Below are 85,482 nucleotides of genomic sequence, written 5' to 3' on the forward strand. Positions count from 1 at the left end.
CCTATCCTTTGATTTTCAAGATCATGTGATTTCCTTAGGGAAGTTCAGTCCTGATGTGGATCAAGCATTTGAGGATGAAATAACAGCTTTAATTACTAAGTATAAAGAAACGGGTAAATTGCCAAATCAATAGGAGGAATAACAACATGTCTCAAGACAAAACAATGGAATTTATGGGAATTGCTATGAAATATTTACCGGAGGCTAAGGAGCAACTAGAAAATGCAGGTATTGAATTATCTATGGAGCTCATTCAACCATTTATGACGTTGTTTACGAAAGTTATGCAGGAAGCATATGAACTTGGCGTAAAAGATGCAAAGCATGAGGAATAAAAACAAGGCTGATTCTCTAACAATAGAGGTATCAGCCTTGTTTTATTTATTTTTTAGAGTTTAAAAATGATGAAATGACCGGCTTGATTTGCTTATATAAAGGTTTCAGGCTTTGTGCAGATGTCATTAACGTGTCAAAATGATTCATAAGTTCGGGTATATTTACATTGTTGATTGCTTTTTCGATGGCAGTTTGGCTTTTAGGAGAAGTATTCAAAGAGTCGTCTTTAGGGTGTGACCTTCTTTTTCCAAAAAGCCATTCATGCTCGGACATTCCTTCAACACTTTCCATTTGCTCCGTCTCTTGATTGGGTTCTCTTCTCGATGGAAACATTAGTGTTGAAAAGGGATCTCTTTCATCTTTTTTACTCAGCATCATTCTACCTCCTTTCGCCCTTATTAATAGGGTATGAAAAGGAATTTAGAATGTATGGACGATAGAAGGGAAATGAGCATAAATAGGATAAAAAGATTGATAAAACGGGGAACTACTGTTAAAATTTTAGTACCAAGTCATAATAATTGATAATAAAGTTAGTTATATAAAGGAGCTGGGAACATGAAGGCGGGAATTATCGGTATTGGTAGATGTCTTCCAGATAAAGTGTTAACAAACGCTGATTTAGAAAAAATGGTTGATACCTCTGATGAATGGATTCGCACACGAACAGGTATTGAAGAAAGAAGAATAGCTGAAAAGGGCGTTAATACATCGGATTTAGGCTTCGAAGCTGCAAAAAAAGCCATTGAAGATGCAGAAATTTCAGCTGAAGAAATTGGCTTAATACTAGTAGCAACGGTGACACCGGATCAACCGTTTCCTTCTGTTGCTTGTATGTTACAAGAGAAATTAGGCGCTGTAAATGCTGCAGCAATGGATATTAGTGCGGCATGTGCAGGATTTATGTACGGAATGATTACCGCTAAACAGTTTATTGAGAGTGACAGCTATAAATATGTGTTAGTAGTTGGTGTTGAGAAATTATCAAAAATTACGGATTGGCAAGACCGAAATACAGCTGTATTGTTTGGTGATGGAGCCGGGGCAGTAGTTATGGGAAAGGTAACGGAAGGTAGAGGTATACTGTCTTTCGAGCTGGGAGCTGACGGTACAGGTGGAAAGCATCTTTACCAGGAAGATTACATCGTTATGAATGGTAGAGAGGTATTTAAATTCGCGGTCAGACAAATGGGAGAAAGTAGCGTGAATGTTCTTGAGAAGGCTGGGCTTTCAAAGGAAGACGTTGACTTCTTAATTCCACATCAGGCGAATATTCGAATTATGGAGGCTTCGAGACAAAGACTAGAGCTTCCTGAAGAAAAGATGTCGAAAACAGTTGATAAATATGGAAATACTTCAGCAGCATCCATTCCGATTTCATTGGTGGAAGAGGTAGAAGCTGGTAAAATAAAAGAGGATGACCTGATCGTTATGGTAGGCTTTGGCGGAGGATTAACTTGGGGTGCCATTGCCATGCGTTGGGGCAAGTAATTATTTAAGTTATAATATTTATTAAAGAAATCAAAGGAGTTGCCAGACATGACAAAGAAAAGAGTTGTTGTAACAGGAGTTGGCGCTGTTACTCCAGTTGGTAATAATGTTGAAACAGCATGGAACAATGTATTAGCAGGTGTATCGGGTGTAGGACCGCTTACAAGACTGAATGCAGATGAATACCCAGCAAAAGTAGCTGCAGAGGTAAAGGACTTCCAAGTTGAAGATTTTATTGATAAAAAAGATGCTAGAAAAATGGATCGTTTCACCCATTATGCAATAGCAGCAGCAAAGATGGCGGTTGAAGACTCAGGACTTGAGATTAATGACAGCAACTCGCATCATATTGGTGTTTGGATTGGATCAGGTATCGGAGGAATGGAGACTTTTGAAAGTCAGTATGAGACGTTTTTAAGTCGAGGTTATCGAAGAGTCAGTCCGTTCTTTGTACCGATGATGATTCCGGATATGGCAACAGGCCAGGTTTCAATTATGCTAGGAGCAAGAGGATTTAACTCTTGTACAGTAACTGCTTGTGCAACAGGTACTAATTCAATCGGTGATGCCTTTAAGGTTATTCAGCGAGGAGATGCAGTTGCTATGGTAACTGGTGGAGCGGAGGCACCTATTACAAAAATGTCTGTCGCAGGTTTTTGTGCAAACACGGCACTATCAACGAACCCAGACCCAAGTAAGGCAAGTCGTCCTTTTGATTTAAATCGTGATGGTTTTGTTATTGGAGAAGGAGCAGGAATTGTCGTATTAGAAGAATTGGAGCATGCTCTAGCTCGTGGGGCAAAAATCTATGCAGAAATCGTTGGCTATGGAGCAACAGGTGATGCCTACCATATTACTGCACCAGCACCAGGTGGAGAAGGTGGAGCGCGCGCAATGAAAATGGCGATCAACGATGCCGGTTTAAACGTCAATGAAGTGGACTACGTGAACGCACATGGAACAAGTACGGATTACAATGACCGCTTTGAAACATTAGCTCTTAAAGAAGTGTTTGGTGAACATGCGTATAAGCTTGCAGTGAGTTCAACAAAGTCTATGACGGGGCACTTGCTTGGAGCAGCAGGGGGAGTTGAAGCAATCTTTAGTGTATTAGCGATTAAAGAAGGCATGATTCCACCTACAATTAACTATGAAACACCAGACCCAGAATGTGATTTAGACTATGTACCAAATGAAGCTAGAAAACAAGAAGTACAAGTAGCAATGAGTAATTCACTTGGCTTTGGTGGTCATAACGCTACAATCGTTTTTAAAGCATATAAGTAAAATGAAACAGAGTGGAGTAATATCCGCTCTGTTTTTTTTATGGCATTAATCAAGTTTTGGTTATTTTTTCATAATATGCTATTACATTGTAAAAGAAATGGGGGAGTTGGGTGGTAGTTGCACGTACGGATGAATGGCTAGATAAAGAGTTTTCGAATCCTGTTGCTATATGTGAAAGATTTTTAAAAGAGTTTGACGAAAGTGATTCAAAACCTATATATGAATATCTTTCCTCGTTTGGTATGTATCGGCCAAACCGTTCAAGCTTTCAAACATTTGAGAGATTAAAAAAGAAGAAAACATGGGAAACGATTAACAATATTTATGAAAAGTATAGAAAAAAGTGGATTGGCCCACCCGTGAATATCTATATTTTCCCTATTACTCAATCAAACAATACTTTTTTTAGAGAACGCAAAACAAGAAAATCTGGGGTTTCTTTTCCTGATAGAATGTTTTTGTTTATCGGAGATTATGAGGATGAAAATGAATTAGAGGCATTATTTGTTCATGAATACCATCATGTGTGCCGGATGAAAAAACAAAACAGGAATCCGTTAAAGTATACTTTACTAGACTCCATTATTTTAGAAGGATTAGCAGAATTAGAAGTAGAAAAAAACTGTGGAGCAGATTATTTGGCTGATTGGTGTCAATTTTATAGTAAGGAAGATATAGAAATGTACATGAAGAAATATATCATGCCCAATTTAATATTAAAAAAAACAGATAAACAGCATGATCAATTATTATTTGGTTTTGGTGCATATCCAAAACTATTAGGTTATGCATGTGGGTATTACCTTGTTAGAAAGTCTTACAAGGAAAATTACTTTTCTACAAAAATGTCATTTACAATTCCAGGAAAATATTTTATTACGAAATACGAAGAAACCTAGTTGTATCAAGGGGTTCAAATATACTTTAAAGCCTTAAAGTAGAGGCTTTTTTTGTTTTTTCAATAACTTGAATGTTTTCAATTGTTAAAAAAATCTTGCAATTGTCATTTAACTGTAATAATATTTTAATCAAATAGACCAATTGACTGAATAATTAAAAAAACGTAAGAGGTGTCCGATGAGCGTAAATACTCAATTACATAAAGATACACCTTTGCTTGAGGTGAAAAACTTAGAAACTGCATTTTCTATTGATGGTCAATACTATAATGCAGTGGATAAAGTATCATTTTCTGTTAAACCACGTCAAATTGTTGGAATTGTGGGCGAGTCAGGTTGTGGTAAATCGGTAATGAGTTTGTCAATTATGAAGCTCCTACCAAAAGGCATCGGTAAAATTAAGTCGGGAAGCATACAATTTGAAGGTGTGCATTTAGAACAAATGTCAGATAAAGAGATTAATAGTATTCGGGGAAAAGAGATTGCAATGATCTTTCAGGAACCTATGACCTCGTTAAATCCAGTGTTTTCAATTGGCTTTCAAATTCAAGAAGTGTTATTTAATCATATGAAAATCTCGAAAAAAGAAGCGAGATTAAAGAGTATAGCTTTGTTAAAGAGTGTAGGTATTTCAAGACCTGAGAAAATTATTGATGAGTACCCGCATCAGCTCTCTGGAGGTATGAGGCAAAGAGTTATGATAGCGATTGCAATCGCTTGTCAACCTAAGCTGTTGATTGCTGATGAACCGACGACAGCTCTTGATGTAACGGTTCAGGCACAAATTCTAGAACTGCTTAAAGATATCCAAAAAGTGAATGATATGTCAGTCATTTTAATTACTCATGATCTTGGGGTAGTTGCAGAAATGTGCGATGAGGTCATCGTTATGTATGCAGGAAAGGTTGTTGAAAAAACAGATGTAGATACCTTGTTTCACGATCCGAAACATCCCTACACAAAATTGCTAATGGGTGCAATCCCACGAATGGATGAGGATGTTGAGGTGTTAAGTTCCATTAAAGGAATTGTTCCATCTTTAAAGAACATGCCGAAGGTCGGCTGTAAGTTTGCTGCCCGATGTCCTCAAGCGATGCCAGAATGTACAAGTATTACGCCGCTACTAGCAGAAACAGACGAGGGGCACGAAGTTTCCTGCCTGCTATATCCATCCAGCAGGCCAAGAGAAGGAGTGCAAGCATAATGAATATGGAAGTAAAGGAAAAGACATTAAATAAGAAAGATAAGAGAAATAATGATGTTCTTCTCGAGGTGAAAAATCTTAAAACCTATTACCCTATTAAGGGTGGAATTCTTAGAAGAACTGTTGCTGTTGTCAAAGCAGTAGATGATATTTCGTTTGAAATTAAAAAAGGGGAAACACTTGGCCTGGTTGGTGAATCTGGCTGTGGAAAATCGACGGCAGGCCGTACTATATTGCGCTTATTAGATGCAACAGACGGGCAGATTATTTTTGACGGAGATGATATTACTAATATTCGTGGTATATCGCTTCGAAAGGTACGAAAAGATTTTCAAATGGTGTTTCAGGATCCATATGCATCGCTAAACCCAATGATGATGGTCGGAGATTTAATTTCAGAGCCTATTAGAAATTTCACAAATAAGCGCTCTAAGGAGCTAAAGCCAGAAGTAATGGAGCTTTTAACTAAGGTAGGATTACCTGAAGATGCCTACTACAAATACCCTCACGAATTTTCAGGGGGACAAAGACAAAGAATTGGTATTGCGAGAGCGCTTGCATTAAAGCCAAAGTTAATAATTGCGGATGAGCCGGTTTCTGCTCTAGATGTTTCCGTTCAATCACAGGTATTAAATTTGTTAAAAGAACTTCAGGATGAGTTTGATTTAACCTTCTTATTCATCGCTCATGATTTAAGTGTTGTAAAACATATGAGTGACCGAATCGGAGTAATGTATTTAGGTGGACTAGTGGAAGTAGCGGAGAAAAACAGCTTATATGCAGAGCCGTTGCATCCATATACACAAGCTTTAATTTCTGCTATTCCTGAGCCGGATCCTAGGAAAAAGAAGGAAAGAATTATTTTGGAAGGCGATGTGCCAAGTCCGATTGATCCACCGAAAGGGTGTACATTCCATCCGCGCTGTGCTCATGCAAAGCCCGAGTGTCAGCAGGTTAAGCCAACTTTAAAGGAGGTGAAGCCTGGGCATAGAGTCGCATGTCATTTATACAACTAGCAGAAAAAAACTATTTCCGGGGGGAAAACAATGAAAAAGTCATCATTATGGCTTGTTTCTGTAATGTTGATCATGTCTCTATTTTTAGCAGCATGTTCAAAAGAAACAGCTAACGAAAAGCCTGCAGAGGGTGATAAGCCAGCAGGAGAAGTAAAAGAAGGCGGTACAGTAACATTTGGTTATACACAACCATTCAAAGGTGTATTATCGTATGCATATTACGAAGGAGAAGATGATGTTAATGCTCTCCAATTTATGCATGAAGCTTTAATCAAAACGGGTGATGATTTAACTCCTCAACCAAACCTTGCTACATGGGAACTTTCTGAAGACCACATGAAATTAACGTTTAAGCTTAAAGAAGGCGTGAAGTGGCATGATGGGGAAGAACTAACAGTTGAAGATATGGAGTATGCTTGGTACTTAATCGCAGATCCAACTTATGAAGGTGCACGTTTTGCAAACGTAGCTATGATTAAGGGTGCTCAAGAATACCATGATGGAACAGCTGAAACAATCGAAGGTATTAAAGTAATTGATGATTACACAATTGAAGTAACAGTTACAGAACCATCTGTAAACTTATTAGATAATATTTGGGTATATCCAGAACCAAAGCATTACTATGGAGATATTTCTTCAAAAGAATTACCAGATTCTGAGCAAATTCGTAAAAATCCAATTGGGGTAGGGCCTTTCAAGGTTAAGAATATTGTTGCTGGTGAAATGATCGAGTTTGAACGCTTTGATGATTACTGGCAAGGTCCTGCGAAATTAGACGGAGTTGTTTACAAAATCATTGACGGATCTTTAGCACAGGGCTTAATCCAAAACGGTGAGGTAGATGTTATCGAAGCACCGAAGGATCAATGGGCAGCTATTAAAGAGCTTCCAAACGTAAATGCAGTTGAAGCAGATGCGATGTCTTACAGCTATATCGGATTTGACTGGGGTCATTACGACAATGAAAAGGGTGTAGTTGTATCTGATAACCAAAAATTCCAAAATAAAGCTTTACGTCATGCGATGGCTTACGCTATTGATCGTCAAGCATTTATCGATGGTTTTGCAAACGGCTTAGGAAAACCATTAAATACGCCATTCCCTTCAGTTTCATGGGCAAAAATTGATGATTCTGAAATTAACGGTTATGAGTATGATGTAGAAAAAGCAAAAGAACTACTTGATGAAGCTGGTTACAAAGATGTAGATGGCGACGGTTTCGTTGAAGATCCAGAAGGAAAGCCATTCACTGTGAACTTTGATGCAATGGCTGGTGCTGAAACTTCTGAAGCTCGTGCTCAATTCATTATTCAATCTTGGCAGGCGATTGGTCTTAATGCAAAGCTTAACGGTGGAGCGTTAAAAGACTTCAACCTATTCTATGACACAATTGAAGCAGATGATCCTTCTGTTGAAACGTTCATGGGTGCATGGGGACTTGCAGCAGATCCAGATCCAGCTGGAATTTGGTTATCTACAGACAAGTGGAACATGTGGAGATGGTACTCTGAAGAGTCTGATGAGTTAATTAAAAAGGGTGTAACATTCCCAGAAGATGAGAGCATGGACATTACAGAGCATCGCCAACAATATTATGATGAGTGGCAAAAACTAGTTAACGAAGAGTTACCGATTATTTTCTTTGAACAACGTATTGATCCTTGGGCAATCAATAAGCGTGTTCAAAACGTAAAAGTTACTCCTTTTGGTACAGATGATTTCCATTTATGGGCTGTAACAGAGTAATGAAAATTACATTTTAGTTTGATAAGGGGAATTGAGCATGCTACAATACACAATTCGTAGACTAATAGGTATGATTCCAATTATTTTCCTTATCTCAGTAGTGGTATTTTCCCTGGCAAAGCTAATGCCAGGGGATGCCCTATCTGGTAAAATCGATCCGCTAAACTCAGATCCAGCTTATATAGAAGAAATGCGTGAAAAAATGGGATTAAATGACCCTATTCATGTACAATACATTCGCTGGATGAGTGGAGTGGTCAAGGGAGATTTTGGTGATTCATTCGTACACAAACGCGAAGTAATGGAATTGGTTGGTGATCGCCTTCCAAACACAATCATTTTAGGAGTATCTGCACTTTTAATTACGTATTGTTTAGCTTTTTTAATGGGGAGATTTTCAGGGCGATACGCCTATAGTATCGGCGATTACCTCATTTCAGGATTTAATTATTTAGCTCTAGCAATTCCGAGCTTTGTTGCAGCATTGGTTGCTATTTATATTTTCTCTATTAATTTAGGTTGGGTACCGGCCACAGGAAGTATTGGCTCAGGTGTGGAACCTGGTACATTTGAGTATTTTATTAGTAAAGCGAAACATACGATTTTGCCGGCACTAGTGCTAGGATCTCTCGCTACTGCATCCTATACACAATTTTTGCGTAATGATATGATCGAAAGTTCTCGTAAAGATTATGTTCGTACAGCAAGAGCGAAAGGTACGAAAGAATCAACGATTTATAATAAGCATATACTAAGGAATTCTATTATCCCAATTGTTACATTACTAGGATTTGATATTGCCAGTATTTTTGGTGGTGCAATTATTACAGAAACCATCTTTACATATCCGGGAATCGGGTATCTGTTTGTTGAGTCAGTTAATGCTCGTGACTATTCTGTTATGATGGCTATTGCTATGATGTTAACGGTTTTAACATTAATAGGTAATTTAATAGCAGATCTATTGTACGGATTAGTAGATCCACGAATTCGTTTAAGTTAGGGGTAGGTGAGAGAATGGAACCAGTTACACAACCAACTACAGTAGCTGTTGGGAGCATGATAAAGCCTCCTAAGAGCCAATCACCATGGGCTCTCGCCCGCCGGAAATTTTTGAAAAATAAAATTGCGATGATTAGTTTGGTATTTTTAATCATGGTTACTGTATTATCAATCCTTGCTGAGCCTTTGACGGTACCCGTCGAGGAAACAGCTAAAATCAATCTTACGCAGATGAGTAAGGAGCCATCGGCGGATCATTTTTTTGGAACTGATAAGTCAGGTAGAGATGTGTTCGCTAGAACTTTACACGGTGGACAAACGTCACTATTACTTGCATTCTCAATTACAATTGCAGTCATAACGATTGGTTCAATTGTTGGTGCAACTGCAGGTTTCTTTGGTGGATGGGTTGATAATGCTTTAATGAGATTTACCGATTTTATGATGAATTTCCCATTCTTACTATTTGTAATTGTATTAAAGTCAATTTTCTTAGAATCTAGCACAGCTACCCTGATTTTTGTTATTTCGGTACTGAGCTGGACAGGTACAGCTCGTCTCGTAAGAAGCAAGGTAATGGCTGAGAAGGAAAATGAGTATATTTTAAGTGCGATTTCAATTGGATGCTCACCTTTCAAAACAATTACAAAGCATTTACTTCCAAACGTTATGTCTACAATTATCGTCCAAGCAACATTAACGTTAGCTGTTATGATTGTTGCAGAAACAGGTCTTAGCTTCTTAGGTTTTGGGGTACCGATGAATATCCCAAGCTGGGGAAATATGCTTCAAGAAGCGCGCAGTCCCGATGTGTTGACTAGTAAATGGTGGATTTGGATTCCACCTGCAGCAGTGCTAACAGGCACGATTTTATCCATTAATTTTATAGGTGAAGGATTTAAAGACGCTTTTAATCCTAAATCAAACAGATAAATCTACCAATTCCAACTGGTAGATTTTTTTTTGTCAACATAAGTTGTCCATCCCTAACATATGTATGTAGAAAAGAGAGCTGGGGGAAGTGCGATGGAGAGAGTGGGGAAATCTCTATGATTATGAGGATTTTCCTTTTGCTTACTGGTTTTGGACTAGCAGTACTCGGGGGGATAAGTACAGTTGCGTATCTAAACTTATTAACGACAGGATATACAATGATGGACTATTTTGAATTTATTAAAAGTCGTGTAGAGTGCTATCTATTCCTAGTAGGTATGTTGATTATATGGTTAAGTATTTATTTTCCGGGTAAAGAGGAATAAAACATAAATTGGATTAAGATTTCATAAAAGGAATAAATTAACGGTAACCTGCCCATACTGAATGACAAACAGTTTGTGAAGTGAGGGGTTAATTCATGTTGTATCTTCATGATGTTTGGGTAAATTGGTTTGAAGGAGAAGAGAACGGATACAATGTCTGTCACTTTCATGAGTGGCGGAAAGATGACGGAGTCGAACTTCTAGATCAGGTTCCATTGTTAAAGGTTGAGTCAGTGTTGTTTAATTATATTGAAAATGATCTTTCAGAACTCCCACAACAACTATTGGACGATGTTTATCAAAAAGCATATTTACGTAAAAATCACGAGCGAATACAGCTAGAATATTGCTTTGTCGTCACTGATGGTACGGGAATATTAGTAGTGGATACGATCGGCTACAATATACCGATTCGAAAGAGTAGGCTGATTCCACGGCAAGAGCAGCTAGTTTATGAAATGATCGATAAGCATGACACCATTCCGTATGCATTTAATGATCATTCTTCATTAAAGGAATTTCATATTTTATCACCGGCTCCAGAGCTAATGAACGGGTTAACTAGAAAAGAAAGACAGCTAAAGCAGTTGTTATTTATGGCCCTAGACCAACTTCACTCATCTAATAACGCAGCAGAAGTAAGATATTGGTACACAGAGTGGAATCCAGAAAAGTATTCGGAGATTCAAGACCTAACATTTGAAAATGTTTGGCAGGAATTATATGAAAACACAAAGTATGGTTGGTCCTTAAAGCATGAGAACTTTTGTGAAAACTTAATAAAAGGCCAGCCCTTCTTTGAAAAGTTATGGGAGATGGAGCATGGTCCGAAAGTAAATTAAAAAGGCTGGATTTCCAGCCTTTTTGATTTACTTTCTTTTTCTTCCTAGCCCCATGGCATTTTCCATTTTCTTAACCATTTTACTAGCAACTAGATTGGCTTTTGCTGCGCCTCTATCAAGGATTTCATCCAATTCAGTAGATTCCATTAACTCATGGTATTTTTTCTGAATCGGCTCAAATTCAGATATAAGAACCTGTGCTAGTTCTGATTTAAAGTCTCCGTAACCTTTACCTTCATATTGATTCTCTAATTCTTCAATCGTTTTTCCAGTTAGGATGGAGTAGATGGATAATAAATTCGAAACCCCAGGCTTATTTTCTTTGTCAAACTTTACTAATCCCTCAGAGTCAGTAACAGCGCTTTTAATTTTCTTTTCTATTTGCTTTGGTTCATCCAATAATGAAATAAATGCTTTTTGATTAGGGTCAGACTTACTCATTTTTTTCGTTGGATCTTGTAAGGACATAATACGAGCACCAACTTTTGCAATTCGTACCTCTGGAATAGTGAAAATATCATTGTACTTCTTATTAAAGCGCTCCGCTAAATCACGTGTTAGCTCTAAATGCTGCTTCTGATCTTCTCCCACAGGAACAAGGTCCGTCTGGTAAAGTAAAATATCCGCAACCATTAAAGGTGGATAAGTAAGCAAACCAGCTGAAACCGCGTCTTTCCCAGCAGATTTATCTTTAAACTGTGTCATTCTTTCAAGCTCTCCAATATAGGATATACATTGGAACATCCAGCCTGCCTGTGCGTGTGCCGGAACTTCAGATTGAATAAATAACGTAACCTTTTCAGGATCTAATCCAACCGCAATGTATAAGGCAGCTAGACTGCGGATGTTTTTTCTAAGTTGCTGAGCTTCTTGGGGGACCGTAATAGCGTGCTGGTCTACGATACAAAAATAACAGTTATATTCATTTTGAAGCTCAACGAACTGTTTTAATGCGCCTATGTAATTTCCTAGTGTTATCATTCCGCTCGGTTGGATACCAGAGAAGATGGTTTTCATGAAAGTTCCTCCTTTTAAGTGGAAAAAACCACCCCTCCAAACTAATCAAGGAAGAGTGGGAGAATATTAACCACAAACTTAAAATCAATCATCAATTATGTAATAAGATGCTTATTAAAAATTATAAGTAACTATGCTCTTTTAATCAAGAACTACCACTTATATATAGTAGAAGAAGAGTGCTAATAGACAAAGAGCTAAATTAATAAAGCCTACAAACAATATCGGAGAATATTTAATAGTAATTATTTGTGATAGTGGTCTCATTTCATCTACGTTTTCTCTTGTGACATCTTTTCCAGCAAACATTAGTCTAAAAGATTTAGTTACGACGTCAAAAAATCCTGTGTTCACTGTAAAAATTGCTAAAGATATTAAAAGGAGCAAACTTGAAATATAGAAGCTATTATTTATGTAATTGAAAAGTGAAATGCTATTACTGAAAAACATTAGAATGAAGATAATTAATTGAGAGCATAATAAAAGTGCTAAATTTAGCTTTGTTTTAAGCGTTTTCATTAGGTAATCCTTTCTAAAATTATTATTTCGGTAAAATATAAATACAAAAAACTATCTGGTCGGGTTAGATATTCATTTTCTAATAAATGCTAATTATATCATAGTATATCTAAAGTCGATGTTAACAATTATAACAATAGTGTAAAATTTTTTTGAAAAAACATGTACAAACCGTAAATTAAATGTATAATAACTAATGTACAACTTTTCAGAAAAAACAATCTAAGGAGGTCTATCAATGAAAAAGTCAAAATTTTCATTGCTTTTAGTCCTAACACTAGTACTTAGCATGTTTTTAGCTGCATGTTCTGGTGGCAACAAAGAGGACGAAGCTACACCTGATAATGATTCAGAAGCAACAGGTTCTGAATTAGCTGAAAACCAAGAAATCACAGTATTAGAATCTGCTGAGATTCCATCAATGGACTCTGTGCTTGCTGAGGACACTGTAGGTTTCACAATGATCAATAACGTTAACGAAGGTCTTTTCCGTTTAGACCAGGAACAAAATCCAATTCCTGCATTATCTGACGGTGAACCAACTGTTAGCGAAGACGGAACTGTTTACACATTCAAACTTAGAGAAGCTAAATGGTCTAACGGTGATGCTGTAACAGCTCAAGATTTTGTTTATGCATGGCAACGTGCCCTTTTACCTGATTCTGCTTCTTTCTACGGTCCATACATAATGGCTGGAGTAATCAAAAATGCAGATAAAGTAAAATCTGGAGAGGTTGCACCAGACGAGCTTGGCGTTAAAGCTTTAAGTGATACTGAATTAGAAGTGACACTTGAAAAGCCAGTTGCTTATATCAACGCTTTATTAGCTTTCCCTACATTCTATCCACAAAATCAAAAATTTGTAGAAGAAAAAGGCGCTGATTACGCTAAGAATGCTGAAAACCTAATCTTTAACGGTCCTTTCAAAATGACTAAGTGGGATGGGGTTGCTGCTACTGAGTGGACTCTTGAAAAGAACGAAGAGTACTGGGATGCAGAAAACGTAACTTTAACTAAAATCAACTATAATACATCTAAAGATCCACAAGCAGCTGCTAATGCTTTCGAAGCAGGACAAGCTGATGTAACACCAAAATTATCAACACCTGCGGTTATCTCACAATATGAAGGAGATTCTCGCCTTGTAACATGGTTAGAGCCAACTGAATTCTGGTTAAAGTTTAACCAAGAAAACAAAGCATTAGCTAACAAAAACATTCGTATGGCACTTGCTTTAGCATTCGATAAAGATGCTCTAGTAAACGATATTCTTCAAAATGGTTCTCTTGCTGCAAACTACGCAGTACCTGCTGAGTTTGTAAAGCATCCTGAAACTGGTGAAGACTTCCGTGCAGCCAACGGTGACTTCAACACTTATGATGCTGAAAAAGCAAAAGACTTTTGGACAAAAGGTCTTGATGAGCTTGGAGTTAAAACTTTAGAATTAAACTTCCTAGGTGGAGACACTGAAACATCAAAAACTGTAGATGCATTCATTAAGGATCAACTACAAACTAACCTTGAAGGTTTAACAATTAACTTAGAAAGTGTTCCATTCTCTGTACGTCTTGACCGTGAAGATACTCAAGATTATGATATCCTTCATGCAGGTTGGGGCCCTGACTATCCAGATCCAATGACATATTCTGATCTTTGGTTAACTGGTGGGGGACACAACAAAATGTCTTACTCTAACGCTAAATATGATGAGTTAGTAAAATCTGCACAAAATGAATTAGCTGCTGAACCAGCTGAGCGTTTTGAAGCATTACAAGAAGCTGAAAAGGTATTAATGGAAGATGCAGCTCTTGCTCCAACATACCAACGTGCTTCAAACCTATTAGTGAACGAGAAGCTTGAAGGCTTTACTTACCATATCTTTGGACCAGAGTACAGCTGGAAGTTTGCAAAACTAAATAAATAATTTACCATACAATTAATATGGTGAAATGATGTACAATGAAATAGGAGAGAGAGTATATTCGCTTAAAAATATACTCTCTTTTTCCCTGTTATCGAATTGTCGAAAGATGGGGAAAATTCAAAATAAGTAGGAGGTGCACGAATGGTTAAATATATTGGCCAAAGGGTCATTTATATGTTAATTACTTTGTTTCTAATTGCCTCAATGACGTTTTTCTTAATGAAGCTGATTCCAGGTACACCATTTAAAAACCAAGCGAAAATGTCAGATGAGCAACTGGAGATGATGCTTGAGTATTATAAGCTTGATGAACCAGTTCCCGTTCAGTATGTGGCGTATATGACAAACCTAGTGAAGGGAGATTTAGGTACTTCATATCAGTTTGCCAATACACCAGTATCCGAATTATTAGGTGCAAGAATTGGTGCCTCTGCTTTATTAGGCTTTCAAGCATTATTAGTAGGTACGATTGTAGGTATAATTCTTGGGGTATTAGGAGCACTAAGGCAGAATACATGGGTAGATTACGGAACAACGTTTATTGCAGTTATTGGTAAATCGATTCCTTCGTTTGTTTTTGCTGGCTTACTTCAATATTATGTAGGTGTAAAACTAGGTTGGTTCCCGGTTGCGTTCTGGAAAGGCCCTGAATACACGGTTATGCCAACGATTGCACTTTCAATGTTCCCGATTGCCATTGCAGCTCGTTTTATGAGAACTGAAATGGTAGAAGTATTAGGTTCTGATTATATAACACTAGCAAGAGCAAAAGGTGCAAACTACTTTGAAATTGCATTCAAGCATGCCTTAAGAAATGCTTTAATTCCAGTTATCACGGTATTGGGTCCGCTTGCTGTAAGCTTAATGACTGGTTCCCTTGTTATTGAAAAGATTTTCTCTGTTCCAGGACTAGGAGAGCAGTTTGTAAAATCTGTTCAGGTGAATGACTATTCGGTCATAATGGCGACAACTTTGTTATTTGCGTTCCTATTTATTGTTGTCATTTTAGTGGTTGATATTCTTTATGGATTAATTGATCCAAGAATTCGTTTAGCGGGAGGGAAGAAATAATGGCACAATTTGATGAGAAAATCAGCAAAGACCAATTTGAGCCCGCTATTATTGACGCATCAACAAGTGAGCGCATTTCCAAACCAAGTCTAAACTATTGGCAGGATGCGTGGTTACGAGTTAGAAAAAACAAAGGTGCGATTGTAAGTTTAGTAGTGATCGGAATTTTAATTATTATGGCTTTAATTGGGCCATCACTAAGTAAATTTGAGTTTGATAAGCAAAACACTAAACATGCTAACTTGCCACCTCGAATTGAAGCATTAGAAAATATTTCTTGGTTACCATTTGATGGAACAAGAACATTAAAAAATGGTAATGTGGTAAATCCATATGAGCAAAAGCAAATTGAGGAGTATTATTGGTTTGGTACCGATGCTCTTGGTAGAGACCAATTTTCTCGTGTTTGGAAAGGGATGCAAATCTCTCTATATATCGCTTTTCTAGCTGCTTTTATTGATATGGTTATCGGTGTTGCCTTTGGTGCTATTTCGGGTTACTTTGGCGGACGTATCGATAATATTATGCAGAGAATCATTGAAGTACTTTCAGGAATTCCAAATCTAGTAATTGTTATTTTGATGATAATCGTATTAAAGCCAGGTATAATCTCAATAACCGTCGCATTGACGATTACCGGTTGGGTTAGCATGGCACGTGTCGTTCGTGCCCAAGTTTTAAAATTAAAAAACCAAGAATTTGTTTTAGCATCTCGCACACTTGGTGCAAGCCATGCGAAAATTATCTTTAAACATTTAATTCCTAATCTCGCAGGTGTTATCATTATTAACACAATGTTTACGATCCCTAACGCAATATTCTTTGAAGCCTTCTTAAGCTTTATCGGTTTAGGTCTTCAAGAGCCATTAGCATCACTAGGAACACTTATTGATGAAGGATTTAAATCAATGATTGCCTTCCCGTATCAAATGCTAGTTCCAGCGATTATTATTTCGGTCATTATGATTGCATTTAATATGATTGCAGATGGACTTCGTGACGCGTTAGATCCTAAAATGAGAGACTAAGGCAGGTGAAATAAGATGTCAAAAATCTTAGAAGTAAATAACTTAAATATATCTTTCCACACGTTTGCTGGAGAAGTAAAAGCGATTCGTGGGGCAAACTTTCATCTTAATAAAGGTGAAACTCTTGCCATCGTTGGAGAATCTGGTTCGGGTAAGTCTGTAACAACAAAGGCTATTATGCGTCTTTTACCAGAGAGTAACTCTGAGATTAAAGAGGGTGAAATCCTATTTGATGGAAAAGATTTAACAAAATTATCGGACAAGCAGATGCAAACGATTCGTGGTAAGGAAATTTCTATGATCTTTCAGGATCCAATGACTTCTCTGAATCCAACCATGACAGTTGGCAAGCAGATCATGGAACCAATTATTAAACACCAAAATATGAGTAAATCTGCTGCTAAGCAACGTGCGATTGAACTATTAAAGCTTGTTGGAATTCCAATGGCTGAGGAACGCTTTAAACAGTATCCTCATCAATTCTCCGGTGGGATGAGACAGAGGGTTGTTATTGCGATTGCGTTAGCATGTAATCCTAAAATCTTGATTGCAGACGAACCAACTACGGCGTTAGATGTTACAATTCAAGCACAAATTTTGGAACTAATGAAGGATCTACAGAAAAAGATTGATACTTCTATTATCTTTATTACGCATGATTTAGGTGTGGTTGCCAATGTTGCAGACCGAGTAGCGGTTATGTATGGTGGGAAAATTATTGAGATTGGCACAGTAGATGAAATTTTCTACAATCCGCAGCATCCATATACCTGGGGACTGATTAGCTCGATGCCAGATTTGGATACAGCTGAAGATGAGCTCTATGCTATTCCAGGATCACCACCAGACCTTCTTAACCCTCCAAAGGGAGATGCGTTTGCACCGCGTAACGAATATGCGATGAAAATTGATTTGGAACAAGAGCCTCCAATGTTTAAAGTTTCGGATACACATTATGCAGCAACATGGCTACTTCATCCGGATGCTCCAAAGGTTGAGCCACCAGCAGCTGTTATGAAAAGAAGAGAAATGTATCCAAGCTACAATAATAAATAAGGAGGTAAATCAATGGAAACTAGAAAGAAATTGCTTGAAATTAAAAATTTAAAGCAATACTTTAATGTCGGAAAACCAAACGAAGTCAGAGCAGTTGATGGAATTAGTTTCGATATATATGAAGGTGAAACATTAGGCCTCGTAGGAGAGTCAGGATGTGGGAAATCTACAACTGGTCGAACAATTATTCGACTATATGATGCAACAGACGGAGAAGTTTTATACGATGGGGTTAATGTACATGGGAAAAAATCTAAGGAAGAGTTAAAGGCATTTAATCATAAAATGCAAATGATCTTCCAGGATCCATACGCTTCATTAAATCCTAGAATGAAAGTATCTGATGTAATTGCTGAAGGAATCGATATCCACGGTCTAGCAAAAACGAAAGAAGATCGAATGAACAAAGTGTACGAGCTATTAGAAACAGTTGGATTAAATAAAGAACATGCAAACCGTTATCCACATGAATTCTCAGGTGGTCAAAGACAACGTATTGGTATTGCTCGTGCTTTAGCAGTTGATCCAGACTTCATCATTGCTGACGAACCAATCTCAGCTCTTGATGTGTCAATTCAAGCACAAGTTGTTAACTTAATGAAAAAGCTTCAAAAGGAAAAAGGGTTAACGTACTTGTTTATTGCGCATGACCTTTCAATGGTGAAGTATATCAGTGATCGAATTGGAGTAATGTACTTTGGAAAGCTTGTAGAACTAGCTCCAGCAGATGAATTATATAATAATCCAAAGCATCCATACACTCAATCTTTGCTTTCGGCAATTCCACTTCCAGATCCTATATCAGAGCGTTCGAGAAAACGCAAAACTTATGATCCAAAAATGCATAATTATCAGGCGGATGAATCCGTTGAATTACGTGAGGTATCACCAGGACATTTCGTTCTATGTTCTGAGAAAGAATTCGAACAATATAAGAAATAATAAAAACGATCTCGAAGACGAGATCGTTTTTTATTTGAAGAAAGGTAACCGTACGATATCATAAGTAAAAGTGAAGCGCTTACGATATGTGAAAAATAAATAGATTATTTCCTTTTTCCGCCAACTTGCTTCCAGCCGGTTTGAAATTTTGCTGATTGGTCTACAAATTCTGTTTTTTGTTTACCGCCAAACAGCTTTTCTCCAATTCCATTTGTAACAACTCCTAAAACAGCGGTGATTCCAATAATTAATAAGGCAACAATGGTAAGATCGGTAATATAATTAACCATAATAAACCTCCTTTAAGAATAACTGGTAAGCGCGGTTATGTAATTCCCACTACTTACTATTCTAAAGAATTATCCCTAGTATGAAAAGAGTAATATTAACAAAAAATTGTATCATAAGAATTCTTAGTTTATAAAAGGTGAATCCATTAAAAGGAGTACAATATGCATTGGTATGAAAAGTTAAATCAATATTTTCCAATTGAAGAAATGAAGTCAAAGGAACATATGGAGACACTTCTAAAAGAAAAGTCATCTATATATCACAAAGACGAAGGAAAATATCACGTGTTAATGTATGCAGAACTAGACCGGTTTATATTCATTGATTATTTATATGTTTCTGGTCAAGCGAGAGGGCAAGGTTTAGGACATCAACTTTTAGAAAAGCTGAAGCAGAAGGAAAAGCCAATTATTCTAGAAGTTGAACCGATTAACTATAAAGATAGCGATACAGAAAAGAGACTACGCTTTTATAAACGTGAAGGTTTTGAGCATGCAAGCAAAATTGGATATGAAAGAAGATCGTTAGCAACAAATGAAGTGAATACTATGGAAATTCTTTATTGGTCACCTGGACATGAGAGCGAAGAAGCGATATTTGAAGGGATGAAACAAGCCTACAAGTTGATTCACACATATAAGGATATTGAGTTTTATGGAGAGTCATATGAACCAGTAGAAGAGGTATTAAGTTTTGACCAAAGACAAGAAACCACGGACCTATTAAAAGATATTTAATAAATTTTGGACAGTTGCCGCTTTGAGGTGACTGTTTTTCATTTTCATTAGCTAAATGAGAATTATATTAAGGTTTACTTCAACTAAAATCTGGGTAAATAAAGTAGAAACAAAAAAATATTCGTGTTTTTTTTAAAATGAAAGAAAAAAAGTGAAACTTTTCTCTCACCTAGTACGTATATAGACTATCTAGCCAATCATTTTTTTGTATTATTGTCATTTAAAACTTTCGAAAAAAGGATACCTTTTTACTCCGATTTGATGTATAATAATTAATATAAATTACTAATTTAAAGTAATTTTAATTAATAATACGTCAAATGACCAATATATCTCCCAACATAGATTTTATAAGTTAAATTTAAAGGAGTGTGAGTTCGTTAATGGTAACATTATACACTTCACCAAGTTGTACATCATGCCGTAAAGCGAAAATTTGGCTAGAAGAACACGATATTCCTTATACAGAGAGAAATATTTTTTCTGAACCATTATCTATTGATGAAATTAAAGAGATTCTTCGAATGACTGAGGATGGGACAGATGAAATTATTTCAACTAGATCAAAAACGTTCCAAAAGCTAGATGTTAATTTAGAGACTATGCCTCTTCAGGATTTATTTGAGTTGATTAAAGATAATCCTGGCTTACTACGTAGACCAATCATCATTGATGAGAAGAGACTTCAAGTCGGCTATAATGAGGATGAAATCCGTCGTTTCCTACCAAGAAGAGTTCGAACGTTTCAATTACGTGAAGCACAACGCTTGGTTAATTAAATGATTAAAACCTTCGAATGTAATCGAAGGTTTTTTATCTATTATTGGTTTAAAAATACTTATAATAGATCATTATGTAGGAAGAAAAGTATCATATATGGGTGTTAGTTGGTTTTTTGAAATGTGTAACATTTTATTTCCCTTTATTGTATTTTTGTCATAAAATATAAATACGAGGCAACAATACGGGTAATGCTTGCCTCGGGAAATATTAAAGACTAGATCGTTTTTCTGCATGAGGGTAAGTCCCTTCCAAAAATGCAAGAAGGGAGAGGTTAGTGTTGGAAATCGAACGTATTAACGATAATACAGTCAAGTTTTATATTTCATACGGGGATATTGAAGAAAGAGGATTCGACCGTGATGAAATCTGGTATAATCGTGAAAAAAGTGAAGAGCTCTTTTGGGAAATGATGGATGAAGTTCATCAAGAGGAAGAATTTATGATAGAAGGTCCTCTTTGGATCCAGGTCCAGGCTCTTGACAAAGGTCTTGAAGTTCTCGTAACAAAAGCGCAAATATCAAAAGATGGGCAGAAGTTCGAACTACCTATCACAGATGAAAGGCTGAAAGATATTCCTGTAGATGAAAGAATTGAGGAATTGCTTGATCAGCATTTTAATACAAAAGCAGATGATGAAGAGGATGAGTCATACGAAGATACACTAGAGTTCCTCATTGCTTTTAAAGACTTTGAAGACTTAATCTCACTCTCAAATCGTAATATTTTAGATGATTTATCAACAAAGCTATATTCCTTCGAAGGCAAATATTATTTATTTGTTGATTTTCTCGAAGAGGAGTATGATGAAGAGGATATCGATAATAGCTTAAGTTTATTATTAGAATATGGACATGAAACAGCCGTCACCATTCATCGTGTAGAAGAGTATGGAAAACTAATTATGTCTCAGAATGTTTTCTCAGAAATAAGAAAACACTTTAAATAATTATCCGATTTCAATAAATGAAATCGGTTTTTTACTTTTTGGAAATAGAGTTTATCCTCTTTCTTTTGAGGGAATAGTAAAGCTAGTTTTTAGAGGGGGTAGCTATGAAAAATTTTGTTAGAATTTTTTTATTTATTACTGTTTTAGCTATTCTTTATTTTCTTCTCCAAGGAAAAGTGTACGAAGGTTTATTCCGATATATTAGTATTCTGACTACATTATCGGTAATTTTTATTGGTGCAGTCATATTTTTCGAAAATAGACATCCTACACAAACATTAACATGGTTAATCGTACTAGGAAGTTTTCCGTTAGTAGGTTTCTTTTTTTATTTGCTGTTTGGTAGGAATCATAGGAAGGAAAGAATGTTTCGTCGTAAATTTTTCCTGGACCAACAAAATTACTTAAAATACGAACGTGGAAAAGATCCTATTAGTGAAGAAAAGATAAAAGTACTGGGGGAAGATCAACAAAGGTTATTCCATTTGGCTCACCGTATAGGCCATAGTCCGATTTCATTTGCCACATCCACTAAGGTGTTATCGAATGGTGAATCCACCTTTTATGAAATAATAGAAGAGCTTAAAAAGGCTATGCATCACATTCATTTGGAATATTACATTGTTCGCCACGATGAAATTGGACAACAAATAAAAAATCTATTGATCCATAAGGTGAAAGAAGGGGTGAAAGTTCGTTTTCTATACGACGCTGTGGGATCGTGGAAGTTGCCGAGCATATACATAGAAGAGCTTAAAGAAGCTGGTGTGGAGGTCGTTCCATTTGGTCCGGTCCGTATCCCATTCTTGAATAGTAAATTTAATTTTAGAAACCATCGAAAAATTATTGTTATAGACGGTAATGTAGGGTTTGTTGGAGGGTTAAATATTGGTGATGAATATTTAGGTCGTAATGATTCCTTTGGATTTTGGAGAGATACACATTTACTTGTAAAAGGAGAAGCGGTAAGAACGTTACAGTTAATTTTCCTACAAGATTGGTACTATATGACGAATCAAAGCTTTCTTAATTCTGAATACCTTTCACCTGTTCTTGAGGAGAACATTCACGGTGGTGTTCAGTTAATTGCTGGAGGGCCAGACAATGAACATAGTGTGATAAAGACGATTTTTTTTGCTATGATTACGTCTGCAAAGGAATCTGTTTGGATTGCTTCTCCCTATTTCATTCCAGATGAAGATATTTTTTCAGCAATTAAAGTAGCTGCACTGAGTGGTATAGATGTGCGTATTCTAGTACCATATAAACCAGATAAACGAATTGTTTTTCATGCTTCCCGTTCCTATTTTCCAGAGCTCTTGGAGGCTGGAGTCAAAGTGTATGAATACGAAAAAGGATTTATGCATAGTAAAATATTAATTATCGATAAGAAGATTGCTTCAATTGGTACATCGAATATGGATATGAGGAGTTTTCATTTAAACTTTGAAGTAAATGCCTTTTTATACGGAACAAGAAGTGTTGAAATGTTAGTTCATGAATATGAAAGTGATATTACTTTCTCTAGGCAAATTAATCTTGCTCAATTTACAAAGCGTCATTTTGGTTTAAAACTGTTAGAATCTACATCGAGACTATTATCTCCACTTTTATAGTAAAACTCCTAGCCGAAAACAGCTAGGAGTTTTTTTAAAGGAGGAATATACGAGTAAGGAAGAGAATTCATTAAGTAGAAAGGAGATGATTCATTGTTAACGGCTAAAAATCAATGGGGAGAGACTGTTTATATTGGTGATTTGATCAAGAAGGAGGGTGTACATCGATTAAGGGATAACCATTATTTTTGTCCGTTATGTAAGGGGAAAGTAATTGTTAAGCTTGGCGTACAACGAATCAGTCACTTTGCTCATGTTCATTTATCCCCTCTATGTGTTGAATACGACCGAGAATCTATGTATCATATGCAAGCAAAAATGCAGCTCTTTAAATGGCTTGAAACTGAATGTTCAAAAGTGGAATTGGAAGTATTTCTACCTGATATCAGGCAAAGACCAGATCTTATGTTTACGTTCCAAGGGAACACATACTGTGTTGAATATCAATGTTCCCTGATTTCTAAGGAGATATTTGAAAAGCGGACTAATGGGTACTTATCGAGTGGTTTGATACCTTTATGGATCCTAGGTGCAAATAGAGTTCCTCGAAAACAAACCAATCTAATTTCTCTACCAAAATTTCAATCCTTGTTTATTAAGAAAAATAATACAGGAGGGTGGTATTTACCATCATATTGTCCTAAACTGAAGAGCTTTATCTCAATAACGAATTTGCACCCGCTATCTCCACATACGATGCAATGCGACTACAATGTCATTCCTCAATCTCAACTACACTTACCTCAATGGTTAAATCCAATTTTTCATAACACCTTTTATGTTTCTAACTGGCGTAAAGGAATTCAACAGGTAAAAGACAATATTATTCGTTTTCAGACACACTATCTTTTCTTGCAGGAGCTGTACAGAAATCAACTTCACCTCTATCTCCTCCCGCCCTATGTTGGTGTACCACTAAAAGACAATCTATTACTCGAAACTTCCCCAATCATTTGGCAAATGTATGTTTTATTAGATAATCTATTTTTGAAAGAGGTAGGGAGCATCCTTACAAAAGAGATCGTGTATAAACGATTAACCAAGCGGATAAATAGGAACCATATTGAAGTTAGAAACCATGTAAAGCCAAGTGTTGATCAACTTTTGACACTAATTAGAGAGTATTTGTTTCTGCTAACAAAGTGCCAAGTCCTCAAAGAAATCAATCCTAATGTATACAGATATGAGAACCCTTTGTCTTTTCCGGGTACTATTAGTGAAGCTAGTAGTTTTGAAGAACAATTTTATAACAATATTACGAATGAAAAGATCGTTTGGTATTAATGAACTCACCGCTGTTAACATACACTAGGATGTAGTGGATTTTTCCTAGGTAGAAGCAGGAATTTACTAATTGGTGGCGAATACCAAAAATAGAAGTGAGTAGATTGGAGGAATAACAATGGCAAATGAAACGGCAGTAAAGAAACTTCCTACTAGAAGTGAAGTTCCATTGGAGGATACATGGAAACTTGAGGATATTTTCCAAACTGATCAACAATGGGAAAGCGAATTTCAAGAAGTTAAACAGTTAATTCCTTCTTTGTCAAGCTATCAGGGAAAGCTTGGAGAAAATGCAGATTCTCTATTTCAGGCTTTACAAGCACAGGACCAGTTGCTAGAGAGAATTGGTAAGCTGTATACATATGCCCATATGCGATACGATCAGGATACAACCAATTCTTTTTATCAAGGGTTAGATGACCGTATTAAAAATCTCTACACGCAGGCAGCAAGTACACTTGCCTATATTGTTCCAGAAATACTGTCTATTGACGAAGATAAAGTAAAACAATTTCTAAATGAAAAAGAAGAATTAAAACTTTATGAGCATTCTTTAGATGAGTTAAACCTGCAAAGGCCACATGTATTATCTGCAGAACAGGAGGCCCTGCTTGCAGAAGCATCAGAAGTAATGAGTGCCTCAAGTAATACATTTGGAATGTTGAACAATGCAGATATTCAATTTCCAAGTATTAAAGATGAAAATGGAAATGAAGTGGACGTAACTCATGGTCGCTATATTCGTTTCCTTGAAAGTGCGGATCAGAGAGTTAGAAAGGATGCTTTTCAAGCGGTTTATGATACGTATGGAAAGTTTAAAAATACTTTTGCTAGTACATTAAGTGGTCAAGTGAAAAAAGACAACTTTAATGCAAGAGTACGAAAATATAGTTCAGCAAGACATGCAGCTTTAGCGGCTGATAATATTCCAGAATCTGTATATGAAAACTTAGTTAATACGGTCAATAAAAACTTACATTTGCTTCACCGCTATGTGAAACTACGGAAAAAGGTATTGAAACTTGATAAAATTCATATTTATGATCTTTACACACCGCTTGTAAAGGACGTGAAGATGGAAATTCCTTATGAAGAAGCGAAAGATCTTATTCTTAAAGGGTTAGCACCTCTTGGTGAGGATTATCTAAATGTATTAAAAGAAGGTTTTACAAACCGTTGGGTAGACATTCACGAAAATAAAGGGAAACGAAGTGGCGCCTACTCCTCAGGTTCATATGGCACAAATCCTTATATCCTTATGAACTGGCAGGATAATGTTAATAACTTGTTTACTCTTGCTCATGAGTTTGGCCATTCGGTACACAGCTATTACACTAGAAAAGAACAACCATATGCATACGGTAGTTACTCTATTTTTGTAGCAGAGGTTGCATCTACATGTAACGAAGCGCTATTGAATGATTATTTATTAAAGACAATTGATGATGAACAAAAACGTCTGTACTTGCTTAACCACTTTTTAGAAGGATTTAGAGGTACCGTGTTCCGCCAAACGATGTTCGCAGAATATGAGCATTTAATTCATAAAAAAGCACAAGATAATGAAGCATTAACAGCGGATCTTCTTACAAAAGAGTACTATGAACTGAATAAAAAGTACTTTGGTGAAGAAGATATAGAAATTGACGAAGAAATTGGCTTAGAATGGTCTCGAATTCCACATTTCTATTACAATTATTATGTGTATCAGTACGCAACGGGGTATAGTGCTGCAACAGCATTGTCCAAGCAGATTTTAACAGAAGGTCAACCAGCTGTTGATCGTTATCTAGACTTTTTAAAGTCAGGTAGTTCAGATTATCCGATTGAAGTTCTGAAAAAGGCCGGAGTTGATATGACTAGTTCTAAGCCAATTGAGGAAGCATGCAAGGTATTTGAAGAGAAGTTAAATGAAATGGAAGCATTATTATCATAAAAGTGAAGTCCCTTCCGACCAATCGGGAGGGACTTTTATAAACCCTTGAATCGTTTTCGTTCATTTAAAAAGAGAACTAGGGACAATAAGGAAAGAAATAATAGGGGTGCTGTAATGATCAGAGGGAAAATATTTAATAATCCAAAAAGATTTAGTATGAAAGAAATAATAATAAATAAGACGATCATCCATAAGCCGATGGTTTGTGCCATATAATCACTCCTTTTCCTTCTCCTTCTATATAGATATATTCGTTTGTCCCAGTAATCATTCATAGATTATGACAATATTGTGAAATAGCGAGCACAATTATTGTCGAATAATCTAATTCGTGATATATTATTGATGTGAAGTTGATCACAAGCAAACATATACCCCTTTGTTTGACCGTGAAAAATTTCTCCCATCCCCTTTGTTCGTATTTAAATAGAGAAAAGGCCATTTACAAACAGACAGGTTTGTATGGCCTTTTCTTTTTTACATAGAATTAGCGCTATTCAATATAGCGCCAAAACATACCATATTTAGCTGGAACTTGTTCAACAATTTGTTTTAATTGTAGCTTTTTCATTTCTCTTTCGGCTTCATTTATAGACATATTATAAACCACTGAGATTTCCTTTGTTGCTACGAGCTTAAAGCATTTTAGAAAGCTCTCTAAAGTAGGAGGAGTACTTTTCTCGGGCTTCATTGGTAACATTTCTTCAAGTATTTGCTCATATACCTCATACGGATAATATCCGGTAATCTTAATTCCCTCGTCTTCAATATTCTCATTAAAGAAAACCAAGGTTGGGATTTCGTCCACTTCCATTTCGGACGTAATTTTCAAGTCACATTGAAAGGCTTTACCAGCCGAATCCGAATGAATATCAAGAACAAATTCATCCACGTCTAAGCCGGTAGAACTAGCCATTTCTTTTAAAACCTCAAAGCTTGAGATGTTTTGTTTTTCTAAAAAAATACCCTCCTGTAATTTTCTTAAAAAGCGAATCCCGGCTTTTCTTCCTTGCAATTCAGCCGCTTTAATTGCTATAGAGGCTAAATGAGGAGATGAAATAGGGTTGTCAAACCAAAGACTTCCATCACAAGACATGCCTGTTCGGCTTGCAGTTTTTTCCCATAAGTCTGCAATGTTCTCGTATTTTTGCTTTTTGCTCATATTTAATGATGCTAGGCGGCCACTTAAAATATACTTGATTGAAAAAAAACGGCCGTATTCAATTTGTAGTTTCTTTATAATTGGCTCAAGTGCCCAGCATTCTGGACAGAGAGGATCAATAAACATATAAATTTCAAGCGGCTTCTTCTCATTTCCACAACAATAGTAGGAGGGAGTCGTTGGTAATGTTTCTCGATTCCTCACGTTCTCTCACCTTTCATTTCTTCATTTTCATCAGTATTTATCATATGCTGAGCTGTTAGCACAAGTCTCGCATAAAATTCATCTCGGATAGGACCGGATAGACCAACCTCATCCATAGCTTCTCGCATACATCCGAGCCATGCTTTAGCTCTTGTCTCTGTTATTTCAAAAGGTAAATGACGAGCTCGCATCATCGGGTGCCCATGCTCGTTCGTGTAAAGAGTTGGTCCACCTAGGTATTGTGTCAAAAACTGCTTTTGTTTTCTCGCTGTTTCCGTTAAATCATTCGGAAAAATGGGAGTCAGATCTGGATGTTGCCCAACTCGATGATAAAAGGCATCAACTAGCCGATGCAATGTTTCTTCACCGATCATATCAAAAGGTGTAAGCATGTTTTCGACCATTTTAAAAACTCCTTTAAACATATCTTTTTTCGTTTTGCCAATTGATAGTACTATTTTATCAGTGCGGAGTTTATATCACAAACAATGTGCATTAGGAGGTTATTTCCTATCATAAATTACTCATAAAAATACCGTCTGTTTGGTAACAGACGGTGTGTATTATGCTAGCAGATGACTCGTAACCTTTCTAACATAATTTTGAGTTTCTTTAAAGGGAGGAATACCTCCGTACTTGTCCACATTTCCAGGTCCTGCATTGTATGCTGCTAAAGCTAATGTTGTATTGCCGTTATATTTATCTAGCATTTGACGTAGGTATTTGCTTCCACCAAAAATATTGTCTCTAGGGTCGAATACATTAGTCACTCCAAGTCCTTTTGCAGTAGCCGGCATTAGTTGCATTAAACCGGAAGCTCCTGCACCACTAACTGCATTGGGGTTAAAGTTAGATTCTTGTTTTATAACGGATTTGATTAAGTTTTCAGGTAAGTTGTATTTAACGGCAGCCTCTTGAATGATTGAATCAAATTCTGTTGAGCTTCCAGTACTAGAGATTTTCGTCATATTAATAGGTGGTAAAGAAGGCGTTTGGTTTAAAAGGGTGGTAGTTGGAGGAGCTCCTGTTTGCCCACTTAACTGTGAAAGAGAGTCACCTTCCTCTAACAGCATCTCATTCATTAGATCCTGAAATATGTTTCCGGATGATGAATGAGATGAAGTATTAAAATTTTGTAATGCCTGAAGTTGAAGCATAATTTTTAGTTTATCTATATTCATGTGACACCTCAATGAAGTGAGTATTTTTGGTTGTAAAAACGTTTAATTTTATTTTCAGTAACTCGAATGGGAATGTTAAAGGATTGGAGAAGTTGTTTAAAAGTTAATTCACCCTCTACCGGATCCTCGACCTCATATTCTAGCTCATAATCTTCTTTTAATAAATATAAACTATGGTCTAGAACTAATAAACCACCTTTATATTGTAACTCACACCGTTTCGTCGTTAAAGAACCAAAATATTGAAGCTTATTGATGGGAAAATCGTTTTTTTCTAACTGGTCCCTAACGATACCGCTTGGGAGAGAGCCACCTTGTAACATCGAAAAGGCTACGTCCTTTGTTAATTCTTGATTTGTCTCAAGAAGACCAACCGCTAAGGGCTGTTTTAATGTAAGCTCAAAACGCCCTTCCTTTTCACGAATTCGTAAGGCACTGCCCATTTCTTTTAGTTGAAATTTCTCTGTGTCAAAATAATGGTTAATTTGCGTATCAATCATAGTTTCATTTATCGAAAATTCTGTTATCAAATGAAGGTATTCCTCTTTCGTGAGCATGTTTTTAAACTCAATTTCGATATGTTGGCTCAAGATTGTTCTTCCTTTCTCTACTCATGCTATGTTTAATTATCGGTTGTTACGTGTTCAATTTCAATAAGTGATTGCATGAGAAGTGGATAATTCAGCCACTTATGATAAAATAGGGGGAGTGTGGAGGTATGAAAAATGAGAGAAAAAATTTATGTGGAAAATGCAATCAAAAATGAAAAAAATGAAGTGATATTAATAGTAAACAATGATTTTTCTATAAAAGAGCTAAGTGCAACGGGTCAAGTGCTTGTGGATTCAAATGAATTAGCTTTTGTATACATTGTTGAAAAAGATGAAAGCTTTATGTATGTTGAGCTAACTCTCGATACATGGCCAATCTTAAAAGAAGGATTGGAGAACAATTGCAAATATAACCTTTCTAATGGTAATGAAACGATTGTGTTACCAAACCTGCGGGAAGAATTACTGTACTTAATTGACAATATAAAAGGTAATAGCAACTATGGAGAGGAAATGGTTACAAAAGTAGAAGAGTGTTTTTGTAACTAATATCACCCACCAATACAAAAAAATGGTCCGGATGAGGTGACTTTATGAAGCACTGGGAAAAATTCTTGGCTCCCTACAATCAAGCGGTGGAAGAACTAAAGGTAAAGCTCAAAGGGATGAGACGGCAATTCGAAATGAAATCCTCTCACTCACCTATTGAATTTGTTACTGGTAGAGTAAAGCCGATCGCAAGTATCTTAGATAAAGCCAATCAAAAATCGATTCCCCTCGATAAGTTAGAGACAGAAATGCAGGATATTGCAGGCCTTCGGATGATGTGTCAATTTGTCGATGACATTAAAAGGGTTGTGGAACTTCTTCGTCTTCGAAATGACTTTGAAATTGTTGAGGAAAGGGATTATATTTCTCATAAAAAAGCAAGTGGGTATCGTTCTTACCATGTAGTTGTTCGATATCCTGTTCAGACAATTCAAGGGGAGAAAAAGATACTTGTTGAGATACAGATAAGAACACTCGCAATGAACTTTTGGGCAACAATTGAGCATTCCCTAAATTATAAATATCGTGGGCAGTTTCCTGAGGATATTAGAGTAAGATTACAGAGAGCAGCAGAAGCTGCTTTTCGACTTGATGAAGAAATGTCCCTTATTCGTGGGGAAATCCAAGATGCACAAGCATTCTTTTCAAGGAAAAAAGAGCTGCATCAAGAAGGAAATAATTAATTATAGAAGAGAGCGAACTTGGTCATGAAATTTGCGATTACGTCAAAAGGAGACTCAAAATCTAATACGCTCATGCATAAAATGAGAACTTATTTGCAGGATTTTGAACTTATTTACGATGAGGATCAACCAGATATTGTGATTTCAGTTGGGGGAGATGGAACGTTACTTTATGCGTTCCATCGCTATAGTAGCCGCTTAGATCGAACAGCCTTTGTTGGCGTTCACACGGGACATCTAGGTTTTTATGCCGATTGGATCCCTGAGGAAATTGAGAAGCTTGTCATTGCAATTGCTAAAACACCTTATCAAGTCATTGAGTATCCATTATTAGAGGTCATCGTTCGTTATCAACATGGTGGAAGAGAAACGAGATATTTGGCGTTAAATGAATCCACTGTCAAAAGTGTGGAAGGTACATTAGTGATGGATGTTGAAATACGGGGTCAGCAGTTTGAACGCTTTCGTGGTGATGGCCTTTGTTTGTCCACTCCATCTGGAAGCACCGCGTATAATAAGGCGTTAGGTGGAGCGATTCTTCATCCATCATTACCTGCGATACAATTAGCTGAAATGGCATCAATCAATAACCGTGTGTTCCGAACAATCGGGTCCCCACTTGTTTTACCGGCTCATCATACATGTATGCTAAAACCGGTTAATGGTCCAGATTTTCAATTAACCATTGACCATTTGACTCTTCTTCATAAAGATGTAAAATCCATTCAGTTTCGAGTTGCAGATGAAAAGATCCGCTTTGCTCGTTTCCGACCATTCCCATTCTGGAAGAGAGTAAGAGATTCTTTCGTAGCGGATAACTAACAAGCAGGAGACCGTACATGTCACAATTTAAACTTCAATGGGTTATCGATGAAACACACGCTGGGGTGTTAATAAGGGAGTATTTAAAAGAAAAAGATATATCAAAAACCGCCCTTACAGATATCAAATTTAATGGTGGTCGTATTTTGGTTAATGGAGCGGAAATGACGGTTAGGTATGAGTTAAAGCAAGGAGATCTTCTTGAAGTATATTATCCATCTGAAAAACATAGTGAGGGGATTGTAGGAGAGAAGATCCCCTTGTTGATTCTTTACGAAGATCCCTATGTATTAGTAATTGATAAGCCAGCTGCGATGAATTCTATTCCTTCAAGGGAACATCCGACAGGCAGTGTTGCTAATGCATTAGTTGGGTACTATCAATCCATTAATCTTCAATCAACGGCTCATATAGTTACACGACTTGATCGCGATACATCTGGCATTGTATTGATTGCAAAGCACCGACATATTCACCACTTGTTTAGCAAACAGCAAAGAAGTGGAGGGGTTCACCGGATATATGAAGCATTTGTTCATGGAGCTTTGTCAACAAAGAAAGGAACGATTATCGCACCGATTGGAAGAAATAAGGATAGTATCATTGAAAGAGAAGTTATGGATGATGGCCAATATGCTTGTACCCACTATATTGTTAAAGGGAGCTATCCGTTATTTACTCACATCCAGCTACGTCTTGAAACAGGTAGAACTCATCAAATAAGAGTGCATATGAAACATATTGGACATCCTCTTTTGGGTGATGATTTATATGGCGGATTACGAGAACTTATACAGCGGCAGGCATTACATTGCCGAGAAATTACCTTTTTTCATCCGATTTATCAAAAAGAAATGATGTTTTCCTCTCCATTACCTGAAGAAATGACAAGGCTTTTTGAATAAATACCCTTTCGTTTATTCAAAAGGCCTGAATTTTTCCTGAACAAAAGGCATGGAAGAAGGGACAGATTTTAGTTCCATCTCCGGGTAACGAAGAGCAGTTAGGTTCCCTCCGAATACAGCGCCTGTATCAATATTATACGTATTATTCATGATTCTAGGCTCCCTAACGGGTGTGTGACCGTAGACAATCGTTGCATTTCCCTGATATGATTTTGCCCAATCTCGTCTAACTGGTGTGCCATCGGGGTTCGTTTTTCCTGTAATATCACCATATAGAACGAATGTTTTTACTTTTTCACCTTGTTTCCCAATTAAATCCTCTTTAATTCCAGCGTGGGCAATTACAAGCTTTTTATTATCTAATACGTGATAAAGAGGAGAGGACTCATATAGACGAATGAATTTTTCACGAATTTCGTTTTTTTCTTTTTTCGCTAAATCCTCGTATTCTGCAACAGTTGTTTCAAGACCATGAGTTACTTGAACGTTCCTACCGAGAAAAAATCGAAAAAGTTTGTTACAATGATTACCCGGAACGTAATATCCGCTTTTTTGATCCATAACAATGGAATAGACAAGTTCGACCATTTTAAGGGATTGTGGGCCACGATCTGTTATGTCCCCAACAAAAGCCAATTTACGTTCAGAATGCAAGGGACAATCGTTGCTCCACTCATATCCTAAATTCTTTGTTAGCAGCTTAAATTCCTCAAAGCATCCGTGAATGTCACCAATGATATCTAATTTCATTTTGCGATACTCTCCTTTCCCGTCTCTATAAACTATTTTCTCATAAGTTTCATCACATTATGATTCTCCACCGTGTGTTTTTTCATGTTTAATTTAGGGAAAGGTAAACTACAAAGATGAGTGTATGGGAAGGAAGGAGGAGAAATAATGGCTGATAACAGTCTAGAAAAAAATCAACATATTGATTTTGATTTATTATTCGAATCTTTACAAAATGAAGATATAGGGAAATTTCGAGAAGAATTTTTAGAATTACATCCATATGATCAAGCTTCATTTTTTAAGGATTTGGAAGAAGAAAATCAAACTAAAATCTATCATTATTTATCACCGGAAGAAATGGCTGGGATCTTCGAGAATATAGAAATTGAGGATGAAGATTACAAAGAAGTTCTTTCGCAAATGACACCGTCTTATGCTGCTGAAATGCTTGCTAATATGCATGCAGATGATGCTGTAGATGTTCTTAATGAGCTGAGTAAAGACCAAGTTGCTAGTTATCTGGCCATTATGGATAATGAGGCAGCTCAGGAGATTAAAGAGTTACTTCATTATGAAGAGTATACAGCAGGTAGTATTATGACTACAGAGTTTATCTCGATTTCAGCAAATCAAACTATACGTTCTGCGATGTATATTCTAAAAAGAGAGGCACCAACAGCTGAGACCATCTATTATCTGTTTGTCGTAGACGATGAAAAGCGGTTAGTTGGTGTTATCTCCCTTAGAGATTTGATAGTCAGTGATGATGATCAGATGGTAGAAGAAATTATGAATGAACGTGTTCATTCTGTTGGGGTTGGAGAGGACCAAGAGGAAGTAGCAAGGAAGATGAAAGACTATAATTTCTTAGCATTACCGGTGGTAGACTTTCAAAATCATCTTCTCGGGATTATCACCGTAGATGACGTAATGGATGTTATGGAAGAGGAAGCGTCTGATGATTATTCAAAGCTAGCGGCTGTCTCAGGTATCGATAGTTTTGATAGAGGTCCACTCTCCGCTGCGAAAAAAAGACTGCCGTGGTTAATTATACTTTTGTTTTTAGGAATGATTACTGCAAATTTAATGGGGAGATTTGAACAAACCTTAGACCAAGTAGCTATTTTGGCGGTGTTTATTCCTTTGATTGCGGGTATGGCAGGAAATACCGGTACTCAAGCCTTGGCTGTTGCTGTTAGAGGAATTGCAACAGGTGATTTAGAAAATGAGGAGAAATCAAAGCTAGTCATAAGAGAAGCGGGAACAGGTGTGATAACAGGAACAACTTGTGGAGTGTTAGTGATGATTATTGTATATCTATGGAAAGGAGATATTTTCTTAGGTATGCTCGTAGGGATATCCATCTTGCTGACACTAATTGTTGCCACACTAGCTGGAGCATTAGTTCCGCTAATTATGCACAGACTCAAAGTAGATCCTGCGGTAGCATCAGGTCCATTTATTACAACGGTAAACGATATTATTAGTCTTCTCATTTATTTAGGTATGGCAACTATATTTATGGGGTATTTGATAGGTTAGAGGGAACCCTACTCTATTATTAATAAATGGTATGATTTCAAAACCGTTATGACCTCAGGCTTTATGGGCAACCTTAATCATTAAGTCTTTTCTTTTTGAAAAAAATCATGTAATATTAGTACTAGGTACTAATAACAGATTCTTATTTAGGAGGATATACATAATGAACCTTTCTTTAAAAGGAAAAAATATAGTTGTAATGGGCGTAGCAAATAAGCGTAGTATCGCATGGGGAATTGCTCGTTCTTTACATGATGCGGGTGCAAACTTAATCTTCACTTATGCAGGGGAAAGGTTTGAAAGTGAAGTTCGTAAATTAGTTGAAACGCTAGAAGGTCAACAAGCTCTTCTAATTCCTTGTGACGTCACTTCTGATGAGGACATCGCAAAATGTTTCTCTTCAATCAAAGAACAAGTGGGAACTATTCATGGTATTGCTCATTGTATCGCTTTTGCAAACAAGGAAGAACTGCAAGGGGAATACATGAATACAACTAGAGATGGATTCTTATTAGCACATAATATTAGCTCATATTCCTTAACAGCGGTTGCGAAAGAGGCAAAAGGGTTAATGTCAGAAGGTGGAAGCATTGTTACGCTAACATACCTTGGTGGAGAGCGAGTAATTAAAAATTACAATGTAATGGGTGTGGCAAAAGCTTCTCTAGAAGCAAGTGTAAGATACTTAGCCAATGATTTAGGACCAAACAATATTCGTGTGAACTCTATTTCAGCTGGTCCAATAAGAACATTATCAGCTAAGGGTATCAGCGATTTTAATTTAATTCTAAAGGAAATTGAGGAGAACTCTCCTTTAAGACATGCAACAACACAGGAAGAGGTTGGGGATACAGCATTATTCCTATTTAGCGATCTCTCACGCGGAATGACTGGTGAAAATTTACATGTAGATTCTGGATACCACTTACTATCTAGATAAATAAAAAAATCCTGCTTCTATTATAGACGCAGGATTTTTTTATTGGCTCTTTTACGTTTAAAGTAGTTGTCCGACAGCTAATTTTTTAATGATTTGATTACTGTCCATAATAACAATTTCATCGTCAAGATGGACAATGATGGGTTTTTTTATTCTTTTTTTGATTGATTGTGTATGTTTGCTGATGATCTTTTCAACAAGTGTCTCATCAATACTCACGACAGGAAAGCTTGGTCTGGATATAAAATACCCTTGCCCACAATCAATTCCTAATTGAATAACAGCCTCTAACTCTTCCTCTAATTCAATACCCTCCGCAATAATAATTGCATCCATTTTCTTTGCAAAGGTTACAAATGCATCCAAAATATGTATTTTTACATTATTCTCATGAATTTTACTAATCAGGGAGCGATCGACCTTTATATAATCAGGTTGAATTTCCGAAATAGCTTGGAGGGAAGAATAACCGGCTCCAGCATCATCTACAGCAATTTGAAATCCTTGGTCACGATAATGGTGAAGGACCTTTGTGAAGGCAGAAAAATCCTCAATTGCACTTCGCTCGGTTATTTCAAACACAATGTTTTGAGGGGAGAGTTTATATTGTTTAAGTAAGGATACGGTATGTCCTGGAGTAAAACTTGGATCGTAAATCACCTGAGGACTAAGATTAATAAATAACTTTTCGTCCTTACTAAGGATTTTTGAACTATTTTCAAAAGCCAGTTCCCTAGCTATTTTTTCAAGTGTATATAATGAGCCATATTCTTCTGCATACTTAAATAGTTGAAGTGGTGCTTGGAATCTGCTTTGGGTAGGTCCCCTAGTTAAGCCTTCGAATCCCAAGATGTTGCCATTAGTGAGATCAATAATTGGCTGGAAAACCGTTCTTAATTGTTTCTTAGCTAATAGGGTCTGAAACTCTTTTCGGATTTCTAAGTCACTATATGTGTGAAGTTGGATAATGTTTTGACTGATTAAGGCGGTTGAATTCATTTAAAAAGCTCCTTCCCTGAAAAACGATCCAATTTGATCTTTTTCACTCTATTTCGACATTAGCATATGAATTTATGAATTTAATGAAGAAATTGTAAATATTACTTAAACCTTTTAACTAATTGCTTATGGAATAAATATACAAATACAAAACAACATAAAATCTTCAATTATTGAAAAAATAACTACAAGAATAAGAACAAAAGGATGGAATGGTATGAAAAAATTAGTCACTCTCACCTTTATAACTGTATTAACCGCCTTACTTACTTCCTGTAACACTGATGCTACGCAGAACAGTGGGATGTCTTTAATTCAAAAAAGTGATCCTGATCCCATCATTCTTGATGAGAAATCAGAGGATAAACAAAAGTTGGTGTCCTCTATAAAAAAGGATGTTGCTAAATTTGATGAACTTTATGATGTTGCGGTTGTTAAAGGTGAGGAGGAAATACTAGTAGCGTATAAGGTGAAACATATGCAACGTTTTCATATGGTCAAAATTGAAGGGGAAATTAATAAAATGCTTGAAAAAAAGTACCCGAAGGAGAATTTCATAGTCTCGAGTGATTATAAAATATTTTTAGAAGCTGTTGAGCTAAACGATAAAATGAAAAATCCGGATTTTTCCGAAAAGGACGCAAAGAAAAAACTCGAAGAAATCATAGAGCTGAAAAAAGAACTAACTTAGAAAGGAGCATGTGAAGGTGGGGAACAAAAAGCCAGAATCAAAAGAGGTAGAACAATATAAGCAGTTTGAGAAGAACTTTGAAACAAAAAGACCAGTCTTTAAGAATTGTTTAAAGGCTTTTTTAGTTGGAGGGTTCATCTGCATGATTGGTCAAGCTATCACTTATTTTTATATTTATTTCTTTAGCTTTACAGAGCAAACAGCAGGAAATCCAACAGTAGCAACAATGGTGTTTATCTCCATGCTTTTAACAGGCTTTGGGGTATACGACCGACTAGGTCAATTTGCAGGGGCAGGTAGCGCAGTACCTGTAACGGGGTTTGGAAATGCGGTCATCTCCGCTGCGATTGAACATAGAACAGAGGGATTTGTTCTCGGTGTAGGTGGAAACTTATTTAAACTAGCAGGGTCCGTTGTTTTATTTGGGGTATTTTCAGCATTTGTGGTTGCGTTAATTAAGACGATATTAATCAAACTGGGGGCAATATAATGCTGAAAGGAAAACAATCATGGATATTTAATAATCGCCCCGTTATTGCTGCTACAGGAGTTACTGGTGGTCCATTCGAAGCAAATGGCAGGTTATCGAGTGATTTTGATGTTCTTTTTGATGATTTATGGATGGCAGAAGATTCCTATGAGAAAGCCCACCGTCACTTACTCGAAGTTGCAGCAAATACAGCGTTTGAAAAAGAGGGTGTAACGGCAGATGATGTACAGTTCATGATTGCTGGAGACCTTATTAATCAGATAACTCCAACGAGCATTGCTGCAAGACAGTTGAAAGTACCATATCTCGGTATATTTGGTGCTTGTTCAACATCTATGGAGGGATTAGCACTTGCCTCGTTTTTTGTTAATTATGGAGGAGGAAATTATATTCTGACAGGTGCTACGAGTCATAATGCGGCTGTTGAGAAGCAATTTCGTTACCCTACTGAGTATGGTGGACAAAAGCCACCTACTGCTCAATGGACCGTAACTGGTTCAGGTGTTGCGCTGGTCAAAGCAAATGAGGGGAAGGATAGCGGGAAGCCAGTTACAACATCAGCCACAATAGGTAAAGTGATTGATCTCGGTCTCACAGATCCATTTAATATGGGGGGGGCAATGTCTCCTGCAGCAGCTGATACGATCTTAGCTCATTTTAAGGATTTGGAAATTGATCCTTCTTATTACGACTTAATTGTAACAGGAGATCTTGGGAAAATTGGACATGAAACAACGTTTGGATTATTGGAAAAGGAAGGCTTACCAATTAAAAGAGAGCAATTTAAGGATTGTGGCATGTTAATATACCATGAAGATCAACCTGCTCAATCCGGAGGAAGCGGGGCAGGTTGTTCAGCAACGGTATTATATGGACATCTGTTAAATGAGATGAAAAAGAGGGTATACAAGCGAATTCTAGTCGTTGCAACAGGAGCACTTCTTTCACCTCTTACTGTTCAACAAAATGAAACCATTCCTTGTATTGCCCATGCGGTTTCTATTGAAATGAATGAATAAGGGAGGAAAGAGAGATGCTCGCTATGTTTTTTTGGGCATTTGTTGTTGGAGGTGCCATTTGTGTAATCGGACAGCTCATGTTTGATGTAGCACGGCTTACCCCTGCGCATACATTAAGTACGCTTGTTGTTATTGGAGCGGTATTAGACGGGTTTGGATTATACGAACCATTAGCCGATTTTGCAGGTGCTGGTGTAACTGTACCAATTACAAATTTTGGGAACACCCTTGTTCACGGTGCCCTTCAAGAAGCTGAACAGCATGGAATAATTGGGGTCTTAACTGGTATGTTTGAGATTACAAGCTCAGGTATTTCAGCTGCAATCGTTTTTGCATTCATCGGTGCTCTAATATTTAAGCCAAAAGGCTAAAAATTTTTAAATATAGGACAAAGCCTACACGTTTTCAGGTCACTTACATACGTTATAAGTAAGTCAAGGAAAAGTGAGGTGACTTGATATGGGTTACGGTTATTGCGGCTACGGCTATGGTGGCAACGGCGGTGGATACGGATCAACTTTCGTATTAATCGTTGTATTATTCATCCTGTTAATTATTGTTGGAGCTAGCTTTTACAACTAATCTCCAAAACGAAGTGTAGGAAAAAAGACCGTTTCTATACAAAGAAACGGTCTTTTTCCTGTCCAAAAATCACCCTTTTTATGTTCTCTTCATAAGATGAGAGTAGCTTAAAAAGGAGGCGTGGTTTTAAGAATGGATAATCAATTTTTCAAAAATGTGGAGAAGAAAACAGGCGTTAATATGAAAGACATTCTTGAACTGGCTGGTTCATTACAAAATGCAAACTTTAAAGATGAAAAAACCGTTCGCAATGTAATCAAACGTGTATCTCAAATTGCAAACAAACCAGTGACGAAGGAAATGGAAGATAAAATCGTTTCTTCAATCGTTGCTGATGGAAAACAACTTGATTTTAATACGTTATCTAAAATGATTAATAAAAAATAATTAAAAAAGAGAAGCTCCTAAAAATTAGGAAGCTTCTCTCTTTATTTAGGAAGGATGGGAGCCAAAAATCTAGAGGGCTTAGCATTTTTGCCTCTTCTCTTATGTGGTATCGCTAAATAGCATTCTTCTTGAGCCCGAGTGATCGCTACATATAGTAAACGACGTTCTTCCTCTATTGGTGCAGACTCGCCATTCCTCAAAGAGTCTAGTGCGTAGTCGTGGGGAATCCCACCGTCGACAACATCAAGAATATATACCACTCGGTATTCTAATCCTTTTGCTCGATGAATGGTGCTAAGGGTAATTGCCTGTTCAAGCTGTTTACTAAGCTGTTTAATTTCTTTATTCATAGCACTCATATGTTTCGTATGGTCCAGGAAGTCAATGATTGTTTGGAAGTTTTTAGCTGCAACCTTCAAATCTCTAATATCATCAGATCCTTTTTCAAGACTATTTCCTTCATTGCCGCGCTTTTTTAAATAATCAGCAAATCCTACTTCTTTTTCAATGAATTCTATACACTCTAACGGAGTGCGGCCTTTCAAGCTTCTAATGGATGGTAATAGTTTTTTTAGTTTTCTTTCTTGAAAAGCATGTCCCGTTGAAATATTGGATAAGCATTCGAGCATCGAGCAATCATTCAAAATGCTGTTTGCTTTTAAGTCACTCATAACGGCCTGTCTAATAAAGAGAATCGGGAGTATCTGACTAATCGCGTGCTGGTCATCTTCATTAATAATTAGACGTAGAAAGGACAACATGGATTTTACTAGATAACGTTCATAAAAGTTCTCGGAATCCAGATCTATACGAAAAGGAAAGCTTGTGGTTGCCAGTCTTTCAAAAACTGCTCGGCTCCCGGTATTCGTTCGGTATAAGATGGCGATATCATTTGGAACATACCCGTTTTGTAGTTTCTCATGTATATCTTGAACAATCATGGTTGCTTCCTCTTCTTCATCAAAAGGATAAAACAACAAAGGCGAAAGAGAATGTTGATATTGAGCATGCATATTTTTTTTCCTACGAGCTGTATTTTTTTCAATGATCCGGTTGGCAGTTGAAATGATCTCATGTGAGGACCGGTAATTTTGGTTTAGGATGATCATTGTACTATTTGGAAAATCTTTTTCAAATGAAAGAAGGTAATTAGGGTCACTACCTCGAAATGCATAAATAGATTGATCGTCATCTCCAACGGCAAATAAGTTCTCGGTTTTCCGAGATAGTAATTTAATCAACTCATATTGAACTTTATTAATATCTTGAAACTCATCAATTAAAAAGTATTGAAATCGATTTTGATACATCTCTAAAACATCTGGATGCTCGGTTAAATATTGGTAACATCCGATGAGCATATCATCAAAGTCAAAAAGGTTCTTCTTTTCCTTTTCTTGTTCATAATATTTATATAAATGTAACACTTGCTCCTCCCAACGACTAACCGTTTGTACATCCTGTGGAAGAAGAAACGTATTTTTCCAATATCCAATTTGTTGTAGAGCTAAATCATATGCAAACTCCTTTTCATCAAGTGAAATGGTTTTGCCACCGTCTTTAAGAATTTGGTCCTTTTGCCAATCCTTTTTTATCAGTTTAGATGGATGCCATCTTTCTGGCTCATGGTAAGCTAGTATTCTATAAAAAATACTATGAAATGTACCAGTTAACAGTCTTTTGATGTCTGAAGGTGAAAGGAGAGGATATTGGTGAAGCCTTTCTTTCATTTCAGTAGCTGCTTTTGCTGTAAACGTAACGAGCATGATTGATTTTGGGTCTATTTTCAGCTCATAAAGCATATATGCAGCTCTTGTAGTCAACACTCTCGTCTTACCACTACCAGCACCAGCAACAACGAGGACAGAACCATTTACGGTTGTAACCGCATTTAGTTGTTGATCATCAAGCTGGAAACCATTGTTGAATAATTGTTTTATATAGTGTGAGGTTATGGTTGTTTCTTGCCGAACGGTTGGTTGAAAGGAGGGAGAAGCTTTTACATGTATTGATGGCTGAAACGAATGATGTTTGGCTGGAGATACAATCATACGTGTGACGGGTATTTTGAAGCCATTTCGTTCAACATATTCAATAGGTTCATTTACCATTTCTGCCGGTTTAACCTCTATATCTTTGCAATCCGAATGCTTTCGTAGCATATGATAAAAATAGGGCTCCTCTTGTATTCCTAAATACAATCGGACCTGTTCTTTACAAATGGGACAATGGAGTTTACCTTTCTTAGCTTCATCATATACAAATTGATAATTCTCTCTATCTAAAATGTTCAAATTAACTTTTTCATTATTTTTTATAGCAATTTTCATAATTAACCCCTTAAAATCTAAAACTCAATCGAACTCTATCATAACAAAACAATTACTCCTACATAAAGAAGAAAAAATAAAAGTTTTATTTTTCCAAAAGCTCAAGGAGATTTATGAAAGAGGTGAAGAAGATGGGCTATATTGCTCCAGTAGTTAATTTTCAATCAAACCAGTATATAGAGAGAAACTTAATAGCATCAAGAGATCCATATAAATATGAATCGGTAAATAGAGTAAATCCGATAAAAAGTGGAACCTCAGAGGGGAATCAGCACCAGCAATCTTCTTTTTCTAAGAAATTAATTCAAAGAGAAGAAAGAAAAGTAGTAAGACCTACAAATGATGCACTAGCACACATATATGAGATTACAGGAAAAGGAAAGTACTTTGATATAAGCGTATGAAAAAATGCCTCAATAATGAGGCATTTTTTTATATATATTTCTTCATTGTTCGATGTGGAATGCCAGCATCCATAAACTCTTCAGATATGATTTCATATCCTAATTTATCGTAAAATGGGATGGCTTGAGTTTGAGCATTTAATTTTAATGCAGAATAATTATTTTGTTTGGCATATTGTTCGATTTTATCCATTATTAATTTTCCAGCGCCGGTCCCTCTGCTCTGTGACAGCACACAAATTCGTTCCACTTTTCCGATGCCATCTATATTTCGAAAGCGGCCAGCACCTATAGGCAATTCCTGATCATAGAGGACAAAGTGAGTGCACTCATCATCGTACTGGTCAATCTCTTCTTCTTCAGGTACTTGTTGTTCTTCCACAAATACCAGTCTTCGAACTTTAAAAGCATCTTCGAGTTGTTCGTTTGTTGTAACGATTTCTACATTCACTAGTATCTATTCCTTTCCAAGCCTGAAAGTCTCAAAAACAGTCCATGAATCATTTTCTAATTGATATAAAAGATGGAATCGATCAACATATTCTTCGTGATTCATCTTCTGCATTCTTAAAGATCCAAAAACATCTGAATGCTCATCATCTGATAATCTTTGTCCTAGCGTAATATGAGGAACAAACGAATATTCTGTAGCCTCTCCATACCCAAGTGCATCAATCGCCTCATGTAGATCCGTTATCTCAGTTGAAGGTTCTACTTTAAAATAAATAACATTGTTTACGGGATGAAAAGAACTAAATTTCGGTATCTGAATATGTAAAGGAGAGAATCTTTTTGCAATATCTTCAAGTTTATTTGCTAATGTTTTTGCCTCATCCTCACTTGCTTCAAATGGTGCTTTTAATGTGATATGTGGTGGAATGAGTGAGTAATGAGGATCATAGCGCTTTCTGTATGAATTAGCTAAATCTTGAAGTGTTTTTCCTGGGAAAATAACAATTCCAAATTTCATTTTATGACCTCCGTTAATCTATGTAATATAGAAGACCTGAATATTGAATATTATAACAAATTTTCAAAATCATTTATATAATTATACCCATACATGGTCCGTAATACCCTTTGTATTATGAGCCAAACATTGCTTTTAGCGACGTTCTTAAGTCTCCTTGCCAATATGTCCAAGTATGATCTCCATCAAATTCATTATAAACATAGGAAAGAGAGTGCTTTTTTAAGTATTTGTTCAATTCACGGTTCGGTGTTAGAAAATCGTACACTTTATCATCAGTCAGATTTACGGCTGTCTCGTGTTTACCAATACTATGATAAATGGAGAGAAGGCTAGTGGTGTTTGTATTCATCACTTTTTCCAAGACACTCTTATTAATGTATGGGGATTGAAGAATGACCTTTCCGAATGTATTAGGATACTTGATTGCGGCCAGTAGAGAAATAGTAGCCCCCAGGGAATCACCAATTAAAGCCCGTCCCATCCCCATTTGAAAGGTTGGAAACTCTTGATCTAGAAATGGTATAAGCTCATGAGCCAAAAAGCGGATGTAAGCTTCATGCTTGATACCTGTCGGATGATATTTTTCCCTGCGGTCTTTAGTTGTATCATAAGGAACTCCAACGACAATAATATTCTCTATTTCTTTCTCGGAAAGTAGACCATCACAAAGCATTGCCATTCTACCTAATTGGAAATAATCCTTCCCATCAGCTGTAACAAGGAGATGATATTTGTACAAAGGTGAAAAATTGGCTGGCTTATATACTAAAAGGTTTATCTCTTCATTAAGTTCGTAACTATAAAATAACAAGTCTTGGATTGTTCCTTTTAGGATATTCACTGATCATTCCCCCTTTAATTGGAATATAAAGGTACTAATTAAAATTCTAACATAAATATTGTATGGAAATAAATTTATTTTACTAATGTATAAATACAGTATAGAAATACATAAATAAATACAGTGTAACAGAATGAATAATAGGAAAGTTGTTGGTGATATGCAAGTTGTACCAAATAGTTTGACAAACTAATGAAAGGTTATGATAAAATTAAAAACGAAAAACTGGAAATTTATAAAGGGGGAATTCCATTGAAAAAGAAACGTTTTCTTCTCTCAACTGTTCTGATGTTGGTACTGTCACTGGTGCTTGCTGCCTGTGGAGCAAACAAGGACGAGGGAACTGGTACTGAGGATAGCGGTGATTCAGGTGCTGAAAAACCAAAGTTCATTAGTATTGTAACTGGTGGAACTGGTGGTACATACTACCCGTTAGGTGGGTCATTCGCATCGATTATTTCAGATGCAACTGGTATTGAAACAAATGCTGAAACATCAGGTGCTTCTGCTGAGAACATGACGACACTTAAAGCTGGTGACGCAGAAATTGCCTTTTCACAAACTGATATCGCTTCATATGCTAAAGACGGAAAATTAATGTTTGAAGGAAATGCAGTTGATAATGTTCAAGCAATTGGAACATTATATCCAGAAACAATTCAAATTGTTACTACTGCAAAGTCAGGTATCAAATCTGTTGAAGACTTAAAAGGGAAAAAAGTTTCCGTAGGAGCTCCAGGTTCAGGTACGGCAGCTAATGCAGAACAAATTTTAGAGGTTCATGGTTTATCATTCGATGATATCCAGAAGCAAGACCTATCATTTGATGAGTCTACTGCAGGTATTCAAGATGGAACAATTGATGCTGCATTCGTTACTGCTGGAACACCAACAGGAGCAGTGGAAGGTCTATCTGCTACAGAAGATATTGTGATTGTACCAATTGCTACTGATAAAATTGCAGAATTAATTGAAGCATATCCGTATTATATTGAGGATGAAGTTCCTGCTGGTACGTACGGTCTAACAGATAAAGTGGCAACTGTTGCTGTTCAAGCTATGTTAGTTGTTCGTTCAGACCTTTCTGAAGATGTTGTATACGATATCACGAAGGCTATCTTTGAAAACCTAGATAAAGTGACACATGCAAAAGGTAAGTTAATCTCAGCTGAAAATGCTGTAAATGGTGTGGGAATTGACATCCATCCAGGTGCACAGAAGTATTATGATGAAAAAGGTATTAAAGCTGAATAATAAAGTAGTTTGGTGAAAATGTGACCGACCGGCTTTTATAACCAATTAGGTTATTTTGGTCGGTCAATTTTCGCTTTATAGAGATAAATATGTATTAGAAATTGGACGTGTTACCATGGAGAAAGTGATTAAAAGCAAGTCCTTTCTAAGTTTATTCCTCAGTATATTACTCATCATTTGTTTATCAATCATTCCATACAAAAAAGCATTAACGTTTCAGTTAGAGAACACCGGTGAAGTTCTTGTGTATATTCCACTCGGTGACCATCCGGAATTTAAGATAAAATATACACATTCAATTCATCTTTCAGACGTAATTGAGAGTTATCAAATAAATAACAATGGGGAAATAAAGCAGTTTGAACTCGAATTTTCTGATTTTTCCATCGGAATGCCAGAAAATGCATCAAAAGGTGAAGTTTTCGAGCAAGAAAATGGAAAGTATTATATAAAGAATATGAATCGAGTTTTTCCATACTTTGATTTAAGAACGGGAAAGGTTCGTGCTAATCATACAGTAATATATGGAAATAGAGAGTACCCATTAAACGAATATATACAGCCAGGTACTTGGGTTAGAATAAAGGTAACTAAGATGAACCTTTATCAACAATGGAAAGGAGTGAATCTCATTGACGGATAAATTTGAATCTCTGTCACAAGAACAGCAAGAAGAACTTTTAGAAAAATACGATCCGGAAGCTGGTTCGAGAAAGCTAACAGGAATATTTGGTTGGATTGTATTTCTCGGATTATTATCATTTTCATTATTTCAACTTTATACAGGTATTTTTGGTATACTAACCGCACAACTGCAACGTTCTATACATTTAGGATTTGCTCTTGCTCTTATATTTCTACTTTTTCCTGCTAGAAAAGCAAAAGGGAAGAAGCATAAAGTTGCTTGGTATGATGTATTACTAGCAATAGCTTCAGTTGCGGTGGGTGCCTATTGGCCGCTTATGATCGATGAGTTAGTTTTACGAGTTGGTATGTTAACCAATATGGACTTCTATATTGGACTTCTTGCCATTATTCTTGTGCTTGAAGCAACAAGAAGGGCAGTGGGACTTCCGATAACAATTATTGCAGGACTTTTTCTTGCATATGCTGTCTATGGACCATATATGCCGAGCTTTCTAGCGCATCGAGGGTTATCACTTGAGCGACTAGTACAAACGATGTTTTATACAACCGAAGGAATTCTGGGGACACCATTAGGAGTTTCATCAACGTATATCTTCTTATTTTTACTTTTTGGTGCTTTCCTTGTAAAAACAGGTGTTGGGCAGTATTTCAATGACTTAGCAGTATCAATCGCCGGAAAAAGAGTTGGTGGCCCTGCAAAGGTGGCTATATTCTCAAGTGCTTTACAAGGGACAATTAGTGGGAGCTCAGTTGCTAACGTTGTTACTTCGGGTTCATTTACTATCCCTATGATGAAAAAGCTTGGTTATAAAAAGGAATTTGCTGGTGCAGTAGAGGCTGCAGCTTCCACTGGTGGGCAATTAATGCCACCAATCATGGGTGCTGCTGCATTTTTAATGGTAGAATTTATTGGTGGAATTACGTATTGGGAGATTGCGAAAGCAGCTGCTATTCCAGCTTTGCTATATTTTTCTGGGATCTGGATTATGACCCACTTTGAAGCCAAGCGACTTGGACTTAGAGGCTTAAAAGAAGAGGAAATGCCTAATCGTAAAGAGGTACTTAAAAAGTTCTATTTATTAACGCCGATCATAGCAGTTATCGTGTTAATGACATCTGGTATGACTGTAACAAGAGCTGCACTTTTCTCTATTCTGATAGCAATTATAGTAGGAGCTTTTAATAAAGAAACACGAGTAGGTATTAGAGGTATTATCGAAGCGCTTGTAGATGGTGCAAGAACGGCACTTGGAGTAGCAGCGGCTACGGCTGCGGCTGGTATCATTGTTGGGGTTGTAACAAAGACCGGGCTAGGATTAAAGCTTGCTAATGGGTTATTAGATCTTGCTGGTGGAGCGTTAATACCAACCTTAATGTTAACCATGCTTGCAGCGATAGTGCTAGGAATGGGATCTCCGACAACAGCAAACTATGTAATTACGTCTACAATTGCGGCACCGGCAATCATCTTGCTTGGGGTACCTGATTTGTCAGCGCATTTATTTGTGTTTTATTTCGGAATCATTGCTGACATTACACCACCGGTTGCGTTAGCAGCTTTTGCAGCAGCAGGTGTTTCTGGAGGCGAGCCAATCCGTACAGGTGTGCAATCAGCAAAGTTGGCTATAGCAGCATTTATCATTCCATATATGTTTGTTTTATCGCCAGAGTTATTAATGATTGATACAACATGGGCGTATCTTATTTGGGTGATCTTCTCTGCACTTGCAGGTATGATGGCGATAGGTGCAGGAGTTATCGGATATTGGATGAGAAAACTATTCTGGTGGGAACGAATTGTTGGAATTGTTGGAGGCGTTCTTCTTATTTATCCAGAAGGGGTTACTGACATCATTGGGTTAGTGACGTTTGGAGTATTAGTTGCACTTCAATTGATTATTAAAAGACCAGAAGCAACGAGAGCCATAGGATAATAACGAAGCAAAAGAGCCTAGCTAATATAAGGCTCTTTTTGCTTTATCGGAAACACCGATAAAATATTATCCAGTTTAAATAACCTATTTTGTTTACGTAAAAAACAGTAGGCTCGAATATAGTTCGGGTTCATTTCATGTACGAGTATGGTACGCTGCGTTATGTTTTGTTTGTCAGAAACATAAATGATTTCTACCGGTTGTTTTTCATGTAAGACCTTCATTAAAAATCGGTGCATTTGCATCCCTCGCAATTGGATCATGATACTCTTATTATATACGAACAAGTGTTCTTTATTCAATGCATTCAAAAAAGTGTGGAAAAAATCCACACTTTTTTGAATCATTCATTCTTTTCTAGTTCTTGGTCAATTGTCCCTTCGTAATAACCATCACTTGCTTGTTCATGTGTTTGGGCTAATCCCATTTCGAGTTGATTTTCACTGTTGTAATCAGAGGGCTCAAAGGTTTTACCAGCAATTTTTGATGAGTTGTTTTTTTTCATTCGATCTCCGCCTTTTCATCATTTTCAATCCAAATTCATACTTATTTTTTGATAAAAGGAAGAAGTGCATACAAACAATAAAATAAAAAACTGCACATATTTTGGCAGTTTCAAGGGGATGGTTAATTTTTCCTTAATCTAAACTTACTTCCACATTTACAGAGCACACTATGTTTCAAATATTTAATGGGAGTTTGACACTTAGGACATACATTGTTATGCATACTAATCGCCTTCTTTTTTAGTTAGTAAATTCCTTGTTTTGTTTTTGCTACAATTTTTACATACCCCATAAATCTCGAGCTGATGGGAATGAACACGAAACTTAGTTAGCTTGTTAGCTACATCTTCCACTTCTCTTAATAGCGGATATTTGAAGTCTTCAATTATTCCACATATATGACAAATCACATGATAATGTTCTTCCATTTTAAATTCATATTTGCTTAATCCATTCCCATAGGGCAGTTCATTTAATATTTTTAATTTCACAAACATTTTAACGTTATTGTATATGGTTGCAATACTTAAAGATGGGAGCTGTGAATGTATTTCATCCACAGTTGGATGACCTTTCATAGAAGCAATCGTTCTTAATATTAGCATTCTTTGTGGTGTAATCCGTAGTCCTCGTTCTTTTAAAAAAGGGATAAGTTTATCGAAATCATATTCATTATTCATAAAAGAACCTCTTTTTAAGTAGATTAGAAATTTAGGAAGTTCATGTAGAGTATAAATTAATGATAACACCTCTCATTCAAAAATCAATATCTTTTTATAATTATTTTAAATTAGTATCAATTTTAAGTCATGGAATATAATAAACGGCGATCTGAGATTTCTCAGACCGCCGTACTTTTATGCCTCTTTCACTGGAGGTAATATTGGGTGTCCCTGTGGAGTATCAGAACTTGAAAGAACGTAGGATGTACCTGCTGAAGCTGAAAGTAAGAAAGCGATGACAACAAAGGAATAGAATAATTTTTTCATAATATCCTCCTAAATGGTTTTATTCATATAATATATTGCTTTCTCAAACATACCAGTTGAATGATAATGCTGGGAAAGTAATTGATAAAACATAAGTAAGTCATCTTTATTTTCATTTGAGCTTTCTAAGTATGGAATAACAGTTAGCATGACGTATTGAAGTGACTTTGATTGATTCTCCAATGCAAGGAGGTAATACTTTGATAGAATGGAATATTTTTTATTATATAGAGATTCTGAAAGAGTGAATGTGATAGTAAAGGCTTCTTTTGCAACTTCATATAAATGCATTTCAAAAGCAACCTGCCCTTTAACATACTGTGTTACGAGACAATGGGTGGTAGGTGTTGATTGTAAGGAAAGACTTTTATTTAAATACAACATTGCTTTATCGTAGTCTTCAAGCTTTTTATAAAGAAGCCCGATATTATGATAAATTTGTGGTAGGAGATTCGTTTCGTTTAATAATGTTGCATTTCTTTCTAAGTGGTGAAAACAGCTTTTTGCCTCTTCGAAGATTCCGGAATGAGTGTAGTTAATTCCTAACAGCATTAAGCAATGAAGGATCCGAATAAAATTATGCTCATTCATATAGGATTGGAGGGCTGCTTTTGCAAAGTGAATGGCGTGCCCGGATTGCTGTAAGGCTGCCTTTACCATAGAACGATAATATAAGAATTCGCCTGAAGATGAGTCATGACTGATTTGAAATAAGGTGTCAAATTGTTGATCCGCTTGTTCAAATTGCCCCTTTAATATATACAGTATCGTATTACAATAATGAAATAAATAGATTTCATGTTGGGAAAATGATTTCTTTAGTTTATTAAGAATTTCCTTTTGGTGGTCAGCTTCATCTACAATACCGAGAAATAACAGGTAACGCATCTTATTCAGCTCATATGTATGTAGGTAAGAGGTAAACGGAATAATTGCCTCATAATTCTTTAATTGGTTAATAATATCTACAACCTCATTTTTTTGGTAAAAATAAATCTTTTCATTTAATGTATTTAATAAGTCACCAATAATTTTTTCCTGTTCCTCTGCTCGGTTTATGCTGATATGTAATCGATCGAGTAAGAGAGAAATGGTTTCATCATTTGCTTCCTTTCCGTTATTTTCAATTTTGCTTAAATGGGAAACGGAACAAATGCCATTAGCAAGCTCCTTTTGGGTGAGACCTTTTTGAGTTCGATAATACTTAATTAAAGGTCCAAATTGCAACGAAATCACCTCCTATTGCTTATACTTTATCACCGTTAGCATAAATGTAAACCTATTTTTCTGACTTTTTCGAATACAGGAAAAAAGGACGATATTTCGAACGTGAAAAAATCATTCAGAAAAATTCTGAATGATTTTTTAATCTTGCTTTATCTTACACGAGGGAATCCAAATCCAGAAGCATAATCATCTCCAGATGCTGCACCGATCCCACCGTTAATATCGTATGATTTGGCCCGATTTTGCAGTTCGCTTCTAAGTTGTGTATGTGAAAGCGAAGGGTTAGCCGCCCATATTTTCGCCGCTAAACCTGAAACATGTGGTGTAGCCATAGATGTCCCGCTAATGGTGTTATATCCACCGTTATACCAAGTAGATTCTATAGCTGCACCAGGTGCTGATACTTCAACATCGCGTTCCTGTATCACGAAATCACCATCAGTATTCGGATTGCCTCTTGACGAAAAATCAGCGACACGGTAAGTTCCGTTTTGTTGAACGTTTTCAAGCGCAGCAACGGCAACGGCATTTACTAATGCACCAGGGTAACCAATCGTGTTGCTTGCAGAACCGCTGTTACCAGCAGCTGCAACCACCAATAAACCTTTACTGTAAGCATAATCAACTGCGTTTGCAATCATGGTATCTTTTGAACTGGATCCAAGAGACATGGAGATTATAACCTTTGAACCTGTTCTTGTTGCCTCGTCGGCTGCGTGTCGAATTGCTCCAGCAATGTCATCGGAATATCCTGACCCGCGGTCGTTTAGTACCTTATAAGCCCAAAGGTCCGCTTCAGGAGCGACTCCGTAAATTCCTAGTCCGTCATTACCACCATGAGCTAATACTGTACCAGCCACATGGGTTCCATGACCGTTTCTATCACTACAAGAGCCGTTAACCAGAGGTGATTTGGTTTGGGTGAAATCTTTACACTGTTCAGCTGAACCTGCTAAGTCAATATGGCTTGTGTATACACCGGTATCTAATACAGCAACTTTAACTCCTGCACCACCCGATGTTTTTTGTACAGAGCTATCATTATAGATTGCTTGAATTCCCCAAGGTGTTTGGTCGCTTGGAAGAGCTTGTGCAGATACTCCAGGTTTTGCGTTTACTTCACTACGATTTTCTAGGCTAACCTCTTCAACCATTTGAATGGTTAGATTCTTGTTTTTAAGTAAAGCGTTATACTGACTCTCGTTTACAGTAGTTGTAAACCCATCGTTGCCAAAGTCCCAGCGTAATCCATACGTTTGTTTTGCTTTACTCTTTTCGTTCTGAGGTCCTTGAATATACACTCGATAAGTATCTTTTGAAGTACTTTCCTGCTCTGCACCTAGTGCACCACTTGCAAATAATGAAAGCCCCATTGCTGCACTAATAAGCACAGATCCTAAAGTTCTTTTTTTCATGTATGAACTCCTTCCCGACTTAAAGGTTCAACCTGCGAGGTTGTAAGGTAAGTATAGTGAATAATTTCAAACAAAATCAATAGACTTATAGAGTTAGAAAGTTGGGAAAATTTTTTGATCATTCCAAGATACAAGGGATTTTTCAAATAAAGTAAAAAGACTCTTAATTAGGTAGGAGGATATTGACAATTCTCTTAAATCAAGTATAATTAAATTTGTACTTTATAAGAGATCTGTTAGCTCAGCTGGGAGAGCATCACCTTGACAGGGTGGGGGTCGGGGGTTCAAGTCCCTCACAGGTCATAATCTACATAGGGTTAAAACCCTTGATGCATAAGGGTTTTAAAAAGCTTATACCACTTTTTATGAAGTGGTATTTTTTATTGGATTTGGTTCGTGGCAACACTGTGGCAACAATTAATCAGATTCACCAAAAATCGTTTGATCAAGACGATTAGAGGCATCATGTTGCATATTAGGAAGTAAATGACCGTATGTATCCATGGTAGTAGTAATTCTACTATGACCTAATCTTTCGGCAATTAATTTCATCGGTTCATTTTGAGCAATCATTAATGCTGCGTGAGTATGTCGTAAATCATGAAAACGAATGTGTGGTAGCTCTGCCTTTTGTGTTAATTTTTGAAACGCTCTTGTTAGGTTGCGAGGGTGATAGGTGGCACCATTTCCCGTACAAATAACTAAATCTAAATTTTTATGTACTGAGTCAAAAAACTCCCTTTCAATGTCTTGTTGTATTTTATGTTCAAGTAATGCTTTCTTGGTAGTAGGTGAAATCGTAACAGATCTTACACTTCCCTTTGTTTTTGCTCCTTTTTTGAGTGTTTTCCCATCTTGTTCTAAGGTTTGATTTACGTATAATACCTGTTTTTCCAAGTCAACATCTTTCCACCGCAATCCAAGTATCTCACCTTTACGTAAACCAGTCATAATAGCTAAGTGAAAGGCACAATACAATCGGTTATTCTTCGAGCATTTCAAAAAATGTTGAATTTGATCAATGGTCCATATTTTCATTTCTTTTGGCACTACTTTAGGTTTGTCCACTTTAGCTGCAGGATTGCTAGCTAAATCACCAAATTTCACAGCTTCATTAAGACATGCATTGACAATATTAAAAGTTCTTTTTATTGTGTCATCTGCTAATCCTGCTTCATCCATCCTTGCAATAAATTTTTGGATATGCTGTGGTTTCATTTTAGATAATGCGATGTTGCCTAATGATGGAGCAATGTGATTTTTAATACTTCCTTTATATAGAGAGACCGTACTATTACTTATGCCTCTTTTTTTGATAGAGAGCCAATCCTCAATATATTGCGAGAATAGTACGTTCTTAGATTCAATATATGTCCCCTCGTTCAATTGAACTTCTAGCTTTCTTAGTGCTTCTGTTGCTTCTTTTTTAGTATTGAAACCCCGTTGTTTTTTCTGTCTTCTTTTCCCACTTTCATCATAATAATTTACAGCAAAGTACCATGATTTTCGATTTTTATCTGGATATACTGGCATGTTTAACTCCTCCTGAAATGCGTCACCCCTTTTTCAAATTTGTTACCGATAGCTTTATATTACAATGAAATAACGTGATTTGAAATCCAGATGTGCAATATTTTAATAGTGCTGATTAAATGTTGATAGGTGATATGAATGTAAAATCTCTAGCTCTTTTTGCTATCCGTATTCTTGTAGTGAAAACCTTTTAGGATTTTATGAACTTGTTATCAATGTCTGTCCCTTCAAGCCAATTGATGAAAACCTTTTTTGAGATTTTGATACGATTTCCTATTTTAACCGCATGAAATTTCCCTGAATGAACTAATTCGTATGCTTGCTTTCGCCCTATGTCTAGAATACTTTGAATATCTGAAACGTTTAACACTTCTGGATAATCATTAAAGTTTGTTGTTTGCATGGTGTATAATCTCCTTCGTCTTTTTATGATGACTACTTTTTAGAATGAAAGAAGCACTGTGTGATTTGCTGTATCTTCTAGTGCTCATCTGTATTTTTATTTTACTTTATAAATAATAATCAAAGCGAATACGGCCTATAAGAGGGATAGCACATTTGGATTGACTGTTGAAGGGATTAGTGGGGGATTTCTCACTGTTCGTAAAAATGCTCTTAATTTCTCGAAAATAAGCCCAATAGCTCGAAATTAACCTCGATAGACTTACTTGGAATTTGTTTTAGAAGGGTGTACGAATGAATTTTTGAGGGCAACGTTACTTAATTAGAAGTGAGATATCTTTACAGTGGATAATTTTTCTAAAAAATTCTGGAGGGGGAGTTGCTTTACCCTGTTTTTAGGTTATTGTTGTTCGGCGCCCCACCCCTATAGTGCAATTAAATGATATAGGTAGATTTAAACATTGGGTTTTATTATTAGTATGAATTTATTTATTGGGATTTTCAAATCTACGCATAGATAAATTTGAGTAAATAGACAAAGGGGAATTCCATGAAGAGTTCAGTTCAGGTGATTTATCCAAATGAAATTCTATCTGAAGAATTGAAAAAACAGAATTTAAAGTTTGCCGGTGGTGCTTTCTACATTAAAACCAGGTATATTGGACATATGAAACTTGATCCAAAAAGTCTGTTCTTAGTGAATATTCGTTCACGGTAAAGGTGCTCTCAGGCGAACAGTTGTGAAGATTTTTAAGTTGTATCTAGCTTTCTCAAACCGTCTACCTGAAAAATAAGAACAGGACAGCAATACGCGCGGTCCTGTTCAGATCGTACATGGTTAAAGTCTATTTTATAGATATCTCCTTGTTTGATCAGTCTTCAAGCCACCTATCTCTTAACTCTTTATGCTTCGGATTGGTTGGATCAAGCTGGACAACTCCTTTATCGTCTAACCCTAATACATCCACCGAAGCAACATTTGCGAAAATCATAGTAAAATCAAACCTACTAGCAATTTTTTTGTTTCTGAATTGATTAATGCGTTGATGGTTCAGTGGGTCTATTGCAACAGTTCTCTGTGACTTCAGAGCAGTCTTCATGAAATATCTCCTTGTCAAATTACCATCACCCTCCCGGTTAAGAATATATTCCTTCATTTAATGTTATCAAAATTTCAAATGGTTGTAAAAAATATCCATCAGATAATTAGGGAGGGGGTGATTGGAAACAAATAGGACAAGACATCAAAGTATACTCCCTTAAATAAATATAATATATGTCTCTTACAATTATTAAGAGAGGTTCATAGAAAAGAGCCCTTTACTATCTTGAGAAATTCCACTTGTACTTATATATTCTCTCCTTTTGCCATCCTTTAGTTAGAAATTATGCTTCTTGTAGTTCCCCATTTAAAAGAAAACCCTATTAAAATGGATCATTTTAACCATTGTGTAGATCACCTTTTTTTTCTATTTCTAACTGCATCTTGACTTGATGATTCAGTAATCCTCACTGTATTGTATCCTCTGTTTATCTTTAGGATCACGCTTTTTGTAATTTCTGAGTATTTGCGAATTAATCCAAGTTGTACCCTTAATAAATCCACAATGGCAAGAACCTGCGTTTACCATTCGGTTGAGGTTGGCGAATGGGTTCTCATTATATACTCAGGAGTACTTTGTTTAACTTTGCCGGACATTTATAGCTATTGGCACAGGTGAAGGCGTTGCTAAACATTTTTTCATTATGAATTGCACCTTCAGCTACAAGCGTATAAAATTAATAAAAACTTTTATATAATGGTAGAGGTGAATGTGTAGGAGAGATAAGAGATGCAGTTATTAACTATGGATTAACTCATTTAAGAACATCAAAAGGGAAGGATTCTCTTTACTGCAAGATATGAATGCAAGATTGAATTAGAAGGGGAATATACATTTTCTGTCATTGAGGTAACGAAAAGAAAAGCGATACAAACATTTATGGTTAAAAACCAATATTTTAGATTTGAATGATAGTAAAACAGTGGTTCTTTCGAGCAAGATGCAAATGACAATCTGGTATATAAACAGTCTAGAACAACTGTTTGTTTTATGTGTATTATGATTTGGTGTATTTGTTGGGGATACGGGTGTAAAAATCAATGAGAATTACATCCTCCTGAAAACGTCTTTTTACACAAGAATCATAATAATAACTTATAAGTAGAGTTATTTTTTTGAAAAAATTTTGAGAGTTAGTGGGTATAAGTGTTCAGTCAAATAATGAAGTTCAGCGCCCCACCCTTTATGTTAAAAGAAGATACTAATCTCCAAGTCGTTCGAGAGAGTAATCTTAAAATTGCTAGTTAACACTTTAATAGTGCGGTATTGATTATGATAAAATGAGAATAAAGTCGTAATTCAACAGTAGGAGAATTAATAAGGTTGTAAAAACAGGAATAAATTTTTCAAAAGGATTTATTTGCACTGAATCGAAGTGCGAAATCTAAGATATCATTATGATCCTACATAAGAAAGACAAAAATTGGTAACCCGTTAAAGAAAAAAATAAAAAAATGTAAGTAGAGAGGGTATAAAACCTATGAATAAGCAACAGCTAGCCACAAAAATCTGGGAGTCAGCAAATAAAATGCGCTCAAAAATTGAGGCGAATGAATATAAGGATTATATTTTAGGCTTCATTTTTTACAAATACCTTTCGGACAAGGAGTTAAAGTTTCTGAAAGAAAACAGCTTTACTCAGGAAGACATCGAGGCTCTTGTTGAAGAAGATGCAGAAACCGTAAAGTATGTTCGTGAAAATGTCGGATACTTTATTGCCTACAAGGACTTGTTCTCAACTTGGCTAAAAATGGGCAAAGATTTTGATGTGTCTAATGTTACAGATGCCTTGTCAGCGTTTAACCGTTTGATTAACCCCTCTGATAAAAAGGTATATGAGGGTATATTTAATACCCTGCAGACCGGTTTAAGTAAACTTGGTGATACTTCCGCATCCCGAACAAAAGCTATAAGCGATCTGATTCATCTGATTAAAGATATTCCTATGGATGGCCGGCAGGACTACGATGTTATTGGCTTCATATATGAATATCTGATTAGCATGTTCGCTGCTAATGCCGGAAAAAAGGCAGGCGAGTTTTACACGCCGCATGAAGTATCTTTTCTTATGTCCGAAATTGTTGCAGACCATTTGAAGGACAGAACGGAAATTGAAATTTATGACCCGACGAGCGGCTCAGGCTCCCTTTTGATAAACATCGGTCGATCAGTTGCAAAGCATATTGATAATGAAAACAACATTAAATACTATGCGCAGGAATTAAAGCAGAATACATTCAACCTTACTCGTATGAATTTAGTTATGCGTGGCATCCTTCCGGCTAATATCATAGCCCGCAATGGTGACACTTTGGAAGATGATTGGCCGTACTTTGATGAAACCAACCCGGCTGAAACATACAATCCACTTTATGTGGATGCAGTTGTTTCAAATCCTCCGTACTCACAGCATTGGGACCCAAGTAATAAGAAAGCAGACCCTCGCTACGCACGTTTCGGCCTCGCTCCGAAATCGAAAGCTGATTATGCTTTCCTGCTTCATGACTTATACCATCTTAAGCCGGACGGCATAATGACAATAGTTCTTCCGCACGGTGTTTTATTCCGTGGCGGCGAAGAGGGCGAGATTCGCAAAAATTTAATTGAAGAAAATCACATTGATGCTATCATCGGACTACCTGCCAATATTTTCTTTGGCACCGGCATTCCGACAATCATCATGATTTTGAAGCAAAAGCGTGAGAATACCGATGTCTTAATTGTTAATGCATCCAAGGGTTTTATTAAAGTTGGCAAAAATAATAAGCTCGGAGCATCCGATATAAAAAAGATTATTGATACCGTTACTGCAAGGGCCGATATTGACAGATTCTCAAAGAAAGTCAGCCGTGAAGAAATTCGCCGAAATGAATACAACTTGAATATTCCGAGATATGTTGATTCCTCTGAAGACGCTGAAAAGTGGGACCTTTACGCTTCTATGTTCGGGGGGATTCCTTTGAGTGAAATTGCTGAACTTGGCGAGTATTGGGATGCTTTCCCAGGATTAAAAGAAGCGTTGTTCACCACAAGCACAGGTCCATACGCTGAATTGGCAGTCGAGAATATTGAACAGACCGTCTATGAGTATCACGCCGTAAAAGCTTTTATATCCAGTTATATGGGTGCTTTCGGAGACTTCGACGTTTTCTTGAAAAGTGAGTTTATAACGAACATGGCGAGCCTTAATATTTCAAAAGAAGAAGCTGTTTTGAGTGCTGATATTTTTGCCCGCCTTGCTTCAATTCCACTTATTAACAGATATGAAGCGTATCAGTTGCTTGATGACGAGTGGGCAAAAACATCTGTAGACCTAGAAATAATTCAGACAGAGGGGTTCAACGCTGTTAAAAAAGTTGATCCCAACAAGGTTATCAAGAAGAAGGACGGCAAAGAGGAAGAGGTACAGGATGGTTGGATCGGTCATGTTATTCCGTTTGAACTTGTACAGCAAACGCTTCTTTTGGATGAATATGAAGCGCTTGAGCAAAAAGAGGGCCGCCTTGCTGAAATCTCCTCTGAATATGCTGAAATACTTGATTCACTTTCCGAAGAAGAAAAGGATTCAAGCTTGACAAACGACTCCAGTGATGCATTTGTCGCAAAAGAAGTAGGTAAAAGAATTAAAGAAATCTATGCTGATGTGGACACCCAGGAAATTAAGGTTCTAAACGATTATGCTACACTCTCCAGAAAGGCAGATAAACTTGCCTTTATCAGCGCACACGACGATGTAGTTTGGTCCAATATGGACGCAAACAAGGATGGTACATATAGTAAAAAAGCAGTAAATGCTTATTTAGCAGAGCTTCAATCCGCCTTTGAATTCCCAGAAGATTCTTTTGAAGCAAAGATTGTAAAAGTAAGCAAGCTGATTGCTGAAGAAAAGGAAGTAAAAGCACAGGTAAAAGTGGATGCTGCAGCATTACATTTGAAAACAAAGGAAACCATTGAATCACTTTCCGACGAACAGGCGCTAGAACTGCTTGAGCAAAAATGGATTTTTCCGCTTACGGAGAGTATAAAGCAGCTTCCCAATGCGGTAATTCATGTTCTGGTGGACAAAATTAAAGCCCTTGCCGAAAAATACGCTGTCACATACTCTGCAATCGAATTGGAGATAAGGGAAACAGAGTCTACTCTATCAGAGCTCAGTGATGGACTTGTCGGCAACGAGTTTGATATGAAAGGTCTAAGCGAGTTCCGGGCGCTGTTAAAGGGTGAATGATATGGCTGGAAAAGATAAAAAACCTGAGATTCGCTTCACTGAATTTACTAATGCTTGGGAACAGCGACGGTTAGGCGACCACGCTGAAATTTTGACTGGAGGCACTCCAAAAACTTCAATTTTAGAATATTGGGAGCCAAAGGAAATACCGTGGATGTCATCAGGAGAAGTCAATAAAAGACGAATAGATAAAACAGACAATATGATTTCTGAAGAAGGTTTAAATAACTCGAGTGCAAGATGGGTTAAAGAATTTTCTGTTTTAATTGCTTTGGCAGGGCAAGGAAAAACTCGTGGAACTGTTGCTATTAACAACATTCCCTTGACTACCAATCAATCTATCGCTGCCATTGTTCCGGATGAAACTTTACATTATGAGTTCATATTTCAGAACTTAATTAAACGATATGATGAATTGCGAATGATGTCATCGGGTGACGGAACTCGTGGTGGTTTGAATAAACAAATCGTTTCAGATGTTGTAGTACCATACACAAGTATTGAGGAACAAGAAAAAATCGGCACAATTTTCGCTAATCTAGATCACCTCATCACCCTTCATCAGCATAAGTATGACAAGCTGGTAATTGTCAAAAAATCAATGCTTGAAAAAATGTTTCCGAAGGACGGAGCAAATGTTCCAGAGATTCGCTTTGCAGGATTTACAGATGCGTGGGAACAGCATAAGGTTGGAGATGTGCTAACAGAGAAGCCACGCCCTATCAAAATGGAAGATGATGAAGAGTATCAGCTTGTTACGGTGAAACGTCGTAATGAGGGAATCGTATCCAGGGGCTATTTAAAGGGTAAAGACATTTTAGTCAAAAACTATTTTGAAATCAGATCTGGAGATTATTTGATTTCAAAGAGACAAGTGGTACATGGAGCAAATGGAATAGTGCCGGAAAACCTTGATAAATCAATTGTTTCCAATGAATACTTAGTAGTCATTGGAAACAAAAACATCACTACCGAGTACTGGGCTCTAATATCAAAACGGCCTAATATGTATAGGCAGTTTTTCCTCAGCTCATATGGAGTTGATATAGAAAAGCTGGTATTCGATGTTGAAGATTGGAAAAAAAGAACGATAATTCTTCCTTCGTTGCCGGAACAAGAAAGGATTACGTTGTTCTTTCAGCGTCTTGACCACCTTATCACCCTTTATCAGCGTGAGTTGGAAAAGTTGAAAAACATCAAGAAATCAATGCTCGAAAAAATGTTTGTGTAGGAGGAGTGAACGTGCAATGGTCTTTGACAAAGAATTAGATTTTGAAGAGTCCTTGGTTGAGTTACTCTCTCATAAAGGCTGGGAACCTGAGGTCCTGAAATATCCCACTGAAGAATATTTGCTGAAAAACTGGGCGGATATTCTCTTTGAAAACAATAGAGGTATCGACCGGTTGAATGATTACCCTCTGACAAGCGGGGAGATGCAACAAATTATGGAGCAGATCACCACGCTACGGACGCCTTTAAAACTAAACGGCTTTATCAACGGGAGAACTGTTGCCATTACCCGTGATAATCCAGATGACACTCTGCACTTCGGGAAAGAAGTTAGTCTCAAGATTTATGACCGTCGTGAAATCGCTGCCGGACAAAGCCGTTATCAAATCGCACAGCAGCCAATATTTAAGAGTAAATCCAAAATATTAAATGACCGTAGAGGTGATTTAATGCTCTTGATTAACGGTATGCCTGTTATTCACATCGAGCTTAAGCGTAGCGGTGTTTCGGTCAGCCAAGCATATAACCAGATAGAAAAATACTCCGATGAAGGGATTTTCACTGGAATATTTGCGCTTATTCAGATTTTTGTTGCTATGGAACCGGCAGAGACAGTTTATTTCGCCAATCCTGGAATGGACGGAAAGTTCAATAGGGATTTCTATTTTCACTGGGCAGATTTTAATAACGAGCCTATCAATGAATGGAGAGATATTGCTTCTTCATTGCTTTCCATTCCGATGGCACACCAGCTTATCGGCTTTTACACCGTCGCCGATGATACCGATGGTGTGCTGAAAGTCATGCGCAGCTATCAATACTATGCAGCAAACGCCATTTCTGACCGTGTTTCCAAAACCGACTGGAATGGTCTCGACAGGCTTGGTGGATATGTTTGGCATACAACAGGCTCCGGCAAGACTATGACAAGCTTCAAGTCTGCTCAGCTTATTGCAAACTCTAAAGATGCCGATAAGGTTATCTTCCTGATGGACAGAATTGAACTCGGAACGCAGTCCTTGAAAGAGTATCAAGGTTTTGCAGATGAAAATGAGTCTGTTCAGGCAACAGAAAACACTATTACTTTAATTTCAAAACTAAAAAGCGAAGACCCGGCAAATACGCTTATAGTCACCTCTATCCAGAAAATGAGCAATATCAAAGACGAAGAGGGTGGCTTAAATGCTCATGATATTGAGATGATGAGATCTAAGAGAATCGTCTTTATTGTCGATGAGGCGCACCGCTCTACCTTCGGAAATATGCTTAGGGATATAAAGGACACTTTCCCGTCTGCCGTTTTCTTTGGATTTACAGGAACGCCGATTCAGGATGAAAACCAAAAGAAAATGAACACCACATCAACCATCTTCGGTGACGAGCTACACAGATACAGCATTGCTGATGGTATTCGTGATAAAAATGTCCTAGGATTTGACACTTACAAAGTGTTGACCTACAGAGATAGGGACGTTCGGCAGTCTGTTGCATTGTTGCAGGCAAAGGCGGATACAGTTGAAGAAGCCCTTGGTGATCCTAAAAAGAAGGAAGTCTTTTATAAATACATGGATTCTTCTCAAGTAAAAATGGCGGGCTATATCGGTGATCATGGAATGTATGTGAAAGGTATTGAGGATTATTTGCCGACATCCCAATATCAAACTTTAGAACATGAGAACATGGTTGTTAAGGATATTGCTGACAACTGGCTGACATTAAGTCATAATAGCAAGTTCCATGCAATCTTTGCTACAAGTAGCATCCCGGAGGCAATCTTTTATTATAGGATGATAAAAATAACAATGCCAACATTAAAGGTTACCTGCCTATTTGACCCAAACGTTGACAATAACGGTGGAGTTGCTTTTAAGGAGAATGGTCTAGTTGAAATAATAGAGGATTACAACTCCAGATATGAGCAGAAATTTAGTCTGAAGACCTACGATAAGCTGAAAAAAGATATTGCTGCACGGCTTGCTCACAAAGAGCAATATAAATTAATAGAAAGAACTCCGGAAAAGCAGCTCGATTTGCTGATTGTAGTCGACCAAATGCTTACAGGCTTCGATTCAAAATGGATCAACACTCTTTATATGGATAAGAAGCTTTGGTACGAAAATATCATCCAAGCATTCTCCCGTACAAATCGTCTCTTTGGACCGGAAAAGCCTTTTGGAACCATACGATACTATAGGTATCCGCATACGATGGAGCAAAACATAGACAAAGCTGTGAAGCTCTATTCAGGTGATAAACCTATTGGATTATTTGTAGAAAAGCTTGAGTACAATCTAAATAAGCTTAATGCAATTTTTGATGACATCAGCGATCTGTTTACCCGTTCTGAAATTACGAACTTTGAAAAGCTCCCGGATGACCGTTCGGAGCGTGGGAAATTCGCTTCTCTCTTCAAATCATTCAACGACTATCTGGAAGCTGCAAAAATTCAGGGCTTTAAGTGGAATCAGTCAGAGTACGTGTTCAGCCATGGCAGTGGCAAGCCAAAGACTAAAGTCAATATAAAACTAGATGAAAATACCTATTTGGTTCTGGCGATGCGTTATAAAGAGCTGTTCGGCAGCAGCGGCGGCGGTGGTGGCGACGATGTTCCGTTCGAGATTGATGGTTACCTAACGGAGATTGATACAGGGAAAATCGACTCCGACTATATGAACTCGCGTTTTGAAAAGTTTCTTAAAATCCTTAAACAAGATGATATAGATGAAGCTGAAATGCGGAAGACGCTTGATGATTTGCATAAGTCATTTGCTATGTTGTCGCAGGAAGAACAAAAGTATGCAAACATCTTTCTTCACGACGTAGCAAGTGGAAATATCAGGATGGAAAGCGGCAAAACTTTCAGGGATTACATCACTGAATATCAATCCAGGGCAAAGAATGACCAGATCCACCGTATTTCTCGATTCTTGGGGGTGGATGAAAAGAAACTCCGCAATCTCATGGTTGCAAATGTAACTGAGGCAAGCATCAATGAGTTTGGTCGCTTTGATGATTTGAAGGCTTCAGTAGACAAAACCAAGGCAAAGGAATACTTTGAAAAATTAGAAAAGACAAAAATACAACCATTTAAAATCAACATAAGAGTACACAGTTTGCTTCAAGAGTTCATCCTTAAAGGTGGTATTGATATCAAAGAGCCAAATTCATAAAGTTAGCGGGATCAAAGCATAATCTATTTATAATGGTTGCATCAGTATGTTAGTAAACAACCCGGTGTTGCATACAAAATTACCCTTACGGAGTTGAGTTGGATGTGTTAAGAGAGAGACATTTTGAATCAATGCGGTGTCTATTTCCCTATTTAGCACATCTTATGATTCACGACGAGAACCTAGTTTATATCCGACAGGCTAGTTTCCTTTGGTCCAACGTAAATTACCCATCCTAGGATCGATTTTGTAATCTTGCAGTAAACGAAAAGAGATGCATTGTGAAGAATGGAAACTACCCTTCACAAGGACATATCTCAGAAGAAAATGAAAGTGAATTAGAGAATTAGTGGACTATGCCAAGATTATAGTTATAGTACACAAGACATTTAATAATCTAACGGGATATTATGTTCGCTGGGTTCATTGATATTTATTAATGCAATAACTTCATACATAATGTTTTTTCAGTTGATGAATGATGCAATATTTGTATCTATACTAGAGGTAAACATTACAAAACTTTTTGAGTGAAAGTACATACTATCGAGCCTTCGGTTAGTGGAGGTTAGTGCCTTATCCCTTCATGTAAATGAGATAGTCTTAAGCATTATTTATACACAGTCGTTGGCAGCTTCCATAAAAGTGCACTTAATTTGTTACGTTCTCCATTTTTAGGATGCAATTGGGAATAAATGGACTAATTTGTTCATCCTTCTGGGTTGTTTACTAGTGAAATGGAGACTTTTTTCGTTAGAGATAATCCTTGCTTATTTAGCGGTCATACTTTGTCACCCAAATAAATAGTAAGACATTCTTCCTTGTATAGTATTCTTCTTTGTAATTGTGTATTCTGTAAGGTTTACTTGGTTGGTAGATTTCAATCAAATAGGAGGGATGACTTTACTTTACACGTATAAAGTGATTGACTCCTCCCTCTTGCGTGAAAGCCTTACACTTATATTATATACCGTCAAAAGGTGGGGGAATTCTACCTTCGTCTGAAATGTTCACAAAGGTAAAGGGTATTGTTCGTGAGAGGATGGAACGAAATTAAGAGATTTGCAACAACTTATAATAAATCTTGTTCTAATTGATTCCTGATGTTGGATAATGTGATAGCATGCTATAAAAGCTACTTCTTAATGATTAATTTAATTTCTAACATATTACCTTTAGACATAAAATAACTAAAAACATTTTCTGTGCTAAAATGCGATATCCCAGTATTAATGAATTATACCCATATACTAAATACAGGTGATCCCTTATATTTAAACCTATCTACCAAAAAAATAGAGTTCCTTGTCTAAAAAGATAGGGTAATCTTGCTTAATTCCAGGATGAAAATATGTTGAAGTCTCTCGTGGAGGAGCTGGTGTTAGAAAGAGAATATTCATTTACATTAACAAAGCCTGCAAGTTCATCATATATTTCATCTGAAAGGTGCTGAGCATCATTTATTAGATTATGATTCTTAATAAACAATTCTGCTTCTTCATTCCACAATACTAAAGGTTGTTTGAGAGCAGCATGAAAGCTTTTTGGATACTGTCTAAGGATTTTGCTTGTCAAAGACTTTGTATAGACCGAGATAAAGGTGTCCAATAATTCTTCTGAAGAAAATACACTAATACATAATTCATCCTTCCAAAGATTTTTAAAGTAGTCTTCCTCTGTTTCTTCGAAGATATCACCATTTAAAGCAATAGTTAACTTGTCGATTTCTATATCTGCAATAAGATGTATAAATGCATATTCCTGGTGCTTGTCAAATGAAGTCTCTGTTACTGCTAGATATTTAATATGACGATGACTGTATGTTTTTTTTAAGTGCTTAACAAATAGGTTCAATCGTTCTTGCGCCTGTTCATATTCATTCAAAGGTATCCTCAGACGAAAGGTGGCAAGTAATCTATCATCTACAAAATTAGTTAAGAGTAATCTTTTCATATGTGTAATACTACCGTTGACACCTTGTTCCAATCCTAACTCTTTAGTTTTGTTTCCTCTACTGTGAAAGTCATATACAAAAATGGTAGATCCACAATGTACTAATTTTGTTTGTTGTTTCATGACTGTTTTGCTCCTTCAATCCAAGATACTAGAACGTTTTTAGACACTTTGATACGTTTTCCTACTTTTATCACATGGAATTTTCCTGAATGAGCAAGCTCATAAGCCTGCTTTCTACCGATATCCAATATTTCTTGGATGTCTGCCACATTTAGAATCTCTGGATAATCATCATAGCTCTTGTACATATTCAATAAGCTCCTTTGCACTTTCTAAATAGTATTGTTCATATTTTGTCTCGCCAGTATAGGGTGAGTGATAGATTTCACCGTGTGTTAGAGTTGGCTTGCACTCATCAAGATGGTTGTAAAACTCTGCTGGATTCCTTATTTCACGAGTAATTGGCTTTTTTAGACCATGTGAATGGAAATATCGTTTGTGACCATTAAGCCTTGGGTCAGTAATTCCTTTATTTAAATAGAAAGTAATCTTTTCATTTTCAGTTGCATTAGATGTAGTGATAGTTTTATGGATCCAACCATATTGCCAAAGTTCCTGTAATGTGTTTGAAGCTATTGCTGTAAGATTACACACAAGATGGTAATGAATAGCTCCTTGTCGGTTCTCATCTTGGAACTCTGTAACACCTAGATACTTGAAATCTGGTAGATTGTTCGTTTTCAAATAGTAAGCAAGACGTTTTTTAAAGTCGGCAAACATTTTATTACACTTTTTGATGTTAGTAACATCTATCTCTCCAAAAGGTGTAAAGGTTAGTGTGACGAATGCATATTGATTAGTAAAGTTACATTCTAGTAGTCTCCTGATTTGTTTACGAGCACGATTGATGCCTTTCTTCATATTTATTTGATAGTTATCCATACTTTGATTTGTGAAGGGTTTTCGACCTCCTTGAGATGTTCTACCCGTGGCAGGGTGAAATGACTGGTGAGTGATTTCTACTAGCTGATTACTAATGATAGCTTTCGTATACTGTGTTGGGTTCATATTTTCTCCTACTTGTTAGATTCAGTTTTCGTCAAATTAATCACTATGTATCAAGTTATTTAATGTTAATAAATTCTTATACATCGGTGTACTTTTGACGGATTATACTTACTCTTATTTTATCTATAATCCTCGTGTAAATACCAACTGCCTCTGCAGCTATATCCAAGCATTACTGTTGGTCCTAAAGGGGATCAGCATTGAATTCTTTACTCAGGTTAGATTTCCTTTCAATTTCTTTGTAATACTTACGATAGCTCTTTATATTGTAAAATGGGGAGGTTGCCTTAATGGTAATGTTGGATGAGTATGGCTATAGTTCAATTCAACGTTTTAACCTTTGCTTAGAATAGGAATTAAAATAGGAAGGGTAATTTTGTAGACATACTGTAAGCAACTAGAGATAAGCATCTTAATAATACATACCATTAGAACACCTCAATAATGGATGTATGTTTACTGCTTAATTTAACTTTCAGGTTGTCATATGCATAACATCTCTAATTGTTAAATCAGAACTAATGAGCACTTTTTTAGTGTTAGTCTACTTCAATTTATTTACATAATTTATTTTTTGATGTATATTAATTATGCATGAAGTGCGGTGACCAAATACCGTAGCGACAGGTTTCCTTATAGGGGGCCTGTTTTTTTTTTTTATTAATTTAAAATTGTAACGCATTACAATATTTACCATTTGTATGAAAGTTGTTATGATGTTTGTATTGAGATTATTGGGGGTAAACAATGTTAAATTGGAGGATAGAGAATACACACAGTAACATTATTGATATTAACGGAAATAAGTATCAAATTAGGTTAGCCAGAATAGAAGAGGGAATATTAGAGTACAAACTCTTAGAAAATGGTTATCCTGTTGAAACAATTTTTACTTTTAGTGAATCTAGCATATCTGGAATGGAAATTAGACTAGATTCAACAAGGACTTTCAGAAATTTAAAATTATGTTCTAGCTGTGGGGAATATAAAATTGTTATTAATTGTAAGGGTCTTTTAAAATGTTGCTCTTGTTGCCAAAAAGAAGGGATAAAACAACTCTTATTGGAAGGTAAGGTAGGGGTAAGGAATAAAAATCAGGATATAGGAGGTCTGTTATCTTTTGATAGAAGTATTGAAGCTGAAATATTTCTAAGACGTTTGCCTACTCCTGAAATATTTATTGATACAGAAAGAGAAGGCTTTTATTTTGTAAAGGGGGTACTAAAGGTTCAAAACTATGATGATCTTACCTACGAGTATTATCCAGTATTCTTTTATTATGATGAACTGAATCATCATATCTGTGATACACATTTTCTTATAAAAAGAATAGAAATGCTAGAGTTTGAATGGGGGTGGTCAAGATTATCATTTAGGGACAGATTTCAAATGTTTGTGTGGTTTGATTCTATTGTTTGTATATTAAATAATTTTAGTGCTTACGAATTTCAATCAGCAATGTTCAAAACTCTTTCGGATCTGCCCATAAAAAATAATGGTAAAACCACTAATTTTAATTTATTTTAAAAAGATATTAATAATAATGCTATATTCAAAGACATTCATTTGGTAACTTCATAGAAAGAATGTTTGACATCGCTATGGCATTAAAATATAAGATAATTACAGAGCTAGAGAATACAATTTACATATAATATAGTGGTAACATATACTATGACAGTATATCTGTCTGCTACTGTTAGGTTTGGTGATTCTTCACCACGATTTCATATTTATAGTTAGTAAATCTTTTATCCTGTATTTTAGTTGGATTATCCCTGCTCTTATTGTATCTCTCATCCTCATGAACATTCCAGCTGCTTCTGCTGCTATTCCTAAGCATTCCTGTTGATCTTAATGATTGAGTGGGAAATTCCCACTCAGGTAAGATATCCTTTTTTCTTTGTTTGAATTCATCATTTCTTTCACTAATAAAGTAAAGTAATTTAGGACTGTGTAATCCAACGAACAGTGGTATTCAAATTTATTCTGTACTCCTTCATTGATCGGAACTTTTATCTTTGGGGTGCTTCCATCTATTAAATCCATGGATAGAGGAATCTTAAACACGTATTGACTCAAGAACCAACGAGTTAAATTAAAGAAATACTTGAACTTTCAAGTAATGGGGTTATTGATGAAACCGTATCTCTGGATTGATTAGTAAGCGTTTTAGGGAAATTACGGAATGGAAAATTATAGAGGGTTTCTAAACTAAAGTGAAAATAAAAACCCCCCTATAAAAGGGGGGGACCGCTGATTATTGGGTTCAGCAACCGAAACCTTTGTAGGTCCTCATACTGTAAGTATAGGACAGAACGAACTAATCTTTAATTAAATATTAACTTTAATTACTGTAAATGTCAAATACTCAATTCCAAATTGGGCTTCCTTTAATTTTGCTCTCTACAACAGGATCATCAATTAAGTAGGCAGTATTAAAAACTGCTTTGGTATCACTAATAATTCGAAGCACAACTACATAGCCATCAGGTGTAACTAAACAGACTCTTCTTGTATGGTCGTACCTTTTCCTTTTTGAATCCCAACCTGCGTATAGAGTAAGGTTTTTATCTTGCAAAGCCTGTTTTATCCATGTGATTCTTTCTGCTCTATCTCTAGAAAAAATGCTTTTATCTTTTGCACGACGCGAAGCATTTTTAAAAAATGCGTGGTTAAATTGTTCTGGTCTAAATTTTACTTCAATGCCATCATGAGTGTGAATGACTTTATTACAGTATTCTTCATTAAAAAATTGTCTATACTCAACTTCGGTAGCTAAGACAGTAAGACTGCCATAAAGAGTAGCTTTAGTCATCGTAAGTCAATCCTAAAAATATTAAATTTTTGGGCGTCTCTATATGTTCCCTGGTGGAGAGAGGTTCCAATTCTAGATTCAATTCTTGAAATTAAACTCAATTTGGCATCACTAGTAATCTTATCATGGACTTTATAACCGACAGCACCCATTAAAACGTCTGCCATCTGTATTAATAATGATTCTTTAGATTCAATAGCCTGTACTTCTCTTATGAATCCAGAAGTTGAGTTATTCAAAACTCGTTCAAGAGTATGTAGTCTATCAGGTAGCTTATTCTTCTTGTGGTCTAAAAATATCCAATATTCTTCCCAGTTTCCAACCCAGTGTTTAAGTAATTGGTAATAAAATTTATAAAAGCCTAATTCAGAATCTGATTCGTGGTATGCTTCTAAATCTACACTATGACTATCAACTACTATACATCTAAAACGTAATTCAGGAGTATTGAAGAACAAATCTACTAATTCTAGATAGAAGTCTATTTTAGAAGGAGAAACATTTCTCCACTTTATCTCGCCGTATAGGTTGTGTTTATCTTTTAATTTTTTTATATCGTTTTTTACTTTATTTCGAGCGTTTCGTGGAATCCAAATTCCACTAATAATCATATAGCGATCAGGAGAATTTTCTCCGTATATTACTTCTGGTCTACTTTCATCACAATACACCTCTATCAAACTCGAACACCTCCCATTTTTGGATTATAGCATAATTTTACACTATTAGAGTTACTTTAGAAACTAGCATTGAATAGCTAGAATTTGAGATTTTTTTATCTGTTTTTACCATTATTCGGGAAATTGATATGATAAAATAAATAGGGTTATGACCAAATTAAGGCATTATCGAAGGGTTTAAAACAAGATAGCCTATTTATTGATAAAGACGGTAGGAGAACGTTTGGATACGTTTTGCAAGAAAAGATAGTTTAACTGGTAGATTCGCTAAATAAATATTAAGGGGAAAAGTATGAGCGTAAAATTTAAAGATTTATTTCCAGATTATCAAATGTACTCAAATGATGATTTTTTAATGAATAAAGTTACTTACAATTTGTTGAAAGAGTTGTCTTATAAGATGCCTAAACTTTTAATAGAAAGTGTACAAGCTCGTAAGGGATTAAGTTTAGATGGAACGTTTCAAAATATGGCCAATGTTGTGTCAGGACATACCAACAATGATAAAACAAAACATTGGGGTTGGGATTTTATTATAAGGGACTTTGAAGAACAAATGATTGATTTCCAGGAACTCAAGTTCCATAAATTTATGGACTGTATATTAGACTTGAAAAAGTTTTTCCTTAACCCAGTAAAAGACCTCAATGATGTTTTTGAAGAACATGATTTTGGTTATCGGTTGACCGAAGATACGGAGAAGCCATGGAGATGTATAAATCCAACTGTTATTATGTCGGTCGATTTTGAAGAGGTTATTTTAAGTACGGCGGATCTATGTAAGCAAACAGCAGAGCATATTAGACAAGCAAAGGTGCAACTAACCAGAGCGAATGAATTGAGAGCAAGAAAAGACGCTATTAGAGATTGTTTATCCGCAATGGAGGCATTAATGAAGCATTTAACTAACGCTAATGATATTGATCATGCAGATGAAATAATGCGTGCGGATAAAGAAAAGTGGGGACAGAGTTTCATTGTTAAAGATGGCATTATACTTTGGAACATGTTTCATGACAAATACAAAGATATAAGGCATGGCAATTTTACAATTAGCGAGATCAGTTATGATGAATCGATTTACTTCGTTGATAAGCTATTAGCTTATGTGAAATATATTTCAGCTTGTGCAGTTGCAGCCGAAAAGGATAATTTGATTTTCTAATGAGAAATGTTAAAAAGTTGAAACTAACAAGGGGACGGTAAAATGAGTTGGGAAGAAATGTACCGCAGAGATTACCCTTGTAAATGTGGAAAAGGCACATATACCGAAGTAGGTGAAATGGATGATTGGAACAGGACAAGGGATTACAAAATAATAAACTGCTCCGAATGTAATGAAAGGGCAAGGATTGCCGTAGAAAAAGAGATAAAAGCTAAAGCTGAAAGGGAAGCGAACCTGAAAATATTAGTTGAGGAAATATCAACTCATTTTGAAAAGCATTATATGGAGGATTGGCTTTCCTATTTTGAAAATGCTAGAAATAAAAAAGAAGTCTGGTCTTTGGCAACGAAAACAGGAGTTGAAAGTTATAGCCTCTCTGCTTTTTATGACCATAATAAAGGTTCAAACAAGGAGGATTATGTTAGAAGACTTGCAAGACCTAATAACATGCTGAAAATTATTGAAACACTAAATATCAATGACGACCTTTTGAATAGCAAGGTTAAGGAAGCTATGGACTTGAAAGGGTCATCATATGTAATAGGTTTTTATTGAAAGTGAGGACTTAAAAAGGTTCTTGCTTTTTTATCTTTCCCATGATAAAGAAATGTGCATTGGATAGTATAGAATGAATGAAAGAATGAATTTATTTGTTTGTACATATGAGCTTAATTTGATTTTTAATAAAATGTTTTACAAAGGGTTTACAATGAAAATATAGGTCTTATTCTCTTTTACAAAAAACAAAATATTGTAAGTGAGAAAGAGGTTTTTGGTTATGTTCGTGTTTCAACCGAAACGTGATTGTTGAGCTATTTTAGAATTTAGGTGTAAGTGGGACTTTAAAAGACAGAGATGGACCTACAGACTTGTTATCTGCTCTTTTAGAGGAGAAGGAAAGCGAGTTATAATGAATGCAATGTTTATGGCGGGTCGCTATCTAAGGTGATGAATTAATGATAACTGATGAAAGTTAACGCCGAAGTCATAGCGTAGAGCAATGCACATAACCCATCTTGATAACGATGAGGAAAAATGTTATTTCTTAGGTCACTAGTTTAGGAAATAAAAATGGATGAGAAACCGGAAGGATGGTAAGGTGATAACCTTTTGGTTTTCTTTTGCTCGAAGTTTACTATCTAATAGAGTGAGCACCCCCACTTAATAAATAAAGGGCAGAGATTTCACTTGTTTATTTTTAAACTTGCCCAACTTTGGGGGATTACTAGTTAGATAAGTGTATAGTTAATATCTTACTCGAAGAAATAATAAGTATCTGTGGCATCATTTTGGCATCAAACTTAAAATAACTATAAAATACTATAGATAATTTATTTTAATAAAAATGCCCATAAATCCTTGGTATATAAGGGTTTATGGACATTATCGGTAACAAGAGGTAACGGTAGATAATATAGTAGTAGACCTTGACAGGGTGGGGGTCGGGGGTTCAAGTCCCTCACAGGTCATACGAATAGAAAAGCTCGAAACCTTGTTTTTAAGGTTTTCGAGCTTTTCTTTTTTTATGAATTGTCTGTGTATTTTTTTACTAGTATTTCCATAGACTGTCACCTAATACCCAGTGCTCCCATACTATAACATTACGGCTTTAAATAAAAATTCATAGACAGCCATAATAAGTTGGAGGGTGACTCAATGTTTTATCATGTTAAAGAACTTCAATACCAAGCGAAGCCTGAAAGACCGGACCCACTGTTTGCAAGAAATCTGCAAGAAGTGTTAGGTGGACAATTTGGTGAAATATCAGTTGCTTTACAATATTTATTCCAAGGATGGAATGTACGTGGGAATGGAAAATATAAGGATTTATTAATGGATACGGGTGCGGAAGAATTAGCTCATATCGAAATGTTAGCCACTATGATTGCTAGACTGTTAGATGGAGCTCCGGTTGGGGATTTAGAGGAGGCTGCTAAAGATCCGGTAATTGGTGCGATTTTAGGAGGAATGAACCCACAACACGCGATTGTTTCTGGACTGGGAGCAATGCCAGCTGATAGCGTAGGGAATAGATGGACAGCAGATTATATTATTGCTAGCGGTAATTTGTTAGCTGACTTTAGAGCTAATTTAAATGCCGAATCACAGGGGAGATTACAGGTAGTAAGACTGTATGAAATGACCAATGATCGAGGCGTTAAGGATATGCTTTCTTGGTTAATCGCTCGTGATACGATGCATCAAAATCAGTGGATTGCAGCTATAAAGGAACTAGAAGCTAAAGAAAATATTGTTGTACCGAGTACTTTCCCTCGTAATTTAGAAAAACGAGAAGTTTCGCATGTCTTGTTTAACTTATCAGCAGGAAATGAGAGTGCCAGTGGTCGATGGGCTAGTGGTCCAAGTATGGATGGTGAGGGTGTATTCCAGTATGTAGAGAACCCAGTGCCTCTTGCCAAAAAGCCAAAATTAAACCCTGCACCACCTTATATTCATGATACACCTCCTGCTGTACTTAAAGATACAGTGGGGAAAATCCCTCCAAATATGATGTAAAAATAAAGCCATTATCCTTGTATGGATAATGGCTTTTATGAATGGATATTTATAGTACGTACATATACACGCATAGGAAGTGAGCGGTCGATCCGAGCATGATGAAAATATGAAAAATCTCGTGGAATCCCATAAAACGTGATTGAAGAAATTTGGGTTTCGCTCCATAAATAATACCACCAATTGTATAAAAGATTCCTCCTAAAACAAGCAGAAATAAACCAGAACTGCTCAAAATATCTGCTAGAGGAGAAGCGACAAAGATTACCATCCAACCCATCACAATATAAATAACTGTTGATAACCAACGTGGACAATTAAACCAAATCATTTTAAATAACACTCCACAAAGAGCAGCAAATACAATAATAGAAAACAGTAACCAACCTGTTAAACCATTCAGACTGATTAAGCAAAAAGGAGTATACGTTCCTGCAATAAGAATAAAAATCATCGAGTGATCAAGCCTGCGCAAAAAAGCAATAACCGAATCTTTAGCAACAACCATGTGGTATGTGGCTGATGCTGAATAAAGTAATATCATACTTATCCCAAATATGATAACAGAAGTAATGGCCAAAGCTGAGCTCGTGGTTATAGAGGCTTTAATCACTAACGCTAAAAGGGCGATAAATGAAAGGATGGCTCCTGCCAAATGGGTAAGACCATTAATAGGTTCTCTAATATAAGAAAGCATGTGGTTCTCTCCTCTCCTTTTTTATATGTAGTTTTTATAACTACTTATTATAGTATACGTATTACAACAACTAGTCAACATTTACTAATCATGAATTGTGAAGTAAAATTGAAGGGTATATAGAAGAAAAAGGAGAAAATTATGAAACATCTTGAAGAACTTATTGATGAGCTAGGATTGCAACAACAAATTACAATGGACGATATTCCAGCGATTGATTTATACATGGATCAAGTTATTCAGTTGTTTGAACAGAAATTTAATGATACGAAAAGAAATAAAGAGGAGAAATTATTAACAAAAACTATGATAAACAATTACGCTAAGGATAAATTGTTTATCCCGATAAAAAATAAGAAGTATTCAAAGGAACACCTTATACTTATTAGTCTCATATTCCAGCTTAAGGGTGGCTTGTCTATTAATGATATTAAGACAACCTTAGTTGGTTTGAATGACGGTATCCAATCAGGTAATCTGGATTTAGAGAAATTCTATACATCTTACCTAAATTTGGCTATGAAGAATGTTACATCTTTTAACGAAGAGGTAAAGTCACATTGGCAAGATGTGATTGAAGAAGTGGAAGATACTACTGAAGAAAATAATCTTTATTTAAAAAATGTTCTCCTTATCGCCTCATTGATTAATATTAGCAATCATTATCGCAGAGTAGCTGAAAAACTCGTAGATGAAATAAGTACGAAATAACACCGTTTTCCTTGTGGAAGATGGTGTTTTTTGTCGTTAAAACACAAAGAAAAGGCTTACATATAGGGTTTGTTAGATTATCTAACATGGTATTTTCGGAATGTTTGTAAATAATATTGACTCTTTATAGATATCGTTTAAAATAAACTTAATCGAACTGATGTTATATTTTATGACATTATAATGTTAAGTAAAGTTACAGAACTGAAATTAAGGGGGAAAAGAAAAATGGATGTAAACTACTTAATGAATAGTCTATGGGTAATGGTATCAGCAGTGTTAGTTATCTTCATGATTGGTGGATTTATCATGCTAGAAGCAGGTTCCACTCGAATGAAGAACGCTGGTCATATTGCTGGTAAAACCATTTTTACATTTGGTCTAGCTTCATTAGTATTCTGGGCAGTTGGTTTTGGATTTATTTTTGGTGACAATGCTAATTTCTTTGTTGGTGCTTCAAACTTTTTCTATGGTGGGGCTGAATTAGATTTAGCACTTAATTCTTCAGTATTTTTCTTATTCCAATTAGCATTTGCAGGAATTGCCATAACAATTGCTCTTGGTGGTTTTGCTGAACGTGCAAAGTTATCCGTATATGTAATCTTTACAGTATTATTCTCAGCATTGGTTTATCCAGTAGTTGCTCACTGGATCTGGGGCGGTGGCTGGTTAGCAGAACATGGAAAGCAAGATTTTGCTGGCTCAACAGTTGTTCACTTAACGGGAGCTATGGCAGCATTAGCAGCTACTATTCTATTAAAGCCTCGTATTGGGAAATATAATAAAGATGGCTCTGCAAACAATATTTATGGACATAATCAAGTATTCACAGCATTAGGTGTTCTTATTCTTTGGGTAGGTTGGTTTGGATTCAATGCTGGTAGTACCGTTTCAGTTGATGCTGGATTCTTTGGATTTGTAGCACTTAATACAAACTTAGCTGCAGGTGCAGGTGCTGTGGCAGCACTAATTATTTCTTGGGTTGTATTAGGGAAATCAGATATTCCAACTATTTTAAATGGTGCACTCGCAGGTTTAGTTGCTATAACAGCATCATGTGCATTTGTTGATACATGGGCAGCGGTTGTTATTGGATTCGTAGCTGGAATTCTAGTGTTCTATAGCGCAAGATTCTTTGAAAAACGCAAAATTGATGATCCGATTTTCGCATTATCTGTTCACGGCGCAGCAGGGGTATGGGGAACTCTGTCAACGGGCTTCTTTGCAACACCGGAATTAGCGACAGTTGGTAAGCCTGGTTTATTCTATGGCGGTGGCTTAGATCAACTTGGAGTTCAAGCGTTGGGAGTTGGTGTATCTGGGCTATACGCGTTTGTAATATCATTCGCCATTCTTGCGATTGTGAAGAAAGTAATCGGTGGCCTTCGTGTAACTGAAGAGGAAGAAATCATGGGTCTAGATGTAAGTGAACATGGTAGCTACGGATATCCAGAAGTATTTTTAACTAGTGAAAATCAAAAAGTTTCTTCATAATTGATAAGGAGAGCCTCATTTTATGGGGCTTTCCTTATCTACTTAAAGGGCGTGTAAGATTTGAGTTCATATGAATCAATAAAATTATGGAGAGAGACTCATATTGCAGAGTATATATCAAATTCAGAATCTCTAAATAAGTTCCACGACGAGATTATGGTAAAGGTATTTGAGACTGCGAGTGCCCGAATGACTTCTGAAGCTCCTTGTGCTTTTGTATGGTTTATTACAGGTAGCGGGGGGCGATTTGAACAAGGATTAATAAGTGATCAAGATCATGGGATTATATTTCAAGAAGATAGTTCAGAGGCAGGTTATTATTTTAGTGAATTAGGAAAGGAATTATCGATTGGGTTACAAATAGTTGGTTACCCATTTTGCGAAGGTAAAGTAATGAGTTCAAATCCACTTTGGTGTCAAGCAGCGTCGAGTTGGAATAGCCAAGTGGTGAGTTGGATGGAAGAGGGCAGTTGGGTTTCGATTCGTAATTTGCAGATTTTCTATGATGCTAGAAAACTTGTAGGTGACAATGAACTCCTTTACCATTTAAAAAACCTGATTCACGAATACAATCATTCCCATCCTCAATTTTTGAGCCGATTATTAGAAAATGTAAAACATGTAAAAAAGACAATTGGTCCTCTAGGACAAATCATTGTTGAGGAGAAGGGAATACATGCTGGAGCTATTGATTTGAAGTATTCTGCTTTTATACCATACGTGAATGCAGTTCGGCTATTGGCCTGGAAAGAAGCAATAATCGAGACTAGTACAATAAGTAGATTAAAAGAACTAAACAAATTAGAAAAGTATGAGGAATTAACTCATTATCAGGAGAATTTTTCGCAACTTCTTCAGTTTCGATTAGATCATCTTTCTTCTACTGCTTCATATGATGATTCCCACTATTTGTATGTTAAAAAACTAACTAAAGACAATCAAAAACTAATTAAAAAGATACTGAAGGATGGAAAGAAGCTGCAGCAATACGTTCAAAGAATGATTGAAAAGGGTGGAAATCATGGCGTTTGAACCATTTATTCATTTTGTGAGGGGAATCCAGGGAAAACTGGGGACAAATGTATATAGTGGCTTACAGGCACAAAACGGTCAGCATGTTGCTTTTCTGCGTCAAATTCAAAAAGAATTGAATTCAGAAAATGCCTTGCAGATACCGTTGTCTGAATTAGAGGTGACGGTATTTGACCTTGAAACAACGGGTTTCTTTCCTGAAAAAGGCGATGAAATATTGTCTATTGGTGCTATAAAGACAAAAGGTGCGTATGTAAAAGAAGCAGAGTCCTTTTATTCTTTAGTTCAATATGAAAAAGAACTTCCATTCCAGGTGAAGGAGTTAACGGGAATTTCTGAAGAGGAGCTGAAGATTGCGCCGCCGTTATCAAATGTTTTGCTGGATTTTTATCACTTTGCTAGAGGAACGCCACTTGTTGCACATCATTCAAATCATGAAAAAAACTTTTTGCAAGCAGCGAACTGGAAACAATTCAAGGCCCCTCAAAAACATCGCATTATTGATACGTCTTTCCTATCAAGGGTTGCCGACCCGGAATTAACCCAAAATAAGCTTGAGGATATTTGTGAGCGCTATGGGATAGAAGTAGTGGATAGACATCATGCTTTAGGAGACGCTAAACTAACAGCTATTCTGTGGTGTATCTTTATTGATGAGGTTCAGCAAAAGGGATATGAGACTCTTCAAGATATCTATAATCTTATGGCGAAACTATAAGATTCTATAATTCTTCTTTACTTTTAAAAAAAGTTTGTGCTATTATTATCCATAAATGAACTGAATATTGGATTTCTTATCCAGAGTGGTGGAGGGGCTGGCCCGATGATACCCGGCAACCGATTTTCTTTTTTTAGAGAAAACACGGTGCCAATTCCTGCAAAGCAATTGTGCTTTGACAGATAAGAAGAGATGATAACAATACACCCTCTTCTTTAGAAGAGGGTTTTTTATTTTATCAGAGGAGGAAAACATGATGGAAACGGTGAAAGTGGTTCTTTTAGGTTTTGGTACGGTTGGTTCAGGTGTGTATGATTCCATCCTTCATACACATCAGGAGAAGCTGGAAAAGGTAATTGGTAAGAAGGTTGAAATAGTGGGTATTTTAGTGAAGACAGAAAAGGATCGACAGCTTCCCGAGAATATTATTGTCACTACAAAGATAGAGGAAATCCTAGCTCTCCCAAAAATTGATTATGTATTTGAAGCGATTGTTGGTATCGAACCTGCCTATTCCTATACACAGTTATTTTTAGATCGTGGCTGTCATGTGATAAGTGCAAACAAGGAATTATTAGCTAATCGTGGTGAGGAACTTTCTGAATATGCTTTAAATAAAGGTAAGTTTTTAACGTTTGAAGCCGCTGTTGCGGGAGGGATTCCTTTACTTAGAACGATTATTCAGCTCCTTCAAGTGAATGGAATTTTAGTTTTAGAGGGTATTTTGAATGGAACGAGCAATTACATCTTATCGAAAATGAGAAATGAGAAATTGAGTTTTGGAGAATGCCTTCAAGAGGCGCAACAACTCGGTTACGCAGAGGCTAACCCAGAAAGTGATATTTCTGGCAGGGATGCATTCTACAAGCAAATGATTTTAAGTAGTTTAATCTACCATGAGCAGCCTGATTGGGAAAAGGTTGAAAGAGTTGGGATTGAAGACGTTGCATTAGAAGATCTGGCCTTAGGTGAGGGGCATGGATTAAGGCTAAAGCTACTGGCCTCTTTGAAAAGAGGAGATGAGGGAATCCAGGCAACCGTAAAGCCAACATTTGTAAGCTCTGAACATCCACTTTACAATGTGGAAGGGGTAGACAATGGCATAGTTATTAAAACAGATTTGGTTGGTACTCTTATGCTCCAAGGTCCAGGAGCTGGTTCAAAGGCTACTGCAAGTGCTATGATTGAAGATTTAGTACAAATTGAACAACAAAAACAACCCTTGCAACAAGTTCATCGATATAGCTATCAAACTCAAACTCAAAATAAAAAAGAGGCAAACGAAAGTATTCAATTAGCGGTATTTCCTCTGCAAGATAAGGAGGAATGGCTTAGCTTAAAAGCGATTTTAAATGAAAACTCAAAGAGTGTAAATATCCTTCAAGAAGTGGTTAAGGAGCTTGATGGGAGGATATACGGAAGCTTCTTATACGATGGAGAGTTGGAATGTATTAAACTGCCTGTCTTATATAAACGCTATCCAGTATCACCTATCGGTCTAAAAAGAGATCATTTTAATCTGGTTAATATTTTCTAGAGAAGACGCGCAAATGCGTCTTTTTTTTGTATCGTAAGTCTCCAGAGGGCAAATAATATGCTTGCTATGGAGGTGCAGAATGAGAAAATTTTTATTTTTATTTGCTGTAATTATGCTTTTCTTCGGTGTCGCAATCTATGCATTGCCAAAGGTTTCGATTGATTACGCGTTTGTACCGGAAGCAGGAGATATAAGGGAACCAGAAAAAAAATTGAAAATAGCTTCTGTGTCGAGTGAAGTGGAGATGGGGACAACGGAACAAATTGAGTTAGGGAGAAAATTATTTTACGAAGAAACCTTTGGGAATGAAGTATTTTTCACAGATATTTTAGGAATGTTTAACGGGGCTTTAACGTTAGGAAACATTGGAAAGGCAATCTTGAAGTTAAATGGGGAAGGCACGAATAATTTAAGGGTAGAAGCCTATAAAGATTTTTCAGCTGGTGATTTCAGCATTAAAAAAGGTGACTTAATTGATACCGGTCTTGATGTAGCTAAAGGGGCTAAAACACCCATTGGATTTAAGGTAGTGTTTGACGAAGGGAGATTAAAAGCAGGTGTTAGCTGTGCTGCTTGTCATGCAACGGTTGATGAAAAAGGGAAAATACTGGAGGGAGTCCCGAATACGGACTTGCAAATTGGTCTTGCTCTTGCAATGGGTACAAACACAGCCTCCTATTTTACTCATACAGAACTAAAGGATATTAAAGAGTATATTAGTCAAAGTTCTCTACAAATAGAAACATCGGAAGGAACAAAAGATGCTTTACCTGATATAGATAAGTTTGAAAAATTTGTGGATGCAGAGATTATTAAATGGCCAGCAGGGAGTAATGACACGACCATTGATTTACATAATAATCCTGTTCAAGTTCCTGACGCGATGACGAATGGTGATCGTCCATTTGGTTGGAGTGGACAAGGTCAAATTGGTCCGTTTAATGGGATTTCAGCAGCCATTAATAATGCTCATTCACAAAATATGGATGCGGTTTCAGCCTCTGAGATTAGTAAGTATACGATGAAAATAGATAAGGAAGTATATTTGGGAACCGTTTTACAAAATGCAGCGAATCCAAAGTATCGTTATGATGGAAAGTCTTCGAAAAAGCCATCTGCCTTTTTTGCGAAAGTGGACCCAACCCCGGGAGTACCTGGTGTGAACAGATTGATTAAATCTCCCACCTATCCAAAAATCTCCTATATGACATCTGTAGGGATCCTATCGAGCTCGGCTGGGTATAAGGTATATGAACAATTAAACGCGATGAGTGCATACATGAATTCTCTTTCTCCGGTACCAAGTGGAATCCAAAGGGATAGTGAAAAAGCAGAGAAGGGAGAAAGAGTATTTACAAAAGCAGGATGTATTTCTTGCCATGCAGGGGCATTTGCAACGAGCAATAAATTAATTTCTGTGGAGGAACTAAAAACGAATGCCTCACGTGCAAAGGGGTTTTCACCATTAAAAAGCTATCATGATGAACCAAAAGTATATGAAGAGGGAACGCCTGTACCACTGCCTGAAAAACCAGAAATAAATGTAATAAAAACAACACCTGAACAAGAGCAGTTGCTTCAACTAGCATGGGGGTTTACGAATACAAAGGGAGTCTACAAAACCATAAGTCTTTATAACCTCTCAAGAAGTGCTCCTTATTTACACGATGGTGGAGTAGCTGTTGGTCCAAATGGAGAGGTAGGGGTGACAGAAACTATTTTACAAGGGAAGCTTCCTGACCCGTACCATAGTCTAAAAGCGATGGTTGACTCAAGGTTAAGAGATATAGTGATTGAAAGCAATGCTAAGAACAAGAGTTTATTCACAGCGAATGTAACTGGTAAAGGACATTCCTTTTGGGTAGATCAAACGACAGGATTCTCTGAATCTGAACAGGATGCACTTATCCACTATTTACTGACTCTTACTGATTAGAAAGGGGGGATAAGTTGAAGGCTGTTACTTATCAAGGGTTTTTACATGTTGAAGTGAAAAATGTACCTGATCCAGTCATTCAGCTTCCTGATGACATCATTGTGCGAGTTACTGCATCATCGATTTGTGGATCAGATTTGCATCTATACCATGGAATGATTCCAAGCCTTGAAAAAGATTATATTATTGGGCATGAAGCGGTTGGTATCGTTGAGGAGATTGGAAAAGAAGTAACAGGAATAAAAAAGGGTGATAAGGTGGTAATCCCTTTTAATATTGCTTGTGGTCATTGTTTTTACTGTGAAAATGGTCTAGAAAGTCAGTGTGATCTTGCAAATAAAGAGGGAAAGCCTGAAGCTGGTGCCATGTTTGGTTGTTCGCGACTTTACGGAGATTATTCTGGAAGTCAAGCTGAATGGTTAAGAGTGCCATTTGCAAATTTCACTCGATTTAGAGTCCCAGAGGACAATGAGTTACCAGATGATACCTTAGTTCTCCTAGCTGATGCACTTCCAACTGCCTACTGGGGAGTAGTAAATGCAGATGTAAAGCCTGGTGATACGGTTATAGTAATCGGAAGTGGTCCGATTGGATTGTTAACACAGAAAATGGCTTGGCTAATGGGAGCAAATCGAGTGATTGCTATTGACCGAATTCCTTATCGATTAGAGCATGCTAGGAAAACCAATGGGGTAGAGGTATTCAATCTTGAGGAAAAACTTGAGCTAACTGACCTTTTGATAGAGATAACCAAAGGGGGAGCGGATGTTGTTATTGATTGTGTTGGAGCAAGCGGTAAAATGACACCGGTTGAACTCGCTGAAACAGCACTTTTTCTGCAAGGGGGTGGCCTTACAGCTATTAAGATGGCAAGCCAAGTTGTTAGAAAAGGAGGAGTTGTTCAACTCGTTGGGGTGTATGGCCTCAGGTATAATGGATTTCCATTGGGTGATTTTTTTGCAAGAAATATTACACTAAAAATGGGCTTTGCCCCGGCAATACGTAGAACGCAATTCCTTTATGAGCTAGTAAGTAAAGAGAAAATAAAGGTTAATGATATTATCTCTCATCACATACCATTAGCTAATGGTGAAAATGCGTATAAATTATTTAATAAAAAGAAGGAAGATTGCTTGAAAATTATATTAAAACCATAAGAAAAGGGGGCACATGCCCCCTTTTTTCTGTCATATGGATGCCTCTTTTCCCATTGAAGCATAGCATATAGTAATGGAGAAAGGAGGTTAAAGATTTATGATTGTCATTGCGGGAATGAATGTAGAGACACCCCCTTTTCAATTATCCAGCAAACAAGCAGAAATTTTTCACTTCTTAAAGAACAGTAGTGAAGTGCATAGATATGTGCATAGTAGAGAGCTTTTGTTTGAGTTGATGTTACGAGAGAATATGATAAATAGTGCCATTGCATTGAACGAGAGTGAAGTAGAGTTTTCCGTATTTCAAACATCAAAGTTCCACTCTGTTTATTGGTTAAAAACTTCAAGAGGGTATTTGCTTAAGCCAAATGTGCTACCTTCTGATGCGATAAAAGATATTTTTCATAATGGGGCAGAGTATGGTTTTGAATGCTCGACAGCCATTGTTGTATTATTTTATTATGCTGTTCTTCAATCCATTGACGAGAGAGCTTTTAATCATCTTTTTAATCATCTACTCGTTTGGGATTGGAGCTATGATGAGGACCTTGGAATTATCACAAAAGTGGGCTCGGATTTTATTCCTGGGGATGTGATGTATTTTTACAATCCAGATTATAATAATCCGGTTTGGATAGGAGAAAATGTTGTATTTCTAGGTGAAGATCAATATTTTGGACATGGAATTGGAATTGGTACCGCGGAAGAAATGATTAAAGCCCTTAATACATTGAGAAAAACAGGTGCTACGAGAACTGCACACTTAATCCATCAACATAGTCGTTTAGATTATAAGTATTTATCACAGTTTTCTAAGTAAATATAAGGAGTTGTAAAAGGACAATTGATTCATTTATTAGAAGGGGTCATTGTCCATTTATATTTATTTCATGTTAACTCTTTTTTCCATATGAAAATCGCTGTATACTAATACTATGGAAGGAAAGTAGGAGACAAATTCATGTTAAAAAAGCTTCTTATCATTATTATCTTGTGCAGTGTAGGCTTTTTCTTACTGCCGTATAGTTTGCCATTAGTTTTTGCTTTAGTTACAGCGATATTATTAGAAGGACTAGTTGAATTTTACATAAATAAACTTAAAATTGCACGAGTGCATGCTGTATTAGCATCATTCTTAACGTACATATTAGGTTTAGTTATCATTGGTTATCACTTTTTTACTTTAATCATTCAACAAACTCTTCGTTTGTCAGAAAGTACTCCAACTTTTGTAAAGGATTTTTATCGGAGTACAATTCTACCAATAATGGGTAGCTTAGAAAGATATCTTCAAACACTTCCAGGAGAAGTGTTAAAATCGATGGAAAACACAATAGAGACAAGTATCGCTTCCTTAGACGCTTTCTTACAAACTATGTTTGAAACCATCATATCTTTATTAACAGCCATTCCTGGTTTTTTAATTGAATTTTTAGTATACTTGGTTGCTTTATTTCTGTTTTCTCTTGAGCTACCTAGATTAAAAGAAAATATAAAAAGACATCTAACAGAGGGTAGTTTAAAGAAAGCATCCCTTGTCATAAATCAGCTTACATGGGCTGGGGTTGGATTTATAAAGGCTCAGCTATTTTTAAGTGTAATTACCTTTGTGATGGCATTCACAGGATTATGGATTTTAGGTGTTTCAAACAAAACTCTTTTATCATTATTAATTGTCATAGTTGATATCTTACCTATTTTAGGTACAGGCTCTGTACTAGTCCCTTGGGGAATTGTGGCAATATTACAGGAAAATCAGTTGCTAGGTGTAGGCTTAATTATTTTATTCGGATTAATCACGGTAATTAGAAGGATTATTGAACCAAAGGTATATTCGAGCAGTCTAGGGATTTCACCACTAGCATCCTTAGTCAGTCTGTATATAGGCTTTAAGCTCATTGGTTTTCTTGGGTTATTTTTAGGCCCAGCTATCGTTATTGTTTACGATACATTAAAGAAGGCAAATGTTATTAAAGTAAACTATAAAATATAAAAAGGAAAAGCCATCATGAACTATACCCCGAATAACGGACACTATTAAAAAAGGTGCCCCTTATTCGGGGTTTTTTATGTCTTAAGAAAAAATCCCGTTTATAATGAATTCATACGAAAACGGGGGATTTATCATGGCCAAG

86 protein-coding genes, 1 tRNA gene, 1 pseudogene and 1 riboswitch (1 of these 89 only partly in view) are annotated in these 85,482 nt (G+C 36.5%); of the genes and pseudogenes, 57 read left to right on the forward strand and 31 right to left on the reverse strand.

Annotated elements, in window-relative coordinates:
• Together M3175_RS16855 and M3175_RS16860 are read left to right on the forward strand one after the other, a co-directional pair.
• A protein-coding gene (locus M3175_RS16855; RefSeq protein ID WP_251521603.1) for a BMP family ABC transporter substrate-binding protein crosses the window boundary here: on the forward strand, window positions 1-133 show its 3' portion. The gene continues 821 nt to the left of window position 1, outside the view; the window shows 133 of its 954 coding nt (coding positions 822-954); its start codon lies beyond the left edge, outside the window; the stop codon is at window positions 131-133.
• A gap of 13 nt (window positions 134-146) precedes the next feature.
• The gene (locus M3175_RS16860) at window positions 147-335 is read left to right on the forward strand and encodes a ComZ family protein (RefSeq protein WP_251521357.1); all 189 of its coding nucleotides are present in this window, start codon (window positions 147-149) and stop codon (window positions 333-335) included.
• Between the two features lie 46 nt (window positions 336-381).
• Here M3175_RS16860 and M3175_RS16865 read toward each other — a convergent pair whose 3' ends face one another.
• Window positions 382-711: a hypothetical protein gene (locus tag M3175_RS16865; RefSeq protein WP_251521360.1), complete on the reverse strand. Its 330-nt coding sequence runs from the start codon at window positions 709-711 to the stop codon at window positions 382-384.
• Between the two features lie 183 nt (window positions 712-894).
• On the opposite strand from M3175_RS16865, the gene M3175_RS16870 reads away from it, so the two are divergent.
• From M3175_RS16870 to M3175_RS16915, 10 genes are all read left to right on the forward strand, one after another.
• Window positions 895-1,827: a beta-ketoacyl-ACP synthase III gene (locus M3175_RS16870; protein WP_251521362.1), complete on the forward strand. Its 933-nt coding sequence runs from the start codon at window positions 895-897 to the stop codon at window positions 1,825-1,827.
• 48 nt (window positions 1,828-1,875) lie between these two features.
• Window positions 1,876-3,114: a beta-ketoacyl-ACP synthase II gene (gene fabF, locus M3175_RS16875; RefSeq protein ID WP_251521363.1), complete on the forward strand. Its 1,239-nt coding sequence runs from the start codon at window positions 1,876-1,878 to the stop codon at window positions 3,112-3,114.
• A 110-nt stretch (window positions 3,115-3,224) separates the two neighbouring features.
• Window positions 3,225-4,013, forward strand: a complete 789-nt coding sequence (locus tag M3175_RS16880; protein WP_251521365.1) for a DUF2268 domain-containing putative Zn-dependent protease — start codon at window positions 3,225-3,227, stop codon at window positions 4,011-4,013.
• A gap of 178 nt (window positions 4,014-4,191) precedes the next feature.
• On the forward strand, window positions 4,192-5,217 hold the full coding sequence (locus tag M3175_RS16885; RefSeq protein WP_251521366.1) for an ABC transporter ATP-binding protein: 1,026 nt from the start codon (window positions 4,192-4,194) through the stop codon (window positions 5,215-5,217).
• A gap of 5 nt (window positions 5,218-5,222) precedes the next feature.
• Window positions 5,223-6,233, forward strand: a complete 1,011-nt coding sequence (locus tag M3175_RS16890) for an ABC transporter ATP-binding protein (protein WP_251521605.1) — start codon at window positions 5,223-5,225, stop codon at window positions 6,231-6,233.
• A 30-nt stretch (window positions 6,234-6,263) separates the two neighbouring features.
• The gene (opp4A, locus tag M3175_RS16895) at window positions 6,264-7,982 is read left to right on the forward strand and encodes an oligopeptide ABC transporter substrate-binding protein (RefSeq protein WP_251521368.1); all 1,719 of its coding nucleotides are present in this window, start codon (window positions 6,264-6,266) and stop codon (window positions 7,980-7,982) included.
• Between the two features lie 37 nt (window positions 7,983-8,019).
• Window positions 8,020-8,985 carry an oligopeptide ABC transporter permease gene (gene opp4B, locus M3175_RS16900; protein ID WP_251521370.1) on the forward strand — a complete coding sequence of 322 codons (966 nt, stop codon included), beginning with the start codon at window positions 8,020-8,022 and terminating at the stop codon, window positions 8,983-8,985.
• 14 nt (window positions 8,986-8,999) lie between these two features.
• Window positions 9,000-9,917 carry an oligopeptide ABC transporter permease gene (opp4C, locus tag M3175_RS16905; RefSeq protein WP_251521372.1) on the forward strand — a complete coding sequence of 306 codons (918 nt, stop codon included), beginning with the start codon at window positions 9,000-9,002 and terminating at the stop codon, window positions 9,915-9,917.
• Between the two features lie 116 nt (window positions 9,918-10,033).
• Entirely contained in the window at window positions 10,034-10,243 is a 210-nt protein-coding gene (locus tag M3175_RS16910; RefSeq protein ID WP_251521374.1) for a YuzI family membrane protein, read from the forward strand.
• A 95-nt stretch (window positions 10,244-10,338) separates the two neighbouring features.
• Window positions 10,339-11,085, forward strand: coding sequence for a YjbA family protein (locus M3175_RS16915; RefSeq protein WP_251521376.1), 747 nt, complete (start codon window positions 10,339-10,341; stop codon window positions 11,083-11,085).
• Between the two features lie 27 nt (window positions 11,086-11,112).
• On the opposite strand, the gene trpS is transcribed toward M3175_RS16915, so the two are convergent.
• Window positions 11,113-12,102, reverse strand: coding sequence for a tryptophan--tRNA ligase (trpS, locus tag M3175_RS16920; protein WP_251521379.1), 990 nt, complete (start codon window positions 12,100-12,102; stop codon window positions 11,113-11,115).
• A 159-nt stretch (window positions 12,103-12,261) separates the two neighbouring features.
• Complete coding sequence (locus M3175_RS25175; protein ID WP_371321704.1) at window positions 12,262-12,621, reverse strand: DUF3899 domain-containing protein; 360 nt, start codon at window positions 12,619-12,621, stop codon at window positions 12,262-12,264.
• A gap of 238 nt (window positions 12,622-12,859) precedes the next feature.
• Here M3175_RS25175 and M3175_RS16925 point away from each other — a divergent pair, with 238 nt between their 5' ends.
• The 5 genes from M3175_RS16925 to M3175_RS16945 all read left to right on the forward strand — a co-directional run bounded on the left by M3175_RS16925 (window position 12,860) and on the right by M3175_RS16945 (window position 18,642).
• Window positions 12,860-14,545, forward strand: coding sequence for a peptide ABC transporter substrate-binding protein (locus M3175_RS16925; RefSeq protein ID WP_251521382.1), 1,686 nt, complete (start codon window positions 12,860-12,862; stop codon window positions 14,543-14,545).
• A 141-nt stretch (window positions 14,546-14,686) separates the two neighbouring features.
• Complete coding sequence (gene opp3b / locus M3175_RS16930) at window positions 14,687-15,616, forward strand: oligopeptide ABC transporter permease (protein WP_251521385.1); 930 nt, start codon at window positions 14,687-14,689, stop codon at window positions 15,614-15,616.
• Window positions 15,616-16,644 carry an oligopeptide ABC transporter permease gene (gene opp3C / locus M3175_RS16935; protein ID WP_251521389.1) on the forward strand — a complete coding sequence of 343 codons (1,029 nt, stop codon included), beginning with the start codon at window positions 15,616-15,618 and terminating at the stop codon, window positions 16,642-16,644. The genes opp3b and opp3C overlap by 1 nt, the downstream gene beginning before the upstream one ends.
• A 15-nt stretch (window positions 16,645-16,659) precedes the next feature.
• On the forward strand, window positions 16,660-17,700 hold the full coding sequence (locus tag M3175_RS16940; protein ID WP_251521392.1) for an ABC transporter ATP-binding protein: 1,041 nt from the start codon (window positions 16,660-16,662) through the stop codon (window positions 17,698-17,700).
• A gap of 12 nt (window positions 17,701-17,712) precedes the next feature.
• Window positions 17,713-18,642 carry an ABC transporter ATP-binding protein gene (locus tag M3175_RS16945; RefSeq protein WP_251521395.1) on the forward strand — a complete coding sequence of 310 codons (930 nt, stop codon included), beginning with the start codon at window positions 17,713-17,715 and terminating at the stop codon, window positions 18,640-18,642.
• Window positions 18,643-18,746: 104 nt separating this feature from the next.
• On the opposite strand, the gene M3175_RS16950 is transcribed toward M3175_RS16945, so the two are convergent.
• Window positions 18,747-18,932 (reverse strand): hypothetical protein, encoded by a 186-nt coding sequence (locus M3175_RS16950; protein WP_119707261.1) that lies wholly within the window; start codon window positions 18,930-18,932, stop codon window positions 18,747-18,749.
• Window positions 18,933-19,094: 162 nt separating this feature from the next.
• Between M3175_RS16950 and M3175_RS16955 the strand changes: the two genes are divergently transcribed.
• The 6 genes from M3175_RS16955 (at window position 19,095) to pepF (ending at window position 26,235) form a co-directional block, all read left to right on the forward strand.
• Entirely contained in the window at window positions 19,095-19,670 is a 576-nt protein-coding gene (locus M3175_RS16955; protein WP_251521398.1) for a GNAT family N-acetyltransferase, read from the forward strand.
• A 383-nt stretch (window positions 19,671-20,053) separates the two neighbouring features.
• Window positions 20,054-20,449: a transcriptional regulator SpxA gene (spxA, locus tag M3175_RS16960; protein WP_119707263.1), complete on the forward strand. Its 396-nt coding sequence runs from the start codon at window positions 20,054-20,056 to the stop codon at window positions 20,447-20,449.
• A gap of 281 nt (window positions 20,450-20,730) precedes the next feature.
• Window positions 20,731-21,399: an adaptor protein MecA gene (gene mecA, locus M3175_RS16965; RefSeq protein ID WP_251521402.1), complete on the forward strand. Its 669-nt coding sequence runs from the start codon at window positions 20,731-20,733 to the stop codon at window positions 21,397-21,399.
• Window positions 21,400-21,503: 104 nt separating this feature from the next.
• Entirely contained in the window at window positions 21,504-23,015 is a 1,512-nt protein-coding gene (cls, locus tag M3175_RS16970; RefSeq protein WP_251521404.1) for a cardiolipin synthase, read from the forward strand.
• 93 nt (window positions 23,016-23,108) lie between these two features.
• A complete protein-coding gene (locus M3175_RS16975; RefSeq protein ID WP_251521408.1) occupies window positions 23,109-24,299 on the forward strand; it encodes a competence protein CoiA in 1,191 nt (396 codons plus the stop codon).
• Window positions 24,300-24,417: 118 nt separating this feature from the next.
• The gene (gene pepF / locus M3175_RS16980; RefSeq protein WP_251521412.1) at window positions 24,418-26,235 is read left to right on the forward strand and encodes an oligoendopeptidase F; all 1,818 of its coding nucleotides are present in this window, start codon (window positions 24,418-24,420) and stop codon (window positions 26,233-26,235) included.
• Window positions 26,236-26,270: 35 nt separating this feature from the next.
• On the opposite strand, the gene M3175_RS25700 is transcribed toward pepF, so the two are convergent.
• From M3175_RS25700 to M3175_RS17000, 5 genes are all read right to left on the reverse strand, one after another.
• Window positions 26,271-26,510 (reverse strand): hypothetical protein, encoded by a 240-nt coding sequence (locus tag M3175_RS25700; RefSeq protein WP_503328611.1) that lies wholly within the window; start codon window positions 26,508-26,510, stop codon window positions 26,271-26,273.
• A gap of 218 nt (window positions 26,511-26,728) precedes the next feature.
• Window positions 26,729-27,601 (reverse strand): ClpXP adapter SpxH family protein, encoded by an 873-nt coding sequence (locus tag M3175_RS16985; protein WP_251521415.1) that lies wholly within the window; start codon window positions 27,599-27,601, stop codon window positions 26,729-26,731.
• Window positions 27,598-28,005, reverse strand: coding sequence for a globin domain-containing protein (locus tag M3175_RS16990; protein ID WP_251521418.1), 408 nt, complete (start codon window positions 28,003-28,005; stop codon window positions 27,598-27,600). The genes M3175_RS16985 and M3175_RS16990 overlap by 4 nt, the downstream gene beginning before the upstream one ends.
• A gap of 159 nt (window positions 28,006-28,164) precedes the next feature.
• Window positions 28,165-28,782: a lytic transglycosylase domain-containing protein gene (locus M3175_RS16995; RefSeq protein ID WP_251521421.1), complete on the reverse strand. Its 618-nt coding sequence runs from the start codon at window positions 28,780-28,782 to the stop codon at window positions 28,165-28,167.
• Between the two features lie 8 nt (window positions 28,783-28,790).
• Entirely contained in the window at window positions 28,791-29,372 is a 582-nt protein-coding gene (locus tag M3175_RS17000) for a CYTH domain-containing protein (protein WP_251521424.1), read from the reverse strand.
• A gap of 135 nt (window positions 29,373-29,507) precedes the next feature.
• Between M3175_RS17000 and M3175_RS17005 the strand changes: the two genes are divergently transcribed.
• Genes M3175_RS17005 through M3175_RS17020 form a run of 4 tightly spaced genes read left to right on the forward strand, consistent with a single transcriptional unit; the run spans window position 29,508 to window position 32,292 of the window.
• Complete coding sequence (locus tag M3175_RS17005; RefSeq protein ID WP_251521427.1) at window positions 29,508-29,882, forward strand: UPF0738 family protein; 375 nt, start codon at window positions 29,508-29,510, stop codon at window positions 29,880-29,882.
• A 44-nt stretch (window positions 29,883-29,926) separates the two neighbouring features.
• Entirely contained in the window at window positions 29,927-30,565 is a 639-nt protein-coding gene (yjbM, locus tag M3175_RS17010; protein WP_066054880.1) for a GTP diphosphokinase, read from the forward strand.
• A 24-nt stretch (window positions 30,566-30,589) separates the two neighbouring features.
• Window positions 30,590-31,387: an NAD kinase gene (locus M3175_RS17015; RefSeq protein ID WP_119710511.1), complete on the forward strand. Its 798-nt coding sequence runs from the start codon at window positions 30,590-30,592 to the stop codon at window positions 31,385-31,387.
• Between the two features lie 17 nt (window positions 31,388-31,404).
• Window positions 31,405-32,292, forward strand: a complete 888-nt coding sequence (locus M3175_RS17020) for an RluA family pseudouridine synthase (RefSeq protein WP_251521430.1) — start codon at window positions 31,405-31,407, stop codon at window positions 32,290-32,292.
• A gap of 12 nt (window positions 32,293-32,304) precedes the next feature.
• Here M3175_RS17020 and prpE read toward each other — a convergent pair whose 3' ends face one another.
• The gene (gene prpE, locus M3175_RS17025) at window positions 32,305-33,042 is read right to left on the reverse strand and encodes a bis(5'-nucleosyl)-tetraphosphatase PrpE (protein ID WP_251521433.1); all 738 of its coding nucleotides are present in this window, start codon (window positions 33,040-33,042) and stop codon (window positions 32,305-32,307) included.
• A gap of 147 nt (window positions 33,043-33,189) precedes the next feature.
• On the opposite strand from prpE, the gene mgtE reads away from it, so the two are divergent.
• Window positions 33,190-34,566: a magnesium transporter gene (mgtE, locus tag M3175_RS17030; protein WP_251521436.1), complete on the forward strand. Its 1,377-nt coding sequence runs from the start codon at window positions 33,190-33,192 to the stop codon at window positions 34,564-34,566.
• Window positions 34,567-34,729: 163 nt separating this feature from the next.
• Window positions 34,730-35,506 (forward strand): enoyl-ACP reductase FabI, encoded by a 777-nt coding sequence (gene fabI / locus M3175_RS17035; protein ID WP_251521439.1) that lies wholly within the window; start codon window positions 34,730-34,732, stop codon window positions 35,504-35,506.
• A 57-nt stretch (window positions 35,507-35,563) separates the two neighbouring features.
• On the opposite strand, the gene M3175_RS17040 is transcribed toward fabI, so the two are convergent.
• Entirely contained in the window at window positions 35,564-36,505 is a 942-nt protein-coding gene (locus tag M3175_RS17040) for an EAL domain-containing protein (RefSeq protein ID WP_251521442.1), read from the reverse strand.
• A gap of 217 nt (window positions 36,506-36,722) precedes the next feature.
• On the opposite strand from M3175_RS17040, the gene M3175_RS17045 reads away from it, so the two are divergent.
• The 6 genes from M3175_RS17045 to spoVIF all read left to right on the forward strand — a co-directional run bounded on the left by M3175_RS17045 (window position 36,723) and on the right by spoVIF (window position 39,674).
• Window positions 36,723-37,196, forward strand: a complete 474-nt coding sequence (locus M3175_RS17045; RefSeq protein WP_251521445.1) for a YhcN/YlaJ family sporulation lipoprotein — start codon at window positions 36,723-36,725, stop codon at window positions 37,194-37,196.
• 16 nt (window positions 37,197-37,212) lie between these two features.
• Window positions 37,213-37,686, forward strand: coding sequence for a stage V sporulation protein AC (spoVAC, locus tag M3175_RS17050; RefSeq protein ID WP_251521447.1), 474 nt, complete (start codon window positions 37,213-37,215; stop codon window positions 37,684-37,686).
• Window positions 37,686-38,705, forward strand: coding sequence for a stage V sporulation protein AD (gene spoVAD / locus M3175_RS17055; protein ID WP_251521450.1), 1,020 nt, complete (start codon window positions 37,686-37,688; stop codon window positions 38,703-38,705). The genes spoVAC and spoVAD overlap by 1 nt, the downstream gene beginning before the upstream one ends.
• A 14-nt stretch (window positions 38,706-38,719) precedes the next feature.
• A complete protein-coding gene (gene spoVAE, locus M3175_RS17060) occupies window positions 38,720-39,076 on the forward strand; it encodes a stage V sporulation protein AE (protein WP_119707280.1) in 357 nt (118 codons plus the stop codon).
• 88 nt (window positions 39,077-39,164) lie between these two features.
• Window positions 39,165-39,287 (forward strand): YjcZ family sporulation protein, encoded by a 123-nt coding sequence (locus M3175_RS17065; RefSeq protein WP_119707281.1) that lies wholly within the window; start codon window positions 39,165-39,167, stop codon window positions 39,285-39,287.
• Between the two features lie 132 nt (window positions 39,288-39,419).
• A complete protein-coding gene (spoVIF, locus tag M3175_RS17070; protein WP_119707282.1) occupies window positions 39,420-39,674 on the forward strand; it encodes a sporulation-specific transcription regulator SpoVIF in 255 nt (84 codons plus the stop codon).
• Between the two features lie 41 nt (window positions 39,675-39,715).
• On the opposite strand, the gene M3175_RS17075 is transcribed toward spoVIF, so the two are convergent.
• On the reverse strand, window positions 39,716-42,004 hold the full coding sequence (locus M3175_RS17075) for a UvrD-helicase domain-containing protein (protein ID WP_251521453.1): 2,289 nt from the start codon (window positions 42,002-42,004) through the stop codon (window positions 39,716-39,718).
• A 113-nt stretch (window positions 42,005-42,117) separates the two neighbouring features.
• On the opposite strand from M3175_RS17075, the gene M3175_RS17080 reads away from it, so the two are divergent.
• On the forward strand, window positions 42,118-42,408 hold the full coding sequence (locus M3175_RS17080; RefSeq protein ID WP_251521456.1) for a hypothetical protein: 291 nt from the start codon (window positions 42,118-42,120) through the stop codon (window positions 42,406-42,408).
• A gap of 28 nt (window positions 42,409-42,436) precedes the next feature.
• Here the strand turns inward: M3175_RS17080 and M3175_RS17085 are convergent, their stop codons facing one another.
• The 3 genes from M3175_RS17085 to M3175_RS17095 all read right to left on the reverse strand — a co-directional run bounded on the left by M3175_RS17085 (window position 42,437) and on the right by M3175_RS17095 (window position 44,216).
• Window positions 42,437-42,859 (reverse strand): GNAT family N-acetyltransferase, encoded by a 423-nt coding sequence (locus M3175_RS17085; protein ID WP_251521458.1) that lies wholly within the window; start codon window positions 42,857-42,859, stop codon window positions 42,437-42,439.
• A 6-nt stretch (window positions 42,860-42,865) separates the two neighbouring features.
• Window positions 42,866-43,378 (reverse strand): YjcG family protein, encoded by a 513-nt coding sequence (locus tag M3175_RS17090; RefSeq protein ID WP_251521460.1) that lies wholly within the window; start codon window positions 43,376-43,378, stop codon window positions 42,866-42,868.
• A gap of 115 nt (window positions 43,379-43,493) precedes the next feature.
• Window positions 43,494-44,216, reverse strand: a complete 723-nt coding sequence (locus M3175_RS17095) for an alpha/beta hydrolase (protein ID WP_371321706.1) — start codon at window positions 44,214-44,216, stop codon at window positions 43,494-43,496.
• A gap of 258 nt (window positions 44,217-44,474) precedes the next feature.
• On the opposite strand from M3175_RS17095, the gene M3175_RS17100 reads away from it, so the two are divergent.
• From M3175_RS17100 to M3175_RS17110, 3 genes are all read left to right on the forward strand, one after another.
• Window positions 44,475-45,476, forward strand: a complete 1,002-nt coding sequence (locus M3175_RS17100; protein WP_251521464.1) for a TAXI family TRAP transporter solute-binding subunit — start codon at window positions 44,475-44,477, stop codon at window positions 45,474-45,476.
• 115 nt (window positions 45,477-45,591) lie between these two features.
• Complete coding sequence (locus tag M3175_RS17105; RefSeq protein ID WP_251521466.1) at window positions 45,592-46,119, forward strand: DUF1850 domain-containing protein; 528 nt, start codon at window positions 45,592-45,594, stop codon at window positions 46,117-46,119.
• A complete protein-coding gene (locus tag M3175_RS17110) occupies window positions 46,109-48,058 on the forward strand; it encodes a TRAP transporter permease (RefSeq protein WP_251521468.1) in 1,950 nt (649 codons plus the stop codon). Before M3175_RS17105 ends, M3175_RS17110 begins: the two co-directional genes overlap by 11 nt.
• A 17-nt stretch (window positions 48,059-48,075) precedes the next feature.
• Here M3175_RS17110 and M3175_RS17115 read toward each other — a convergent pair whose 3' ends face one another.
• From M3175_RS17115 to M3175_RS17135, 6 genes and pseudogenes are all read right to left on the reverse strand, one after another.
• Window positions 48,076-48,321, reverse strand: a complete 246-nt coding sequence (locus M3175_RS17115; protein ID WP_251521471.1) for a WYL domain-containing protein — start codon at window positions 48,319-48,321, stop codon at window positions 48,076-48,078.
• A gap of 80 nt (window positions 48,322-48,401) precedes the next feature.
• Window positions 48,402-48,560 (reverse strand): annotated as a pseudogene (locus tag M3175_RS17120) (YozQ family protein); the annotation flags it as partial.
• A 228-nt stretch (window positions 48,561-48,788) separates the two neighbouring features.
• On the reverse strand, window positions 48,789-49,244 hold the full coding sequence (locus M3175_RS17125) for a Fur family transcriptional regulator (protein ID WP_251521477.1): 456 nt from the start codon (window positions 49,242-49,244) through the stop codon (window positions 48,789-48,791).
• 177 nt (window positions 49,245-49,421) lie between these two features.
• The gene (locus tag M3175_RS24960; protein WP_285852324.1) at window positions 49,422-49,553 is read right to left on the reverse strand and encodes a hypothetical protein; all 132 of its coding nucleotides are present in this window, start codon (window positions 49,551-49,553) and stop codon (window positions 49,422-49,424) included.
• Between the two features lie 9 nt (window positions 49,554-49,562).
• Window positions 49,563-50,780, reverse strand: a complete 1,218-nt coding sequence (locus M3175_RS17130; RefSeq protein ID WP_251521479.1) for a helix-turn-helix domain-containing protein — start codon at window positions 50,778-50,780, stop codon at window positions 49,563-49,565.
• 149 nt (window positions 50,781-50,929) lie between these two features.
• Window positions 50,930-52,195 (reverse strand): S8 family serine peptidase, encoded by a 1,266-nt coding sequence (locus tag M3175_RS17135; protein WP_251521482.1) that lies wholly within the window; start codon window positions 52,193-52,195, stop codon window positions 50,930-50,932.
• A gap of 230 nt (window positions 52,196-52,425) precedes the next feature.
• Here M3175_RS17135 and M3175_RS17140 point away from each other — a divergent pair.
• Window positions 52,426-52,498, forward strand: a tRNA-Val gene (locus M3175_RS17140).
• Between the two features lie 114 nt (window positions 52,499-52,612).
• Here the strand turns inward: M3175_RS17140 and M3175_RS17145 are convergent.
• Entirely contained in the window at window positions 52,613-53,728 is a 1,116-nt protein-coding gene (locus tag M3175_RS17145) for a site-specific integrase (RefSeq protein ID WP_251521486.1), read from the reverse strand.
• Between the two features lie 190 nt (window positions 53,729-53,918).
• A complete protein-coding gene (locus M3175_RS17150) occupies window positions 53,919-54,131 on the reverse strand; it encodes a helix-turn-helix domain-containing protein (protein ID WP_251521489.1) in 213 nt (70 codons plus the stop codon).
• 549 nt (window positions 54,132-54,680) lie between these two features.
• On the opposite strand from M3175_RS17150, the gene M3175_RS17155 reads away from it, so the two are divergent.
• Window positions 54,681-54,848 carry a hypothetical protein gene (locus tag M3175_RS17155; protein WP_251521491.1) on the forward strand — a complete coding sequence of 56 codons (168 nt, stop codon included), beginning with the start codon at window positions 54,681-54,683 and terminating at the stop codon, window positions 54,846-54,848.
• Window positions 54,849-55,002: 154 nt separating this feature from the next.
• Here M3175_RS17155 and M3175_RS17160 read toward each other — a convergent pair whose 3' ends face one another.
• A complete protein-coding gene (locus M3175_RS17160) occupies window positions 55,003-55,230 on the reverse strand; it encodes a hypothetical protein (RefSeq protein ID WP_251521494.1) in 228 nt (75 codons plus the stop codon).
• Between the two features lie 1,483 nt (window positions 55,231-56,713).
• Between M3175_RS17160 and M3175_RS17165 the strand changes: the two genes are divergently transcribed.
• Genes M3175_RS17165 through M3175_RS17175 form a run of 3 tightly spaced genes read left to right on the forward strand, consistent with a single transcriptional unit; the run spans window position 56,714 to window position 63,861 of the window.
• Window positions 56,714-59,461, forward strand: coding sequence for a type I restriction-modification system subunit M (locus tag M3175_RS17165; RefSeq protein ID WP_251521497.1), 2,748 nt, complete (start codon window positions 56,714-56,716; stop codon window positions 59,459-59,461).
• 1 nt (window position 59,462) lies between these two features.
• Window positions 59,463-60,692, forward strand: a complete 1,230-nt coding sequence (locus tag M3175_RS17170; protein ID WP_251521499.1) for a restriction endonuclease subunit S — start codon at window positions 59,463-59,465, stop codon at window positions 60,690-60,692.
• Between the two features lie 16 nt (window positions 60,693-60,708).
• The gene (locus M3175_RS17175) at window positions 60,709-63,861 is read left to right on the forward strand and encodes a type I restriction endonuclease subunit R (RefSeq protein WP_251521502.1); all 3,153 of its coding nucleotides are present in this window, start codon (window positions 60,709-60,711) and stop codon (window positions 63,859-63,861) included.
• Between the two features lie 1,332 nt (window positions 63,862-65,193).
• Here the strand turns inward: M3175_RS17175 and M3175_RS17180 are convergent.
• From M3175_RS17180 to M3175_RS17190, 3 genes are read right to left on the reverse strand one after another with little or no spacing between them, the layout of a single operon-like run.
• A complete protein-coding gene (locus M3175_RS17180) occupies window positions 65,194-65,937 on the reverse strand; it encodes a hypothetical protein (protein ID WP_251521505.1) in 744 nt (247 codons plus the stop codon).
• Entirely contained in the window at window positions 65,934-66,125 is a 192-nt protein-coding gene (locus tag M3175_RS17185) for a helix-turn-helix domain-containing protein (protein ID WP_251521509.1), read from the reverse strand. Before M3175_RS17185 ends, M3175_RS17180 begins: the two co-directional genes overlap by 4 nt.
• The gene (locus M3175_RS17190) at window positions 66,109-66,885 is read right to left on the reverse strand and encodes a rolling circle replication-associated protein (protein WP_251521512.1); all 777 of its coding nucleotides are present in this window, start codon (window positions 66,883-66,885) and stop codon (window positions 66,109-66,111) included. The genes M3175_RS17185 and M3175_RS17190 overlap by 17 nt, the downstream gene beginning before the upstream one ends.
• Before the next feature lie 747 nt (window positions 66,886-67,632).
• Here M3175_RS17190 and M3175_RS17195 point away from each other — a divergent pair.
• Complete coding sequence (locus tag M3175_RS17195; protein ID WP_251521515.1) at window positions 67,633-68,412, forward strand: hypothetical protein; 780 nt, start codon at window positions 67,633-67,635, stop codon at window positions 68,410-68,412.
• Between the two features lie 172 nt (window positions 68,413-68,584).
• On the opposite strand, the gene M3175_RS17200 is transcribed toward M3175_RS17195, so the two are convergent.
• From M3175_RS17200 to M3175_RS17210, 3 genes are all read right to left on the reverse strand, one after another.
• Window positions 68,585-68,728 carry a hypothetical protein gene (locus M3175_RS17200; protein WP_251521519.1) on the reverse strand — a complete coding sequence of 48 codons (144 nt, stop codon included), beginning with the start codon at window positions 68,726-68,728 and terminating at the stop codon, window positions 68,585-68,587.
• Between the two features lie 528 nt (window positions 68,729-69,256).
• Window positions 69,257-69,703, reverse strand: a complete 447-nt coding sequence (locus M3175_RS17205) for a hypothetical protein (RefSeq protein ID WP_251521523.1) — start codon at window positions 69,701-69,703, stop codon at window positions 69,257-69,259.
• A complete protein-coding gene (locus tag M3175_RS17210; protein WP_251521608.1) occupies window positions 69,700-70,374 on the reverse strand; it encodes a DUF3800 domain-containing protein in 675 nt (224 codons plus the stop codon). Before M3175_RS17210 ends, M3175_RS17205 begins: the two co-directional genes overlap by 4 nt.
• Window positions 70,375-70,675: 301 nt before the next feature.
• Between M3175_RS17210 and M3175_RS17215 the strand changes: the two genes are divergently transcribed.
• The 3 genes from M3175_RS17215 to M3175_RS17225 all read left to right on the forward strand — a co-directional run bounded on the left by M3175_RS17215 (window position 70,676) and on the right by M3175_RS17225 (window position 74,065).
• Window positions 70,676-71,548, forward strand: a complete 873-nt coding sequence (locus M3175_RS17215; protein ID WP_251521526.1) for a hypothetical protein — start codon at window positions 70,676-70,678, stop codon at window positions 71,546-71,548.
• Window positions 71,549-71,590: 42 nt separating this feature from the next.
• The gene (locus M3175_RS17220; protein ID WP_251521529.1) at window positions 71,591-72,103 is read left to right on the forward strand and encodes a hypothetical protein; all 513 of its coding nucleotides are present in this window, start codon (window positions 71,591-71,593) and stop codon (window positions 72,101-72,103) included.
• A gap of 1,101 nt (window positions 72,104-73,204) precedes the next feature.
• Entirely contained in the window at window positions 73,205-74,065 is an 861-nt protein-coding gene (locus M3175_RS17225) for a manganese catalase (protein ID WP_251521532.1), read from the forward strand.
• Window positions 74,066-74,114: 49 nt separating this feature from the next.
• Here M3175_RS17225 and trhA read toward each other — a convergent pair whose 3' ends face one another.
• Entirely contained in the window at window positions 74,115-74,762 is a 648-nt protein-coding gene (trhA, locus tag M3175_RS17230; protein WP_251521535.1) for a PAQR family membrane homeostasis protein TrhA, read from the reverse strand.
• A 141-nt stretch (window positions 74,763-74,903) separates the two neighbouring features.
• Between trhA and M3175_RS17235 the strand changes: the two genes are divergently transcribed.
• The 9 genes from M3175_RS17235 to ytvI all read left to right on the forward strand — a co-directional run bounded on the left by M3175_RS17235 (window position 74,904) and on the right by ytvI (window position 85,340).
• Window positions 74,904-75,473 (forward strand): DUF1836 domain-containing protein, encoded by a 570-nt coding sequence (locus M3175_RS17235; RefSeq protein WP_251521538.1) that lies wholly within the window; start codon window positions 74,904-74,906, stop codon window positions 75,471-75,473.
• Between the two features lie 228 nt (window positions 75,474-75,701).
• Window positions 75,702-76,967 (forward strand): ammonium transporter, encoded by a 1,266-nt coding sequence (locus M3175_RS17240; RefSeq protein ID WP_251521541.1) that lies wholly within the window; start codon window positions 75,702-75,704, stop codon window positions 76,965-76,967.
• A 60-nt stretch (window positions 76,968-77,027) separates the two neighbouring features.
• On the forward strand, window positions 77,028-77,999 hold the full coding sequence (locus M3175_RS17245; RefSeq protein WP_251521543.1) for a DUF294 nucleotidyltransferase-like domain-containing protein: 972 nt from the start codon (window positions 77,028-77,030) through the stop codon (window positions 77,997-77,999).
• Entirely contained in the window at window positions 77,989-78,717 is a 729-nt protein-coding gene (locus M3175_RS17250; RefSeq protein WP_251521545.1) for an exonuclease domain-containing protein, read from the forward strand. The genes M3175_RS17245 and M3175_RS17250 overlap by 11 nt, the downstream gene beginning before the upstream one ends.
• A gap of 73 nt (window positions 78,718-78,790) precedes the next feature.
• Window positions 78,791-78,906, forward strand: a riboswitch (SAM riboswitch).
• Between the two features lie 67 nt (window positions 78,907-78,973).
• Window positions 78,974-80,254 carry a homoserine dehydrogenase gene (locus tag M3175_RS17255; protein WP_251521547.1) on the forward strand — a complete coding sequence of 427 codons (1,281 nt, stop codon included), beginning with the start codon at window positions 78,974-78,976 and terminating at the stop codon, window positions 80,252-80,254.
• 79 nt (window positions 80,255-80,333) lie between these two features.
• A complete protein-coding gene (locus M3175_RS17260) occupies window positions 80,334-82,190 on the forward strand; it encodes an electron transport protein (protein WP_251521549.1) in 1,857 nt (618 codons plus the stop codon).
• 14 nt (window positions 82,191-82,204) lie between these two features.
• Window positions 82,205-83,347 (forward strand): alcohol dehydrogenase catalytic domain-containing protein, encoded by a 1,143-nt coding sequence (locus tag M3175_RS17265; RefSeq protein WP_251521552.1) that lies wholly within the window; start codon window positions 82,205-82,207, stop codon window positions 83,345-83,347.
• Window positions 83,348-83,444: 97 nt separating this feature from the next.
• Window positions 83,445-84,167: a spore coat transglutaminase TGL gene (gene tgl / locus M3175_RS17270; protein WP_251521554.1), complete on the forward strand. Its 723-nt coding sequence runs from the start codon at window positions 83,445-83,447 to the stop codon at window positions 84,165-84,167.
• A 141-nt stretch (window positions 84,168-84,308) separates the two neighbouring features.
• Entirely contained in the window at window positions 84,309-85,340 is a 1,032-nt protein-coding gene (ytvI, locus tag M3175_RS17275) for a sporulation integral membrane protein YtvI (protein WP_251521556.1), read from the forward strand.
• Window positions 85,341-85,482 lie beyond the last annotated feature (142 nt).

The sequence above is a fragment of the Robertmurraya korlensis genome (assembly GCF_023715225.1).
Taxonomy (GTDB): Bacteria; Bacillota; Bacilli; order Bacillales; family Cytobacillaceae; genus Robertmurraya_A.

What these genes read in the sequence shown, in the direction of transcription:
- M3175_RS17015 (WP_119710511.1), top strand. Translation starts at nt 30,590, where the DNA reads ATGAAATTTGCGATTACGTCAAAAGGAGACTCAAAATCTAATACGCTC.
- M3175_RS16925 (WP_251521382.1), top strand. Translation starts at nt 12,860, where the DNA reads ATGAAAAAGTCAAAATTTTCATTGCTTTTAGTCCTAACACTAGTACTT.
- M3175_RS17165 (WP_251521497.1), top strand. Translation starts at nt 56,714, where the DNA reads ATGAATAAGCAACAGCTAGCCACAAAAATCTGGGAGTCAGCAAATAAA.
- M3175_RS17175 (WP_251521502.1), top strand. Translation starts at nt 60,709, where the DNA reads ATGGTCTTTGACAAAGAATTAGATTTTGAAGAGTCCTTGGTTGAGTTA.
- opp3C (WP_251521389.1), top strand. Translation starts at nt 15,616, where the DNA reads ATGGCACAATTTGATGAGAAAATCAGCAAAGACCAATTTGAGCCCGCT.
- M3175_RS17225 (WP_251521532.1), top strand. Translation starts at nt 73,205, where the DNA reads ATGTTTTATCATGTTAAAGAACTTCAATACCAAGCGAAGCCTGAAAGA.
- M3175_RS16950 (WP_119707261.1), bottom strand. Translation starts at nt 18,932, where the DNA reads ATGGTTAATTATATTACCGATCTTACCATTGTTGCCTTATTAATTATT.
- M3175_RS17260 (WP_251521549.1), top strand. Translation starts at nt 80,334, where the DNA reads ATGAGAAAATTTTTATTTTTATTTGCTGTAATTATGCTTTTCTTCGGT.
- M3175_RS17045 (WP_251521445.1), top strand. Translation starts at nt 36,723, where the DNA reads ATGAAAAAATTAGTCACTCTCACCTTTATAACTGTATTAACCGCCTTA.
- M3175_RS17090 (WP_251521460.1), bottom strand. Translation starts at nt 43,378, where the DNA reads ATGAAATTTGGAATTGTTATTTTCCCAGGAAAAACACTTCAAGATTTA.
- M3175_RS17150 (WP_251521489.1), bottom strand. Translation starts at nt 54,131, where the DNA reads ATGCAAACAACAAACTTTAATGATTATCCAGAAGTGTTAAACGTTTCA.
- M3175_RS16890 (WP_251521605.1), top strand. Translation starts at nt 5,223, where the DNA reads ATGGAAGTAAAGGAAAAGACATTAAATAAGAAAGATAAGAGAAATAAT.
- fabI (WP_251521439.1), top strand. Translation starts at nt 34,730, where the DNA reads ATGAACCTTTCTTTAAAAGGAAAAAATATAGTTGTAATGGGCGTAGCA.
- opp4B (WP_251521370.1), top strand. Translation starts at nt 8,020, where the DNA reads ATGCTACAATACACAATTCGTAGACTAATAGGTATGATTCCAATTATT.
- M3175_RS17145 (WP_251521486.1), bottom strand. Translation starts at nt 53,728, where the DNA reads ATGCCAGTATATCCAGATAAAAATCGAAAATCATGGTACTTTGCTGTA.
- M3175_RS17170 (WP_251521499.1), top strand. Translation starts at nt 59,463, where the DNA reads ATGGCTGGAAAAGATAAAAAACCTGAGATTCGCTTCACTGAATTTACT.
- spoVAE (WP_119707280.1), top strand. Translation starts at nt 38,720, where the DNA reads ATGCTCGCTATGTTTTTTTGGGCATTTGTTGTTGGAGGTGCCATTTGT.
- M3175_RS17065 (WP_119707281.1), top strand. Translation starts at nt 39,165, where the DNA reads ATGGGTTACGGTTATTGCGGCTACGGCTATGGTGGCAACGGCGGTGGA.
- M3175_RS17190 (WP_251521512.1), bottom strand. Translation starts at nt 66,885, where the DNA reads ATGAACCCAACACAGTATACGAAAGCTATCATTAGTAATCAGCTAGTA.
- M3175_RS17205 (WP_251521523.1), bottom strand. Translation starts at nt 69,703, where the DNA reads ATGACTAAAGCTACTCTTTATGGCAGTCTTACTGTCTTAGCTACCGAA.
- M3175_RS17235 (WP_251521538.1), top strand. Translation starts at nt 74,904, where the DNA reads ATGAAACATCTTGAAGAACTTATTGATGAGCTAGGATTGCAACAACAA.
- M3175_RS16885 (WP_251521366.1), top strand. Translation starts at nt 4,192, where the DNA reads ATGAGCGTAAATACTCAATTACATAAAGATACACCTTTGCTTGAGGTG.
- M3175_RS16990 (WP_251521418.1), bottom strand. Translation starts at nt 28,005, where the DNA reads ATGGTCGAAAACATGCTTACACCTTTTGATATGATCGGTGAAGAAACA.
- M3175_RS17195 (WP_251521515.1), top strand. Translation starts at nt 67,633, where the DNA reads ATGTTAAATTGGAGGATAGAGAATACACACAGTAACATTATTGATATT.
- trpS (WP_251521379.1), bottom strand. Translation starts at nt 12,102, where the DNA reads ATGAAAACCATCTTCTCTGGTATCCAACCGAGCGGAATGATAACACTA.
- M3175_RS17005 (WP_251521427.1), top strand. Translation starts at nt 29,508, where the DNA reads ATGAGAGAAAAAATTTATGTGGAAAATGCAATCAAAAATGAAAAAAAT.
- cls (WP_251521404.1), top strand. Translation starts at nt 21,504, where the DNA reads ATGAAAAATTTTGTTAGAATTTTTTTATTTATTACTGTTTTAGCTATT.
- M3175_RS17040 (WP_251521442.1), bottom strand. Translation starts at nt 36,505, where the DNA reads ATGAATTCAACCGCCTTAATCAGTCAAAACATTATCCAACTTCACACA.
- opp4A (WP_251521368.1), top strand. Translation starts at nt 6,264, where the DNA reads ATGAAAAAGTCATCATTATGGCTTGTTTCTGTAATGTTGATCATGTCT.
- M3175_RS16915 (WP_251521376.1), top strand. Translation starts at nt 10,339, where the DNA reads ATGTTGTATCTTCATGATGTTTGGGTAAATTGGTTTGAAGGAGAAGAG.
- pepF (WP_251521412.1), top strand. Translation starts at nt 24,418, where the DNA reads ATGGCAAATGAAACGGCAGTAAAGAAACTTCCTACTAGAAGTGAAGTT.
- ytvI (WP_251521556.1), top strand. Translation starts at nt 84,309, where the DNA reads ATGTTAAAAAAGCTTCTTATCATTATTATCTTGTGCAGTGTAGGCTTT.
- M3175_RS16955 (WP_251521398.1), top strand. Translation starts at nt 19,095, where the DNA reads ATGCATTGGTATGAAAAGTTAAATCAATATTTTCCAATTGAAGAAATG.
- M3175_RS24960 (WP_285852324.1), bottom strand. Translation starts at nt 49,553, where the DNA reads ATGAAAAAATTATTCTATTCCTTTGTTGTCATCGCTTTCTTACTTTCA.
- opp3b (WP_251521385.1), top strand. Translation starts at nt 14,687, where the DNA reads ATGGTTAAATATATTGGCCAAAGGGTCATTTATATGTTAATTACTTTG.
- M3175_RS17200 (WP_251521519.1), bottom strand. Translation starts at nt 68,728, where the DNA reads ATGCTTAGGAATAGCAGCAGAAGCAGCTGGAATGTTCATGAGGATGAG.
- prpE (WP_251521433.1), bottom strand. Translation starts at nt 33,042, where the DNA reads ATGAAATTAGATATCATTGGTGACATTCACGGATGCTTTGAGGAATTT.
- trhA (WP_251521535.1), bottom strand. Translation starts at nt 74,762, where the DNA reads ATGCTTTCTTATATTAGAGAACCTATTAATGGTCTTACCCATTTGGCA.
- M3175_RS17215 (WP_251521526.1), top strand. Translation starts at nt 70,676, where the DNA reads ATGAGCGTAAAATTTAAAGATTTATTTCCAGATTATCAAATGTACTCA.
- M3175_RS25175 (WP_371321704.1), bottom strand. Translation starts at nt 12,621, where the DNA reads ATGAAAACGCTTAAAACAAAGCTAAATTTAGCACTTTTATTATGCTCT.
- M3175_RS16910 (WP_251521374.1), top strand. Translation starts at nt 10,034, where the DNA reads ATGATTATGAGGATTTTCCTTTTGCTTACTGGTTTTGGACTAGCAGTA.
- M3175_RS17240 (WP_251521541.1), top strand. Translation starts at nt 75,702, where the DNA reads ATGGATGTAAACTACTTAATGAATAGTCTATGGGTAATGGTATCAGCA.
- tgl (WP_251521554.1), top strand. Translation starts at nt 83,445, where the DNA reads ATGATTGTCATTGCGGGAATGAATGTAGAGACACCCCCTTTTCAATTA.
- spoVIF (WP_119707282.1), top strand. Translation starts at nt 39,420, where the DNA reads ATGGATAATCAATTTTTCAAAAATGTGGAGAAGAAAACAGGCGTTAAT.
- M3175_RS17115 (WP_251521471.1), bottom strand. Translation starts at nt 48,321, where the DNA reads ATGATCCAATTGCGAGGGATGCAAATGCACCGATTTTTAATGAAGGTC.
- spxA (WP_119707263.1), top strand. Translation starts at nt 20,054, where the DNA reads ATGGTAACATTATACACTTCACCAAGTTGTACATCATGCCGTAAAGCG.
- M3175_RS17075 (WP_251521453.1), bottom strand. Translation starts at nt 42,004, where the DNA reads ATGAAAATTGCTATAAAAAATAATGAAAAAGTTAATTTGAACATTTTA.
- M3175_RS17155 (WP_251521491.1), top strand. Translation starts at nt 54,681, where the DNA reads ATGAAGAGTTCAGTTCAGGTGATTTATCCAAATGAAATTCTATCTGAA.
- M3175_RS17020 (WP_251521430.1), top strand. Translation starts at nt 31,405, where the DNA reads ATGTCACAATTTAAACTTCAATGGGTTATCGATGAAACACACGCTGGG.
- M3175_RS17220 (WP_251521529.1), top strand. Translation starts at nt 71,591, where the DNA reads ATGAGTTGGGAAGAAATGTACCGCAGAGATTACCCTTGTAAATGTGGA.
- M3175_RS16995 (WP_251521421.1), bottom strand. Translation starts at nt 28,782, where the DNA reads ATGAATATAGATAAACTAAAAATTATGCTTCAACTTCAGGCATTACAA.
- mgtE (WP_251521436.1), top strand. Translation starts at nt 33,190, where the DNA reads ATGGCTGATAACAGTCTAGAAAAAAATCAACATATTGATTTTGATTTA.
- M3175_RS17160 (WP_251521494.1), bottom strand. Translation starts at nt 55,230, where the DNA reads ATGAAGACTGCTCTGAAGTCACAGAGAACTGTTGCAATAGACCCACTG.
- M3175_RS17105 (WP_251521466.1), top strand. Translation starts at nt 45,592, where the DNA reads ATGGAGAAAGTGATTAAAAGCAAGTCCTTTCTAAGTTTATTCCTCAGT.
- M3175_RS16945 (WP_251521395.1), top strand. Translation starts at nt 17,713, where the DNA reads ATGGAAACTAGAAAGAAATTGCTTGAAATTAAAAATTTAAAGCAATAC.
- yjbM (WP_066054880.1), top strand. Translation starts at nt 29,927, where the DNA reads ATGAAGCACTGGGAAAAATTCTTGGCTCCCTACAATCAAGCGGTGGAA.
- M3175_RS25700 (WP_503328611.1), bottom strand. Translation starts at nt 26,510, where the DNA reads ATGAATGATTACTGGGACAAACGAATATATCTATATAGAAGGAGAAGG.
- M3175_RS17125 (WP_251521477.1), bottom strand. Translation starts at nt 49,244, where the DNA reads ATGAATAATGAATATGATTTCGATAAACTTATCCCTTTTTTAAAAGAA.
- M3175_RS17135 (WP_251521482.1), bottom strand. Translation starts at nt 52,195, where the DNA reads ATGAAAAAAAGAACTTTAGGATCTGTGCTTATTAGTGCAGCAATGGGG.
- M3175_RS17180 (WP_251521505.1), bottom strand. Translation starts at nt 65,937, where the DNA reads ATGAAACAACAAACAAAATTAGTACATTGTGGATCTACCATTTTTGTA.
- M3175_RS16865 (WP_251521360.1), bottom strand. Translation starts at nt 711, where the DNA reads ATGCTGAGTAAAAAAGATGAAAGAGATCCCTTTTCAACACTAATGTTT.
- spoVAD (WP_251521450.1), top strand. Translation starts at nt 37,686, where the DNA reads ATGCTGAAAGGAAAACAATCATGGATATTTAATAATCGCCCCGTTATT.
- M3175_RS16860 (WP_251521357.1), top strand. Translation starts at nt 147, where the DNA reads ATGTCTCAAGACAAAACAATGGAATTTATGGGAATTGCTATGAAATAT.
- M3175_RS17250 (WP_251521545.1), top strand. Translation starts at nt 77,989, where the DNA reads ATGGCGTTTGAACCATTTATTCATTTTGTGAGGGGAATCCAGGGAAAA.
- M3175_RS17080 (WP_251521456.1), top strand. Translation starts at nt 42,118, where the DNA reads ATGAAAGAGGTGAAGAAGATGGGCTATATTGCTCCAGTAGTTAATTTT.
- M3175_RS17255 (WP_251521547.1), top strand. Translation starts at nt 78,974, where the DNA reads ATGGAAACGGTGAAAGTGGTTCTTTTAGGTTTTGGTACGGTTGGTTCA.
- fabF (WP_251521363.1), top strand. Translation starts at nt 1,876, where the DNA reads ATGACAAAGAAAAGAGTTGTTGTAACAGGAGTTGGCGCTGTTACTCCA.
- opp4C (WP_251521372.1), top strand. Translation starts at nt 9,000, where the DNA reads ATGGAACCAGTTACACAACCAACTACAGTAGCTGTTGGGAGCATGATA.
- M3175_RS17185 (WP_251521509.1), bottom strand. Translation starts at nt 66,125, where the DNA reads ATGTACAAGAGCTATGATGATTATCCAGAGATTCTAAATGTGGCAGAC.
- M3175_RS16870 (WP_251521362.1), top strand. Translation starts at nt 895, where the DNA reads ATGAAGGCGGGAATTATCGGTATTGGTAGATGTCTTCCAGATAAAGTG.
- M3175_RS16940 (WP_251521392.1), top strand. Translation starts at nt 16,660, where the DNA reads ATGTCAAAAATCTTAGAAGTAAATAACTTAAATATATCTTTCCACACG.